General features: G+C 39.8%; 88 protein-coding genes, 1 rRNA gene, 3 pseudogenes and 1 other annotated feature. Of the genes and pseudogenes, 65 read left to right on the forward strand and 27 right to left on the reverse strand.

The features are described from left to right. The first annotated feature begins 397 nt into the window (after nt 1-397). Nucleotides 398-513: ribosomal RNA gene (gene rrf / locus M3182_RS21785) — 5S ribosomal RNA — on the forward strand. Nucleotides 514-774: 261 nt separating this feature from the next. On the opposite strand, the gene M3182_RS21790 is transcribed toward rrf, so the two are convergent. Then, nucleotides 775-2,244 carry a serine hydrolase domain-containing protein gene (locus M3182_RS21790; RefSeq protein ID WP_251560049.1) on the reverse strand — a complete coding sequence of 490 codons (1,470 nt, stop codon included), beginning with the start codon at nt 2,242-2,244 and terminating at the stop codon, nt 775-777. Nucleotides 2,245-2,592: 348 nt separating this feature from the next. Between M3182_RS21790 and M3182_RS21795 the strand changes: the two genes are divergently transcribed. The 3 genes from M3182_RS21795 to M3182_RS21805 all read left to right on the forward strand — a co-directional run bounded on the left by M3182_RS21795 (nt 2,593) and on the right by M3182_RS21805 (nt 5,749). Further along, complete coding sequence (locus M3182_RS21795; RefSeq protein ID WP_251560051.1) at nt 2,593-3,363, forward strand: cyclase family protein; 771 nt, start codon at nt 2,593-2,595, stop codon at nt 3,361-3,363. A 191-nt stretch (nt 3,364-3,554) separates the two neighbouring features. Then, nucleotides 3,555-4,460 carry a fumarylacetoacetate hydrolase family protein gene (locus M3182_RS21800; RefSeq protein WP_251435865.1) on the forward strand — a complete coding sequence of 302 codons (906 nt, stop codon included), beginning with the start codon at nt 3,555-3,557 and terminating at the stop codon, nt 4,458-4,460. 395 nt (nt 4,461-4,855) lie between these two features. Continuing rightward, on the forward strand, nt 4,856-5,749 hold the full coding sequence (locus M3182_RS21805) for a hypothetical protein (RefSeq protein ID WP_251560053.1): 894 nt from the start codon (nt 4,856-4,858) through the stop codon (nt 5,747-5,749). A gap of 98 nt (nt 5,750-5,847) precedes the next feature. On the opposite strand, the gene asnS is transcribed toward M3182_RS21805, so the two are convergent. Continuing rightward, nucleotides 5,848-7,239 (reverse strand): asparagine--tRNA ligase, encoded by a 1,392-nt coding sequence (asnS, locus tag M3182_RS21810; RefSeq protein WP_251560055.1) that lies wholly within the window; start codon nt 7,237-7,239, stop codon nt 5,848-5,850. A gap of 50 nt (nt 7,240-7,289) precedes the next feature. After that, nucleotides 7,290-7,522: a binding site (T-box leader), on the reverse strand. A 247-nt stretch (nt 7,523-7,769) separates the two neighbouring features. Beyond that, on the reverse strand, nt 7,770-8,255 hold the full coding sequence (locus M3182_RS21815; RefSeq protein WP_251560057.1) for a hypothetical protein: 486 nt from the start codon (nt 8,253-8,255) through the stop codon (nt 7,770-7,772). Nucleotides 8,256-8,537: 282 nt separating this feature from the next. On the opposite strand from M3182_RS21815, the gene M3182_RS21820 reads away from it, so the two are divergent. The 6 genes from M3182_RS21820 (at nt 8,538) to bla (ending at nt 14,508) form a co-directional block, all read left to right on the forward strand. After that, nucleotides 8,538-9,008: a hypothetical protein gene (locus tag M3182_RS21820; RefSeq protein WP_251560059.1), complete on the forward strand. Its 471-nt coding sequence runs from the start codon at nt 8,538-8,540 to the stop codon at nt 9,006-9,008. 591 nt (nt 9,009-9,599) lie between these two features. Beyond that, the gene (locus M3182_RS21825; protein WP_251560061.1) at nt 9,600-10,010 is read left to right on the forward strand and encodes a hypothetical protein; all 411 of its coding nucleotides are present in this window, start codon (nt 9,600-9,602) and stop codon (nt 10,008-10,010) included. A gap of 16 nt (nt 10,011-10,026) precedes the next feature. Continuing rightward, on the forward strand, nt 10,027-10,707 hold the full coding sequence (locus M3182_RS21830; RefSeq protein ID WP_251560062.1) for a hypothetical protein: 681 nt from the start codon (nt 10,027-10,029) through the stop codon (nt 10,705-10,707). A gap of 139 nt (nt 10,708-10,846) precedes the next feature. Then, nucleotides 10,847-11,233: a BlaI/MecI/CopY family transcriptional regulator gene (locus tag M3182_RS21835; RefSeq protein ID WP_251560064.1), complete on the forward strand. Its 387-nt coding sequence runs from the start codon at nt 10,847-10,849 to the stop codon at nt 11,231-11,233. Further along, nucleotides 11,233-13,032: a BlaR1 family beta-lactam sensor/signal transducer gene (locus M3182_RS21840; protein WP_251560066.1), complete on the forward strand. Its 1,800-nt coding sequence runs from the start codon at nt 11,233-11,235 to the stop codon at nt 13,030-13,032. The genes M3182_RS21835 and M3182_RS21840 overlap by 1 nt, the downstream gene beginning before the upstream one ends. Before the next feature lie 570 nt (nt 13,033-13,602). After that, the gene (gene bla / locus M3182_RS21845; protein ID WP_251560068.1) at nt 13,603-14,508 is read left to right on the forward strand and encodes a class A beta-lactamase; all 906 of its coding nucleotides are present in this window, start codon (nt 13,603-13,605) and stop codon (nt 14,506-14,508) included. Between the two features lie 258 nt (nt 14,509-14,766). Here the strand turns inward: bla and M3182_RS21850 are convergent, their stop codons facing one another. The 5 genes from M3182_RS21850 to ggt all read right to left on the reverse strand — a co-directional run bounded on the left by M3182_RS21850 (nt 14,767) and on the right by ggt (nt 22,981). Further along, nucleotides 14,767-15,273, reverse strand: a complete 507-nt coding sequence (locus M3182_RS21850) for a carbonic anhydrase (RefSeq protein ID WP_251560070.1) — start codon at nt 15,271-15,273, stop codon at nt 14,767-14,769. A 91-nt stretch (nt 15,274-15,364) separates the two neighbouring features. Further along, the gene (locus M3182_RS21855; RefSeq protein ID WP_251435900.1) at nt 15,365-15,733 is read right to left on the reverse strand and encodes a Na-translocating system protein MpsC family protein; all 369 of its coding nucleotides are present in this window, start codon (nt 15,731-15,733) and stop codon (nt 15,365-15,367) included. Nucleotides 15,734-16,155: 422 nt separating this feature from the next. Continuing rightward, nucleotides 16,156-18,783: a DUF2309 domain-containing protein gene (locus M3182_RS21860; protein WP_432806729.1), complete on the reverse strand. Its 2,628-nt coding sequence runs from the start codon at nt 18,781-18,783 to the stop codon at nt 16,156-16,158. Nucleotides 18,784-18,967: 184 nt separating this feature from the next. Continuing rightward, entirely contained in the window at nt 18,968-20,488 is a 1,521-nt protein-coding gene (locus M3182_RS21865; RefSeq protein ID WP_251560074.1) for an NADH dehydrogenase subunit 5, read from the reverse strand. 726 nt (nt 20,489-21,214) lie between these two features. Next, nucleotides 21,215-22,981, reverse strand: a complete 1,767-nt coding sequence (gene ggt, locus M3182_RS21870; protein WP_251560076.1) for a gamma-glutamyltransferase — start codon at nt 22,979-22,981, stop codon at nt 21,215-21,217. 460 nt (nt 22,982-23,441) lie between these two features. Here ggt and M3182_RS26425 point away from each other — a divergent pair, with 460 nt between their 5' ends. The 3 genes from M3182_RS26425 to M3182_RS21885 all read left to right on the forward strand — a co-directional run bounded on the left by M3182_RS26425 (nt 23,442) and on the right by M3182_RS21885 (nt 25,512). Next, nucleotides 23,442-24,005 carry a DnaA N-terminal domain-containing protein gene (locus M3182_RS26425; protein ID WP_251560078.1) on the forward strand — a complete coding sequence of 188 codons (564 nt, stop codon included), beginning with the start codon at nt 23,442-23,444 and terminating at the stop codon, nt 24,003-24,005. Nucleotides 24,006-24,181: 176 nt separating this feature from the next. Then, entirely contained in the window at nt 24,182-24,748 is a 567-nt protein-coding gene (locus M3182_RS21880; protein WP_251435915.1) for an MEDS domain-containing protein, read from the forward strand. 626 nt (nt 24,749-25,374) lie between these two features. Continuing rightward, nucleotides 25,375-25,512 (forward strand): hypothetical protein, encoded by a 138-nt coding sequence (locus M3182_RS21885; protein WP_251435918.1) that lies wholly within the window; start codon nt 25,375-25,377, stop codon nt 25,510-25,512. 325 nt (nt 25,513-25,837) lie between these two features. Here M3182_RS21885 and M3182_RS21890 read toward each other — a convergent pair whose 3' ends face one another. After that, on the reverse strand, nt 25,838-26,236 hold the full coding sequence (locus M3182_RS21890; RefSeq protein ID WP_251560080.1) for a hypothetical protein: 399 nt from the start codon (nt 26,234-26,236) through the stop codon (nt 25,838-25,840). A 276-nt stretch (nt 26,237-26,512) separates the two neighbouring features. On the opposite strand from M3182_RS21890, the gene M3182_RS21895 reads away from it, so the two are divergent. Then, nucleotides 26,513-26,743 (forward strand): hypothetical protein, encoded by a 231-nt coding sequence (locus M3182_RS21895; RefSeq protein ID WP_251435924.1) that lies wholly within the window; start codon nt 26,513-26,515, stop codon nt 26,741-26,743. A 242-nt stretch (nt 26,744-26,985) separates the two neighbouring features. Here M3182_RS21895 and M3182_RS21900 read toward each other — a convergent pair whose 3' ends face one another. Then, a complete protein-coding gene (locus M3182_RS21900) occupies nt 26,986-28,077 on the reverse strand; it encodes a GntR family transcriptional regulator (RefSeq protein WP_251560082.1) in 1,092 nt (363 codons plus the stop codon). 416 nt (nt 28,078-28,493) lie between these two features. On the opposite strand from M3182_RS21900, the gene M3182_RS21905 reads away from it, so the two are divergent. The 9 genes from M3182_RS21905 (at nt 28,494) to M3182_RS21945 (ending at nt 38,912) form a co-directional block, all read left to right on the forward strand. After that, entirely contained in the window at nt 28,494-30,101 is a 1,608-nt protein-coding gene (locus tag M3182_RS21905; RefSeq protein ID WP_251560083.1) for a xylulokinase, read from the forward strand. Between the two features lie 25 nt (nt 30,102-30,126). Next, entirely contained in the window at nt 30,127-30,822 is a 696-nt protein-coding gene (locus tag M3182_RS21910) for an L-ribulose-5-phosphate 4-epimerase (RefSeq protein WP_251560085.1), read from the forward strand. Nucleotides 30,823-30,876: 54 nt separating this feature from the next. Beyond that, complete coding sequence (gene araA, locus M3182_RS21915) at nt 30,877-32,301, forward strand: L-arabinose isomerase (RefSeq protein ID WP_251560189.1); 1,425 nt, start codon at nt 30,877-30,879, stop codon at nt 32,299-32,301. Between the two features lie 222 nt (nt 32,302-32,523). Next, nucleotides 32,524-33,918 (forward strand): sugar porter family MFS transporter, encoded by a 1,395-nt coding sequence (locus M3182_RS21920; RefSeq protein WP_251435936.1) that lies wholly within the window; start codon nt 32,524-32,526, stop codon nt 33,916-33,918. Nucleotides 33,919-34,368: 450 nt separating this feature from the next. Next, a complete protein-coding gene (locus M3182_RS21925) occupies nt 34,369-34,650 on the forward strand; it encodes a toxin-antitoxin system YwqK family antitoxin (protein ID WP_251435939.1) in 282 nt (93 codons plus the stop codon). Between the two features lie 772 nt (nt 34,651-35,422). Further along, nucleotides 35,423-36,730 carry a GntP family permease gene (locus M3182_RS21930; protein WP_251560087.1) on the forward strand — a complete coding sequence of 436 codons (1,308 nt, stop codon included), beginning with the start codon at nt 35,423-35,425 and terminating at the stop codon, nt 36,728-36,730. A 623-nt stretch (nt 36,731-37,353) separates the two neighbouring features. Further along, nucleotides 37,354-37,521 carry a hypothetical protein gene (locus tag M3182_RS21935; protein ID WP_251560089.1) on the forward strand — a complete coding sequence of 56 codons (168 nt, stop codon included), beginning with the start codon at nt 37,354-37,356 and terminating at the stop codon, nt 37,519-37,521. Then, on the forward strand, nt 37,514-37,843 hold the full coding sequence (locus M3182_RS21940; protein ID WP_285869181.1) for a type II toxin-antitoxin system PemK/MazF family toxin: 330 nt from the start codon (nt 37,514-37,516) through the stop codon (nt 37,841-37,843). Before M3182_RS21935 ends, M3182_RS21940 begins: the two co-directional genes overlap by 8 nt. 472 nt (nt 37,844-38,315) lie before the next feature. Then, nucleotides 38,316-38,912, forward strand: coding sequence for a YdhK family protein (locus M3182_RS21945; RefSeq protein WP_251560093.1), 597 nt, complete (start codon nt 38,316-38,318; stop codon nt 38,910-38,912). 143 nt (nt 38,913-39,055) lie between these two features. Here M3182_RS21945 and M3182_RS21950 read toward each other — a convergent pair whose 3' ends face one another. From M3182_RS21950 to M3182_RS21960, 3 genes are all read right to left on the reverse strand, one after another. Then, nucleotides 39,056-39,292 (reverse strand): hypothetical protein, encoded by a 237-nt coding sequence (locus tag M3182_RS21950; protein ID WP_251560095.1) that lies wholly within the window; start codon nt 39,290-39,292, stop codon nt 39,056-39,058. Between the two features lie 120 nt (nt 39,293-39,412). After that, a complete protein-coding gene (locus tag M3182_RS21955) occupies nt 39,413-40,090 on the reverse strand; it encodes a response regulator transcription factor (protein WP_251560112.1) in 678 nt (225 codons plus the stop codon). A gap of 5 nt (nt 40,091-40,095) precedes the next feature. Continuing rightward, on the reverse strand, nt 40,096-41,460 hold the full coding sequence (locus M3182_RS21960; protein ID WP_251560114.1) for a sensor histidine kinase: 1,365 nt from the start codon (nt 41,458-41,460) through the stop codon (nt 40,096-40,098). A gap of 886 nt (nt 41,461-42,346) precedes the next feature. Between M3182_RS21960 and M3182_RS21965 the strand changes: the two genes are divergently transcribed. The 7 genes from M3182_RS21965 (at nt 42,347) to M3182_RS21995 (ending at nt 49,295) form a co-directional block, all read left to right on the forward strand. After that, nucleotides 42,347-43,426: a YncE family protein gene (locus M3182_RS21965; RefSeq protein WP_251560116.1), complete on the forward strand. Its 1,080-nt coding sequence runs from the start codon at nt 42,347-42,349 to the stop codon at nt 43,424-43,426. 97 nt (nt 43,427-43,523) lie between these two features. After that, nucleotides 43,524-44,255 carry an urease accessory protein UreH domain-containing protein gene (locus tag M3182_RS21970; protein WP_251560118.1) on the forward strand — a complete coding sequence of 244 codons (732 nt, stop codon included), beginning with the start codon at nt 43,524-43,526 and terminating at the stop codon, nt 44,253-44,255. Nucleotides 44,256-44,358: 103 nt separating this feature from the next. After that, nucleotides 44,359-44,691 carry a metal-sensitive transcriptional regulator gene (locus M3182_RS21975; RefSeq protein ID WP_251560119.1) on the forward strand — a complete coding sequence of 111 codons (333 nt, stop codon included), beginning with the start codon at nt 44,359-44,361 and terminating at the stop codon, nt 44,689-44,691. Nucleotides 44,692-44,761: 70 nt separating this feature from the next. After that, complete coding sequence (gene copZ, locus M3182_RS21980) at nt 44,762-44,968, forward strand: copper chaperone CopZ (RefSeq protein WP_251560122.1); 207 nt, start codon at nt 44,762-44,764, stop codon at nt 44,966-44,968. A gap of 71 nt (nt 44,969-45,039) precedes the next feature. Next, nucleotides 45,040-47,475 carry a heavy metal translocating P-type ATPase gene (locus M3182_RS21985; RefSeq protein ID WP_251560191.1) on the forward strand — a complete coding sequence of 812 codons (2,436 nt, stop codon included), beginning with the start codon at nt 45,040-45,042 and terminating at the stop codon, nt 47,473-47,475. 134 nt (nt 47,476-47,609) lie between these two features. Further along, nucleotides 47,610-48,227, forward strand: coding sequence for a nitrite reductase (locus tag M3182_RS21990; RefSeq protein WP_251560123.1), 618 nt, complete (start codon nt 47,610-47,612; stop codon nt 48,225-48,227). Between the two features lie 348 nt (nt 48,228-48,575). Further along, nucleotides 48,576-49,295 (forward strand): CPBP family intramembrane glutamic endopeptidase, encoded by a 720-nt coding sequence (locus M3182_RS21995; protein ID WP_251560125.1) that lies wholly within the window; start codon nt 48,576-48,578, stop codon nt 49,293-49,295. 141 nt (nt 49,296-49,436) lie between these two features. Here the strand turns inward: M3182_RS21995 and M3182_RS22000 are convergent, their stop codons facing one another. Further along, nucleotides 49,437-49,991, reverse strand: coding sequence for a cysteine hydrolase family protein (locus M3182_RS22000; protein WP_251560127.1), 555 nt, complete (start codon nt 49,989-49,991; stop codon nt 49,437-49,439). A 119-nt stretch (nt 49,992-50,110) separates the two neighbouring features. Between M3182_RS22000 and M3182_RS22005 the strand changes: the two genes are divergently transcribed. Continuing rightward, a complete protein-coding gene (locus tag M3182_RS22005) occupies nt 50,111-50,557 on the forward strand; it encodes an Lrp/AsnC family transcriptional regulator (protein ID WP_251560193.1) in 447 nt (148 codons plus the stop codon). A 481-nt stretch (nt 50,558-51,038) separates the two neighbouring features. Here M3182_RS22005 and M3182_RS22010 read toward each other — a convergent pair whose 3' ends face one another. Next, the gene (locus M3182_RS22010) at nt 51,039-52,325 is read right to left on the reverse strand and encodes an MFS transporter (protein ID WP_251435979.1); all 1,287 of its coding nucleotides are present in this window, start codon (nt 52,323-52,325) and stop codon (nt 51,039-51,041) included. Nucleotides 52,326-52,630: 305 nt separating this feature from the next. Between M3182_RS22010 and M3182_RS22015 the strand changes: the two genes are divergently transcribed. Then, on the forward strand, nt 52,631-53,065 hold the full coding sequence (locus M3182_RS22015) for a MarR family winged helix-turn-helix transcriptional regulator (RefSeq protein WP_251435981.1): 435 nt from the start codon (nt 52,631-52,633) through the stop codon (nt 53,063-53,065). A gap of 347 nt (nt 53,066-53,412) precedes the next feature. On the opposite strand, the gene M3182_RS22020 is transcribed toward M3182_RS22015, so the two are convergent. Continuing rightward, complete coding sequence (locus M3182_RS22020) at nt 53,413-53,544, reverse strand: DUF2639 domain-containing protein (RefSeq protein ID WP_251560129.1); 132 nt, start codon at nt 53,542-53,544, stop codon at nt 53,413-53,415. A gap of 338 nt (nt 53,545-53,882) precedes the next feature. Here M3182_RS22020 and M3182_RS22025 point away from each other — a divergent pair, with 338 nt between their 5' ends. Then, nucleotides 53,883-54,431 (forward strand): GNAT family N-acetyltransferase, encoded by a 549-nt coding sequence (locus M3182_RS22025; protein ID WP_251560131.1) that lies wholly within the window; start codon nt 53,883-53,885, stop codon nt 54,429-54,431. 109 nt (nt 54,432-54,540) lie between these two features. Here the strand turns inward: M3182_RS22025 and M3182_RS22030 are convergent, their stop codons facing one another. Beyond that, on the reverse strand, nt 54,541-55,851 hold the full coding sequence (locus M3182_RS22030; RefSeq protein ID WP_251560133.1) for a M48 family metallopeptidase: 1,311 nt from the start codon (nt 55,849-55,851) through the stop codon (nt 54,541-54,543). 528 nt (nt 55,852-56,379) lie between these two features. Here M3182_RS22030 and M3182_RS22035 point away from each other — a divergent pair. The 6 genes and pseudogenes from M3182_RS22035 to M3182_RS22060 all read left to right on the forward strand — a co-directional run. Then, nucleotides 56,380-56,871 (forward strand): sigma-70 family RNA polymerase sigma factor, encoded by a 492-nt coding sequence (locus M3182_RS22035; protein WP_251435998.1) that lies wholly within the window; start codon nt 56,380-56,382, stop codon nt 56,869-56,871. Further along, nucleotides 56,864-57,889 carry an anti-sigma factor gene (locus M3182_RS22040; protein ID WP_251560134.1) on the forward strand — a complete coding sequence of 342 codons (1,026 nt, stop codon included), beginning with the start codon at nt 56,864-56,866 and terminating at the stop codon, nt 57,887-57,889. Before M3182_RS22035 ends, M3182_RS22040 begins: the two co-directional genes overlap by 8 nt. Further along, entirely contained in the window at nt 57,874-58,191 is a 318-nt protein-coding gene (locus M3182_RS22045; RefSeq protein WP_251436004.1) for a hypothetical protein, read from the forward strand. The genes M3182_RS22040 and M3182_RS22045 overlap by 16 nt, the downstream gene beginning before the upstream one ends. A gap of 302 nt (nt 58,192-58,493) precedes the next feature. Beyond that, nucleotides 58,494-58,904, forward strand: a complete 411-nt coding sequence (locus M3182_RS22050) for a GNAT family N-acetyltransferase (RefSeq protein ID WP_251437194.1) — start codon at nt 58,494-58,496, stop codon at nt 58,902-58,904. Further along, nucleotides 58,901-60,187 (forward strand): WD40/YVTN/BNR-like repeat-containing protein, encoded by a 1,287-nt coding sequence (locus M3182_RS22055; RefSeq protein ID WP_251560136.1) that lies wholly within the window; start codon nt 58,901-58,903, stop codon nt 60,185-60,187. Before M3182_RS22050 ends, M3182_RS22055 begins: the two co-directional genes overlap by 4 nt. A 420-nt stretch (nt 60,188-60,607) precedes the next feature. Beyond that, a pseudogene (locus tag M3182_RS22060) lies at nt 60,608-60,760 on the forward strand (pentapeptide repeat-containing protein); the annotation flags it as partial. A 996-nt stretch (nt 60,761-61,756) separates the two neighbouring features. On the opposite strand, the gene M3182_RS22065 reads toward M3182_RS22060, so the two are convergent. From M3182_RS22065 to M3182_RS22090, 6 genes are all read right to left on the reverse strand, one after another. Further along, nucleotides 61,757-62,155: a (deoxy)nucleoside triphosphate pyrophosphohydrolase gene (locus M3182_RS22065; protein ID WP_251560138.1), complete on the reverse strand. Its 399-nt coding sequence runs from the start codon at nt 62,153-62,155 to the stop codon at nt 61,757-61,759. A 44-nt stretch (nt 62,156-62,199) separates the two neighbouring features. Then, complete coding sequence (locus tag M3182_RS22070) at nt 62,200-63,159, reverse strand: arsenic resistance protein (protein WP_251560140.1); 960 nt, start codon at nt 63,157-63,159, stop codon at nt 62,200-62,202. Nucleotides 63,160-63,683: 524 nt separating this feature from the next. Further along, nucleotides 63,684-64,430 carry a hypothetical protein gene (locus M3182_RS22075; protein WP_251560142.1) on the reverse strand — a complete coding sequence of 249 codons (747 nt, stop codon included), beginning with the start codon at nt 64,428-64,430 and terminating at the stop codon, nt 63,684-63,686. Nucleotides 64,431-64,566: 136 nt separating this feature from the next. After that, complete coding sequence (locus M3182_RS22080) at nt 64,567-65,964, reverse strand: alkaline phosphatase family protein (protein WP_251560144.1); 1,398 nt, start codon at nt 65,962-65,964, stop codon at nt 64,567-64,569. Nucleotides 65,965-66,537: 573 nt separating this feature from the next. Continuing rightward, complete coding sequence (locus tag M3182_RS22085; protein WP_251560145.1) at nt 66,538-66,960, reverse strand: carboxymuconolactone decarboxylase family protein; 423 nt, start codon at nt 66,958-66,960, stop codon at nt 66,538-66,540. A gap of 103 nt (nt 66,961-67,063) precedes the next feature. Then, a complete protein-coding gene (locus M3182_RS22090) occupies nt 67,064-67,954 on the reverse strand; it encodes a LysR family transcriptional regulator (protein WP_251560147.1) in 891 nt (296 codons plus the stop codon). Nucleotides 67,955-68,252: 298 nt separating this feature from the next. Here M3182_RS22090 and M3182_RS22095 point away from each other — a divergent pair, with 298 nt between their 5' ends. The 6 genes and pseudogenes from M3182_RS22095 (at nt 68,253) to M3182_RS22120 (ending at nt 75,914) form a co-directional block, all read left to right on the forward strand. Next, nucleotides 68,253-69,572 (forward strand): GntP family permease, encoded by a 1,320-nt coding sequence (locus M3182_RS22095; RefSeq protein ID WP_251560149.1) that lies wholly within the window; start codon nt 68,253-68,255, stop codon nt 69,570-69,572. A 113-nt stretch (nt 69,573-69,685) separates the two neighbouring features. Further along, entirely contained in the window at nt 69,686-70,522 is an 837-nt protein-coding gene (locus M3182_RS22100; RefSeq protein ID WP_251560150.1) for an NAD(P)-dependent oxidoreductase, read from the forward strand. 769 nt (nt 70,523-71,291) lie between these two features. Next, entirely contained in the window at nt 71,292-72,479 is a 1,188-nt protein-coding gene (locus tag M3182_RS22105; RefSeq protein ID WP_251560153.1) for a CaiB/BaiF CoA transferase family protein, read from the forward strand. Nucleotides 72,480-72,566: 87 nt separating this feature from the next. Beyond that, nucleotides 72,567-73,736, forward strand: a complete 1,170-nt coding sequence (locus M3182_RS22110; RefSeq protein ID WP_251560155.1) for an acyl-CoA dehydrogenase family protein — start codon at nt 72,567-72,569, stop codon at nt 73,734-73,736. A 60-nt stretch (nt 73,737-73,796) separates the two neighbouring features. Next, a complete protein-coding gene (locus M3182_RS22115) occupies nt 73,797-74,990 on the forward strand; it encodes a thiolase family protein (protein ID WP_251560157.1) in 1,194 nt (397 codons plus the stop codon). 79 nt (nt 74,991-75,069) lie between these two features. Next, a pseudogene (locus M3182_RS22120) lies at nt 75,070-75,914 on the forward strand (3-hydroxyacyl-CoA dehydrogenase). Between the two features lie 313 nt (nt 75,915-76,227). Here the strand turns inward: M3182_RS22120 and M3182_RS22125 are convergent. Continuing rightward, nucleotides 76,228-78,207 (reverse strand): sigma-54-dependent Fis family transcriptional regulator, encoded by a 1,980-nt coding sequence (locus tag M3182_RS22125; RefSeq protein ID WP_251560159.1) that lies wholly within the window; start codon nt 78,205-78,207, stop codon nt 76,228-76,230. A 436-nt stretch (nt 78,208-78,643) separates the two neighbouring features. On the opposite strand from M3182_RS22125, the gene M3182_RS22130 reads away from it, so the two are divergent. From M3182_RS22130 to M3182_RS22150, 5 genes are all read left to right on the forward strand, one after another. Next, nucleotides 78,644-79,579, forward strand: a complete 936-nt coding sequence (locus M3182_RS22130) for an alpha/beta hydrolase (protein WP_251560161.1) — start codon at nt 78,644-78,646, stop codon at nt 79,577-79,579. 70 nt (nt 79,580-79,649) lie between these two features. Continuing rightward, the gene (locus M3182_RS22135) at nt 79,650-81,284 is read left to right on the forward strand and encodes a flavin-containing monooxygenase (protein WP_251560163.1); all 1,635 of its coding nucleotides are present in this window, start codon (nt 79,650-79,652) and stop codon (nt 81,282-81,284) included. A gap of 130 nt (nt 81,285-81,414) precedes the next feature. Beyond that, nucleotides 81,415-82,185 carry an SDR family NAD(P)-dependent oxidoreductase gene (locus tag M3182_RS22140; protein WP_251560165.1) on the forward strand — a complete coding sequence of 257 codons (771 nt, stop codon included), beginning with the start codon at nt 81,415-81,417 and terminating at the stop codon, nt 82,183-82,185. An 85-nt stretch (nt 82,186-82,270) separates the two neighbouring features. Beyond that, nucleotides 82,271-83,479, forward strand: a complete 1,209-nt coding sequence (locus M3182_RS22145; protein ID WP_251560167.1) for an iron-containing alcohol dehydrogenase family protein — start codon at nt 82,271-82,273, stop codon at nt 83,477-83,479. After that, nucleotides 83,479-84,903, forward strand: a complete 1,425-nt coding sequence (locus M3182_RS22150; RefSeq protein WP_251560169.1) for an NAD-dependent succinate-semialdehyde dehydrogenase — start codon at nt 83,479-83,481, stop codon at nt 84,901-84,903. The genes M3182_RS22145 and M3182_RS22150 overlap by 1 nt, the downstream gene beginning before the upstream one ends. Before the next feature lie 189 nt (nt 84,904-85,092). On the opposite strand, the gene M3182_RS22155 is transcribed toward M3182_RS22150, so the two are convergent. Continuing rightward, the gene (locus M3182_RS22155) at nt 85,093-85,272 is read right to left on the reverse strand and encodes a PhzF family phenazine biosynthesis protein (protein WP_251560171.1); all 180 of its coding nucleotides are present in this window, start codon (nt 85,270-85,272) and stop codon (nt 85,093-85,095) included. A gap of 365 nt (nt 85,273-85,637) precedes the next feature. Further along, a complete protein-coding gene (locus tag M3182_RS22160) occupies nt 85,638-87,329 on the reverse strand; it encodes a multicopper oxidase family protein (RefSeq protein WP_251560173.1) in 1,692 nt (563 codons plus the stop codon). Between the two features lie 342 nt (nt 87,330-87,671). Between M3182_RS22160 and M3182_RS22165 the strand changes: the two genes are divergently transcribed. Together M3182_RS22165 and M3182_RS22170 are read left to right on the forward strand one after the other, a co-directional pair. Further along, the gene (locus tag M3182_RS22165; RefSeq protein WP_251437206.1) at nt 87,672-88,127 is read left to right on the forward strand and encodes a YfmQ family protein; all 456 of its coding nucleotides are present in this window, start codon (nt 87,672-87,674) and stop codon (nt 88,125-88,127) included. A gap of 176 nt (nt 88,128-88,303) precedes the next feature. Further along, complete coding sequence (locus M3182_RS22170) at nt 88,304-89,008, forward strand: hypothetical protein (protein ID WP_251560175.1); 705 nt, start codon at nt 88,304-88,306, stop codon at nt 89,006-89,008. A 96-nt stretch (nt 89,009-89,104) separates the two neighbouring features. On the opposite strand, the gene M3182_RS22175 is transcribed toward M3182_RS22170, so the two are convergent. Next, the gene (locus M3182_RS22175; protein ID WP_251560177.1) at nt 89,105-92,803 is read right to left on the reverse strand and encodes a polysaccharide deacetylase family protein; all 3,699 of its coding nucleotides are present in this window, start codon (nt 92,801-92,803) and stop codon (nt 89,105-89,107) included. Nucleotides 92,804-93,206: 403 nt separating this feature from the next. Between M3182_RS22175 and M3182_RS22180 the strand changes: the two genes are divergently transcribed. From M3182_RS22180 to M3182_RS22240, 13 genes and pseudogenes are all read left to right on the forward strand, one after another. Beyond that, nucleotides 93,207-94,766 carry a spore germination protein gene (locus tag M3182_RS22180; protein ID WP_251437213.1) on the forward strand — a complete coding sequence of 520 codons (1,560 nt, stop codon included), beginning with the start codon at nt 93,207-93,209 and terminating at the stop codon, nt 94,764-94,766. Nucleotides 94,767-94,789: 23 nt separating this feature from the next. Next, nucleotides 94,790-95,431, forward strand: a pseudogene (locus tag M3182_RS22185) (GerAB/ArcD/ProY family transporter). Nucleotides 95,432-95,439: 8 nt separating this feature from the next. After that, nucleotides 95,440-95,883 (forward strand): GerAB/ArcD/ProY family transporter, encoded by a 444-nt coding sequence (locus tag M3182_RS22190; protein ID WP_251560179.1) that lies wholly within the window; start codon nt 95,440-95,442, stop codon nt 95,881-95,883. Further along, on the forward strand, nt 95,883-97,055 hold the full coding sequence (locus M3182_RS22195) for a Ger(x)C family spore germination protein (RefSeq protein ID WP_251560195.1): 1,173 nt from the start codon (nt 95,883-95,885) through the stop codon (nt 97,053-97,055). Before M3182_RS22190 ends, M3182_RS22195 begins: the two co-directional genes overlap by 1 nt. Continuing rightward, nucleotides 97,055-97,279: a hypothetical protein gene (locus tag M3182_RS22200; protein ID WP_251437217.1), complete on the forward strand. Its 225-nt coding sequence runs from the start codon at nt 97,055-97,057 to the stop codon at nt 97,277-97,279. The genes M3182_RS22195 and M3182_RS22200 overlap by 1 nt, the downstream gene beginning before the upstream one ends. Nucleotides 97,280-97,629: 350 nt before the next feature. Beyond that, entirely contained in the window at nt 97,630-98,448 is an 819-nt protein-coding gene (locus M3182_RS22205) for an ADP-ribosylglycohydrolase family protein (RefSeq protein WP_251560181.1), read from the forward strand. 601 nt (nt 98,449-99,049) lie between these two features. Continuing rightward, a complete protein-coding gene (locus M3182_RS22210) occupies nt 99,050-100,276 on the forward strand; it encodes a hypothetical protein (RefSeq protein ID WP_251560183.1) in 1,227 nt (408 codons plus the stop codon). Between the two features lie 14 nt (nt 100,277-100,290). Next, complete coding sequence (locus M3182_RS22215) at nt 100,291-101,016, forward strand: hypothetical protein (RefSeq protein ID WP_251437224.1); 726 nt, start codon at nt 100,291-100,293, stop codon at nt 101,014-101,016. A 12-nt stretch (nt 101,017-101,028) separates the two neighbouring features. Next, nucleotides 101,029-101,478, forward strand: coding sequence for a GyrI-like domain-containing protein (locus M3182_RS22220; protein ID WP_251437226.1), 450 nt, complete (start codon nt 101,029-101,031; stop codon nt 101,476-101,478). Then, nucleotides 101,479-101,931 carry a DUF5085 family protein gene (locus M3182_RS22225; RefSeq protein WP_251437228.1) on the forward strand — a complete coding sequence of 151 codons (453 nt, stop codon included), beginning with the start codon at nt 101,479-101,481 and terminating at the stop codon, nt 101,929-101,931. It begins immediately after the preceding gene. A gap of 289 nt (nt 101,932-102,220) precedes the next feature. After that, on the forward strand, nt 102,221-102,730 hold the full coding sequence (locus M3182_RS22230) for a DUF3916 domain-containing protein (protein ID WP_251560185.1): 510 nt from the start codon (nt 102,221-102,223) through the stop codon (nt 102,728-102,730). Nucleotides 102,731-102,931: 201 nt separating this feature from the next. After that, nucleotides 102,932-103,264 (forward strand): hypothetical protein, encoded by a 333-nt coding sequence (locus M3182_RS22235; protein WP_251560187.1) that lies wholly within the window; start codon nt 102,932-102,934, stop codon nt 103,262-103,264. Between the two features lie 111 nt (nt 103,265-103,375). Next, entirely contained in the window at nt 103,376-103,816 is a 441-nt protein-coding gene (locus tag M3182_RS22240) for an ASCH domain-containing protein (protein WP_251437235.1), read from the forward strand. The last annotated feature ends 179 nt before the right edge of the window (nt 103,817-103,995 follow it).

The raw sequence follows: 103,995 nt of genomic DNA on the forward strand, positions 1-103,995 counted from the left end.
GGAAGCGCGGTGACGTGTGGAGCTGACTGATACTAATCGATCGAGGACTTAACCAAAAATAAAAAGCGGAAGAAGCCCGTTTAAACCGCTAGGATGTTGGAGCTCTCGAGAAGAAGTCGCTTTTTGACTTCGCAGGAGAGAGCGAAACAGCCGTACGGTTTGGCTTCTGGAGCTAGATTGCGAAAAGCGAAGGCGACTGTTCAACTTCGACAGACGTTGGAGAGCCGGCCATGCAAATCCCGATTTTGGATTTGTTTGGACGGATTGAAACGGCCGAGAAGTTAGGAGCCGTAGCTAGACAACGATACTCAACTTACTTTTCTTCTTACAAACATTATCTAGTTTTGAGGGAACAAAGATTTCTGCGAAAGCAAAATCACTTTCCTTAAATGAATAGTCTGGTGACGATGGCGAGAAGGTCACACCCGTTCCCATGCCGAACACGGAAGTTAAGCTTCTCAGCGCCGATGGTAGTTGGGGGATTCCCCCTGTGAGAGTAGGACGTCGCCAGGCAAAGAAAAAGCAACCATGTCGGTTGCTTTTTCTTTATGTCCGTGAGGATAGTTGAAGGATTTCCCCTTATGAGAGTAGAACGTCGCCGCGCAAAGTAAAAACACAGATTATCTTGTTAACGGGTTCGTTTTGGAGAGAAAATTGCTAATAACAAAAATACATATCTATTAGCATAGAATTCAACAACGATTTAGCATTATAAATCGCAAGCAAAACGCTCAGAGTAATTCTGAGCGTTTTTTAGTGTCATTTTTATAATCATTAACCTTTATTTAATGCTATTCGATAATAGATTCTCAAAATTGTAAGAACCATTCCGATAATGAAAACAATTGCCAATAAGAACATTGCGGCTGGGAAAAGACCGAATGCATCAAGCGTGGTCGAACTGTTGTTTTGTAACGCTGGAACAATAAAAAACAACCAGCCAATTAATAATGTTGGAATCAATTGGGGAGTTAAACGAAGGATAAATCTCCAAGTAGGATGTTGTTTGCGTTTATCCGACCATTTTTTACTCCTCAGAAATCCTCTAATTCCTAAAATCAAATAAATGAGTGTGATAACGCCAAGAGAAAAATCAATTATTATAGATAATGGAGCTCTTATTTCTGGTTCTTTCCCTTCGGTCAATTGGATGATACCTGAACTAATCTCATAAGCGTGTTCAAATGTAGGGGTAAAGCTATTTAGTAACACTGCAACGGCATAGCCACTACTTGGTATAATGTCTTGTTGTGTTTGATACGTTGATACCACTCCGCTATGTGAAATTCGTGCTGGCTTCACATTAGGTGAACTTAACTCCCAACCAAGTCCGTATTTTTTGTTTTCAAGTTGTGGTGAATAAGATTCTTCTAATAATTTATTTGAAATTAATTGATCTCCTGTTCTAGTTTTTCCTGCGTTCGTTTGCATAGAAAGCCATTTCCCCATATCTGATGCTGTTGAAATGATACTTCCTGCCCCCATATTCATCGCTTCAAGCTCAGTCCAAGGTATTGCAGATCCATATGCTGTTACGTATCCTTTTGGTAATCCTGGTACAAAATCTCCAGAGTTCACAGTAGTGAGTGAGTCATTCATTCCTAGTGGAGAAAATACCTTTTGTTTAAGATATCGAGAGAATTCTATTCCGCTTACTCCCTCCACTAAAAGTGCTAGAACCCAATAATTTCCATTGCTATAATAGTATTTCTCTCCTGGGTTTGATTGAAGCTCCCAATCATTCAAACGTTCCACACCCGCTTTTAGGTTATTCGCTGGTGGAACAATAGTCGGGTTTGGAATACCTGATGTATGGCTTAGTAGTTGACGTATTGTAACATCTTTCCATCTTGAATCGTCAAGTTTTACCTCTGGCAAATAATTCATTACTGGGGCATCCAGTTGAATTTTCCCTTCATCAACAAGTTGTAAAACAGCAAATGCAGTAAATGATTTGGAGGCTGAACCAATTCTCATTAGCGACTTTTCAGTTATAGGTTTCCCTTCAGAATCGTGACCATATCCTTTCTCATAGACTAATTTACCGTCCTTTACAACTACAATCGATGCACCAGGTAGCCCATTTCGTTCTATATAGTTCGTGACAAATTTATCAATATCTTCCGTTTTAAAAGGTTGAGCAGCTTGGACACTTACAGAAAAGGGAAGATGAAACATCGGTGTTAAAAGGATTATTAACAGAAGAATAAAGCTTAATTCCTTGGTATTTAATATTGTTTTCAAAAAAATTTCCTCCATAAATTGTATATGTTTTAAATTCTTAATGTGTAAAGTAATCATACAAAATCGTCTTTATTAGGTTAACCTGCTTGAGGCTAATTATTTTCTAAGACTCTAGTCGTATTTTTATAAGTGATTGAGATGTAAATAATGATTTGTCTATGTGTTGTGAATGACTTTCTTGGTCGTCCATGCTTTGGGCACACTTCCAATCTATTTCATTTGGGCTCATTGTTTTGAATCAAATTTACATAATATTTTGACTAATATTGGAATGGGATCTAAGTACAGCCTAATATATTAGGAAGAAAGCATGACCAACCAAATTAAAGAATGGAAAGGGGCAAAAAAATGAATCGCAAATCGCTTCAAATTATTGACTTAAGTTCACCGTTGGATGATCGCGTGAAGGAGCCGTATCCTGCAGAAATTGTGTATGAAACACACAATCAAGGTGCGGAACAAGCTGCAGCGTTATTAGGATTAAAGGCGGGCGATTTTCCTGACAGTCAGGCATGGGCAGTAGAGACGGTAAAGCTCACAACCCATACGGGGACTCATGTTGATGCACCATGGCATTACGCAGCAAAAACGGCCGGAGAAAAATCACGAACCATTGATGAACTTCCACTTGAATGGTTTTACGGAAATGGAGTCCTCTTTGATTTTAGCGACAGAGCAGCAGGATATGAAATCACGGTGACAGACTTGGAAACTCAGTTATCAGAGATGAATTATGAATTGCAACCGTATGATATTGTCTTGGTTCGAACCGATGCAGATAAGCGTTTGTTCGAGAACGATTATGCTGTTTCTCATGCAGGTGTTTCTGCAGAAGCAACAAGATGGTTGATTCAACAAGGCATTAAAGTGATGGGGACAGATGGGTGGGGATGGGATATTCCACTTCCGATGCAAGCAGCGGATTATAAACAGAATCCTCGTGATGGGGTTCTCTGGGCAGCCCATTTCGTTGGAAAAGAAGCAGAGTACTGCCAGATTGAGAAATTAGCAAACTTAGAAAAACTTCCAAAACGAACGGGTTTTACGGTAGCGGTGTTTCCTGTGAAAATCACTGGTGCGAGCGCAGGGTGGGCAAGACCAGTTGCGATTTTCGAATAGGGAAGAGGGGAAGTATTCGATGTTCATGTGGTATTCATATTTAGTATCTTTATAGCGAGGGGTATTTAAGTCGGATTGGTTCCTTTGGACTGTGAGTAGATTAAGGGATTCGAATATTTTAATGGCTTTGGTTTCAGTTGCTTATAAAAATATTATGTAACTTTAGTGGAACAAAGAAAGGAATGTTTTCAATGAAACTTACAAGCTTTATCAATCCTAAAGGAGAAAAACGAGCTGGTTGGGTCGAGAACAATCTAATCTACGATCTATCAGAATCTAGTAACGGAGTGTTGCCAGACAATGTGCTCGATTTTATTAAACATCAAGAAAGATACTTCCCGATTTGGCAGCAATTAAAAGGAGACCGTGCTGGAGGATACGATTTAGAACAAGTTACCTTAACAGCGCCGTTGCCTAATCCACCTAGTGTTCGTGATTTCATTGCGTTCGAAGAACATATGGTTAATGCCGGCAAACGCGTTGGATTGCCGGTTGCCCCCGAGTGGTATGAGATTCCAGTGTTTTATTTTACTAATCATATGGCGATTCGTGGTCCTAATGAAGAAATAGAAAGACCACCACACTGTAAGTGGCTAGACTTTGAATTAGAGATTGCTTGTGTGATCGGGAAAGAAGGAAAGAATATTAAAGTGGATGAGGCAGAAGATTATATCTTTGGGTATACAGTTTTAAATGACTGGTCGGCAAGGGATTTGCAGGCTAAAGAAATGAAAGTTGGACTTGGGCCTGCGAAAGGAAAAGACTTTGCTAATTCGATCGGCCCTTATCTTGTAACAAAGGATGAACTTGAGCCTTACCGGGTCGGGAATCGTTATGATTTAACGATGTCAGCAAAAGTAAATGGGAAAATCCTTTCAGAAGGGAATAGTAAAAGGATCTATTATACGTTTGGCCAGATGATTGAACGAGCTTCGCAGGGTGTTACGTTATATCCAGGAGACATCATTGGTTCCGGTACGGTCGGCAAAGGCTGCTTGTTGGAACTAGGACCAGACGTTCATCGATGGTTAGAACCAGGGGATACGGTCGAGTTGGAAATTGAGGGGATAGGGAAGTTAGCAAATAGAATTATTTAAGAAATCAGATCATACTGTTTCGGTTTAACATAAAGGGTTCTATTCTCAGGGGACTTTTTTAAAATGACGTGTGAAATTGGCATACGTCATTTTTTATTTGGGGGCTTATGCAAAGAGAATAGCACAGATGTAAAAACTGAGGAAAAAGTTGAAGTACATGAAAGGCGAAAAAAATATTAGAAAAACAATTAATGCATCCTTTTTTATACAAACCAGAATGGAAAAGAAGGATTAAAATGAGAGTGTTCTCAGGTGTAATCCCTCTATTTCCTACTACTTTATTGATTGAACAAACTTTGGCGATTCTTCAATAATGTTTAGAAATAGTAACTTGGCTCCATCAAAATTATGTTATCCTTTGAAAGTAGATACATACAAGTATTAGGGGGGAGTAGATGGAAAACGAAAAGACAAAAAAGAATTTTAAGATTTTCCTAGCTGCAGTAGTAACGATTAGCTTAGTGATAAACCTTTTGTTGATCTCAAAAGTGAATGAGCTAAACAATCGAATCGATTATGTCTCATCTGAACAACAGAATCTCCATCATTCCGTCAATAACCAATCAGGCGAGGTCCAACAGCTTTTCAATCAATTCAAGGAAGAACTGAGTTGGCTTGGTCCAGTTGAAATGAATGTGAATACAAATGCATTGGGAGAAGGACAAGCACAAGCTGTTTTTAAGTGGCAAGTAAAAGAGAGGCAAAGGGATTCAAAGGTTTTCTTTCATTATGCAACTGGAACGAATACCGAGTTCAAAAAACTACAAGCGGAAGGGGGAGAACAAGGCCTCTTTCAGGCTAAGGTCCCCATTACGGTTAAGTTAGAACCATTATGGGATGTGAAGGTACTCGAATCTGGCTCAAATATGGAAGAGATGAGCGAAACAGTGAAGGAAGAGCAACTATACTCTTTGAAGTATTTCGTTTCAGTAGAATCTGAGGATAACGTCAAGAGTAGTGAGGTTCAGTCGGAATCGCTCGATTATTTGGGTACAAACCAATATGGCATTCTTCAAGGGGATATACATAGCCGTGGGAAGAAGGCTAGTGTGACCCTTATGCAACACAAAATAAGTGGCGAAACCTCTGTTATTGAAGAAGCTTCTCTTCTGAAATATCAGGATGGTACGTTCATAGGGGAGGAACTATTAAAATTGGAGGAAGACCAAGAAGACAATTTCCGGCTTTTTGAATTGCATGAAATCAGTCCATACGAAGAGGATATGCGATTTGTCATCAAAGTCGTCTATCGAGACGGAGCTGTTTTTGAGAGTGAAGTTATTCATTAATTTGGAGATTATGAGAGAAGGAAAATACAAGTGCCAAAGTGATTTATAAGAAAAAATAGGATGCCGCAGCATCCTATTTTACTTTTACACAGATTTCATTAAAAGTCTGCATTTCCAGGTGTACGAGGGAATGGGATGACATCGCGAATGTTCTTCATTCCCGTTAAATACATGACCAGACGTTCAAACCCAATTCCATAGCCTGAATGCTTTGTACGACCGTATTTTCTTAGCTCGAGGTACCACCAGTAATCTTCTTCAGCCATCCCAAGTTCTTTTATTCTATCTGCAAGAACTTCTTCTCTTTCCTCACGTTGGCTTCCCCCGATTAACTCGCCAATACCTGGAACCAAAAGGTCAGTCGCCGCTACTGTCTTGCCATCTTCGTTCGCTCTCATATAAAATGCCTTAATTTCTTTCGGATAGTCGGTTACAAAGACAGGTCGCTTGTAAATTTCCTCGCTTAGGTAACGTTCATGTTCCGTTTGCAAATCCGTTCCCCATTCAACAGGGTACTCAAATTTCTTAGCGGAGTTCTTTAATAATTCAACCGCTTCGGTATAAGTGACTCTTCCGAAATCGGATTCAGATGCAGTCTTCAATCTTTCAATTAGTGTCTTATCAATAAAGCTATTAAAGAAGTTCATTTCTTCAGGTGCTTGTTCAAGAACGTAATTGATCACATACTTGACCATTTCTTCCCCGAGGTCCATGATATCCGGTAATTCTGCAAAGGCAACTTCCGGCTCAATCATCCAGAATTCGGCCGCATGTCGTGCCGTATTCGAATTTTCTGCTCTAAAGGTAGGACCAAAGGTATACACATTACGGAAAGCAAGTGCAAAGCTTTCCGCGTTTAATTGACCGCTAACGGTTAAGTTGGTTTCTTTGCCGAAGAAGTCTGCATTGTCATCCACGTTTCCGTCTTCATTTTTTGGAAGCTGTTTCAGATCCATGGATGTCACACGGAACATTTCCCCAGCACCTTCTGTATCGCTTCCAGTAATAATCGGTGTATGGACATAAACAAAGCCTTTTTCCTGGAAGAATTTATGTATGGCATAAGATGCAAGAGATCTTATTCTGAAAACGGCTGAGAAGGTATTGGCTCTCGGACGTAAATGAGCGATGGTTCTTAAATATTCAAGAGAATGTCGCTTTTTTTGTAATGGATAATCTGTATTAGATAATCCTTCAACAACAATTCTTGTCGCTTTAATTTCAAAAGGCTGTTTCATTTCAGGAGTTGGGACAAATTCACCTTCTATTAAAACAGAAGAGCTAATCGGTAACTTCGTAATTTCTTTGAAGTTCTCTAGCGTATCCTCAAAAACCACTTGTACACTCTTAAAAAATGTTCCATCGTTTAACTCCATAAAGCCAATTGATTTGGAATCGCGAAGAGTACGGATCCATCCTGAAATTTGAATCGTTTTGTCTGTGAAATTTTCTTGATTTCTGTATAAATCTTTTACTACGGTCTTGATCATAGTAACCTCCATACGGTATTTTTCAATAAAAAAAGCCTTCTATCCCCAAAGAAAGGGACGAAAGACTAACTTCCGCGGTACCACCCAAATTGTCATAATATGACCAACTTCATACTGCTTATCCCAGTCAATAACGTTCTGGTAACGTCTAAGCCTACTTGAGAATATCTCTTTCGGTTAGAACTCAGAGGTGTTCTTCATTCTTGCTTCATCTTCAGGCTTCCACCGTCCCCGAATCGCTATAGAGTCTAGCAAAAACTACTCTCCTCTTCATCGCTTTAAGTATATAGAGTTTTTTTAATTATATTGTAATAATTTATCACAAAATATCATTATTTGTCTAGTTTCCCCAAAAAATAATGGGGAATTCTTAGGAATCACTGAAAAACAGGATTGAGCGATAGACAAAATAGTTAATTTAAAAGCAACTGATATCATTGGGTTAGAGATCGATTAAGAATAAATAGTGTTAAGAAATAGGAACAATGCCTGTAAGTAGGGACGCTTCATTCTCTATTTAAAATTTAGTTTTAACACAGAACAATGATTCGATAAGGTGTTGTTTGGGCGGGGATACTTTTGGTGGATGGACCATAAATCACAATTAAATCTCGGTTCGCTGGATTTCTTGAGAAGGGTTGCCCATTGGTTAATAAGACTTGCGTGTAGGAAGATAAATTTAATTTTAACTGTCCATCTTTACTCACGAACTGCTGATTAAAGAATTCAACTTTAACATTTTGAAAAGGGGAATCTTTTACCATTATGAGCGCACGATATTGTGGGGGATAAATAAGGGGAACAGGTGCATCTCCATCATAATATCCAGTTATTCGATCTCCGATTGCCACGATAACATGGTCTACAAAGTAAGTGGTGGGTGTAACGACGAAATTTACCACTGACCCCATTTCGTTTTCTACGGTGAATAATTTATAGCAACCTTCTCGATTTTGCCCGATGTTAAAGTCTCGAATACTCGTGACAATCCCTTGAAAAGAATAAAAATTAGTCATTCCCATACCTCCATTATGACAGGCTCTCTAGCATCCATCTTAAAATCAGAGTGATATCTTGTGTACACAATATGTAGGTGAAAACCTATGTGATTATTTGAATGCCTAGAAATGGATGTTTTCTTTTCATTGAACAAATGTACATGATGGCTCCAATTTTCCAAGGACATTTACTAGAAACCTACGATTTTAGGCTAAGGCACATTTCTGAAAGAACAAGCTACTAGGATAATGCCTAAAGAATAGGATGATGTGAACTTACTAAAGTTAGGAGTGCTTCCTATGTATCCAAGTCATGCTCATCTATATAATCAAGAACCATATCAATGGGACCCTTATTTATCCTCCAGCCCCTATCAAGAATATATCCATTACAGCCCAGGCGTTGATGAAAGACAATTTGGCCAAATGTTACCTCCAATCGGGTTGCCACCAGGACTATCAGGACCGCCAGGGTCTCAACCTCCGTTTGGACCGCCCGGTCAAGGCCAAGCGGGTGGACCACCAACCTCACCACCGCCGTCATTTGTTCCGGCACAAACACAACAAGTCGGAACCTTTGCTGTCGATCCAGGTGGCATCAGAAGATGTTTATTCAGGTATACGTACGTATGGCTAAGAGGCTTTGAACAATTTTGGTTCTATCCAATCTTTGTTGGTCGAAACTCTGTCGCCGGGTGGCGTTGGACTGGGTATCGATGGGTTTATTTCGGAATCAGCTTGAGGCAAATTCAATCGTTTACTTGCGTTTAACCATGAATATTCGTTGGTGTAAGATTTATAGAATGCAAAATTGCGATACTTTAAAAGGGTATCGTTTTTTCATTCATTGATAAAACTTATTGTGAACCAGTAACGTTGAAGTTACCGGTGAAATAAATGTTGGAGAAAAAGTGATTTTTGAATAAGGCATTTATTTGTTCAATTGAAGGGTGCTTCAGTTTAATTAGCTGCTAACGCAGCGTTTATTATTGTTTATTCGATTTAGGTGGCAGGTAAGCGACAGAAGAGGAATTGGGCACGTCAATGTAGAATTCTTAGAAATATTGTGTGCTGGTAATTATAATTGATAAATTGGGGAGTTCAAGAATGAAAACTGACCACTTGGTTGGGAAACTTTGACCACAAATCTAATTTTTAGAGGGGTTAGACGAATAAACATAGGGTGTGGCTAAAAGGCTCGACCAATCACATAACAAGATAGACAGTCAAATCTGATGGTTCTCTTAAACATCGGGTCAGGATAGTGGTAGTAGAAAGATAGAGTTAAAGATGCTGTTTCATTGTAAAGGAATAGAGTTTCTTATATTCAACTTTTTTTAAAAATGTGAGGTAACGATAACGATGAAATATAGTAAAACATATATTGATAACTTTTTTACTAACATTAATGATTATCATTCAATGGTTGAATTGTTAGTTATTGCCTATACAGAATTTAGGGAACGAGACACCTTGCCAGATTGGTATGTTGAATTAAGAGAGATGATGAATTGGCAAGCACAGTCCGAGAGATCAGGTGTTTGTACCTATTATGAAACACTAAATGATGTTTCAGCTACCATCGTTATTCGCAACCTAGAAACAAAAGAAGAAAATGAGATTCTCACTATGTTTAACATGGGGATAAACAAATATAATGATGAGACCATTATGGAACACATTGATCAATGGATTTTGGAGAATGAAGAAAAGATAGAAAAATATTTAATGAATCTATTAGTAATCAATAAAGACTGGTTTTATCGTATTTAACTTGGGTTCCTTACTAATGGCAAGTACTGCTAAAGGTTGTGGAGTATATATGGATAAACTGGACCAAAAGAATATGCTATGGAATCAACTCCATAAAAAGTTATCTGTTTTGGGTTATAGAAAAAATACATCAAGACAATCTTTTTGGAAGCCATTTGAATTTGGAAAAGTAGCGATTCATGTATCTTTTATAAACCACCATGATGACTTTGATTTAACTGTGGATGTCGGGATTCGGTTTGACGTACTGGAAGAAATCAAAAATAAACATCATACGTTATTAAGTGCAAAAGAGAAAAACCAAACTTTCAGTATTGGTGCAGAACTCGGTCATTTGTCTGAAGGGAAAATGAAAAGGTGGACAATAAACAAAGAAAGTGACATTGAGCTAATTTCAAACAATATTTATAAAACGATTGAAATAGTTGCATTTCCCTACATTGAAAAATACTCAATTATGGAAAATGCTTTTAAAGGGTGTCTGGACGATGGGAAAGAAAGTTGGTTTCTAACAAGTATTGATTGTAAAAGAGCCATGAACGCTGTTGGTTTCGCTAAAATTCTGAACAAAACAGATCAGATTGATGAAATCATTCGAGACAAGATTAAATTTCTTGAAGAGAAAAATGATTTTGGGCTTCCTTTATTTAAGACGTTTGCAAATGATGTTCGAGGAAGTATAAGTGCTAACGGGTAGCGGATCAATAACAAACAATCGCTTCCTCTTATTAAAGTACGGGAAGGATCCTTCAATAGGGAAGGGACCTTTATTTCTTTGTGTTTTTAGAACGTCTTGCTATAATAAATACTACAGTTGTAAAAGTAGGAGGGTTCTCATGAAGGGGATTCCACAAATATCAGAAGCAGAATTTGAAGTGATGAAGGTTATATGGGACTTTGAGCCGATTTCGACTCCTGAGGTAGTCGAGAAATTATCGAATAAAAATGATTGGAAGCCTAATACCATTCACACCATGCTGGCGCGCCTAGTTAAGAAAAAGGCCTTACAGGCAAGGAAAGATGGCCGCGTGTTTGTTTATACTACACTTGTTGAAAAGAACGAATATGTTGAGCATAAAAGTAAATCCTTTCTTCAGCAGTTCTTTGGCGGCACTTTAAATTCAATGGTATTAAATTTTATTGAAAATGATAAGTTATCGAAAGAAGATCTTTCGGAGTTAAAAGAAATACTTTCCAAGCGGGACAAGAAAGGGGAAAAATAGTGGATACCATCATGCTGCGGATTTTCGTTAGTACAATCGTGGTATCCTTCCTGATTTTTGTCATTTTACTCATCAAAAAACTATTAAACCCTCATATGACGGCGAAAGCCCATTATCAAATTTGGTATTTCCTTTGCATACCTATCCTTGCGGGGTTCTTACCTTGGAATACTTTTCGACTTGGAGAAGGAATTCGCTATTTTAAAAGCTTCCTTTTTATGCATAGTGACGAGCTTTCCAAGAGTGATAGGATGACTGGAGTGGATGCCACTCAAGCACCAAATAGTGATTTATTACATGATTTCACGGTATCGGTTAACAAGTCAACGCCCGATTTCATCTACCAAACCCTTTTTATCGTTTGGATGATTGGAGTGGTTCTTTTTGTTGTGGCTGCTGTTTATTCAAACTATCAAATCCATCAAATGAAAAAGTCAGCTGCGGCTGTACATAACCAAAAGTTAATGGAACTATTAGAAGCGTGCAAAGAGTTGGTTGGGGTGAAAAGAAACATTAGGCTGCGGGAGACCTTGCTTATTGCCTCGCCGATCACGGTGGGGATTTTTCGACCTTATATATTTTTATCAAGCAAAACACGAGAAGATACCTCATTAAGTGAATTAAAGTACGTGTTTTTGCACGAGCTGCAGCATCAGAAAAGCAAGGATTTGTTTGTGAATTACGTCATGTGGTTGTTTCGTATTCTTTATTGGTTTAATCCGATTGTTTGGTATGCCATAAAAAGGATTCAACTCGACCGGGAATTAGCCTGTGATGCTTCCGTTTTAAATCTCTTGGAGGAGCGTGAATATATCGAATATGGCCATACCATCATCCGATTTGCAGATAAGAAACATGATCAAACCCTTGGACAGTTTGCGCCAGGGATCGGGGGGACGAAAAGGCACATCAAACAAAGAATCCTGTCTATTGCAAGCTTCTCTAGCGAATCTCGATACTTAAAATGGAAAAGCAAGGTCATCTGTTCGATTTTAGGAATGGTCGTGCTAGTCATTACTCCAATGACCACTGTTATTGCTAGCCCAGATGATGTATATCATTTTAACGGGAAGAATGTAGTGTATGAGGATTTAAGCTCCTATTTTGAGGGGTACAAGGGCAGTTTTGTTTTATATGATTCTTCTAAAAATCACTATCAAATTTATAATCGTGAGCTGAGCCAGCAAAGGATTTCTCCTAATAGTACCTATAAAATCTATTCTGCCTTATTTGCATTGGAATCCAATGTGATTACCCCGAATAACAATGAACAGGTTTGGGATTGGAAACCTCACCCCATTCCAGAGTGGAATCAAAATCAAAATTTAGCGACCGCTTTGAGCCATTCCGTGAATTGGTATTTCCAGAATACCGATCGAGAGGTAGGGAGAAAGAAACTGCAAGAGTATTTTCACAAAATAGAATACGGGAATGAGGATCTTACAGGGAATTTGGACAGCTACTGGATGGAATCTTCCTTAAAAATATCACCGATTGAACAAGTTCTATTATTATCCAAATTAGGAGAAAATCAGTTGGGTTTTAAAACTGAAAATCTCCAAGCGGTAAAACAGGCGATATTCATAGAGGAGCAAAAGAATAGCATGTTGTATGGGAAAACGGGAACCGGTATGATTAATGATAAGAATGTAAATGGCTGGTTTATTGGCTTTGTTGATAAAGATGAAGATCGTTTTTATTTTGCAATTAATATTCAAAATAAGGATGGTCAGGCACAAGGAAGCAAGGCAGCGGAGATTGCCAAGCAGATTCTGCATCATAAAAAGATCTATGAATAAAGAACCTAGAGAGGCTGGTCCTTCCTTTTTAGGTTTTTCTGGCCCTACATACTACATTTGTAGTATGTAAGCTATAATATACTACTTTTTCTTACTAAAGGAAAAAGACAACAAAAGGAAGAATTGAATTGACACCTAATTATTACAAGTGTAGTATTAATCACGAAACTTAATACTACACTTGTAATATTAGGTGGTGCATAAATCAAAATTGGTGAAAGGAGGAAATTCAACCCCTGCATTTTGGGTAGAAAAGATCAAATGAGTTATAGATAGAAGATGTGCCGCATGAAGATTTCATGGTGCATGAAAAACAGGAGATTAGTAGAAAACGTGTCGCATGAAAAACAAGAGAATAATAGAAAACGTATCTTGTGATTGTCCAAATGCTTGCTCCTTCACTATCATTCACTCTGTCCTGGTATACGAAGTTCATACATCATTTTAAAAATACTGCTGGTCAATAGTCAATCTTGTTTGCCAAAACATAAACATTAAAATGAAACCCACTTAACCGATTACTAAAAGAAAGGGGTAAAGATTTTGAAGATAAAACATAATCATGACAGAATGTATCGTATTATAATTTCTCTGCTAGTGCTATTGGTTGCCATTGTATCCCTAGGCGGCTGGTCTATGAGTAACCATAGCCTTTTTGACAAGCCAGGAAAGGCGGTCAAGAAAACACCTAAATCCCCTATACACCGTGAGTTTGCAGAACTCGAGAGAAAATTTGACGCCCGGCTCGGGGTCTACGCGATTGATACAGGCACCAATCGGACCGTCTCCTATCGACCACATGAGCGTTTCGCTTACGCATCTACATACAAAGCTCTGGCCGCGGGTGCATTGCTGCAGCATTACTCAATAAGCCAACTCGACGAGTTAGTTACATATACCAGTGAGGACCTCGTTCCGTATTCACCTGTCACAGAAGTTAAAGTAGATACCGGGATGACTCTTCGAGAAGTGATAGAGGCTGCTGTTCGATTTAGCGACAACACCGCAGGGAACCTTTTATTAGAAAAACTAGGAGGTCCTGAAGGGTTTGAAACAGCACTGAGAAAGATTGGCGATAATGTTACCCAAGTGGATCGCTACGAAACGGATTTGAACTCAGCCGTTCCTGGGGATATTCGGGACACTAGCACACCAAAAGCACTTGCTACCAGCCTCCAGGCTTTTGCAGTAAGCGACTTGCTCTCTCCTGAAAAACGGATGCTCCTGATAGATTGGATGAGGGGAAATTCCACTGGTAATGAATTAATCCGTGCTGGTGCACCAATAGGTTGGGAAGTTGACGATAAAAGCGGGGCAGGGAGCTATGGAACACGTAATGACATTGCGATTGTTTGGCCACCGAATAGAGCTCCCATTGTGATTGCCGTTCTATCCAGCCGCAATACACAGAATGACGCCTATGATAATGCACTTATAGCAGAAGCTGCCAAGGTCGCACTTAATTCTCTGAGGTGAATTTAATTAACAAAATTCTCCATTGCATCAGTAAACAGACCGGTCATTTTGTCGTCTTATACACACATATCAGGAATACTAAAAGGGGGGGAATCATGAAGATTCCCCCTGTAGATCAGAAGACAATAGGGGACAAATCGATGAAATGCCCAATACTGCCCGTTTTGTCTAGAGTTTTAGATTGATAGAAAAAGGTTAGGTTACATCCCTTTTTGGGTTATCTTTATTTCCAAAGCTCAGGACCCAGATAGGTATGACCTAGAAAATGCTCATTTCTTCTGCTGCATTTTCGTTTGCCTGTTCCAGATACAATTCCGATACTTTTATATCTGCTGCAATTAACGGATGGTGACGAAGGGTGCGAACAATCTTTTCAACCTGATCGGTTAAGGAGTTGCTGCCTTCTAACCATTCTTTTAAACTCTGTTCAGGAAATTCAGGTTGGCAATGGTTCAATAGATAATCTAATGTTGTTCTTTTCTCTTGTAACTCTTTTTGACCGTATATTTTAGTAAGTGCGTCTTCTGAATCCTTTTGACTATCTTTTGAGGAAACGACAACGATTTCTTCAATGTTATGCTGATACACATTTATGATAATGTCTCTCATCAGGTCGCCAAAAGGTTGTAAAAAGACTGGCCCATCATTTTGTAGGATGATGATTTCATCTCTGTTAATCGAAGTCGATCTTTTTATAAAACCTTCACATTCGGACTCCGAACCGATCACAAAATATAATGTTTTTTTCTTTTTATCTCTATTCATCACATACACTCCATAAAAATTTGAGATTTGTTTGCCTCCTAGACAACGTTCATATTGAATCGTCTGAGTACTTAACTTGAACTACGAAGGATTATTGTAATTTACTTTCTAAGTCCTCTGACAGCTTGAAAACCATCACTCGTTCTCCGGTGTTTGTACTGATATCCGTGAAAAAACTCTTTACAGTGGAACCTGTTATATTGAAAATAATCTCCTTTAAATCTTCAATTCCTGATTCCACCAAACCGTTTCGGTTCTCTTTTATGGATAACAAACCTTCGATATTCTGACAGAGAGAATATTCAGCAGGCGTTAAGATCCCGCGTAAATCCACAATAATCATATCTCGTAAAATATCGGTTTTCACCGAAACGGACCCACGTCCAAGGTAACTTTTTTCCCACTGTGTTAAAGCTTGGCTGATTTCAGCTTCAAGCGTTCCTTTTGATTTTTTATCCATTTCTTTGTTCCCCCTAATACAAAACATATAACAATAATTGTCTTTCTTTTTAAGTAGGCTCTTTTCTTGAATTTGTTGCTTTTGAAGCAATTAAATGGGCTATGTAATATTAATGAGAAAAGAGCTTCCAAACTTTAAACTTTACTACCTTATGAACTTTTAAAATTGGTTCTAGAAAAATCATTTTATGAAAACAGCTTTTTACATAAATGCTTTTCCTAGTATGTACATCTATGAAAGATGATTATCTTCCTGATAGAACTTTTTATCATGCTATACGTGACGATCATTCAGTAGGGGATAGAGCAACCCTCCACTGAATGAAGTTTCACCATATTTTGACCATCATGTTGGTTCCCACTCCCGGCACCTCGCTTTCCTGAGGGCAGACCGGAAGTCTCCTTGTCATTTTTTATCCTAGTTTATGACCAGCTCTCCCAAACTCCTTCGTCATCAATCGAAGCAAGCCGAATCCAGCCATTTTGAATTTTTTGCTGAAAAGCAGGCTGCTGTTTTAATAACTTTTCAACAGATTCTTTTGGAGCTTGAATCACCACTAGCAATCGAAGGGGAGCATGATAAAGCTCTTCGTCAGATTTCATCACAGACTGCCAAGGAAGTCCGGATAATAAATCACTCGCATTTCCTTGCATAACACCGATTCCGGAAGTGACCGTTTGCGTCGCCTTATTTCCACTTCCATAAAAATGGGGTGCTACAGTTGACGCGTAATATTGTAGGTTAATCCATTGAGCAACCGTCACAGGGCCAGCGATGATGTTTTCTAGTGTACGCCCATTATGATCATTTTGCCAGTTATAGTTATGAAGGAATGCGCGGCCTTCTAAGTTGAGATCGCGGGTTAGCATGCGGTCTCCAATAATAAACGTGGCGTTTCGTGCGAGTCCCCATTCGGGGCGAACCTCGCTCCAATCTTCTGTTTTCGTTTGTGCTTCATCGCGACCATTCTTCCTGTTATTCCCGATCTTTGGCAGGTTTATGATTCTCTCAGAACTTGCTGCTTCACTGACTTTTGGCAACGCCTCAGTGATTTGGTCAAAGGCGTTTTTCGCTGCTTCTGAAAGTTCAGGAACATAAAGCCATTGTAGCTCATCAAGGGAGGTGATATGCTCCGCTGCCGCAAAAACGGTCTCTTTCGGAATTGTAATGCCCTCAGTCGCGAGACGTTGTCTCACTTTTGGTAGATTGCACAAAGTGGCCAGTACTCGAGCATTAAACCCACTAGACGCGCCACCACATGCACCACAGTCGAGGGCAGAAGCATAAGGATTGTTTGTGCTATGACTTCGATGGCCGCAAATGACCACCAAAGGTGAGAAGTGGTCCGTCAGTCCCATCATCGTTAGAGCTTGCTTTGCATAAAACACTTTTTCTTCATCTGTAAACCCAAGTGGCAACTCACTATCACATGTATGGACATGGTCAAGTGTTAATTCAGTAGTAGGTTTCCGAATCAAGGTGTTCCGAATTTTACCAAAAGCCTCTCCTGTTTTACGTGGCATCAAGCTTCTCGCCATCATTTGCAAGCTAAGCCAAGGGCCACTGATCTCTGGTAGCAACAAACTACTTAGTAAGTTCTGTTTCATTGTTTTAAAAGTAGTGCTAAGTGAATGGGAAACCTGCTGTTGTTGGTTATATTTTTCGAATTCACTATGAGATGAGGTTTCTTTCACTTTATATTTTGGTTTGAACATAACCGGTAAGGAGTTATGAGTATGGCTGCTGCCAAGTTCGTTTGTCTCAATTGGCAAACCGAAAAACCCAGCCGTGCCAAACGTTTCAAACTCTCCAGCTTGTTCTAGTTTGCGTCGAAAAGGCTCTGAGCGAACATCAATGCAAAAAACAAATTGCGCTAGGGGAGTCTGTTCTTCTTTTAAGGGTAATGGCTGTGCTGTCAGCATGGTTTTAACATGATCTTCGTAGGTTTGTTCCCATGCTTCAAGCCAAAGTCGATTGCGGGTCACCTGATCAAAACGGTAAGCAAGCGTCAAACGCGCTTTTATTTCACTAGAAGACATTTGTGACCACGCGTTGAACGACATTTCCCCCCAAGTTAGCCAGTCAGCAATCAAATCTTCGGTCATAATGATTTTCGCGATGCTTTGTTCAGGAATCGGAAGATAAGGTTCTATCAATGCATATTCCATCGAAACTCGAACAGCCAAATACTCCGTTAGCAGAGAAGAATTGTTGGACGATTGTTGGGAACGCCACAACATCATGCCGGCCCAGCCTGGTAATGCAAGTAAATGTGCTTCTAGATACTCTTGCACTTGAGAGTAGGGGACATTTAGTTTTAACAAAACTTCCTTCAATGCCTGCTCGGCGTCTTGAGGCAAATCCCTTAATTGTTTACGGATAGTTTGACGAAGCTCAGGGTCAAATTGGACCAGTTTCCGCCATGCTTGATAAAACCCTTCTTCACGATGTGGCATCGACCATACCGCCTGGGACTCATCTAAAAACAACTTGCACCACTTGATCATCTGGTGATCAAGCTCTTTCCCCAGACTTTCATCTCCCATTTGTTCGAAAAGCTGGCTATACGTTCTTACTGAATGTTTTTCCGTTAGCATAGGCCCAAAATGGCTTAGCTTGGTTGCCAGCTTTTTCAACTTAGCGACTGATACTGGTTTTGGTTTTCTGGTAGATTGTATAAGAGCATTTCGACAGAACCGTTCGGCCACCTTGCGATCGAGTTTAAGAGATTGCGAGTCAAGCCAGTGGTTCAATCCTCTTTCTAAAAGTTCATCTTTAATTTCTCCTTGCTTCTGTGCCAATTGAAAAGCGGAATATCCGGGATAAAGATCAAGGTCACCAAAGTCCTTGAATCGGCGTGCGACCTGTTCAAATGTTTGTTCCTCCAAGCCTACCCAAGGATTTCGGGCCGCAAACGTGTTAATCGGACCAAGCGGGGAGATTACGTTACTGGCTAATGTTACGAGTTCGCTTAGATCCGCACCAAGGTAATCAAATTCTTTTTCAAATTTTACATTTCTATCTAACGGTAATATGGCGTTCATCATCAAATCCCCCTTTAGACATTGATTTTTTTTAGGGCTCTTTTCTCAAACTTTGTAGTTTTTAGAGATAAAATAAAAAATATCAGCTTTGCTTTCTCTAACAAGCAACTTACATCACGAGAAAAGAGCCAGCAAACTTAGTATGAACGAACAAAATGGCTTATTCAGCGTTAAAATCGGCTTTAGGATTTTAACAACAATCTTTACGAGAGAAGCCTTTTAAGTGAATAGGATGGTTTTCTACCATTTTCGTTTGAGGCTCTCCTAGGCGAATGAGCCATAGATATAGGATGGCAAATGCTTTTGACGAAGGATTTCGAGCAAGCCAGACACTAACTAGCAGACCAGCTAACAAGATCACTAGGAATACAAGAGCAACAGGTAAAGATGGTTGCACACCGTTCGGTACAGCTGAATGTAACAAACTTTCAAAGACAAAATGGATGCCTGTGTACACCAATGCCACACCGACAAAAAGGATGATTCCAGCCATGCGTCCGATTAGTCCTTGCCCAGAAAGAACGAGTTGTGTCCAAGCAATATAAGCGGACCATCCTAAAATGAAAGCACTGACCAATAGATATCCGTTACCAGCTGAGGTGAACCAAAAAGTCATCCCGACAAGCACACCTAAAAGCATTCCAGAGATTCTTCTATTTAATGCAGGCAGTCCTAGTAACTGGAGTTTTGGATTTTTCTGTTGAATCGCCGAACCAGCTTGTAAAAAAAGAGTCGATTTAAATAATCCATGTAACACGGCGTGAATCATCGCGGCCAAATATGCACCCAACGCACACTGAATCAACATAAATCCCATTTGCGCAATCGTCGACCCAACCAACTGTCGCTTATAGTCCACTTGAACCAACATAATGCCTGTTCCCACTAAAACGGAGATACTCGAAAGCACAAGAAGAACAATCTGTGCCGCATCGCCGTTAAAAAGAGGGGAGAAGCGAGTTAAAAGAATTCCACCTGCATTCACGATCCCTGCATGCATGACAGCAGAAACAGGTGTAGGTGCGACAACAGAGTTTAATAACCATCCTTGGAACGGCCATTGTGCGGCTGGAATCATAATGGCCACGATTAACAATAGATTGATAGAGGTCTTCTCAAATGAATCTAGTTGGGTAAGACTATTTGGAGTTAAAGCAAGCGATAACTCCCAGTGGCCCGTGGCCTGCGTAAGCCAAATGACCGCTACCAACAATACAAGCCAACTCCCTGCAAACAATTGGCCAGCTTGCTTCGCAGCGTTTCTTGCCACTTGCCATTCTTTGTTTAATCGAATGAGATAGGTAAGTCCTAGAAGAGTTGCCCCCCAACAGATGACCATCAATCGAAGATCATCACTTAGCCAAGCGACGGAATCAGCAACCGTAGTGAATGTGAAAAAAGCGAAATATTTCCGATATGCATAATCTCCATGTAAATAACGAACACAATAGCGTTGTAGAATTAAACCGATGGTTAGGACAAACAACGCAATCAGCCAGGATAACGCATCAAGTCGCCAAGGACCAAGCGTCACACTCTCCTGATTGGAAACAAGTGCCAACAAGGCAATGAGTGGGGGGAGGGAGATGAGCTTAGTGTGAATCCGAACAAAATTCACCGGAACTCTTGGAAATAATAAGACTAATGCACTCCCAACAGAAACCCCGAGTGATAAACAAAATAAGATAAACATGTGCAAAGAATCGAACATTCTAATTTCCTCCCATTGACTTTCAAGGATGGAAGCAACCTTGATTGAACCTTTAACAATTGCTTCATATGTAAATTTCATTGATTTAATAAGCTTCAGAAAAAGGCTGTTTTCTCTCTTCAAAACAACCAAAGTTTGAGAGAAAAGCCGTAAAAAAATAAAAAACCGACAATTTTATAAGTCAATGGTCATACGACCCCATTAAACTTAAAAAATTGTCGGTTTACTATCAACGAACCAGTATAGGTTTTTTAACAGTCTACCTCTATATTTTATTTCTTTTCTAACAAACGGAAAACCGAATCAAATGAACCTCTATAGTAATAGATTTATTTTTTCATATAGCCAACTGGTCAACAATTAGATTATTAACTACATGCTAAAATATCTACATGATTATACAAGTTGTTCTTTGAATATACTACTCTTTTTAAAACAACTCGTCAAGGGACAAGGGGACAGGTACATTGTCCTGGTTTGGTGGGAGGTGGGGGAAGTGCATTGTCCTAATTGTTCATAAAGCACGTTCGAACTAGGTCTTATAGTTCATCGATTATAAGTGAAAAGGGATACGATCGAATTGGAGTTCGAGACTAGAGATAACCAGGAAGAGGGTTATAGAATAGTGATAGGAAGATTCGTCGCGGACTTTAGAGACTAAGTTGAATAAAAAAGGTTGGCCACAAAAAAAATAGTTCTTTTGGACCAACCTCTGGTTTTATTAACTTATTTCCGCTTCCCTTTCAGATCAACGCCAATCGCAGCGCCGTTTCTGCTCGAATCGGCCACGCCTTTAAACGTTCCATCAGGATTGATCTGGATGCTTTGGACGTTCCCGATCGTTGTCGGGCTTGTTGCAAACTGATGTCCCATGTCATTTAATTGGCTAATGACAGCGGCTGGGATTTCTTCTTCATAACGATAAGAAGAAGTGCTGTTCGTATAAATTCGTGGTTCTTCAATTGCTGCCTTTAATTCCATGTCATAGTCAATTGTATGAAGAATCGTTTGGAGCACAGAAGTAATAATGGTGGCTCCACCAGGAGAACCGACTGTCAATACAGGTCTGTCATCATCAAATACAATCGTTGGTGTCATACTGCTAAGCGGCCGCTTGTTTGGTTGAACCTCGTTTGCACCACCTGGAACAGCATCAAAATCCGTCAATTCATTGTTTAACATAAATCCATATTCAGGAACCATAATGCCTGTTCCGAAAACTTGTTCAATTGTGGTCGTATACGAAACGACGTTGCCCCATCTATCCGCAACCGTGAAGTGAGTGGTCTCACCATCCGTCCGATCGTTCGGCTGACTAGTAGGCTGATAGTTTGCCTGTGCATTTTCATATTTCCAAGGATCTCCAGCGGTTACGTTTGTGTTCATTTCTTCCAAACTAATCAATGCTTGCCGTTCTTTTATGTAATCTGGATGAAGCAAGCCTTTAAGCGGAACATTTACAAACTCAGGGTCGCCTGCATAAGCGGCACGATCGGCATAAGCTAAATGCATCGCTTCCGCAAGCAAATGATACTTTTCCGTTGAACGGACATCATATTGCGAGAGATCAAAATCATCCAACATCTTTAGCATTTGTAGCAAAAACACGCCGCCAGAGCTTGGAGGAGGCATGCTCGCAATTCTGTACCCTTTATAATCTCCCCAAATAGGCTCATCAATGGTGACATCATAGTTGCTCAAGTCTGACACTTCCATTGAACCGCCGAATTCTTGGACTGTCTCGGCGAGGGCTTCGGCAACTTCTCCTTCATAAAAAACATCTGGGCCATTTGAGCGAATTAACTTTAATGTTTTCGCAAGGTCCTTCTGAACGAGAAGATCTCCTTCTTGGAGAGGGGCGCCGTCATTGAAGAACACGTCCTTTGCCGCAGTCCTTGATAGTTTTTCTTCGTTAGACGCAATCGCATCTGCGAGGACCGATTCAATCGGGAAACCTTTATCTGCAAGTTTAACGGCCGGTCCAATTAATTGCTGAAGTGGACGAGTTCCCCACATGTCCAGTGCGGTTTCCAGTCCTTTTAAGGTCCCAGGTACTCCGACAGCGGTTCCTCCGGTCGCTCTTGTTCCAAAAGGAATCGCATCGCCGTTTTCATCTAAAAACATATCTGGCGTTGCTCCAGCAGGGGCCCGCTCGCGGCTATTTACAATGGTTGTTTCTTTTGTTTTTCCATCATACACCATCATAAAACCACCGCCACCGATGCCAGACATCATCGGTTCAACGACGGTTAACGCGAACTGAATCGCAACCGCGGCATCAATGGCATTTCCACCTTTTCTAAGGACCTCAGCCCCGATTTCAGAAGCCAGTGGATGTGCCGTTGCCACCATCCCATCTTTGCCAACGTCTACCTGGCTATATTTTTCATAATCCACGCCAGGTTTTTTCGCTTGGCCCGTTAAAGGGAGTGTTGCCACCAACAACAATGCACTCAATAAAAATGTAAAAGTAACGCGCAAAGTTCTCTTCATCTTTTCCATCCTAATCTAAAATCCTTACACCCCTAACGTTAAGGAGTACAGGGATAGGAGGCAAGTTTTTATTTTGATAATTCTGAATTTTAATTCCTTTATCCTAGTCATTGCAACTGGTATTGGCTCTTTTCTCCTATTGGTTTCCAGAATGTTTAAAAGAAACTATACTGATCGAAAGCGATAGAAGAAGGGATAGGATGGCCTTTGCGCTCTTTTTATCTTGCATGAACTGGAAGTAAGACCTCTACATCAAGACTTGAAGATGACCAATAAAGGATAAGTGGGGATGGAGAAAACCCCGACTGAATGAAGTTTCACTTTACAGAGGTTGATGAGAATTGGGTCCCTAGTTTTTACATTTAAATATGGTACAATTTTATTGGAATTTTCAGCAGGTCGTAATTAAGGGTTAAGGATGTTCAATAGGACGATGAAGAAAAAGGAAGTGATCTGAATAGTGAGAAATAACGCTAAGCAAAACCGAAGACGTACAAAAACCTTAAAGAAAACGCCATCCCCATCCGTTTTACGAACAACAAATGAAAAGCAATTTCTTAAACTAGTAGACGAGATTGGAACGAGGCGGGCCCTTCAGTTAATTTCTAATGACAGTTCACTTACTGAAGAAAATAATCAAAATGAAAGAATAAATGAGCTTGAAAAACGGGTCAAAGAAATCGAGGGTGTCCTACAAGAAATGCGAAATGAGAATAGATCAAAGAAAGCTTTTCAACCACCACAATCCTTGAGAAGGGGGTTAGAGGTCTTTCATTTTTGGAATCAAGTCCTCAGTGAAATTCAAACGGTGGTATCGAAGCCCTCTTATGATACATGGATCAAAGGCACACTTGCTAAAATAGTGGACGAGGATACAATTGTAGTTCTTTCAAAAAATGAATTTCAGTCAGATTGGCTAGAAGGGCGTTATAAGGATACAATCTTCCATGCAGTAAAATCAGTTGCGGGACGAACGTTTGAGCTTGAATTTGCTGTTAATGAAGGGGAATATTTTGAAGGGTGAACGACCGTTCGAAAAGGAAAAGTGGAAGAAAGTGCCCGGCTCTTATCTTCAACAAATCCCGAGTCGCAGCTTCCCAGTTGAAATGGTACGCCTCTTCAAGGAAAGGGTAGTTACAAGGTAGTCTAAACTAGGTATAATTTAAACATCAACTTCTTTTGATTATGGGGAGATATAAGATGGATAACACATTATTGTTAGATTTGATAAAAAAATATCAAGATACTGAAGGACATATCTTTTATCAATTTCATAATTCAGATTATTACCTTCAGAATGTAGTTACTTTTATAACAACAGGAGTTAAATTGGGTACCCATATTATTCTGATTGAAAATGATCGGAATTTCATCAGAATAAATAAAATGTTAAAAAGGGAACTAAGCCAAGAAGAATTCACTAAAGTTCATTTTATAAACAACTTTGACTTTTATTTTAAAAATAAATGTTTTGAACCTCAACGGGTCTTCGCTCATTATGAACAAAACATCTTGCCTTACTTAGAAAACAATGTCCCTGTATGGACTTGGGGACTAGTGGAATGGAGCGATGATCATGAAATTATAAAACAAATTGAGGAGTATGAAAAAAAGGTGGACCGGTTTGTTAACGATAATGGATTAATATCAGTTTGTGCTTACGATGGGAACCGAACACCTCATACCTTAAATGAAATGTTAATAAGGTGTCACAGTGTCATGCTTACGGATGATACCATTGCGTTTCCTACCAAAGTAACAGAATAGCTAATTTCAGGTTTTAGGGTGCAATTTGGTAGCCCCTTACTGTGAGAGATGTTGATTAGCACAAACTTTATAGGGAGAATGATGAGAATCGAAAGTAGGTCTTCTGGGACAGAGGGGCGGTTCACATGCACTATGGACCAGCGACAAGGCTGAACGGAACCGATGCCCTTGTCTATGATAATAATTATCGTAAGAAATCGACTAAGCTACTTCATGCTTAGTTTCCTTTTTATCTATTAATGGATTCCTTATTCTGTTATCAATAGAAACTTAAAGTCTGATACAGGATTTGGACAGCCTGTTTCGTTTCCGGTCCGAGGTATCCTTTGTCCCATGCCAGGGTCAAGGTTGAACTGAAACTAGGTCCTTGCTCATGTCCTTGTTCCTGAGAAATTATTGTAAAAAACCAGTAAGCTACTTTTGGGTAGCTTACTTTTTTATGTATTAATAGATTTCCTTGTTCTCGGTATAAGGGTAAACTCATGTCTGACACTAGATTTCTTCAAATTGGACAGCCTGATTTTCTAATAAGTGGTTAATAGTTTAAGCGTGTCCAAATTTTATACATATATTATCCTTGTAAGAATCGATTCTTCACTATTCTTTATAAGAAAGGGGGAGTGGCAATGGAACTAGGTCTAGTTACTTTCCTAGTAGTGGTATTGTTACTAGTTGCATGGCTCTTAGTATCGATTCTAAGTCCAGGTAGCGATGAAACTCAAAATGCCCTTCAAGCTGCAGTTTGTAGCATACTTGGATGTTAGTTTTTTAACGGCTGTATTTAATCATTGAATCAGCTAACAAAACAAAAGGACTCTAGGGTGATGAACCTAGAGTCCTTTTTGTAATAATGAAAAAGGGGAGTGGTAGTGTGCACAATCCTACGAAGTAGACTAGTGGAATGGATAGATTCTTAAAGGATGTTTTCGTTAAGAGTGTTGTTAAAATCCTAAAGCCGATTTTTAACGCAAGAATAGTGTTTTCTTATGTTGAATTCAGTTTGTAAAGTTCTTTTATAAAGTTATTCTTGCGTAAAACCTGGCTCATTCAGTCGTATTTTGTTCAAAAGCAACTAATTTTGAGAACTTCTTAAAAAATTCCGAAGAATTTTTTACTGGTGCGTTTTTGAATGTTCAAGACAGCTTCTTTTATTTCCTCATTTTGTTCTTTTATACGCTGTAGCTCTTCCTTCACCTGTGTTAACTCAGCTTGCATCTCTTCTATTTGTTTGCTTAATTGGGGCTGTTCGGATTTTTCATTTTCGACGGTTTGGAGAGGCTCTTGCTGACGAGGGGAAAGTTTTGCGAAATCAATCACAGATTTCATTACATTTTCATTCGCAACAAGGTTGGAAGCCAAACTAACGACTTGTCCGATATCAAAATTTTGATCCTTGAAAAGGGTGGACGCTACATTTTTTAGCTCGTCATTCGATATTGGTGTACGACTAGGATCATGTTGTTTATTGTCATTCTCTTTTTCCTGCAATCTAATCATCCTTTCTATAAGTTGTCTGTTTATAACTCCTTTACTAGTGTATGACTGCGGTTAAAGGTGGGGTGGACTTTAAACTAAAGAAAGGAAAAAAATGGACAAAAATGTTATTCCAATTTACTGGGGAATATATTGTGATTCTTTCCCATATTTGTTCACCTTTTGTGAATCATCCATCATTGTTTTAACTTTATAGTCAAATATAATGGTTTGGCCCACGCCAATTACCTGCTAGTTGCATAGGCATAAGGGAAAGGGAGGTAATGCTGAATGTACCATTATAGAAGTGCAAACCATGTAAATGATCAAAGATTTATCGGTTTATTTGGGTGGCCGCTGGCAGGTGCCTTTTTAGGTGGCTTAATAGGCGGAGGGATCGGAGGAGCCCTTGGAAGTCGTCCGTGGGGTTATCCTTACCCATATCCAGCCTATCCTGGCTACGGGTATCCTGGATTCTACGGTTATCCAGGATATGGATTTCCAGGCCCGCGACCATTTTAACGAAAACCTGATTGAATATTAATCGGTTTCTTAATTAGATCGTAAAATCTGGGTGATATAATCTGGATGGAACAATTTAATATGGAAATAATCTGGATGGTGCCTGGCACCATCCAGATTATTTCCAGTTCCTCTAAGCGTAGAGATTATTCGATCAATAAAAAAGGGGAGTTTCCTTTATTTCTAATGAAATAAAGGAACTCCCCTAATTAATTGTAGAAAATTCATCCCTCACCAAAAGCCTATTCCACATCAATCTCCTTAACCGTTTCCCCTTGTACTAATTCCGGCTGGTAATACGTCTCGTTTGGCAAGTCTTTCTTTCCTTGTAATTTCTTAATCACCCAATCGGCGGCATCCCGGCCCATTTGTTCTTGTGGGTGTGTTAATGTTGTTAGTTTGATATTGGCGTTTTGGGAAATATACGAATTATCTTGGCCAATAATGGACAAGTGGTTTGGAATCGAAATCCCAAGTTGTCTGCACACATTTGCGACTTCCAATCCTACCTCGTCGTTGTAGCAAACAATCGCAGTCAAGTCGTCTCTGTTTTCATTTAGAAAAGGCACCAGATTGGCAGACAAGTCGGCTTTTGTTTCAGTTGTGAATGAAAGCAAATGCTCTGGTTGAAAGCGCAATTTCGCTTCTCCAAGTGCCTTGATATAGCCTTTCATGCGGTATTTTCCTTGCAGGTCATCGCTTTTCGAGATAAGTCCAATTTGGGTATGTCCTTTTCTAATCAACTCTTTCGTTGCAAGATAACTAGACTGTACGTCATCTAGACAGAAGAAAGGCACTTCTAATTCCTCATAATAAGCATTGATCATAATGAAAGGAATCTCTTGCTCCTTAAACGATAGATAGTAAGCGATGTTGGGGTTGTATAGATTGCTTTTTGTCGGTTCAATAATCAACCCATCCACACCAAACGACATCATCATTTCCAAGGCCTTTTTTTCTTGTTCTACATCATTATTTGTACTTGCTAAAAGCAATGAATATTGATCTTCCTTTAATCTCTTTTCAATTCCGCGAATGATTGAGGGGAAGATGTAATCCGAGATGTAGGTGGTGATGACACCAATCGTCTTGTTTTTCGATTTGTTCCCAGACTTTGATTGGTATTGATTGCTTACATAGGTGCCAGATCCTTTTTCACTTCGTAAAAAACCCTCATTTGATAACTCTGTAATCGACTTTCGGACCGTATGGCGGCTTACATTGTATATCTCTTGCAGAGTGGATTCAGTCGGAATTTGTTCTCCTATTTTGTATTCACCTGTTAGGATTTTATTTTTTATATCATCAATGAGTATTTGATATTTCGGCTTCACAAATCTTTCACTTCTTTCATCGTTGTTCTATTCTATAATGTATTTCACTATATTTGTATGGACATATTTTAACATGTTTTGGAAGAAATAAAAACAAATGTGTTCGTTTTATTGAATGTCTGAAAAAATATATAAATTGTTTCACTAAAATTTTAAGTCTTTAAGATCACAAAAAAACCCTAAACCCAGTCATATCAAAGGATAGAAGCTTTATTTTAAAGATGTAAGCATAAATAATTAGTTTGTTGACAAATGTACGTACAAAAAATATACTTAGGTTGTAGTTAAATAAAGCGTTTACTTATCAGTCACGCTTTTGAAAACGCTATTAACCTAGTAATAATAAGTAGATTTACCCTTAAAAGGGAAGCATGCCTCCTTTTATGAAAACGCTGTTAAGAGAGGGGTTCAATAACATGAAAACGGAACGATTTAAGCGGAACCAAGCGATTATTAACGGGGAAACATCCCTTGGAATTGAATTTGGATCCACACGGATTAAAGCTGTACTGATTGATCAACACTATCAAACAATCGCATCGGGAAGTTATGAGTGGGAAAATCGCTTAGAAGATGGATTTTGGACGTACAACTTAGTTGATATCATCACTGGATTACAGACAGCTTACGGTGAAATGAAGAGAGAAGTGGAACGAACGTACGGAACGACGATTCGAAACGTAGGTTCGATTGGCTTTTCGGCGATGATGCATGGCTATATGGCTTTTGACCATACAGGAGAGTTGCTTGTTCCATTTCGAACTTGGCGAAACTCTACAACTGGTGAAGCTGCAAAAAAACTAACCGAGACGTTTCAATTTAATATCCCTGAACGGTGGAGCATCGCTCATCTTTATCAAGCGATTTTAAATGAAGAAAAACATTTGCCACGCATCGATTACCTAACAACTTTGGCTGGTTATATACACTGGTTACTTACTGGGAAGAAAGCACTTGGCATTGGGGATGCTTCCGGCATGTTCCCAATTGATGAAACTACGCAGAATTACAATGAAGCCATGATGAAGCAGTTTGATGAATTAATTGCCGACAAAGGGTATCCTTGGCAGTTAAAAGAGATTCTCCCTAAAGTCTATTCTGCAGGTGAGCAAGCAGGGGAATTAACCGAAGTGGGAGCGAAAATTCTGGATCGATCAGGCAATTTACAACCAGGCATTCCAATTTGTCCTCCAGAAGGGGATGCAGGAACGGGAATGGTTGCGACCAATAGTGTTAGAAAGCGAACTGGAAACGTCTCCGTAGGAACTTCCGTGTTTGCGATGATTGTCTTGGAAAAAGAACTTTCAAAAGTCTATCCGGAAATTGATTTAGTCACGACTCCAAGCGGAAGTCCAGTGGCCATGGTTCATGCGAATAATTGTTCAAGTGATCTGAATGCTTGGCTAGGATTGTTCCGTGAATTTTCTGAGGCAATGGGTCAAGAGGTTGATACCAATAAATTATTTGAAGTGATGTTAAACAAAGCGTTGGAAGCAGATCCAGATGGTGGCGGTTTGCTGAGCTATGGATACTTTTCAGGTGAAAATATTACAGGATTCGAAAAAGGTCGACCATTATTTGTCCGGTCCCCTGAGAGTCAATTTAATTTAGCCAACTTTATGAGAACCCATCTTTTCACTGCTTTTGGTGCGTTGAAAGTCGGCATGGATATTTTAACAAAAGAGGAAAATGTCGCGATTGACAGCATTTTAGCTCACGGTGGTTTGTTTAAAACGCCACTTGTTGGCCAGAAAATTGTAGCCGCTGCCATGAATACACCTGTTTCCGTGATGGCAACCGCTGGAGAGGGCGGGGCATGGGGAATGGCCATTCTTGCTTCTTATCTGATGAATAAAGAAGAGAATGAAAGTTTAGAAGACTTCCTTGACAAGAAGGTGTTTGCAGAGGTGAATGGACAAGAAATTTACCCTGATCAAGTGGATGTGGAAGGATTTGAAGCCTTTATTGAACGCTATAAAAAAGGGTTAATGATTGAACACGCCGCTGTCGAACATTTCAGTTAAGGATTGGAAAACCGGAGGGATTTACATGTTAGAACAATTAAAAGAAGAGGTATTTCAAGCCAATTTAGACTTACCTAAATATGGACTTGTGAAATATACATGGGGAAATGCCAGTGCGATTGACCGTGAAACAGGTTTAATGGTCATTAAGCCAAGTGGAGTAGACTATGAAACCATGAAAGCAAGTGACATGGTGGTGATGGACCTCGAGGGCAATGTTGTCGAAGGAGATTTGAGGCCTTCATCCGATACTGCAACACATGCCGTTCTTTATCAGCGTTATCCAGAAATCGGAGGCATCGTCCATACTCATTCCACTTGGGCAACGATTTGGGCTCAAGCAGGAATTGATCTTCCTGCAATGGGAACCACACATGCAGACACATTCTATGGTTCCGTTCCATGTGCCCGCTATTTATCACAACAAGAAATTGATCGTGGCTACGAAGTGGAAACGGGAAACGTCATCATCGAAACATTCGAAGAGCGAGGCATAGAGATTATGGAAATTCCAGGTGTGCTCTTGCATGGACATGGCCCATTTACTTGGGGAAAAGATGTCAAAACCGCTGTCATGAATAGTGTGGTGTTGGATGAAGTCGCCAAAATGAACTTATATACACGCCAGTTAAATTCGTTTGCGAAAGAATTGCCACAACGCATTTTGGATAAACACTATTTACGCAAACATGGCCAATATGCGTATTACGGACAAAAGTAACATTCATTCTAGTAATTTATCAAGCCATTAAATGAAGAAAAGAGGATGATGAAGATGTTCGCAACAGAGAAAAAAGAATTTTGGTTTGTCGTAGGTTCTCAACATTTATACGGGGAAGAGGCGTTAGCGGAAGTCAAAGCGAACGCACAAGCAATGACAGATAGCTTAAATGAAAGCGGTGTTTTACCTTATCCGCTTGTGTTGCAAGATTTAGCGGTAACAGCAGATAAAATCACCAGCATGATGAAAGAAGTCAACTATCGTGATGAAGTAGCTGGTGTGATGACTTGGATGCATACGTTCTCACCTGCAAAAATGTGGATTCGCGGCACAAAATTATTGCAAAAACCATTGCTTCATTTAGCAACCCAATACAATGAAAGCATTCCTTGGGCAACAATTGATATGGATTTTATGAACCTCAACCAATCTGCTCATGGTGACCGTGAATATGGGTTTATCAATGCTCGTCTGAACAAACAAAACAAAGTGGTTGTAGGATACTGGGAGCGTCCTGAAGTAAAGCAGCAAATCGCAGACTGGATGGATGTAGCGGTTGCCTATAATGAAAGCTTCAACATCAAGGTTGCTCGTTTTGGAGACAACATGCGGAACGTGGCTGTAACCGAAGGGGACAAGGTAGAAGCTCAAATCCAATTTGGCTGGACAGTGGACTATTTTGGAATCGGCGACCTTGTTCAATACGTGAACGCTGTAACAGAGGAAGAAATCAATGATCTATTTGCAGAATATGAAACTCTTTATGAGTTTGATTATGGTACATACAGTCGAGAAGATTGGGAGAAGAGTGTAAAAGTACAAGCAAGCTACGAAATCGCGATTCAAAAATTCCTCGATGATGGTGGATATACAGCATTCACATCGAACTTCGAAGATTTATATGGAATGAAACAACTTCCAGGTCTTGCTGTTCAACGTTTGATGGCAAAAGGCTATGGTTTTGCCGGTGAAGGGGATTGGAAGACAGCAGCACTCGATCGTTTATTGAAAGTGATGAGTCATAACCAATCAACAGGTTTTATGGAAGATTACACGTATGAATTAGCGGCTGGCCAAGAATCGATCCTTCAATCTCATATGCTTGAAGTCGATCCATCACTCGCAAGCAATCAACCAAAGATTATCGTCTCACCACTAGGAATTGGTGACCGGGAAGACCCTGCACGCTTGGTATTCGATGGGAAAGCAGGAGACGGTGTCGTAGTTTCCATGGCGGACTTTGGGACTCATTATAAACTATTAATTAATGAAGTAACGGCCTTTGAACCTACTGTAGCTGCACCAAATCTCCCAGTGGCCCGTGTTCTTTGGGAAGTGAAGCCAAACTTCCAAGATGGAGTGAAAGCTTGGATTGAAAATGGTGGCGGACATCATACCGTTGTATCATTAAACTTAACGACCGACCAAATCGTTGCTTATGCAAAACTAGTAAACTTGGATTATGTCGTAATTAAATAATGCCACTCCCTCCGAGGAAGTGTTGCTTCCTTGGAGGGGAGGTATGGCAAAAGTGGAGAATGGTGAGTATTCGCCAGTGAATAGGTTCCTTTTTCGTTTTTTACGTGTAACTGTGTTTTTTTAGGGGTTCGTGAAAGCGTTTAAGTGTTTTATTCTAGCAATCAAACCTTAAAGCAAAAGGTTTATAAAAGAACAACATGAATACTTAAGGAGGGAAAATAAATGGGGAAAGAAAAGAAAATCCCAAGTGGCTTTATTTATTTTTTCGGGGCTTTTGGAGGCATTCTCTTCGGTTATGATATCGGGGTTATGACGGGGGCTTTGCCATTTCTACAAGAAGATTGGAACCTTCAAAACAATCCGACTGCAATTGGTTGGATTACCTCTTCGTTAATGTTAGGTGCTATTTTTGGAGGAGCTTTGGCAGGTCAACTATCAGATAAGCTAGGACGACGCAAAATGATTTTAATTTCTTCAATCATTTTTGCGATTGGCTCCATTTTGGCAGGAGTTGCACCACATAATGGAATTTTATTTATGATTTTTTCTCGAGTTCTTTTAGGTTTGGCGGTTGGTGCTGCTTCTGCATTGGTCCCAGCTTATATGTCCGAAATGGCGCCTGCGCGTTTACGTGGACGATTGTCAGGAATTAACCAAACGATGATTGTTTCAGGAATGTTGCTTTCCTATATTGTTGCTTATTTTTTGAAAGATTTACCTGGAACAATGGCATGGAGGTTGATGCTTAGTTTAGCGGCTGTCCCTGCGTTGATTTTATTCTTTGGCGTATTAAAGTTACCAGAATCGCCACGATTCTTAATTAAAAACAATAAAATTAATGAAGCTCGTAAGGTGTTAAGCTATCTTCGTACGAACAAAGCAGACATTGATGCTGAAATCAAACAAATTCAAGAAAGTGCTACAATGGAAGCAAAGGCAAATCAAAAAGCTTCATGGGGCACCCTTTTAAGTGGGAAATACCGCTATTTAGTCCTTGCTGGTGTTGGGGTCGCAGCTTTTCAACAATTCCAAGGCGCAAACGCAATTTTCTATTATATTCCATTAATTGTTGAAAACGCTTCAGGACATGCAGCTAGTTCTGCGTTAATGTGGCCAATTATTCAAGGTGTTATTCTCGTTCTAGGTTCATTGGTTTTCTTATTGATTGCGGATAAATTTAATCGCCGTACGCTTTTAACAGTAGGCGGAACGATTATGGGGCTATCCTTTATTTTGCCAGCTATCTTGAATTTAATTATTCCTGATGCTAGCCCGATGATGATCGTTGTCTTTTTAAGTATCTATGTCGCATTGTATTCCTTTACATGGGCTCCATTGACTTGGGTGATCGTAGGAGAAATTTTCCCACTTGTCATTCGTGGTCGTGCGTCCGGATTGGCTTCCTCGTTTAACTGGATAGGATCTTTCTTAGTTGGTTTGCTATTCCCAATCATGGTTGCTTCGATGGCGCAAGAAGCAGTATTTGCCATCTTCGGTGGTATTTGTTTACTCGGTGTATTATTCATCCGTAAATGCGTGCCTGAAACGCGCGGTCGTACTTTAGAGGAAATTGAAAAAATTGGCGAAAATCGCGTTTCTAAAGAGAAAACTGCATAAATCGGTCTAATCGGTTTGGATGCACCTTTCGGGAGATGTTTAGATAAGAGTACGACTCACGATAAATGCACTGATATTATCAAGTATCATGGTGTAAGAGCTTCTTTTTAAAAAAGTTTGTAAAGGCTTTCTGAATAGGCTTTCACGCCTTGAAAAGATCGTGCATAATTAGCCAAATACTATAATGATTGAAAGATTCATAGGGAGAGATTGCTACGGCGATCTCTCTTATTTGTTGTACAGACACAATTAAGATTTTTTATCGCACATAGAACTTTCTACTCGGAAAATCATTGCACCTGGGCCTCTATTTACAACTCATTTAACAGAGAAAGAAAAATTGTTCTTGTTCGGCTAGCGAACAGGTTTATAAAATAGTTGTATTCGTGATATGGTTAAAAAAATCAATTAAAATGTGATAAAAATTGAAAGGGTTATAGGAGGAAAGTCATGGAAAATGAAAAATGTGACATTTTACAGCCGAACGGTGTGAAGGAAAAGAAATTGGAAGTGGTGGACGGATACACGATTAAATACCATGCGAACGGAAAAACAATCTGGTCAAAAGGGAAAATCATTGAAGATCAGCCAGACGGTTACTGGGAATGGTATCGTTCTGATGGAACAATCAAGCGTTCAGGATATTTTGAAATGGGGGAGCCTGTGGGTGAATGGATCACCTATGACAGCAAAGGTGAAAAATACAAAACCACCAATCGTGATAAAAAGTAAAAGAATGAGTTAGTTCTTTTATAGAAATCAATTTTTTAGAGTTTTGCTTGAACTAAGAAGAACTCATTGTATGAAACATAACAGACTCTGTTCTAGTTCTCTCAAGGAGTGAAATGCCTCTTTCGGAAATAAATATTTCCTCAGAAATCGCACGTTTCGCTAAAATCCCCGTTTCTTCCCAACAAAAGCGGTGTGCAGCTGCACACATACAATGAGCTTGTTTTTTAATAATGGACGCTGATATATGGGATGTATATTGGGCGATACACTTCCTATCTTTATGAAGTCAATCTATCAATAATTAGGCTTTAGCAACAGGACGCTTTTCTAGAAAGGCGTTTTTTTTTGTGTAAAAATACCTAGAAGTTCTGTTGTATGTTCCCTTCCAGCTCCTATTTTATCGGACCTTTCTATCATTTAATTGTAAATCCTAGATAATCTTCTTATTTTGGACTAGTTTGTCCTAAAGGTTAATAACTATATAAATTAAGAGAATGAAACCATTTTAGTAGCGTTTATTGAATGCGTTTTCACAAGGAGGGGATAAAGCGAATACATATTAGGTGAAATGTTTATTCAATTTGGACAAGCCTTTGTCCGTGGGGTCCTAAAAGCGATCAAAGAGGGACCATTAGATAAGAACTTTAGAAGAAAACTAGTTTTTAAAACAATTAGGTATTTTATGAATACCAGAGAGTGGTTTTTTACCGTTTTGAAATGAAAGTTCGTTAACTATGCTGCTGTATGTGATCAAGGAGGGGAGGAATTAAAAATGTGGAGTCTGGCCACCATTATTTTGTCTTTAATTTTATTAATTTTTCTAGCTTTTAGGGGATTTAGCATTATCATTATCGCACCAGTTGTCAGTTTATTCGTAATTGTTCTGAACAATATGCCGATATTAGAAACTTTTCAAAATGATTATATGGGTGGATTTGTAAACTACGCCAAAAACTATTATTTAATTTTCTTGTTCGCGGCGATGTTTGGGAAGTTCATGGATGATAGTGGGGCGGCGAGGACAATCGCCCAAGCTTTGCTGAAAATTTTAGGGAAAGACAGCAAATACAAAGTGTTAGTTTCCATCATGGTAATCTGTGCGTTTTTAACCTACGGCGGGATCACTTTATTCGTGGTCATTTTTGCGGTGTTGCCGATCGCCAAGCCTCTTTTTAGAGAAATGAATATCCCGTGGCATTTGTTTCTGGCCTCTTTTTTCATTGGAATCGGGACCTTCACCATGACGATGTTACCCGGGACACCTTCAATTCAAAATATCATTCCAATTAACTATTTGGGGACAGATGTCCAATCTGGAGCATGGATTGGGATTGTCGCAACGATTGTTGTTCTTGCCATCAACCTATGGTATTTAAAATTCGCCTTAAAACGATCTGAGAAGCGAGGCGAAACTTATGCGTCGATGAAAAATCTGGAGAAAGCAGATGGAGAGAACATCGATAAATATGCCGATAAAAAATTACCTGGTCTCATTTTAAGTTTGACACCCTCAATCCTTTTATTGGTGCTCTTAAACTTATTTAAAGTGGAAGTGCTCTATACCTTGATGATTGCTGTTTTTGTATGTAGCATCATCTTTTGGAAGTATATTGAAAAGAAAAAAGAGACGATTAACATCGGTGTGACGAATGCGGTGTTACCTGTTGTCAATACGAGTGCGGACGTTGGGTACGGAGCGGTGATTGCCGCGACATCAGGTTTTGCTATTTTTACAGACATTATGACGAACATTCCTGGTAGTCCGTTAATCTCCTTGTTTGTTGCCACAACCGCTTTAGCCGGGATTACAGGGTCAGCCTCTGGCGGTTTAGCCATCGCAATGGAAACGTTATCGCCTATCTATTTAGATTTAGGAGTGAATCCGGATGCAATGCATCGAATTGCTGCGATTGCCTCTGGAGGATTGGATTCCTTGCCTCACAATGGGGCGGTCATTACAAGCTTAGTGGTAGCTGGTTTAACACATAAGGATGCATACAAACATGTTTTTGTAACGTGTGTAATTGCTCCTCTTGTAGCTGCGATCCCAGCATTATTGGTGGCGATTATGATTTATTAAAAAGCCTTTTTCTGAAGATTTGTTGCTTATAGATATAAAGAGAATTGAATTAACTGTGTTTTCATTGGACAGCAATTTTAAAATCAGGAGAAAAGAGCTAGTAAACTTAATATGAACGTACAAAATGGCTTATCCCGAGTTAAAATCGGGACTAGGTTTTGAACAACATTCTTTACGAAAAAAGCCTATTAAAAAAAGTGCCTCGTCACTTCCGTGTTTTACGGCCGTGACGAGGCACTTTTTAAGCGAAGAAATGTCTCATAGAAGATAGACTCTAATGAGTGTTTTAAATATTGACCATAAAACGGTGACATTTATTTTTTTCCCTGGATGTTATGAATAAACCAACCGCAATCGTGATGGCCATTCTAGAGCTAGATTCATACACTCATCTCATCTCAAGTATAGAGTACTTCTCTATTTAATACGGCAAAATGATCAAAAAGTTACGTGTGACAAGTTACTCGGGAACTGTCCTTTTTGTTCCATATTGCACGACCGCATTACATGTCTGTTGCACGACACTTATGAATTGTTTCTAGCTGCTAGGCTGCCAAACACCTTTTCTAAAGGAAAATAATTGAGTTATAATGAATCTAAGAATTATTGGAGGTGGTGAATACATGTCTATTTCAGAAAAAATAATTAAGGAGCTTGAAAAGTTAGATGCAGAAGAGCGCCAAATGGTTCTCGAAAAAATCAAAGAAAAATTTATGTCAAAAGATGCAATTTTTCTAAATAAAAACTATTCTTGGTGGGATAACGAGGAGGATGATATCTATAATGAATAGAGAAATAAGACAGGGAGAGGTTTGGTTGGCTAATGTAATCTTTAAAGATACACGGGAATATAAACAACGTCCTGTATTAATCGTCGGAAACGAATTAGCTCTTGATATCGATGTAATCGTGGCCCCAATCACGAGTCAACAAGGAAGAAGTAAATTTGATGTAGTGCTTGAATACTGGCAGCACGCCGGTTTATACAAGCCATCTATAGTAAGAACTTCTAAAATTCTCTCAATCCATGAATCTGAACTTAAACGTAAGTTAGGTAGTTTAAAAAGTCATGATCTTGAAAGAGTACTACACACGTGTCGTAAATTATTCTAGGTTTTTCTATCCACATAAAATCAATCTATACATTTATGGATTCTTTATTTATTTTGATTTAATATATGAATCTTGTACCTCAATCATCATTCCACACTCTTTCAAAAGAACTCCGTTGCCCATCCAAATAATTACGAAATTAGATATTCTATACTGCGTGTAGGTCCCTAGCCTGTTTCTCATGCTCTATATAATGACTTAAACACTGTTTTTTTAAATCGAACATATTATAACTGACATTTACACCGAACAATTAAATGAGGAATCGCTAGGACCTGTCCTAGCGATTTTGTTCTGTCAAGGCAAAGAGCGTTAAACCTGGATGCAGCAACGCTTTATTGAGCTGGGAAACGGAGCAGGATGCTAACCAACTCATATTACACATTTCACAAGATAGAAATAATAAAAATGCACAAAAACTGCAAAACTTTGAGTTATCCTACTCCTAAAGAAAAGGAGGAGTGTTGAAAAAATGAAAAAAATGTACTTTTTAAGTTTGTCTCTATCGTTATTGCTCGTATTTGGGGCATGTAGTACGAACGAGGAAGCACAACCAACAAACGAAGAAACCGAAAATGCTGGTCAGGAACAGACGAATGATGCTACTTCAGAAGAGCACATGGATCATAGTCAAATGGACATGTCCAGTTCGGGTGAAGTTCCAGAAGGGTTAAAAGAAGCGGAAAATCCTAAATATCCAGTTGGAAGTAAGGCGGTCATTACGGATGCACATATGCCGGGCATGAAAGGCGCCGAGGCAACAATCGCTGGTACATATGATACAACGGTTTATACAATTTCCTATACGCCAACTACTGGCGGGGAAAGAGTGGAGGACCATAAATGGGTGATTCATGAAGAGCTGATTGATGCAGGGGAAGCGCCATTAGCACCTGGTACGGAAGTTAAAACCAATGCCGCTCACATGGAAGGAATGGAAGGGGCAACCGTTGAAATTGATTCAGCAGAACAAACCACAGTCTATATGGTTGATTTCACAACAACCGATGGGGAAGAAGTGAAAAATCATAAATGGGTAACAGAAGGTGAACTTTCACCTGTTGAATAAGAATAGTAAAAAAGAGGATGTCCTAAGGGGGAAGGACATCCTCTTTTTAGTGGTCTAACATGCTAGCTCACAGGCAAAGGACGGATTGAAATCCGTCCTCGAAGCCGCAAATTCGGTATTTCCATCGTCCAGGTTTTTCTTGCTTACAGACGATTCATCATGCCTGCAGGGGGAGTGTTCTCCATCATGCCTCCTTCACCATGGCAGGCGTTATACATGTTTTGCAATTCGTTCTCAGAAAAATCAGGATGCATCTGTTCCATGTACGGCTTCACTTGATCAAAACCTAAAATTCCATCCTCAGTTCCTTGAGCAAATGCATAAGATCCAGCTCCCAGGATAAAGGTTGCGCTTAATATTCCAACAATCAGTTTTTTCATATATAACCTCTCCTTTCTTACCTATAGGCTACAGTGAAAATATGCAGTTTTTATCAAGAACTTTTGAGAAACCTGTGAATTGTGATCAACTTCCAGAGAAATGCAAAATGTGAACAAACCTTATTTTTTATCCACCCATTTATAGCCAACACCCCAAACGGTCACCAAATACTCATCCGCAGGGAAGCCTGCTTTTCGAAGCTTGTCCCGCAAATTCCGCACATGGGAATCAATAGTCCGGTCCTCCGTCGAAACTTCATACCCCCAAATTGAAGTGATTAAATGCTCGCGGGAGAATACTTTATTCCGATTCTTTAAAAACAGCTCCATCATCGCAAATTCTTTCGGGGTTAACGAGATTCCTGTTTGATGATATTGAAGAACAAAGGAATTCAAATCCAGTTCAAGTCCTAAGAATTTGATTTTCTCAAGGTCACTTTGGGTTCTTCGTAAAACTGCTTCGATTCTAGCTAGCAATTCTTCTTCATCAAATGGTTTGGAAACATAGTCATCCGCCCCGATTTTCAACCCTTTGACAATATCGGGTTTTTCGCCCAAAGCCGTAAGCATAATTATCGGGATAGCCCAATGCTTTTTTATTTCACGACATGCTTCCCAGCCATCCATTTCAGGCATCATCACATCAAGTAAAATGAGATCGGCGTGGTTGGATTCTAAATAGGTGATCGCTTCAACTGCTGAAGTCATTTTTACACAATCATAACCAGCAGGAGCTAAATAAAGTGAAAGCAAATCAAGCATAAGTGGTTCGTCATCTACTAATAAAATGGTTTTCATTGTTTTTACTCCTTAAATGTTAATAGAAACTCTGTGCCTTTCCCGAGTTCACTTTTGACGGAAATTGCGCCGCCATGCTGATCAACAAGTTCTTTCACAATCGCTAGGCCAAGTCCGGTACCCCCTAATGATCGCGTACGGGATTTGTCGACGCGATAAAAACGATTGAAGAGATAGGGGAGGTCTTCAGCTGGAATTCCTTTTCCTTGATCTGTTACGGCAAGATGAACAGAATGTTTATTTTTTGAAACCTTGATTGTTGTTTCCGAACCTTCTTCGGAATACTTCATGGCATTATCTAAAAGATTTAAAATGATTTGTTCCAACCGGGCGGGATCTGCTCTTAAAAAAAGATTCGTAGGACATTGTATAGTGAAAATCATGTTTCTTTCGGAAAAAGCCGGAGCTAATTTTCTTTCGATTGATGTTAAAAATTCATGTAAGGGAATAGGTTGTTTTTCAATCATAAAAGTATTTTTATCAATCTTCGCTAACTCAAATAAATCCTTAATCAGTACCGAAAGACGATTGCTTTCTTCCCGGATAATGGTTAAATATTTTTGTTGCTCCTCGATAGGCAATTTCCGTTTCAGAAGGATATCTGTATAGCCTTTTAGATAGGTTAATGGCGTTCTGAGTTCATGGGAAATGCTGGCCAGGAACTCATTTCGCTCTTGCTTTAAATACTTCAAATCGTTCGCAAGCAATTGAATCGATTGAGATAAATCTGCTAACTCATCGTTTCCTTTTATGGCTAAAGTTACATCGAAGTTGCCTTTGCTGATTTGGGAAGTGGCGTCCTTCATTTTGATGAGCGGTTTTGTTAGTGCTTTTGATAAAAAGAAAATGATAATTACAGTTAAGCTAATAGAAATAATGGCGGCTAATAAAAAGTGTTCATTTAGACGGTCAATTAAAGCATGAACAGATTGAGTATCTTGAAACATAAAAACATAGCCAGACATTTCACCATTCTGTTCGATTGGACTGACAGTCGCAATGTATGGTTCCTTCTTCCAATGTTCCTCCACAACAAGCCCAGCTCTTGGGATCGAAGAGTCGATGACGTTTACGTATTTCTTAAAGTTGCTGATTTGATGCGAAGAATCGAGCACGTTCCCGGTAGCATCTGTAATTACCACCTCTGTGTTTGCTTCTGATTCCATCAAGGTAACATGGGAGATCGTTTCAGCGTCAAATTGCTTTTCGAGAATGTTTCGATGCGAATTTCCTCTTGCTTGTAAGGCCGAAAGTTCCTCTTCCACCCTCGAATCAACAATCGAAGTGTGTAAAAAGAAAAACATAAAGATTTCCAAACTAAAAATAATGAAGAAAAAGATGATTCCGATTTTGATTGAAAGTTTGTTCATATGATCACCTATTTATGGATTCAGATTATATGGTTCATTCTTACCTGATGGTTAAATTTTTGCAACATCGTGCTGTAGGAATGTTCTTAATGGTAGGGCATAGAGGAGGGCTCTCGGTGCCCGACCGGCAAAGATTTTAAAAGAGAACGGTAACTGAAGCCGGACTCTCGGTGCCCGCTGGCAAAGATTTTAAAAGAGAACGGTCATTGAGCTGGACTCTCGGTGCCCGCTGGCAAAGATTTTAAAAGAGAACGGTCATTGAGCTGGACTCTCGGTGCCCGCTGACAAAGATTTTAAAAGAAAACGGTAACTGAGCCGGACTCTCGGTGCCCGCTGACAAAGATTTTAAAAGAGAACGGTCATTGAGCTGGACTCTCGGTGCCCGCTGGCAAGGATTTTAAAAGAGAACGGTCATTGAGCTGGACTCTCGGTGCCCGCTGGCAAGGATTTTATAAGAGCGGTCATTGAGCTGGACTCTCGGTGCCCGCTGGCAAGAAATTTTAAGAGAACGGTAACTGAGCCGGACTCTCAGTGCCCGATTGGCAAGGAATTTTAAGAGTATGGTCATCGAGCCGTGCTCTCGGTGCCCGATCGCAAAAATTTTAAAGAGAACGGGCAATGAAACACTCACTGGTCACCTTATCCCCTTTTTGAACGCGCTTAATAAATTCTAGGAATACACAACCGACTACGTCCAAAAGGAAAAGATGATTTTAGTCCATAATTGTGCAGATTCTATGGACTTTTATGAAAAGATGAGAGGTTTTCAATAAATTGTAAAAATCACGAATGCATTCTTTTCTAATGTGAAGTTCATCACATGTTTTGTGAGATTTCCTCGTTACACTGTTTTTGAAATGAAAAATTCGAGGAGGAACTCTTAGTTATGAAGAAAGCAAAAAACAGTTTTTTTACCATTCTCTTTATCTTAGGATTGATTTTAACAGGATGCGGCAATTCCAATCCGGAGGCAACATCAAAAGAACAAAATGAAACACAGGAACAAACATCTGTAAAAGCATCTGAAAATGAACAAGAAGTTAAGTATTATTTTACAGCGGATGAAGGAGGAAGTATAACAAAAATCAATGCAGACACAAACGAAGTGGACTCTACGATTGAAGTGGACGGTATCGCCCATAATGTACAGGTTTCCCCAGATGGAAAATTGCTTGCTGCTACGATTGTTCCGGACATGGGCCATGCCCATGGGGAATCCATGGACATGCCAGGAATTGCCTTGTTTTTAGATACAGCAACAAATGAAGTGGTCAAAACGGTCGAAGTAGGGAATCATCCTGCACATATTGTTTATACAGAAGATGGTAAATATGTTCTTGTAACAAATAACGAAGATCACACAGTATCTGTTATTGATACGACTAGCTTCGATGTAATACAAACAATCTCGACCGGTAAAGGTCCGCATGGGTTTCGAATTTCGTCTGACAGTTCAATGGCCTATATTGCTAATATGGGGGAAGATACGGTCAGTGTTGTGAATCTTGAGACCATGAAAGAGGAGAAGAAAATAAAGGTTGGGCAGACACCTGTGACAACGGCTATTTCGTCTGATGGCAAAACGCTTATTGTCACGTTGAATTCGGAAAATGCATTAGCGATTGTCAATCTAGAAAATGACCAAGTTGATAAAGTTTCTGTGGGAAATGGTCCAGCTCAGGTTTACCTAGATGGGAATGACCAATACGCCTATGTAGCCAATCAAGGGACAGCAGAAAATCCATCCAATACCGTGACAGTTGTTGACGTTCAATCCAAAAAGGCAACCGCATCCATTGAGGTAGGAAAAGGGGCTCATGGGGTCGTCACAAGTCCAGATCATCAGCGTGTTTATGTGACAAATATGTTTGATCATACAGTCAGTGTTATTGATACCGAGCAAAATAAGGTAATTGAAACGATTGAAGTTGGCCATACACCAAATGGGATTAGTCTAATGAAATAAATTACCTAGATGTTAGGGAGATGTTGTTGCATACATTCTTGATATTTATCGATTAAAATGAAATGGATGATTTGTTCATATTAAAGGAGAAGAACGTATGTATGAATTTTTTAGCCAAATCAGCAATTTCTTTTCCCAGCCTTTGATCAATATCGGATTAAGTACGAAAGGGATCCCCATTTTATCGGCTTTTGTCTTAGGAATTGTTGGCGCCGTTGCTCCATGTCAGTTTACAGGCAATCTTGGCGCCATTACGGTTTATGGCAATCAATCGGTACAACAAAAGGTTGCTTGGAAGAACGTACTTTTTTTCACTTTAGGAAAAATCGTTGTCTTTGCTGGGCTAGGCCTGTTCGTTTGGATTGTGGGCAGTGAAATTCGAATCTCTTTAACGACGTATTTTCCATGGGTGAGAAGAATCGTCGGTCCGATGTTTATCATCATTGGGCTGTTTATGTTAGGCGTATTTAAAGTCTATAAAACGATTTCTCTTGGCAACTTCTTGGAGAAATTTCATACAAAAGGCAGTCTAGGGGCATTTTTATTAGGGGTTAGTTTTACCCTTGGATTTTGCCCGACAATGTTTACGTTATTCTTTATAACCCTCATGCCGATGGCTACAGCTGTTAGTTACGGAGCAATTCTCCCTGTGTTTTTCGCAATTGGAACTTCTCTGCCTTTGATTCTAGCCATCTTCTTAATTTGGTACCTCGATTTAGGAGGAGCCATTATTAAAAAGAAAGGAAGGAAACTAGGAAACGTCGTTCAGAAAGCAGCTGGTATGGTAATGCTGATTTTAGGGGTGCTTGATACTATTACATATTGGTGAATGGGACAGAGGGGGCCTCTGTCCCACCAAAAAAAACCAATTTGCCCATTTACATACCTTAGTAGGGTATGGTAACATATAATCAAGATAGGAGGGTAAGCTTATGGAAAACACGGGAAAAGAAGTTGCTTGCCATACGGAGGGTGCGACGTCTTGTCGAAAAAGTCATCATCCGGAGCGGGTGAAAAAGGATTTAACGACTCGTTTAAATCGGATTGAAGGTCAAATTCGCGGCATTAAGGGAATGATTGAGAAAGATGTATACTGTGATGATGTGATCACTCAACTTTCTGCCACACAATCAGCTTTAAATAGTGTAGCCAAAATTCTTTTGGAAGGTCATTTAAAAGGATGTGTCGTCGATCGCCTTTCCGAAGGGGACGATGAAGTTTTAGATGAATTACTGGTCACTATCCAAAAGTTGATGAAGAAATAAATTTTTTTCAGTTTTATATACCCCTGTGTAGTATGAAAACCAATTTTATTCTTAAAGGAGAGATAGATTTATGCAAACTGTAACATTAAACGTTCAAGGAATGTCATGTGGACATTGTGTAAAAGCGGTAGAAGGAAGCGTTGGTCAATTAGCAGGTGTGAACCAAGTAACTGTAAAATTAGATGAGGCTTTGGTTGAAGTAGCTTTTAACGAATCCCAAGTATCCCTTGATACCATTAAAGAAACGATTGAAGAGCAAGGGTATGATGTAGAATAAGAGTGCTAGCATAGCACTCTTTCATTTGCAATAAAATATACCCCTTATAGGTATAATAGAGGTGAGGAATGATGAGTACAGAAGCCGTATCATCAAAAAAAATGAAAGAAGCGAGTATTCAAATTACCGGAATGACCTGTGCCGCCTGTTCAACACGGATTGAAAAAGGGTTAAATAAAATGGAGGGTGTTGAGCAAGCATCCGTCAATTTAGCGCTGGAAAAATCAACGATACAATACGATCCAGCGAAACTGAGTGAAGCCGATTTTGAAAAGAAAATCGAAGCGCTTGGTTATGGAGTTGTGAAACAAAAAGCGGAGTTTGAGATTACGGGAATGACGTGTGCCGCTTGTTCAACGCGCATCGAAAAAGGATTAAATAAGATGGATGGTATTACAACTGCAAACGTCAATTTGGCGCTTGAAAAAGCAACCATTGAGTTTAATCCTTCCGAAGTATCGATTGGCGATATTATTGCGAAAGTAGAAAAGCTAGGTTACGGGGCGCACCAAAAGCAAGATGAACAAGAACAAGTCGATCACCGTGAACAGCATATTAAAGATCAACAACGGAAATTCATTCTTTCAGCGATTTTATCGTTGCCGTTATTATGGACGATGGTTGGTCACTTTTCGTTTACATCGTTTTTATATGTCCCAGACATTTTAATGAATCCGTGGTTCCAAATGATTTTAGCCACACCGGTACAATTTATTATTGGGAAACAGTTTTATGTAGGTGCGTATAAAGCCCTTCGCAATGGGAGTGCCAACATGGATGTCCTTGTTGCGATGGGTACGTCAGCCGCTTATTTTTACAGCGTTTATCAAGCGATTGTTACAGCCGGTACGCACCACGGGCCACATCTCTATTTTGAAACAAGTGCAGTATTGATTACCCTTATTCTTTTAGGGAAATTATTTGAAGCAAGAGCAAAAGGCCGTTCATCTGAAGCGATAAAAAAACTAATGGGCCTTCAAGCGAAAACAGCGATTGTTGTCCGTGATGGAGTCGAAAAAGAAGTTCCGTTAGAGGAAGTCGTGATTGGTGACACGATTTTAGTGAAACCTGGTGAAAAAATTCCTGTTGATGGGGAAGTAATCGAAGGAACAACAGCTGTTGATGAATCGATGTTAACCGGTGAAAGTTTACCAGTCGATAAAAATGCTGGGGACATTCTCTACGGCTCAACGATCAACAAAAATGGTTTTATCAAAATGAAAGCCACAAAAGTTGGCCGTGACACCGCTTTAGCCCAAATTATTAAAGTCGTGGAAGACGCCCAAGGTTCGAAAGCACCGATTCAACGGTTGGCGGATCAAATTTCCGGTATTTTCGTTCCAATCGTCGTGGGCATTGCCGTCCTTACCTTTTTAGTCTGGATCTTGTGGGTTCAACCTGGTGAGGTTACACCAGCACTTGAAGTATTAATTGCGGTCCTTGTGATTGCGTGTCCATGTGCATTAGGACTTGCGACTCCGACCTCGATTATGGCCGGTTCCGGTCGTGCCGCTGAATTTGGGATTTTATTCAAAGGCGGCGAGCATTTAGAACAAACGCAAGGAATTGACACTGTGGTTGTTGATAAAACAGGTACGGTCACACACGGGAAACCTGTGCTAACCGATGTTATAGTTGCAGATGGTCAAGACGAAGCGAAATTTTTATCTTTAATCGGCGCAGCAGAAAAACAATCTGAGCACCCATTGGCACAAGCGATTGTGGAAGGGATTCAAGAGAAAGGCATTGAACTAGCCAATGTTCAATTCTTCGAAAATATTCCAGGGTATGGTGTGCAAGCGACGGTTTCTGGTCAAGGAGTAGTGATTGGCACACGGAAACTGATGCAGCAATACGGAATTGAAATCCAATCCGTTCTCCCAGCTATGGAAGAATTAGAGCGAAACGGGAAAACGGCGATGTTGGCTGGAATTAATGGCCAATATGCAGGGTTAGTTGCCGTCGCTGATACGATTAAAGATACTTCTCGGGAAGCGGTACGCCGTTTACAACAAATGAACATCAAAGTTATCATGATGACAGGTGATAACGAGCGCACTGCTCAAGCGATTGGGAAAGAAGTCGGCGTGGATGATGTGATTGCGGAAGTGCTTCCTGAAGGGAAAGCAGAAGAAGTGAAAAAGCTGCAAAATCAAGGTAAAAAAGTGGCTATGGTCGGAGACGGAATTAATGACGCACCTGCACTAGCTACAGCGGATATTGGAATGGCCATTGGTACCGGGACAGATGTCGCGATGGAAGCAGCAGACATCACGTTGATTCGCGGGGACTTAAACAGTATTGCCGACGCGATTTTGATGAGTCGCAAAACAATGCGGAATATTAAGCAAAACTTATTCTGGGCATTTGCCTATAACACGATTGGCATTCCAATTGCGGCAGTCGGACTGCTTGCACCATGGGTTGCCGGAGCAGCGATGGCGTTTAGTTCGGTATCGGTTGTCTTGAATGCATTGCGGTTACAGAGGGTAAAATTACAAAAATAATATGTTGTTCTCTCTGATGAACCAGGTAGGTTGAGATCGCCTGTCGCTAGATAACAGCGGCAGGTACTTTTTTATTACCTTATATACCCTACTAGAGTATAGTAGAAGAATTAAAATAAAGGGATGGAGTGAACATGGAAAGCGTTGTAAAAAAAGTGAAGATGGCCATAAATGGGGGAATCGGGTTTGGAGCAAAGCTCAATGCAAAGCAACTTATGACCATAGCAAAATATATGGATGATAACGAGGAACTGGAGTTAACCACTTTCCAACAACTGTATATTGAAATCCCCGAAGATCGGAAAGAAGAAATCATTGAAGAGTTCCACCATGTTGGATTGGTTTGTTATCCTGTTGGCAATTTTGTTAAGAGCTTGAGAACCTGCAATTTTTGCAAAGGAGAAGAGGAGGAAGGGATGCCGATCGCAAAAGAGTTGAATCGTCGGATCGCAGGAAAACCTGTCCCTTTTACACTAAAAGTCGCTTATACCGGTTGCCCGGTTGGTTGTGGGGAACCGATGTTGAGCGATATCGGGGTTATGAAAATAAAAGACCAGTACAATCTTTATGTTGGAGGAAAAGCAAAAGGGAAAGACGCCGAGGTAGGTGCTTTGCTGAAGGAGAATCTAACGCCTGAAGAATTGTATGATATTGTTGAAAAAATCATCGCTGTTTATTCACAAATGGGGAAAAAGCGAGAGACGTTTCATAAATTTCTACAGCGAGTTGGCAGAGAGCAGTTCATAAGTTAATTCGTTGGCTTTGTCTGTTAAATCCGCTCACCAAATTGATTTGTCAAAAAAGGTGCTACTTTGGTTAACCAAGTAGCACCTTTTTACTAGGAAATTGGAGGTTTATGTTAAACTAGATTTATAGAGTTTATCCCGCATGAACGGCAGTAAAAAGGACATTTGATGGATAAAGAAAACTCCCATTGAATGAAGTTATCACTTTTTGAGTATATATACTCATACAATTGAGGTAGATATTTGCATTAGTAGATACTCATTTTTCGGAATTTTAAAAAGATAGAAAATCACAATAAAACTAAATAGATTTCTAGAAAGTTATTTTAGATCCTGGAAAGGAGGTAGGTATGTATGGATATTGTCATTTGGATCCTTTTGCTCTTTTTATTGTTTTATGAACCGATATTTGGGTATTTTGATTTTCAAAGATTCAAGCAAAAAGTGAAAACAGATCACAAAGCAAGATTGAACTATTACAACAACACCATAATTGGATTATGGGTACCAACGATAACGATTCTATTATTGACGATTTTCACTGAACTAACATTCGAAGAGATTGGAATTTCAATTCCAAATTTAAACACGGAACCACTTGGGAAAGCGGTAACCTATACGGGACTTGGAATTGGGCTCCTATATTTATTGTTTGTCTTATACTTTATCATTGGGTTCAATTTCAGTGATAAAATTAAAAAAGAGTTAACAAAAAAGAAAAAAGAGGACTGGGAAAAATCTGTTATTGCACCGTTATTACCTGTCACTGAATCCGAGAAAAAAAGATGGAATTATGTTTCTTTAACAGCAGGATTAACGGAAGAAGTGATCTACAGGGGATTTACACTATTTGCTTTAGCTTATTTATTTCCAAACTTATCAATATGGGTTATTATCGTACTTTCTTCCTTCATATTTGGTCTTGCCCATACTTATCAAGGCTTTTTAATGGGCTTTGTTCGAACTTCCGTTTTCGCCATTTTATTTTGTATTCTCTATATCGGATTAGGTTCCATTTTACCTCTCATTCTTCTTCATTTTTTATTAGATTATATTGCTAAATTAGGAGAATAAATTAGGCGTGTATTTTTTCAAAATTACAGGGGAGTTAGTTGGAAAATTAATGATAAAAACGCAGAGGGTGCTAAAAACCTCTGCGTCTTAACGTTCTACTTCACAACAGAACTACCTAGTCTCTTAAACTTTTGAATTTCATTATTTGTTCTGTTGCAGGAAGTCTTCCGTCGAAATAACATTCGCATACATGCCGTTAAGGGCGCTGACAAACGCGTAATGAACCTGTTCAGCTGGGACGGTCTTTTCTTGATAAGATAAGTCTCTTGTTGCACATGCATCTTCAATCAATGTCGTTTCAAAGCCTAAATCCCCTGCAGCCCGAACGGTGGCATCAATGCACATATGCGTCATCATCCCGACAACCACTACCTTTGTAACACCTTTTGCTTTTAATTGGCTTTCCAATTCAGTTTGTAAAAAGCTGTTCGGAAAATGTTTCTTGATCAGGCCTTCGTGTTCGAATGGCAGAACCGCTTCATTGATTTTCACACCCTCCGTGTCTGGAAGGAAGAAGCCTAGGCTTGGATTACTTGCGATATGTTGGATATGGAAAATCTGATCTTTGTGATTCTGTCTAAACCATTCAAGAACTTTCGCAGCATTCGCGGCCGCTTTTTCAGGGTTGGTTAACTCCATTTTTCCATTTGGAAAATAGTCATTTTGAATATCAACTAGAATTAAAGCTGTGCTCATTTGCTTTCACCTCATAAAAATATTTAGTACACTAAAAGCATAATGAATATCTTGTTTTATATCGATACTTTGATGAAACACTTTAAGGTGAAATGATTTCATGGTGAAAGGAATAGATGATGGAACTAGATCGCGTTGATTTTCAGATCCTTCGGTTATTATCCGAAAATTCCCGTATTCAATGGAAAGACTTAGGAAAACAAATACATATGACAGGTCAGGCAGTAGGGAATCGTATTAAAAAACTAGAAGATAGCGGTGTCATTAAAACTTATTCTCTTATCGTAGACGAAATGAAATTAGGATTAACTTTTACAGCGTTTGTTATTATTTATATGAAAACAGCAAACCATGATTCTTTTATCTCTTTTATTCAAGAACGAAGTGAGGTCGTTGAAGCACACCGAGTCTCAGGCGAAGCCTGTTATCATGTAAAAGTAAAGGTAGAATCGCAAGAACAATTGAATCTTTTTCTTGATAACATTTTAGAATATGGTAACTATGCTTTGTATTTATCCATACAAGAGATTAAAAAACGTAACCCGGTTACGACATCAATTCAATAAAATCACTTTCCTAGAAAATAGGTACAAGCCATTCTCAATTACAACTGGATGAATGGTGCTAAATTTTTATTTATGGTTAAAATCAAAGAAGAGCTTATTCAACGATCTGTTCAGCTTAGCTAAGGGCTTAAAATTAGTAAAAACGGAGGCGATCCTTTGCTTGCGTTAAAGGAGTTTGCATCGAGTTTTTTGTTTATAGTGAGTTGGTTTATATTTGCAATAAGTGCCTATCTATTCTATTGGGTCATGATTATGCCTTTACTCGCAATTATTCCTTTTCTTATTTTTTTAGGTTCTGGTTTATTATGTTTCTACTTGTCAAGAAAACTTGACGATAGAAAAAAGAACATGTTCAATAAAAGATTGTTCTAAAAAAGGCTTGGAGTCATTGTGCTCCAAGCCTTTTTCAATCTATTAAGAAGGGAAATAAGGTGGGATAAAAGGAAACATCGAGTTTGCTGAGAAATCTTTTTCCTTTTCTTTATGCACGCTGTTCCACTCCGTTCCTGGGATGAGGTACCTCTATCCCAGCTGCCGGTTTTTTAATCACGATGACAAATAAACTGGCAAAAACGCAGAAGAACCCCGCTAAAACGAACGCCCACGTGTAAGTGTTGAGGAATTTATAGATTAGGCCCCCTCCATAAGCAGCTGTGGCAGCACCCACCTGGTGTGCGGCAAATATCCACCCGTAAATAATGCCACTTTGTTGAATCCCAAAAATTTGTCTTGAGATGTTAATCGTTGGAGGAACAGTGGCAATCCAATCCAAACCGTAAAATACAGTAAAAATCGCGATCAAAGGAAACGAACCTTCAACCAATGCAAAAGGAAGGAATACCAGGGATGCTCCCCTTAAACTGTAGTACCAAAACAATAGCCAGCGATTGTCAAACCGGTCGGATAGCCAACCTGACAACGTTGTTCCAACTAGGTTAAACACGCCCATAAACGAAAGGAGTGAGGCTGCGGTCACCAACGGGATCCCAAAACTGATGCAGTAAGAAATAAAATGTGTCCCGATTAATCCACTCGTAGAAAGACCGCAAATAAAGAAACTCCCTGCTAACAACCAAAATTCCTTCACCTTCACAGCTTGGAATAAACCATTGAAAGCTAACACAATCGGATTGCCTTTCGAACTTTCGATGTTTTCTTGTGTTTCTTCCTCGCGGCCATATGGAAGAAGACCAATTTCTTTTGGTGAGTTTTTCATTAATAAGAAAATGATGATAAGCATAATGGAGCTCAGGGTGACAATAAGTCCAATCGCCGGGCGCCAGGAATAACGTTCGATAATGGAAGCTAAAATCGGAAGGAGAATTAATTGACCTGTGGCCGTACTGGCTGTTAAGATTCCGACCGCAAGTCCTCTTCGTTTCTCAAACCAATGATTCGAAACATATGGACTCACCACGGTTAAAAAAAGACTTGAGCCTAGGCCGATGAGAATGCCCCAAATAATCATCAGATGCCACGGTTCACTCATGATGAACGTCAGGAGGCAGCCAGTTAACAAAGTGGACATCGAAATGAGCATCATTTTTTTGATACCGATAACTTCTAATAATGCTGCCATAAAGGGTCCTGAGATTCCATACAAAAAGAGACTAATTGCAAAAGATAGGGCAATCATAGAGCGATCCCAACCAAATTCGGTTTCGAAGGAGTCAATGAAAACGCCTGATGAAGAGACGGCGATTCCCGCGACAATAATGGAGAAGAAAGTAATGGCAAGAATCATCCAGCTATAGTGAACCTTTTTCATTTTAAAATTTCACCCGCAGTCTTTATTTATTTTAAAAATATTCTGATACTTATTGGCGTTCTTCGAAGTGAAACAAAAAGGCATGTGGTTGCTCATATAAAGAAAGTTCATAAATAGGAGCAGGTCATGAAGAAACATATGTATATACATACATTAATCGTCGCTAAAAAAGACCTTTACTTTCGTAATTTATGTATTTACATGTATAATAGTATTAATAAAAGAATTTTCTGTCAATAATAAAATCAAACTCAACTTCTGTTTAAGATAATGGATTAAAAAGGTTCGAAAGGAGATGATCTTTTATGAATAGCAAACCGAATGAAATGGATGATATTCTTCAATTTTGTGTGTGCGCGAACCTGAGAAAAGTAGCAAGAGTGGTTACTCAACTATATGATAATCAACTGCAGCCTACTGGTTTAAAAGTGACTCAATACTCGATGTTAGCAAACATTGATCGCCATAAAGACATTTCAATCTCACAGTTAGGGGAGATTATGTTGCTGGACCAAACGACGGTTACTCGCAATCTCAATCTATTAAAAAAGAGTGGCTATGTTCGGATCACCAAAAGCAATCACGATTCGAGAGCAAAAAAAATTTCACTAACAGATATAGGTTATGCAAAGTTAGAGGAAGCAAAACCTATTTGGTACCAAATACAAGAAAAAGTGGTCCATGATATCGGAACGGATAAATATAAAGATTTGTTAGAGACACTAAAGAAACTACAGTAGGACCAGGCAAACTGAACGCCGATGGTGTATAACAGCGGAGAGAAGAGCATGGAAACGAATTGAAGAGCAGAAAACGTGCCACATGAAGATTTCATGGTGCATGAAAAATCGAAAAATAGTAGAAAATGTGTTTCATGGTTGTCAAAATTCTTTGTTCTTCACTAATTTTCACTCCGTACTAAAAAGGAGTCTTCTTATTTTACTAATTGAACGGTTGTCAGGGTAAACACAGTATTGAGCATTCTGTGGGAAGAGGTGCCTGTCCCTCTGTCCCGCCGTGGGACGAGGTGCAACTCTGTCCCAAATCTAATAATCGCAGCTCAAAAAATGAGCTGCGATTGTTTAAGTTATTTAGTTTTTTGTTCTAATAGTTTGGCAAGAACGTGCTTTTTGTAACGCTCAATTTTACGTTCTTCGTAGGTGCGTACGCCTGCTTGTTTAAGCTTTTCAACATACCAGCCTTTGCTTCCATAATGCATTGAAAACACCCTTTCTTTGCGTGAAGATTTAGGAATCTAGACTAATTTGTGAAATGGATTCTCTGTACACAAATTTCACAACAGGGCCATTGTAACATCTATAAAACGACTTACGAAAGGGGTAAATTGAAAAAAGTTATATGAATCTAACATTTATGTAACGATCGAAAAAGAAAACCCATTTTCTAACTAAGTTTTTGCTAATAAAAAGAATGTGCCAGTAGGCAAATAGGATAACAATTGAATATTACATAAAAACAAGCAGGACTATCCTTAAAGCAGAGCGAAAAAAGAAGATTGCGATGAAGGATATAAAAAGGACGTAGGGAGAGTTTGCGATGAAAGTGGATCAAAAGAATTTTTGTGTTCGTGGTATACCTTATCTCATCAGGTCTGTAAGAGTGGAGGATGCCAAACAATTGTCGGAAGTAAGGGTACAAATCGATGGGGAAACGGAAAATATGGATCGAGAAAAAGGTGAGAATTACATAGATGAAGCAGGGTTTGTTCAACTTATTCAACATGATACAGAAAGTGAAACCAACTTGTTTTTAGTCGCTGAAAGAAATGAAAGAATTGTAGGATTTTCAAGGTGTGAAGGGAACAACTTAAAAAGAACTGCGCATAAGGTAGAATTCGGAGTCTGTGTTTTACAGGATTATTGGGGATATGGGATCGGACAAAACCTCTTAAAGGAATCAATTCACTGGGCTGACACGAACGGTTTGAAGAAAATAACGTTAAGTGTACTTGAAACGAACGAAAAGGCGATAAAACTGTATAAAAAGTATGGGTTCGAAGTAGAAGGTATTTTAAAAAAGGACAAACGATTGTCTGATGGGAATTACTATAATACCGTCATGATGGGGAGATTTAAACAAGAGTAGAATGTTAGTTTAATTGTTCAAAAAAATCGCTAGGGGATGTCCTAGCGATTTTTCTATCTTAACTATTTTAAGAGTACCTTGAAACGGGGCAGGCCACCTTCCCACTAAGTTATTTTAACAAATCCCTAAGAACGGTATCTCTGTTTTCAACGGCGTAATCATACGCTGTTTTACCTTCTGAATCGGCGAGGGTTTTATCTGCGCCGTTTTCTAGTAAAAGTTCGACCATTTCCACGCTTAATGCATTATAGACGGCATTGATTAGCGGTGTCGAACCCCAGTTGTCTGGTGCATTCACATCGGCCCCGTTCTGAATGAGCCATTCGGTAGCCTCTAGGTCGTCCCACATGATTGCATAATGGAGAGCGGTAAATCCTTCACTATCTTTTTCATCAATATCCGTTCCTTCTGCGACAAGTTGTTGAAGCAACTCCATATCCTCTTCCATGTAGGCTTGGATGACAGGTGGGTAATCGATGAGCTCTTCTTCATACAAAGATTCATCGTCTTCGTATAAATAAGGGTCTTCAAGAAACGTTGTTAAGGACGCTGTTTGAGTGATCAAGAAGACCGCAGCACCTGTAAGGCATGCAGCCAATAGGGTAGAGACAATGGACCCGACGATGATTCCCGTTTTCTTTTCACGAACGAGCGGATATTGATCGGGGCTGAACCAGTTGTTCAAGGAATTGATTCGTTTCGGTAAATGTGGATGACTGGAAAGTTTCTCACTTAGCCAAGCAAAGAAACCTGACTCTTCGGCTATTTGTTGCACATATGCTTCTTTATTCATTTTCGCCGAAAGCTTCTTGCCGATGGCGAGTACTGCTAGAGCTTCTTTGGCAGCTTCGACATTGCCTACATAATACGCCGCATAGCGGTCACATGTGTATTCGCAAGCTCGTAAATATGCTTCTCCTAAAAATGGAACGAACATCGCCGGAAGCAACAGCATGTGTACAAGTACATGCTGGCGTTTCAGATGTGCGAATTCATGTGCTAGCACAAACATCATTTCATCTTCACGATTGTCTTCAACCATATCGAATATTTCAGAGTATAAAACAACCATGTTTTTTCCAAAAAAACGCGTCGCAAAGGCATTTAGAATCCCCATCGATTCGATCACATAAATCGCAGGCATTTTCTCCAGTCCCATGTCTTGAGCAAGATTTACTGCCTTTTGGTAGATGCCCGGAAATTGTTGCTCACTCAAGCGAACGGCATTTCTTCGAATTGAAGCCATGGATAAAGCGTGAAAGAAATAAGATATCAACATAATTCCTAAAATGATCGCAATTCCAACGATTGAGAAGAGCAACGCCAGGTAAATCAAGCAGCTAACCAACACCGTGACCCCAAAATAAATCCTTTCTTTGCGATGAACCAAATTCACTTTCAACCCATTTTCTTCGAGCACTCTTTTTCCCCCTGTTACTTGTATTCTATTTTAGAAATATATAACAATAAGATTATAGTGGAAACTTGAAGGAATAGATATAAAATCTTTACTTTTATTAAAGGTGTGTATTCGGCATTAGAAAAAGGGAAACTAATTGCTATTTTTCTAAGCTTTCGGGGACGTAAAAGAGTATTGAACGTTCCTTATTGAGCAGAAAATTAATGTTTGGTAAGTAAGGATTCTATCGTACCCAATTGTAAGGAATTCGGATAATTCGGTAACGTAAGTGAGTTCTATCGTTCCTAATTGAGAGGAGTTCTAAAGATTTGGTAACGTAAGAGAGTTCTAGCGTCCCTTTGCAAGAAGGTATCGAATCATTCGATAACACAAGAGGTACCTAGCGTCCCTTTATAAGAAGAATTCTTATCATCTTGTTTATGACCTAAGCCAGTTAAACCAAAACTTCTCATAAAAAATAAAAAAATTTCCTGTTTTATGCAACTTTTGGTCTGGTTGATTCGTGGTTAGGGTGAAGGGGGGAAAGTGGTGGATTTGGATGAGGCGTTTGAGGCGTATGTGGATGATTTATACCGATATTTGTTCTCCCTTTCGAAAAATCACCATACGGCGGAGGATTTGGTTCAGGAGACGTTTTATCGGGCGTTTCTTCAACTGTCGGAAGACGACATTCGCCAGATTAAACCTTGGTTGTTTAAAGTGGCTTACCATACGTTCATTGATTTTAACAGAAAACATCAACGGCTAGTCATTACCGATGAAGTTCAACATCGAATAAGTGTGAAAACCCCGGAAATGGATCTTATCGAGAAGGAGGGCTTTACCACACTAATGAACGATTTGCATTCGTTGAAGGAATCTGAAATGCATGCGCTGGTTCTATGTGATTTGCATCAGCTGAGTTTGAAAGAAGCGGCTGAAATTCTTCAACTCAACATAAACACACTAAAGAGTCATTTATCAAGGGGAAGGAAAAAGGTGGTCGAAAGGGTCAAGGAAAGGAGGAGGCAGGATGGATAAAAAGCAAAATCAAAACGATGAGGAACTCTATCATTCTTTCTTAAATGAATCGATGGAAGACTATGAAGAAAGCTACAAAGTAACGGAAAAGAATCAAAAAAAGCTAATCAAAGCGGGTAGAAATGATGCGCTTAAGACAAATATTATGATTAGCCTCGCTATTATTTTGCTCATCGTGCCAGTGCTGACTTTAAGCAGCTTTTTGTATTACGCGTTTGGCGGAAAGGCGAATCATCTTATTGAAATCGCGACAAAAACGATTTACGTAACGGAACCGAACATGAGCTTAGAAGAGATCGAGGTGGAGGAAGATATTGGCTTCTTTACGATGGATCTTACTTTTGATGTGTTTAAGCGGATTGGGCAAGAAGATTATCAAGCGGGCGAGTACTCAGTAGATTTTGCACTGGATCAGCCAAATTATCCGGAGCGGGAAATGAAATTGGAGAAACCACTGCCCATTACGGCAGACATGGAGACGGACCTGCTTTATCACCCAGATGGCCCATATGGTGCAACCGTTTACTCGGACTGGGAGATTCTCGATCATCTACCGGATGGAACCGTAGGAGAGGTTTATCTTTCTCTGAATCAATTAATGAAGCCAGAAGAACTTGAAAAACAGTTAGGGAACAATGTTGAAGTAAGATGGGTCGCTGTTGATACAGGATTCGAAGATAAGCCTTTATCTGAAGTAGATTATTCGGTTGCGCCCATCGGCTATCCACTTCAAGTCGATAGCACCACTTGGTCACCATTTAATGGAAGGGAACAATCCAATGAGGAAGTTTTTCTAGATATATTAAAATTCTTGGCCAAGGATGAAAAAACAGCCGAGAGAGTATCGCGGGCAAGATCATTGGCTTTAGGAGAAAGAATTTCGTACATCGAGAAAAATGGGATCCAAGTCTATGGAGCCGTTGTCACCGGACCAACTCCGGAATTAAGAAAACTGAAGGAGCATGACTTGATTCATATCATGAAGGTGGGGGAAGTGAAGTTATGGAACTGGAAATGAGCAATAAGAACAAAGGAAAACAAAGAAAACTTCCAACTCTTTCGGGATTTTTATCCTTCGTTGTCGCACTTGTCGCACTCGCCGGGGTGAACCTGTCATTATTAATGGATTTCGATGACTTTCCAAAAATGTTTCTGATCGATTTGCCGATTGTTGGTTTTTTCCTTGGGCTGCTTGGCTTGGTTACATCCAAAAGATCGAAGCTATATGCACTTTGGGGAATTGGAATTAGTTTGTTTATACTCGTGTTTACATTTCTAATGATTGGTTTATCTTGGGTTGCAATTAATCCGAAGCCTTGATTTGGTGGTTTGATAATAAAGCTAGGAATTTCGGAAGGTTTTATACTAGAATCATCCAAATTAGAAGATGAGAGATGCTGGGAATCAACGCAGCATTTTTAATGAAAATGAACTGGTCGCTTTTATTTTCTCAATCGTTTATAAAATCGAGTTGTGTTTGGGAAATTAAGGTAGGATAATAGAATGGTTGACTTATTGTTGGAAAATTAGAGACTCTTCTAATGCAATTCCATACATGAAATGATGATAAAGGTTTAGATGAATATATACGCAAGAAATAATACAATCAAAGGTGAGATGATATGAAAACCATTACGACGATAAAGATCCATCCATCAATACGGGAACTTCTCGCGTTTACAACCTCAGGCTTTATGGTTGATGAGGAGTATGAAAAGTATTTGAAGATTACAAATCGAAAATTATACGCGTATGAATCTCAAGGGAAATTTGTTGGATGTATAGGGATTGAAATCGTTGGCTTTAATGAGTGCGTCATAAAACATATCGCTGTATCTCCAGAACAAAGAGGAAAAGGCATCGGTAGCAAAATGATTCAATCCCTTTCAGAACAATACCCATTCATCTCAGCTGAAACCGATATAGAGGCAGTGGATTTTTACCGAAAATATGGTTTCGCAATAACAAGTTTGGGCGAAAAATATCCAGGTGTAGAACGTTTTTTATGTGAATATGAAGGACGCTATCAATGAAGAAAAAGAAGGTTGGAATAGTCATTATTTTACTATGTATGGTGATTCTTCTTGTTGTTAAGATGATAAATGAGGAAAAAGCAAATCCCATACCTGAGCCAGTCGAAGTTAATAAAACAGATATAAACAGCAAACTCCCTTATCCTTTGCAAGTAGAAGAATATGATCAAAAACCAGAAACCATTGCGTACCGTATTTTGTTTGACTTGATGAAAAGTTTAGAGAGCGAAGGAAGTATTGACGGTGCAAACTATACGAGATTTACAAAGTTATCGGGAAATGAAAATTCGTTTACCGTTGCCGTCGTTTTCAATGTGCAGTTACCTGAGGAGACTCCAGAAATTGATTATGGTTGGGGAGAGATGGAGGATCACCGAGCCGTTCCTTCGATTGTTTGGAAATTAACCATCAATAAGGGTGAAAACCGAACGTATACTTTAACTAAAATTGAAAAAACAAATGATACACAAATAGGCTTACCGCCTGTCGAATCGTTGGAAGACTATCAGAAGAACGCTGGAATTGATGCATCATTGGAAATCGTAGATTACGAGATTGATAATCACCAGTTAAAAGTTACTTATGACAATGGGCAAAATTGGGAGAGCGTTCCTGTTGCGGTCGAAGACTTAGTTCTTGATCATGCTCAACAGTTACAACAGGGCACCTTTGTGATCGGACCAGATAGGACTGCATTTGTGCTGAACAAAGGATTGAGCGTTCTGATTAGTACTGATAAAGGGGAGTCTTGGAATGAAGTGTTGGTTTCAAATCAACTCCCTGCTATACGGTTGCAAATACTTGGATTCACGTCTGAACAAGATGGGTATCTCATCGTTACCGGTGATAAAACAATGAGCAGTGAGGCGAATTTTATTTTTAAAACCAATGACGGTGGTCAGTCATGGTACAACGCCGGATCGGTTAATAACTATGATTTAGTCACAGATGGAGGATTCATCGACGATCAATTAGGGTTTGTCTCCTATGGTGAATATCGCTATGAATCAGAGCTTCCTGTTCCGAATTTATACCGTACGGCCGACGGTGGAGGAAACTGGGAACGCATAGAGGTACCGATTCCTGAAGAGTATTTAGGCTATTTTACCACCGCGGAAATTCCCACCTTCCAAGGAACGGGTGGAACTTTGTTAATCAATCAAGGTCCACAGGGAGATTATTTTGGCGGAAACGTACTGGCAAAGTTTCACTCACAAGATCAAGGCAAAACATGGTCTTTTGCAGGGTTAGTTGATCCAGATGGGGTTCTGCTTCCGAAGTAAGTAAAATCTGTTCTTCAATGAACAATGCAGATTTTTCCATCCACAAATCCTAAATTATGGTAAAATAAACCTGAAGCATCTGTAAAAGTGAGCTTTTAAGCGGGATTTTAAAGTGGCAGCGATGCTTGCCTTCATTGGCAATATTTTTGCCGCCATTGCTGGAGCTTTAGCAATCAAAAAGAAAGATAATGACGACAAGTAAGGTGCGTTGACCATAGAGGTTTTCGCACCTCTTTTTATTCTTGAAGAATAGGTATGCGGAATTCTGCTGATTTACCATAAGGCAAGGCGACACAGCATAATCCAAAGCAATTTGACAATAAATTTTTTATCATCTTGAACACTTCCCCAAATAAACGGATTACTGGTTACATTTGCAATCTAGCTACACCACTCGACTAATTTTTTACCAAATACTTAGATCTAAGAGACGCTGATTTAAGTGGAGCAAATTTATCAGAGGCACTTTTTCTAACACAATCCCAAATTAGTTCAGCAATAGGAGATGATCATACAAAAATTCCTCCTTATTTAGAAAAGCCCAGCCACTGGATGAACAAAAACATCTCTTAATTTCCATTTCAAAAGGAGCTTGTCGACCATGCTTCTTTTTATAATGGGAAAAATAATTCACATTCGGTGGATATTGAGATTTCTGTTCAGCATTTCATGTTCTCTTACGGCCACTTAAAACCTAATAAAAGATACATGACTATTTCAGTTTACACCTCTGTCTCACGTATTATGTAGGACAAAATTGAGTTGAGACGTTGTTTTTTTCCATTAACTCGCAGTTCAATAAATGAAAATAAATTGATTCTTCTTAGGGAAACCTCTGACTAGGACTTAAAATGGATAAAGAGGTTTGTCATGAGAAAAAACCGAAAAATGCGTAATCGGCATATTATGTTAATCCTAAGCGTGATTTTCTTAGCCATCTTCAATCAATCCTGGCGTGAGATCCCTAAATATTATAAAAACATGGCTTTTGTTAGTTCATTTAATATCATTTATTATTTTCTGTGTAAACGGCATTTGGTTTGGGAGTTCATTCCTGCGGGTATAAACTGGATGCTTATTCGAGTACTTCATACACTATTCGTGTCGCCCTTATTGGTGCTCGTCTTTTTAAGCAAAATGCCAACTACACTGTCTAAACAGTTAGTTCACTTTATTAAATGGATCCTAATCTGCACGGGTTTTGAATATTTGATTCACAAGAAACGCTTAATTCTTTACGCACATGGTTGGAATATTTTATGGTCAGGGATCTTATTCGGAAAGATGTTTTTGTACAGTCATTTATTTACGAACCGCCCTCTTTTGACGTTATGCTTATCGATGTGTTCAACCCTATTTTTTGTTTTAAAATTTCATGCGCCATTAAAAAGAAAGCACGTTTCGAGGTTCTTTTCACCTATCGTTGATTTGTACTACCATACCTTTTTGGAAGATTTATTTACAAGGAGAAAAACGTTATAACTCCGGCTTCAGAGAGAATATGAGAATAATGGCGTTAGTAACTGCCTTGCCCACAAAAAAAATAGACTTCTCGCACGAACGAGAAGTCTATTTTTCATTGAATAATTGTTCGACAGCAGGGAGATCGGCTGGTGCCCATTGTAATGACTTTAAGTTTTCACGCTTAAGCCAGATAAGCTTTGAATGTTCAGTTGCTTTAGGATTCCCCTCAACGATTTTACATTTAATCGATAGCAGCTGAATGATGAAGCTCTCGTACTCATGCGTGTGGTCGTTAAAAACTTCTGTGGCCGTGTTGATTGTACAGCCTAATTCCTCATAGATTTCACGCTTCAATGCGGAATAGATGTCTTCCTCTTTTTCTACCTTTCCACCTGGGAATTCCCACTTATTCGGCAGGGACATCTGGGGGGATCTTAGAGCACACAGAATTTCATGTTGATCATTCTCAATAATGGCTGCGACTACTTTCAATTGTTTTTTCATACTAGCCTCCATGGGACAGGGGGACACTCTCCTAATGTCTGCCCCTACATATACATACGCTTATTTTTATTCATAAATAGTAAAACTTGCGTAATCATCGCCAGAATTGGCAATTCCAATAATGGCCCGATGACCAAGGCCAAAGCAATCAAAGGTTGATCAGGAAAGGCGGTCATCGCAATGGCTAACGCAATTGGCGAATTTCTCGCTAGCGTTGTTAAGCTTAAGCTGGTTGTGTCGGCGGTCGGGAACTTCATCCATTGTCCAACTTTCTGACTCACAATGAAATTGATGATAAAAAATAACAAAATCGGAATCGTCATTTGCCACATGATTTCGAGGTTTTCAAGCAATAATTGCCCTTGTGAAGCAAACATTGCAACGATGGCAAAGCTTAGAAACAGAATCGGGAATATGCTGAGTTTTTCTAATAAATTTTCTCTAAGCTGCTCCTTGTTTCTTAACACCATTTTTGTTAAGAAAGCGAGAACAAACGGGATGAATAAAACAACGAAAATGCTTTCGACTAGAAACGAAAGTTCGATGATCCCCGTGGTTCCGCCAAAGATAAGCAGAAAAATAGGGAGCAAAATGACTTGTAAAATTAAATTCAGCGGCAAGATAGCCGTCGATAACGCCACATTGCCTTTTGCAATTCCGGTAAAAATTAAGTACCAGTCCGTACATGGTGTCACCATAAGCATAATAAATCCAATCGATAAGGCTGCATTGTCTCCTAAGAATAGGAGGGATAATAGCCAAGCGAAAAGCGGTGTCCAGACAAAATTGATTAAGCCGGATGTGTAGGTAAACTTGATGTTTTTAAAAGCTTTCTTTATTTCTTCAAAAGGGATTTGTAAAAAAGTTATGTACAACATCCCAATTAATAAAGGAACAATGAAGCTTTCCGCGTTTATTCTTATCATTTCCGCTTGTCCTAAACCGATGCCAATGATGACCGCTAAAAAGATAATCAGCGTATATAGTTTTTCAAGTAAGTTCATTGTTTTTCATAACCTACCAAATAGTTTTTATTTCTAGGCCTTAGTTTATCATAGTTTGATTGAAAGGGGTGATGGTAACAGGAACCGAGTTTATTTACTGCCCATAGGAGGGAATCAGAAAGGGTTGATAAATAAGCGGAGAAATTTCTCTTAATTAGAAAGTGGCACGGAATATTGCTTAAATAGACGGACAAATTCCGGTATTGATTCAAAAATACTTGAAAATGGGTCATTTTTCTTTGCTTACTCGGAAAATATCCGCTTATAACCCAAGAACCGGGCTCTATTCTGGAGGTTAACCGGAAATCCTCCGCTTATATTTCTGTATCTATCAAATTGAGGGGGAATGGTGGGGGACAATAGTTAATGCATCCTTACAGTAGGGATGCATTACACCAATAAACATGGAGTGTAGTTCACTCATTTTGTTGAGGTTTGTGATAGGGAACGGAACTTGTTTTCTCTTTACATTCTTTATCCAGATATACAAAACAACCTCCCACATCATGGTGAGAGGTTGTCGTTTAAAATTCAATTTTGATTTTCTGGGCATCAGCGATTTTCTTCTGATTTTCATCAAATACATCGCTGGTTGTGATTTCGATCCATTCGAGTGATTTTTCTTGGTGATCTTGTTCATGTTCTTCTTCTTCGCCATGACCGTGATCGCGTTCGGATGCATTTATGATAAAGCCTAGATTCCCAAACTTTGTGCTGTTTCCTTCTAGTTCACCGTTTAACTCTTCAAGGTAAATGTCTTTTTCCCAATCCATTGTTTCGCCTGTACTTGTTTTCAGTAAGGCAATTGGCGCAAAATTCACAGTCTCAGAGGAGGTATTTTTGATTTCAACGAACACTTTGGCAAAATCAAATTCCTCGTCATGGGTTAAGACATGAAAATAGTCAATCATACTATAATCAGGGCGCAAGTGAATCCATTTCATCTCTTTAACGGTCAATTCAATTGGTCCCACTTTATAGGTTTGGTTCACATCTTTATAGCCCTTTAATGTAGCTTCTCCTTTTTCATCTTCATAACTTTGACCGACTTTTTTCAAGGTACGGTCGTCTGTTACTTGAGGGTTAGGCTGGTACTGATCGAACAGGTCTTGAGTTTCTTCCTGATTGGATTCATTTTCATTTTCTTTCGATGCGTTTTCTGATTCTGTTTGATCGCCAATACTTGCGTTATCTTCAGGGGTTCCGGGTGTGGCATTTGCGGAACAGCCTACCAGCAACATCAGAACCATAATAAATAGAAACTGCTTCATGGTGAAACCTCCCATAGAAGTTCGTTTTAAAGGATCTTTTGGTTTAATAATAATCTCTACGAAAACTGCTTTTTTAAAAAAGTACCCGTTCCTTTTATGGAAAGAAACGGGTCATCTAATCTGTTCGTGTTATTTTTTACTTATCTTCAATTTTAATGTCATACTTTAAAGCATCGAATACATTTTTGGCAATTTGAGTGTTGTCAATTTGGCCAGCAAATTTTTCACTTTGCGGTCCATAAGCGTAAACCGGAACATCTTCACCAGTATGTCCACCTGTTGTCCAGCCTGTGTGTGAACGCTTATTGAAAATCTCTTCGATGGCATTGTCAATGTCAACTGTTTTCTTCGTTCCAGCGGCTTCTTTAACGGATTGAATTTCTTCATTTGTCAACGGTAGGATTTTTTGGTCAATATATTTCTTCAATGTTTCTTCAACATCCGCACCGTTTGCAATTTTTTCTGCCATAAAGTCAGGAGTTCGTTTTGCGGCTTGAATTGGTTCACTGAACCAATTATAAATGCCGTCTGCACCGATTGAGTAACCACCAGTCGAGTGGTCGGCAGTTGCGACAACGAGTGTATGCTTGTCCTTTTTAGCAAACTCGATCGCTGCTTGGAAGGCTTTTTCAAAATCTTTCATTTCGCTCATGGCACCAACGATGTCGTTGTCATGGCCTGCCCAGTCAACTTGGCTTCCTTCGACCATTAGGAAAAATCCATCTTTATCTTGACTTAAACGAGAAAGGGCCGCATCTGTCATTACTGCAAGGGAAGGAGTTTCTTCCGGTCTGTCGATCATTTTTGGAAGTCCGCCCGGTGCGAATAAACCAAGGATTTGCTCGTTTTTATCTTTCAATAAATCTTCTTTATTGGTTACATAACTATATCCGTCTGTTTGAAACTCATCTGTTAGATCTCGGTCTTTGCGATCAAAGTTGCTCAAACCTCCACCTAGCAGAACGTCCACCTTATGTTCGCCATTAACCAATTCATCATAATAGTCATCAGCAATTGAGTTCATGTTTTTACGGCTAGGATCATGTGCTCCAAAAGAGGCAGGAGTTGCGTGCGTCACTTCGGATGTGGCAACGAGTCCTGTTGCTTTTCCTTTTTCTTTGGCCGCCTCAAGAACCGTTTTTACTTCAGAGCCATCATTGTCAACTGAAATCGCGTTGTTATAGGTTTTTATTCCGGCAGCCATCGCGGTTGCAGCAGAAGCAGAGTCTGTTACGTTTTCTTCAGGGTCTTCCGGATATGTCATTTGCTGACCGACAAGGTACGGGTCAAAAGCGGTTGGTTCTGCAATTTTGGTTTCAGGATCGTTTGCTAAATAACGATAAGCAGAAGTATACGAAACGCCCATGCCATCACCAATTAACACAATCACATTTTTGATTTTTCCGTTGTTTTGCTGCTCTTTGTTTTTACTCGCTTCAGCATCTGTCAATCCACCAAATAAACTACCAAAGGCAACTGTAGAAAGGACAGCAACCGGTACTAATTTTTTCGTCCACTTTTTGTTTTTAAACATTGTGTTTCCCCCAATTCCTGAGTTTGAAATGTTATTTCACAAAACCAATGATAATAGCAAAATATTAATCTAGTGTTAATCCAACGTAAACATTCCATTAATTTGGTATTTTTTGGGTTTTTATTACCAGTATAAAAAAGGCTGATAATTGAAGGGATTGGGTACGAAGCAACATCAAAAGGTTTCCTCTTAACATATAAAATTGAAAAAAATAAATGCCTATGTAAATTTTATCGATGCTTTTTGTATAATAGCATTTTGCTCCGAGGGGGGAGGGTACTTTAGTGCACCCCAATACTTATTTTGAAGAAGGGATAGTGTCTGGATCGCTCCAAAATGGAGACCTATTTTGGCATTTAAAAACAAGAAATGTATGATGGCAGGCAACGTGTACGAGGGAAAAGTTAAGTAAGAGAATGAAGAGATAGAAAGATTAGTATATAACAAGCGTATTAATCAAAAATTGGGCGGGCAAGAGTCCGGTTCAATACCGAATCCATACCAGCCAATTATTCGCATCCTATTAAGCTCTAACTCTTTTGAGAAGCAGTTTGGAACCATTCTCTTTGTCTTTTATTCTTGTGTCTGCAATCCTGCTTCCATTTGTACGTTTCGTTCAGCAAATACTTTCTTCACGATCTTTAGAGCATTCAAGACACGCGGGAAGCCTACATATGGAATTAAGTGGACGATTGTTCCCACAATTTCTTTTGGCGTTAATCCAATTGTAATTCCTACGTTGATATGTAATTCCAATTGTGGCTCTGTCCCTAGTGTGACAAGAGAAGCGATTGTACTCATCGTTTGTTGTTGTTTTGTTAAGCCATCTCGTGAGTAAATATCTCCAAAGGCAAATTCAACAATATAACTTTCTAAATCAGGAGCAAGGTCTTTAAATGCGTTTACTATATCCATGTGTGTTCCAATTTCCTTGTTATCTGTTACAGTAATCTCCTTTATAATCTCTACACCTTTTTCGTACCGCGTTTTTTCCATGTTCTTTTCCTCCTAGACCGTTAAATACTTTGACAATACTAACGATAGCCGAGTTTTTCGTATTCGTAAAATACATATAACTCATGGTAATTATTCCTTTATTTCATGATATAGAAGATTTTTCAGTTGAGATATACTTGATAAATTCACGAACAGCAGGTGAGGCGTATTTCTTCTTTTTCGAAATAAATCCCAAATTCCAAGGAAGGTTTGAATGGGAGATGGGAATCGATTTGATTAAATCTTGATCGATTTTTTTGGCAATGGGTTTTGGAAAGAGGGAAATCCCTAGGTTTTCGCCAATCATTCCACTAATAAAATCCCACTCAGAACTTTCGTAAGCAATTTCCGGACGAAAACCGACCCGTAAGCATTCTTGAATAATAATGTCATGAATATCAAACTCTTGCTTAAATAGAATGAAGGTTTCATTTTGCAACTCTTTCATTTCCACTTGATCTCTTTGCGCAAGTGGGTGGGATTTATGAACGAAGAGCCACAATTCTTCCTCCACAAAAGGAACTACATCAAACTCCTTTTCATCCACCGGTAAAATGACCACACCGAGATCAATGTTTCCGTCTCTGACTTCCTGTTTCACGGTTTTCGAATCATCTTCAAAGAGTTTTATTTTGATATCTGGGTATAAAAGATTAAACCCCTTGATGATCTTTGGAAAAAATAAGAAGCCAATCACTGGTGGGATTCCGATTTTAATTTTCCCTTTTTTTAAGTTCATTAAATCGTAGAGGTGGGTCGATAAATCATTCAGTGATTCCATAATCATTTTTCCTTCCGCCAGAACGATTTCCCCTGCGTCGGTTAATTCAATTTTCTTTGCGGAACGGTCGATCAGATCCACATTTAATTCTTCTTCCAAGCTTTTGACCACTTTACTGATTGTCGACTGTGACAAGTGAAGCGATTTAGAAGCTTGAGTAAAACTTTTGAATTTGGCTACTTCGATAAAATAAGTAAGATGACGAATGTCCATATTTGCAATCTCCGTTCTATGAAAAATATAGATGATTTGTATTCCTATTATTCATTTTACTCATGATTAATCCAGTTGTATACTAAATTGGAACTGAAGTAACAAGTCCTAAATCAATCATGTGGAACAAGAGTTCGTTCCATTGTAGGGTGCGATGTAAGCGTTCAATTTACCTACGAATGCAGGTTCATCCGTGATTGATAGAAGATCAAACGCCCAGCATTCATTGAAATGCCAGGGACAAGGCGCCCTCTGTCCCCAACACCTATGAATTAGAGAATAAAGGGGAAGGATAAGAATGGATTTATTAGGTTTACTGGGAATATTGTTAGGGATTATCACAATCATTCTCTTTATTATTAAAAAGTTCAGCATTATCGTTGCTGCACCGATCGCGACCATTGTCGTGGTGCTGTTTAGCGGGGTCCCAATCCTTGAAACCGTATTCGGCAAGGAAAACTCTTATATGGCGGCACTTGCTGGGTTTGTTGCATCCAATTTCGCGATTTTCTTATTAGGTTCAATCCTCGCGAAATACATGGACAAAAGTGGTGCAACGATTTCCATTGCGAATAAAGTATTGTCATTGGTCGGAACTAAGAACCCGTATAACGCATTAGTCGCATTATTTCTTATTTCTGCCATTCTTACCTACGGTGGGATTAATGTATTCGTTATCATCTTCGCCTTAATTCCAATGGCTAAACCGATTTTTAGACAACTAAATATTTCGTGGAAATTAGTGGCCATTCCTGTGTTTGGTGGAACTTCAACGTTTACGATGACGATGTTGCCTGGCGCACCTTCCTTGCATAATATCGTACCATCAACGGCTCTAGGAACGACATTAACGGCTGCGCCTGGTATCGGAATTGCCACTAGCATTGCAGCTATTGTCTTCATCCTCGTCTATATGAAATTTTCATTGTCCAAAAGTTTGCGCAACAACGAGACATTCCATATTGATGAAAAAGTTGAAAATAATGATGCGATTTCTAAACGAGAGCTCCCATCATTTATGATCAGTTTACTGCCGATCATCGTGTTATTAGGCATAATATTAATCTTCAGTTCAGTGAATAACATCATTATTGTCGCTTTAATTGTTGCGATCCTATTGAGTGCAATTTTATTCCGCAAACACATTGTACAGCAAAAAGAAGTTTTAAATCAGGGTGCAAACGAATCGTTATCCTCAACGATCACAACAGGTAGTACGATTGCCTTCGGTAGCATTGCAACTAGTGTGCCGGCATTCAAGGGTGTATTTCAATTGATTCAGTCCATCCCTGGACCTCCAGTACTTTCATTAATGATTGGTACAGGTCTAATCGGTGGAATTACGGCTTCAGCGGTTGGTGCCATTGGCATTTCAGTAGCGAATTTTGCCCCGATCTATTTAGAAATGGGACTAGCTCCGGAAACGATTCACCGTGCAATTGCCATCGGATCTGGAGCGTTATCGATTGTTCCTTATTCTGGATTCTTGATTATTTTTAACAATTTAACGGGCTTAACGATGAAAGACACATTCAAAAATGGCTTTATCAGTATTAGTGTTACCCACTGGATCGCCATGGCCGTCATCGTGATTATGTCCATTTTAGGCTTTGCTTAAGGATTGAACTGTAGCAAGGTTTCATTACTTGCGACCATGAACAATGCATTAGAACTTTATCAAAAAGTTTTTAATGTGATAAACAACAAGGATAAAATTAGGAGGAATCTATCATGAGCAAGAAAATTGGATTTGTAGGATTAGGAACAATGGGCTTTCCAATGGCCGTTAATTTAAAAAAAGCTGGTTTTGAAGTTATTGGTTATGATGCTTTTAAAGGGCTTTATGAGAAAGCGAAAGCAGAAGGAATCACAATGGTGGAGACCTTAAAAGAAGTAGCGGAACAAGCGGACGAAGCTATCATCTCAATGGTTCGCGACTATGCTCAAAATGTGGACATTACATTTGGTGAAAATGGACTACTATCTGCAGAACCTAAAAATAAGACACTGATTGTCATGAGTACACTTGATCCACAAACCATGAATGAATTAGGGAAAAAGGTAGAAGCAGAAAGTAATTTGAGTTTAATTAGCGCGGCTGTCAGTGGTGGGGCTTCAGGTGCACAAGCTGGAACTTTATCGATTATGACAGCGGGTTCAGAGACAATCGTGAAATCTTTCCAACCCTACTTTGATGCGATTGGATCCCATACATTCTACTATGGCGAGGACCCAGGCAATAGCCAAGTAGCTAAATTAGTGAATAATATGATTCTAGGGGTTAATATGAATGCGGTGGCTGAAGGACTTAAATTAGGAAAACACTATAATTTACCTGAAGAAGAAATCTTAAACTTATTAAAAGTGAGTACAGGAGATAGCTGGGTCGTTCGAAACTGGAAAGACGTTTCAGAGTGGACAGCAGAAACGGCATTATCCGTCCTTTTAAAAGACTTAATCGCCACTTACAACCAAGGCATTAAACATAATGTTTCCATGCCATTCAATGCCTTATCTTCTACACAATTATTTGACTCTATGGGAAAAGAGAAACCTGAAAGCAAATAATGACATAAGAGGAAAGTGTTCTGTACATATACAGAATGCTTTCCTTATTTTTTATCTAAGGAATTTTTCTCAAACTTTAATGTTATGAACAAAAGATACGATTATATAAGTTAGGTTTACCAAAGTATAGATTCAATTACGAAAAAAAGTTGCTTGCTTAATTTAAACAGACTCCTATTGTCAAAAGCCGATTTTAACAAAACAGCCTTCATTTTTAACAAAGGCTGGTGCAATCTTCAAGCATTTTCCTCCTGAGGGTGTTTCTCACAAATCGAACCTTGTGAAATACTTCCCCTAAAAAGCAAATTCTTCCTTTTTATGATGTACTGTAACAAAAATAAGAAAAACTGTCGCAATAATAGGAATCCCTTGATTTCGCAGATTTAATAGCTATTTTTGAGCCTTCGTTGTTTCAGTTTTAAGACACGAAAGAATAGGCAGAACTTAAAAAAGCAGAAAAACACTCATCTTCTAACTTGGCATGATCCTTGCATACTATTTATACGAATCATTTTTAAAATTGAAAAAGAAAAGAAGCTTGGGTAATGACGATACCGCTCTTATCCGTGCTTTGTTGGGAAGGGAATGGATGGGTACCCTCCGGAACAAAAGGGTACTCTGCTATTAAAATATTAACTGACCAAAGTACCAGATTCATAGGATGCATCGTTTGAGCGAAGAAATAGCCTTTCATCAAGGGCATCTTCAAGTGGAAGTGAATCGATTTTAAGGTTAATAGAAAAGATGAACTAGTTTAGGAGGGGTTTCAATGCCTGGTCCATTAGCGGGAATTAAAGTATTAGAACTATCACGAACACTAGCTGGTCCATTTTGCAGCATGCAATTGGCTGACATGGGAGCAGAAGTGTTAAAGGTGGAACAACCTGGAATTGGAGATGAAACGAGAAGTTATATACCTCCAGCAATTAATGGAGAATCGACTTATTTTATGAGTTTGAATAAGAACAAAAAAGCGATTACGTTGAACCTAAAAACGGAGGAAGGCCAAGAAATTGTCAAAAAATTAGTGGCGGAAGCGGATGTGTTGATTGAAAACTTTCGCAACGGGACGATGGAAAAGTTTGGCTTAGGCTATGATGTGTTAAAAGAAATCAATCCTCGACTTGTGTATTGCGCGGTAAGTGGTTTTGGCAGAACAGGCCCGATGAAGGACGAACCTGCTTATGATCTGTTGATGCAAGGGTTTGGTGGATTGATGAGTGTAACCGGAGAAGCGGGTGGCGCACCTGTGAAGGTGGGCTATTCCGTGGTCGACTTGGCCACCGGACTCTATGCCTCACTTGGGGTGGTGCTTGCTTTATTTTCCCGCGAAACAACTGGAAAAGGCCAATATGTCGAGTCGTCTTTATTGGATACGATCGTGTCTTTATCCAATTACTTAGGTCAAAGTGTGTTAAGTACAGGGAATGTTCCTAAACGAATGGGATCCGCACATCCGAATCTCGTTCCTTATCAAGCGTTTGAAACAAAAGATGGGTACGTGATTATTGCGGTACCGAATGATGGGTTATGGAGAAAAATGTGTGACGCACTTGGTCTCACACATTTAAAAGATCATCCGAAATATGCCGTGAACGTTAATCGAGTGGCCAACCGTGAAGAACTTGTCGGGATCCTTACCGAGTATACGAAGGGGAAAGAATCAGCGGAAATCATCAGCAAGCTGAAAAGTGCAGGTATGCCTAGTGGTCCGATTCATGACCTTTCCGAGGTTCTGGCTCACCCACAGGTTCAAAGTCGCGAGATGATTCAAGAAGTCGAACATCCAACAATTGGCTTATTGAAAATGATTGGGGTGCCGATCAAACTCTCCGATACGCCAGGATCGGTTCGTAAGGCACCCCCTTTACTTGGTGAAAACACAGACACCGTGTTAACTGATTTAGGCTACAGCAGTGAAGAGATTGCTAGTTTTAAAGAAAAGGGCATTATTTAAATTAGATACTATGATGCCTAGAGAAACGATGTATTTTAGACAGAATTTTGAGAGCGCTTTTACAAAATCGAAAGGAATGAGAAGGTAATGAACTTTGAACTACCAGAAGAGATAGAATCCTTAAAAAAGGGGATACGTGATTTTATTAATAGTGAAGTAGACCCGCTCGCAATGGAAATTGAAGAACAGGATGACATTCCTGAGAAAATCATGAACATGTCTAAGGAAATGGGCTTGTTTGGATTGAGTATTCCGGAAGAATATGATGGCTTAGGTATAAACATGGTCGGCAAATGCGCGATTTATGAAGAATTGGGAAGAACGCACAATGGCTATACCACGGTGATTGGCGCACATACCGGAATCGGTTCTGTCGGGATTGTTGAGATGGGCAATGAAGAACAAAAGCGGAAGTATTTGCCGCCAATGGCGAGAGGAGAAATGATCGGCGCCTTTGCTTTAACAGAACCTAGTGCAGGTTCACATGCCACCAATCTGAAAACAACAGCCGTGAAAAAAGGTGACAAGTACATTTTAAACGGCTCGAAACATTATATTACCAACGCTCCGATTGCCGATGTTTTTACTGTGATGGCCGTAACCGATCCATCAAAAGGGGCAAAAGGAATCACGTCTTTTATTGTTGAAAAAGATTTTCCTGGTTTTATTGTAGGGAAAAAAGAAAAGAAAATGGGCCTTCATGGAAGTCATTCTGCGGAAATCTTTTTTGAGGATTGTGAAGTCCCAGTTGAAAATGTGCTCGGGGAAGAGGGACAAGGCTATGTCAATGCTTTGAAAATCCTTGCGAATGGGCGCGCCGGACTGGCCGCTCGGAACTTAGGTTCTTGTGATAAACTCTTGGAAATGTCTTTAGATCATGCCAATATGAGAATTCAGTTCGGCAAACCAATCTTTGAGCAACAAATTATTCAACACTATTTAGCAGACATGGCTCTGGATATTGAAGCATTACGAAGCATGACCTACAGAGTCGCGTGGATGGTCGACCAAAAGAAGCGAGTCGTCAAAGAAGCAGCCATGGTCAAATTATTAGGCTCTGAAGTATACAACCGCGTCGCGGATAAAGCCGTTCAAATTCATGGAGGAATTGGCTATATTTCCGAATTCCCTGTAGAACGGTTCTATCGAGACGCCAGAATCACCAAAATTTACGAAGGCACATCCGAAATCCAACGCAACATCATCGCCGCCCAGCTAAAGCGGGACAGAGGGACAGGTTCCGTGTCCCTACCATAAATTGACAGGGGCAGGTGACTGTCCCTTAGTCCCAAAATACGAATGAGGAGGAGGAATCCATTGAGGAATGTTGTGATTGTTGAGAGTGTACGGACACCGGTGGGCCGATTGGGTGGTAGTTTGAAAGAGGTGGAAGTGGATTTCCTTGCTAGTAAAGTGATGGAAGAAATGATCACACGTACGGGAATCGATGGAAACGATGTGGATGAAGTCATTTTAGGGCAAGCCAAGCAAAGTACAGATTCCCCAAACCTTGCACGGCTAGCGCTTTTGCGCGCGAAACTTCCGGTGAAAATCCCAGGTTATACCGTTCACAGGCAATGTGGATCCGGGCTTCAAGCGATCAATAATGCTGCTTTGCAGATTATGACTGGTTTATCCGATATCATCATCGCGGGTGGAGCTGAATCGATGAGTACCGCTCCCTATTATCTCCGAAACGCACGCTTTGGATTTGGTACAGGGAACGGGGAGATTTTGGATCCCAATACGGAAAGCCAACCGCGGTCTCAACCTATTGAGGCTTATGGCAATCTCACGATGGGGTATACCGCTGAAAATTTAGCAGAGAAGTACAACATTTCGCGAAGAGAACAAGATGAGTTTGCGCTTCGCAGCCAAGAGCTTGCCCAACAAGCCATTAAAGCAGGGAAGTTTAGCAAAGAAATAGTTGCTTATCCAATTAAACAAAGAAAAGAAGAAAAGCTGTTTGAAATTGATGAACACCCACGGCTCACCAGCTTAGAAAAACTAGGAAATTTAAAACCAGTGTTTAAAGAAAATGGCACTGTGACGGCAGGGAATAGTAGTGGCCGAAACGATGGGGCTTCCGCGGTTCTGATGATGGCGGAGGAGACAGCGCTAAAGTATGGGTTGAAACCGAAAGCAAGAATACTTGCACAAGCGGTATCAGGAGTTTCACCAGAAATCATGGGAATCGGTCCAGTATCGGCGACAAAGAAAGCATTGTCTATTGCAGGGCTTTCGCTAGCTGATATCGGTTTAATTGAACTGAACGAGGCATTTGCCGCTCAAGCGCTCGCTTGTATCAAGGAACTGAATCTAAATGTAGAGAAAGTCAATGTCAATGGCGGGGCCATTGCGTTAGGTCATCCACTTGGAGCAACAGGTGCAATTTTAATGACAAAACTCTTACACGAAATGGAACGACGTGGAGAAAAATACGGATTGGTCACACTCTGTATTGGCGGCGGTCAAGGAATTACAACCATTGTTGAAAATATGCAAAGGTAGAGTTCAAATAAACGACTATGAAGTTTGAACTGGAACATCGTTTGAGGAAAGAGCTTAAGAAAAGGAGGTCTTACCTATGGTGAAACAGATTGCCGTAATTGGCGGTGGCACAATGGGCAGAGGAATTGCCTATACCGCGGCATTATCTGGTTTTGAAGTCACGTTACAGGACATTTCGAATGAAGCAATAGACCGTGCCCAAAATTATATCGAAACACTTTTGAAGAAAAGTGTGGAAAAAGGGTACATCCAATCACAACAGCGGGAACGCGCATTAGGAAATCTCTCTTATACCACACAAATCGAAGAGGCTGTTCGCAAGACAGACTTGATGATTGAAGCCGCGCTAGAAAAGATGGATTTGAAAATTGAAATTTTTAAACAAGCAGATGAACTGGCACCAGCGCATGCGATCCTGGCAACGAATACATCGACGATGAGTCCAACCGAAATCGCTGCCTCGACGAAAAGACCAGACCGTTGTGTAGCGATGCACTTTTTTAATCCAGTTCATCGAATGAAATTAATTGAGGTGATTCGCGGATTGGATACCTCGGACGTTACCGTCGATGAAGTCAAACAAGTAGCCGAACAAATGGGGAAAGAAACGGTGGAAGTGAATGAGTTTCCTGGTTTTGTGACCAGCCGAATGAATTGTTTAATTGGAAATGAAGCAATGAACATGTTGATGGAGGGAGTCGCATCCGCAGAGGACATCGACAAAGCATTAAACTAGGATTAAATCACCCGATGGGACCACTTGAGTTGGCCGATTTAGTCGGCTTAGACAGCCGGTTGCGTATTATGGAATATTTGTATCAGCATTTAGGAGAGAAATACCGTCCATCTCCTGTTCTCGTAAAATATGTGAAGGCAGGGCGGTTAGGAAAAAAATCAGGCAAAGGGTTCTACTGCTATGATTAAAAAGGGATTCATGTAGGAAAGATCCGAAGTCTAGAAATAGATCTAAACCATTTGGTAGTAACTAAATTAGGTCTCCGAGCTTCATGTAATTGACAGATCGGATTTTTACTATAAAAAGTTTACGAGAAGATAAGGAGGCCACGTTGGCAAAAACGTTTTAACTCGTCAGTATGACTCTAGTTAAAAAATTCTTCTCTTGTAAGTAAAAAAGGCTTGGATTCCCCAAGCCTTTCATTTTGAAAAGTTACTAGTTTTTAAGGTGAATTCAAATACTTTAAATACTATGCTTATAGGAAATAACAGTAAAAAAAATTCATTTTAATTCTTTAATATTATACCCCATACTTTTTAGTTTCCGGTAGAGAGTACTGCGACTCATATTTAATTCCTTTGCCGTCTTAGAGACATTCATCTGTGACCGTTTCAACGCCGTGATGATCCATTCGACCTCAGCCTGTTTGACTGGGTTTCGTTTTGTTGTATCTAGAGGTAAGGCTGGCTTTGTATGAAGATGTTTTGGAAGGTCGTCAGGTGTAATGATTCCATTGGTAGAAAAATTGGCAGCGTATTCCATCACATTTTCCAACTCGCGAATATTTCCAGGCCACGAATGATTGAGTAAGAGGTCCATCGCTGCGGCTGTTATATGATTTGGTCCATGATATTTTTTTAGCGTTAGCTTTTCGATAAAGTGGTTCGCTAGTAACGGAATATCCTCGGAACGATCCCGTAAACGAGGCAATTCAATTTGGATCACATTAAGACGGTAAAAAAGATCTTTTCGAAAATTCCCCGTTTGAATTTCTTCCACAAGATTTTTATTCGTTGCCGCAATGACGCGAACATCGATCGGAATACGGGTTTTATCCCCAATCCGGACGATTTCTTGTTCTTGAATCACCCGAAGCAATTGCACTTGTAACTCGAGAGGCATATCGCCTAATTCATCAAGAAAAAGCGTCCCTTTATTCGCCAATTCAAATTTTCCAATGCTGCCTTTCGGATTCGCGCCTGTAAAAGCACCAGCCACATAGCCAAAAAGTTCACTAGGAAGCAAATCTTTAGGAATCGCTGCACAATTCAGCGCGATAAACGGATGATCCGAACGGTTGCTGGCTTTATGTATAGCACTGGCCACTAGCTCTTTCCCTGTACCGCTATCTCCTGTAATCAGAACGTTTGAATCACCGGAAGCCGCAACTCGAGCTAAATGAATCGAGCTTTTGAATGATTCCGATTTCCCAATTATGCTATGGAAAGAATATTTTGCAACGTGATTATGAGGCGTGATGGAAGGATTGCTCTTCCTTTTTTTCTCTAAAATGCTAACAAATCCTATAAAGCGATCGTACCAAAAAATTTTCTGGTATTTTGCTTGATAGGGAGAGTGATGAAGGATTAGTTCCTCTTCCCATTCCTTTTGCGAAGGAATGTTGTTGTTTTGTACGGTCTTTTTCATTAATATTGTCAGTTCGTCGGCATGTGCATCATCATTCATTCGAATGATCTCTCCAGAGCTATTACATAAAAGAACGGTTTGATTTTTCCATTTACTAATGTTTTCAATGTAAATGTTTTGCATGATTTCACGTGCTTGGTAGTAATTGTGAAACAGGACTCTTTCAATTTGATTCGCCAGTCCAATCGTTTTCATCATTGTAAGCGAATGGAACTGATCAGAAGGTGTCGAAAGGTTGATGATTCCTAACAGTTTTTTTGTAAGCGGGTCCAAAATAGGAGCTGAAGAGCAAGCCCACTCATGACAATTGTAGGCAAAATGCTCAGAAGAAAAGATTTGGACAGGCTGTTTTAAAATCATAGAGGTCCCAATAGCATTCGTTCCAGCCCAACGTTCTGACCATTGAGCTCCATTATTGGCATTTACAGTGTTTCCAATATTGCGAGCTACACGCGAATCGCCAGAACTCTCTAAAATAGTGCCATCCTGATCACAAAACAAAAGAACATGGTTCTCATGAGAAAGATCTTGTCCAGCCTGTTTTAGGACAGGGTGTACTAATTGGAAAACTTCATTTTCTTGCCTCGTTTTAAGCTCTTCGTCCGAGATATTTTTTACGGAACCTTGGATCATCGGATTCAAGTCTTCAAATTCCTTGCACCGATTCCAAGATTGTAAGATTACATCTCTCACTTCCGTTGTTTCCGCAGGTTGCTGCTCAAATTCAAAGGAATTGAAGAAAAAGTTCTCCCATTTTTCGTAATGTTTTCTTCTTAGTAGAGTAGCATCATTTTTTGATAAAGGCTTATAGACTGAAAACGGAATCTCGAACAACTTCTACTCACCTCTTAAATTATTCCGAATATTATTAACTTACATATAATTTTGATAGAAGTCAACATGGTGTTTTTTTAGAAAAACAACTAGTTTGCTATCAATCAAGATCAATCAATTTAACGAATCTCCTCAATTTTTATCTAGGAATGATGCCAGAAACACTTGGAGAAAGAGGGCTTAGTTTTCCTCCTTCATACTGTAGCAAAAATGAGAAAAACTGTAGCAAGAATGGGAATCGTTGACAGAACAGGATTTGGGAACCTAATCTGTTTCCGTTTATCTCAAAATTGCGACAACTTTTAAAAGGATAAAATAGAAAACCAAGACAAAACCTTGAAATTCATTTTGGCACGGTACTTGCATGTTATATAGATGAAACATCAAAAAAAATAAAAAAATGAAATCGCATTCAATATGCAAGGAGGAAAAAAGAATGAATTCAATCGAGAAGAAAACAACCACTTTATCAAAGGAAGCTAATTTCCTGCGAGATCTTTACAAGGGATGGAGCGACCGGATGGAGGCCAATCCAAACATGACCATTGAGGATTTACGAAGCCTGTTTGACGAATGGGAAAAACCAACGCTTGAGCCTGAAGATGTGACCTATAAGAACGACAATGTTGGCGGTGTTGATGTGCTTTGGGCTTACCCAATCGGTTGTGATAAATCCAAAGTCTTGATTTACACGCACGGAGGCGGGTTTGCTGTTGGTTCCTCATCTAGTCATCGTAAATTGGCGGGGCATATGGCCAAGGCACTTGGGGTATCCACTGTAGTGTTAGATTATCGTCGTAGTCCGGAAAATCCTTTCCCAGCACAATTGGAAGATGCGGCAGCTGTTTACCAAGCGTTGCTTGCGTCCGGCATTCAGGCAAAAGATATCGGGACCATTGGTGACTCTGCAGGTGGAAACCTTGCCGTTGCATCTGTACTGAAATTTAGAGAATTGGGCCTTGAACTACCGGGATTTGTGATTGCTTTCTCGCCGTGGCTTGATATGGAGTTAACGGGAAGCACACTTGAGAGCAATGCAGATACCGATGTGTTTATCAATGCACCATTGCTTCAAGGAATGATCAATATGTTCATGGGAGACGACGGCAAACACGTTCGAAATCCATTAGCCAACCCATTGCATGCAGATTTTACTGGGTTCCCGCCGCTTTACATCAACGCTGGTGGAGCGGAAGTGCTATTGGACGATGCAAGACGACTACAAACACGTGCGACGGAGGCTGGTGTGCAAGTGAAACTATCCGTTGTGGATGGCATGCAGCATGTATTCCCATTCCTAGCTGGACGGGCTCCTGAAGCAGATGAAGAAATTCAAAGAATTGCCGCTTGGTATAAAGCGTTACAAAAATAAACTCGCCCACTTCAAAGAAATGTTTTTACTAGAATACTAGAAAAAGATTCTGTAATAGAGGAGGAAAATGATGAGCCAATTGAATCCAAGTGAAAAAAGGGAAGAGGGATTAAACTTCGATGCCGTTGTTGTCGGAGCAGGTTTCGGAGGCCTTTATTCTGTACATAAACTTCGTAATGAATTAGGCCTAACCGTACGCGCTTTTGATAATGGCTCGGATGTCGGAGGCACTTGGTACTGGAACCGTTATCCAGGCGCGCTTTCCGATACCGAAAGCTATATCTATCGTTATTCTTTTGATAAGGATTTACTAAAAGACTGGACATGGAAGGAAAATTATCTCACACAGCCTGAAATTCTTGCATATTTAAGCCATGTTGCTGAACGATTCGATTTGCGTCGCAGCTATCAGTTCAACACAAAGGTGATAGCTACCCATTTTAACGAAGAAAAAAATTATTGGGAAGTCACCACTGACAAGGGCGAAACCGTTACAGCTAAGTATCTTGTTACAGGGCTTGGTCTTCTGTCCGCAACGAATATTCCAAATTTTAAGGGGAGAGAAACCTTCCAGGGCGAACAGTACCATACATCTAGATGGCCAAAGTCAGGTGTTGATCTGAAAGGGAAGCGCGTGGGTGTAATAGGTACCGGATCAACTGGAGTACAGGTGATTATCTCCATCGCGCCTGAAGTGGAGCATTTAACCGTCTTCCAACGGACGCCGCAATACAGTGTACCCGTTGGAAAACGTCCGCAATCTCAAGCGGAACTTGCAGCAATCAAAGAAAACTATGAGGAGATTTGGAAACAAGTCAAATCTTCCTCTGTTGCTTTCGGCTTTGAAGAAAGCACCGTTTCTGCGGTTGAAGTTTCGAAAGAGGAACAGGAGCGTGTGTTTGAGGAGGCGTGGAATAAAGGCGGAGGCTTCCGCTTTATGTTTGGCACCTTTGGCGATATTGCCACGAATCCTGAAGCAAACGAAGCTGCTGCTGAGTTTATTCGCAAGAAAATTCGTCAGATCGTCAAAAATCCTGAAACAGCACGCAAATTGACGCCATCCGGTTTATATGCGAAACGTCCGCTTTGTGATAATGGATACTATGAAACATTCAATTGTGACAATGTATCCCTTGTCTCTGTAAAAGAAAATCCAATCCTCGAAATTACACCAAAAGGAGTGCTTACGACCGATGGCGAGTATGAATTGGATGTGTTGATTTATGCGACTGGTTTCGATGCGGTTGATGGGAACTATACGAAAATCGATATTCGCGGCCGCGATGGGGTGACGATGAGCGAAAAATGGGCAGATGGGCCAGTAGGGTATCTTGGGATGATGAATACCAATTTCCCAAACCTGTTCATGATTCTTGGTCCAAACGGTCCTTTTACCAACTTACCGCCTAGCATTGAAACACAGGTGGAATGGATTTCGGATACCATTCAATACATGGTTGAAAATGACCTTTCCACGATTGAGCCTAAACAGGAAGCAGAGGATGAGTGGATCGAGACATGCCAAACGATTTCTGACCAGACGCTGTTTTCCAAGGGTGAATCGTGGATTTTCGGAGCCAACATCCCAGGCAAGAAGAATACGGTTATGTTCTATCTGGGAGGCTTAGGAAACTACAGAAAGGCCTTGGAAGAGTTGGGATTTAAGGGCTTTATTTTCGACCGCGTTGCTGCGAGTACGAATTAAAAATAAAAATGTAAAACATACATCCAATTTGTAGAGTGAAATGAGAGTTTAAACGACCAACCATTCATTCTATTAAGAATGAGTCGTTCGACTTAGTTAGATCCGAATAAAAATGGAAAGGAATGATTCTTTGACGAGATTAGATGGAAAAGTGGCAATCGTAACCGGTGGAGCAGGCGGAATTGGGAAAGAAACAGCAAAATTATTTCTGCAAGAAGGAGCCAAAGTCCTTTTAGTAGATTTATCTGAAGAATCATTGCTAAAAACGAAAGAAGAACTTGATAATTATGGAGAGATTATGACGGTTTCATCAGATGTTTCACATGAATCTGATACGGTTCATTATGTAAAAAAAGCTATAGAGCATTTTGGGAAAATTGACATCTTCTTTAATAATGCGGGGATTGAAGGGACAGTTGCTCCTCTTGTAGAACAAACCGTTGAGAATTTTGATAAAGTCATGAATGTTAATGTGCGTGGTGTGTTTTTAGGACTAAAACATGTGTTGCCAATTATGATGAAACAAGGATCTGGTAGCATTATCAATACTTCATCGGTTGCAGGCTTCATGGGTTGGGCTGGTATAACCCCTTACGTTGCTTCAAAACATGCTGTCATAGGATTAACTAAAAATGCAGCTTTAGAAGCGGCGAGTGCAAATGTTCGTGTGAATTCTATTCATCCATCGCCAGTTAATACTAGAATGATGCGATTCGTAGAAGAAGGGACAAGTCCGGGTGCAGCAGAAGTTGCTAAGGCAGCTATAACTAAAGATATACCACTAGGCCGTTATGGTGAGACAAGCGATATCGCTAAATTGGTTTTATTTCTAGCTTCTGATGAGAGTAGCTTTATTACAGGAAGTCAGTATCGAATCGACGGAGGAATAGGAGCGAAGTAAACAGAGGTAAAGAACAATGCTAATTTGACAAAAGGAAAAGGCCCTTGAAAAGACTGGGGCTTTTTCCAACCAGTAGGAGGTTTCTATGTATTTAAGTCAGCAAAATTTTAGTTCTGTACTAAATACAAATGTGATTTATGGAGTAAACAGTGTTGAGAAGAGTTTAGCAGGGAAGATTAAGGAGTTCAAAAAGTTAAGCGTTTTCATCGCGGCCGACCCAGGACTTGTTCAAGCAGGCATTCCAACTAAAATCCAAAATCTTTTGAAAGAAAACGGAATTCATTCCGTCTTATTTTCAGAAATTGAACCAAACCCTGATGCTGAAACGGTCATGAAAGGGGCGGAAATCTATCAATCTGAATCATGTGACATGATTCTCGCTGTTGGTGGAGGAAGTGCAATGGACTTTTCAAAAGCTGTTGGGGTCATGGCTAGCCATCCAGGCCATATCCTTGATTATCGCCGTGGCCAAAAACCAGTTGTAAACGAAGTTCCATTGTTGTTTGCGATTCCAACAACCGTCGGTACTGGCTCGGAAGTAACCAATGTTGCCGTGGTGACAGATCATAAGGCAGGTAGAAAATATGTTGTGGCATCACCGGTATTGGCTCCTAAGATGGCATTTGTGGATCCAATATTAACGACTTCACTTCCACGCCATGTGGTTGCCACGACCGGAATGGATGCTTTAGTTCATGCGATTGAAGCGTATACATCAGTGCGTTCCACACCCATTACAGATGGCTTGGCTTTACAAGTGATTAAAATGATCAAAGATTATTTGCCTGCAAGTTATGCCCACTCTGATCAGCTTGAAGCAAGATCACAAGTGCATCTAGCCAGTACAATCGCGGGGATGGCTTTTGGTCTTGCCGGAGTGGGGCTGGTCCATTCTTGTTCCCATCCAATGTCCGCAATCTATCATGTGCCTCATGGGCTAGCGAATGCGATTCTATTGCCTTATGTGATGCAATATAACCTCATCGCAAACGAAAGAAAATATGCTGAAATTGCGAGAATCTTTGACCCTTCGTTAACTTTCGAGACGGATCGAGCAGCAGCAGAACAACTAATCAATGTACTCAAAGATTTTAATCAAGTATTAAATATCCCAAACGACTTTGGTTTTTTAAATAAGCAATTTACAGAAGAAATGGTCGATCGCTTAGCGGATGATGCTATGGATGATCGAGGAACCATTCCCAATAATCCACGAAAAGTATTCAAAGAAGATGTGGTTCAAATTTTTAATCAGGTGTTACCAATCAACCAACAAGGGGGATCTGCAGAATAATGTATATTAACGGAAAATGGGTAGAAACGGAGAAGATGTTAGAAGTTATCAATCCTGCAAATGGTGAAGTCGTTAAACAAGTCTGTTTAGTCGGAAAAGAAGAAACCAATCAGGCCATCCAAGCAGCACAAAAGGCCTTTCCATTATGGTCAGGGTTGACTGGCGAACAGCGCGGGAATTATTTGCATAAAGTTGTGGCTCGCTTGGAAGAAAAAAAGGAGCATTTTGCCCAGACAATTACGAAAGAGATGGGCAAGGCTATCCATCATGCGCGTTATGAAGTGGGCAGCACGATTGCTTTTTTTAAATGGTATGCAGAAGAAGCTCGTCGTGTTTATGGAGATATTGTTCCCGCTTCAGCCCCAAATAAGAGAATTTCTGTGCTCAAGCAGCCGATTGGCGTGGTTGGAGCGATTACCCCATGGAATTTTCCATTGTCCATGGCTGCAAGAAAACTAGGACCTGCATTGGCAGTTGGGTGTACCGTGATTTTGCGGCCGTCTCGTGAGGCACCTTTATCTTCTTTAGAGCTGTTTAAAGTGTTTGATGAAGTAGGTCTTCCAGAAGGGGTTGTAAATCTCGTGATTGGAAACTCTTCTGATATTGTAGGGGAGTTGATGGCGAGTGATTCCGTACGAAAGATTTCTTTTACAGGCTCTACCGAAGTAGGTAAAAAGCTCATTCGTCAATCGGCTGATACTGTCAAACGGGTATCAATGGAGCTTGGTGGACATGCACCATTTATCGTTTTTGAAGATGCAGACATTGACCTCGCCATCAAAGGTACCATTGCTAGCAAGTTTGCTTCCACTGGCCAACAATGTGTATGTGCCAATCGGATTTATGTACATGATTCGATTTACGATACCTTTGCCCAGCGTTTGGCGGACAAAGTCGCTTCCATGGTTGTCGGCGATGGATTAGATGAAGCTACCCAAGTCGGCCCAATGGTGAACCAAGAAGCAGTTGAGAAAGCACATGATCATGTAACCGATGCAGCAGGAAAAGGAGCGACCATTCTGTGCGGGGGGCAAGTGCCAACGGAGAATGAATATCAACAGGGTCATTATTATTTACCAACCGTCTTAGCAGATGTGAACGAAGACATGAAAATCACTCATGAAGAAACATTTGGACCAGTCGCCCCATTGATTCGCTTCCGTACCGAAGCGGAAGTTGTTGAAAAAGCAAATAATATTGAATATGGTCTCGCTTCCTATGTTTACACAAATGACCTTTCACGCACTCATCGAGTTTCAGAAAAGCTTGAATATGGAATGGTTGGCGTCAACGATCCTGCGCCATTTGCCGTCCAAGCACCATTTGGTGGCGTGAAAGAAAGTGGATTAGGCAGAGAAGGCGGCAAATACGGCTTAGAAGACTACCTAGAAACAAAACTCGTCTCCGTCGCCATCTGGGACTGACGCGGGTCGGAGATTTCTTGTCTTAGCACCGAGTAAGAGGGGAGGGACAGTACTTGTCCCTTTGCCCTTCAGCTGATATTTATAACTGCAATTGATTAAAGTGCTGCTTTTACAACTATTTTTACTCGTGTATTTTCGTATTTACAATAGAGAGTACCGCCACGATTTAATTACTTTCTGGCAATCATTTCAGATTTCTCGACGAGCCTCTCTGCCCAAAATGGCATTAATCCACAGATCGTTTATAAGCAATTGTTCCATGATACAAACTCCAGCAGGATTGCCCTCAAACACTTGTTCCGAAAATGCATCTACCACAAATATTTCATCATCATGTTTTGCTAGATTACCAGATTCATTATAAGGCAAACTCAAAGATCCTCCTCTCAAACTTTATTGCTTTTCGAGATAAAATGAGGAGAAATCACTTTCTTTTCGCTTGAAAGGACTTTCTAGATTAGGAGAAAAGGGCCAGTAAACTTAGTACGAACACATAAAATGGCGGATTCTTCCTTAAAACGGCTTAAAGATTTTAACAACAATCGCACAAAAACAGCATTTTATAAAGATTGAAACTTAAAATATAGCAGCCAATGAATCTATTCGTGTATAGTGAAATTTCTGATATTGTTCTAAAGTTGTAGCAAATGGAAGTTTGAAGTATCGCCTAAAAAATCTAAAAAAACCCCTCCATATTGGACGGGTCATATGCCTTCATGCTATTCAATTAACTGTCAATCACTACTTTCATCGGAGCTTTCTTCATAATCCTCATTTTTCCGGCAATCATGATTGGATGATGGATGACAGTCAAAACATTGGCTAAAAGCGTCATCAGGACATTCCCCTGGAATTGGTTGAGATGGATCAAAGTTCGGATTATCGAGAACTTCATATGGTCTCATCATCTCATGGTCTTCGTGTTCAAGGATGTGGCAGTGCCATGGATAAATTCCAGTAAATGGGCCAAAGCGTGCGATAATGCGAGTGACTTCATTAGGATTTGCTCGAACGGTATCTTTCCACCCTCTTTCATTCGGAGCTGGATCCACTGGGTCTCCTACATCAATGACAATTCCATTATTATCTATTGTTATCGGTGCTCGATTGAGAATTTGGAATTGAACGAGGTGCAAGTGAATCGGGTGGGTATCAGCTGTCAAATTGTAAAGTTCCCAAACTTCTACTGTTCCATTGTATGGGGTTTCCGTAATCGGTAAATCGTTCCACTCCATATCGTTCAAGAGGAGTTTTAAACGGCCAGCTTCTATCCGTTCAACTAATTTGTTCGGTCTAACTGGAACATTATTAGGGTCAAGTCTTTCTAAACAGCTTAGTGTAGTTGGAATTTCACTCCTATCAGGGCGAGAAACATTCTCTTTCACTCGAAATTGCATAATTTCCGGTAGGAGTGGGGCATCTGGATTCCCATTTGGGAATGGGGATGGTGCGTCATTTGTTAAAATGATATTCTGACCAGCAAAGTTTGAAAAGTCGATAATGACATCTCCACGTTCAGCAGGGGCTAGCAAAAGTCCATCTTGATTCTTTACGATCACAGGTTCCTCAAGAAAGCCTCCGTCGGTACCGATTTGGACAAAGTTTTGACCTGAACTTAATCGCAAACGGTAAAAACGAGAATTTGAACCATTAAGGATACGGAATCGATATTTTCGCGGTTCAACTTCAAGAAAAGGCCACACTTTCCCATTCACTATAGCAGTATCCCCGAAAAACTCCGGAACCACCGATGGATTTGGGGGAGGTGGAGGTGGCAGCTCGTTTGGAAGAGACGGATAGAATAATTCTCCCCGTCGTTCTCCACTAAGATAGAACGACCGGTCTTGGATGACTAATGGAATTTCATATTTCCCACTAGGAAGGTTCAAACGCTCTTCTGCTTCATCTCGAATAAGATAAAAACCTGCAAGGCCAGCATAAACATTCAAGCGAGTGATTCCAATGGCATGATCATGATACCAGAGAGTTGTTGGGCGTTGACAATTAGGATAATAGTAAACTTCATGTAGGAATTTTGTACCTTTATTTCTAAAGTTTTTTGTAAACCATGCTTCTGGAAATCCGTCATTTTCTGGTCGAACTCGTCCACCATGCAAATGCACAACGGTCCTTACGGAAGGTTGGTCAGGATCTGCACCGTGAACCGTACGATCGACTGGCAACAGGTGTTCATAGGGCAAATGATTTTCCCATTTGACCATAATTGGTTGATTTCTGCGAACCTCAAATGTCGGGCCTGGATACAGACCGTTATATCCCCAAACGGTGGTAGGTGGTAAATCACTGTGCAGTTGCTGCTTAACTTGCTTCATGGCTACTTCGTAATAGGGAACTCCATTGTGTTTCCCTTTTGGCTTTATAACCCTGGGGATCGGTAGCGCATCAACAAACTTGTCTAAAGACAATCTCATTTCACTCCTTTACCTACAATAAAATTTCTTTTCCATTTATCATATGCGGGTCTTTTTAGGGTAGGTTGGACAAGTGTTCCTGGATAAAAGTGGAGTTTAGGGTCGGAGTTTTTTAGCCCAGCCATTTTAAAAGGAGAGGGACGGCATTTGTCCTGATAGAATTGGTACGAGTGTGAGCTGACCCCTTGTCCCTGGAATTGGATGGTCAAAATTCTTGAGGATTGGGTGGTTCTTTCTATTAAAAATTAGCTTAGTATTTTCATCATGTTTTTAATCGTTTAAAGAAGTAACAGTAAGTGAAATCAAAGATATTTGACAAAAGGAGAGTGAACGAAGATGACATGGACTGTTGTATTAACTTTAGCCATCGGAGTTGTTCTTAAATTAATCATGAGCCCCCCGAGTGCCGTTGTTGCATGGGGAATCAGCAAGTTTGCGCTACATCCGAAACTGAATTCAAATGATGTGGTTATAACATTTAACGGGGAGCACTTGGTAGAAGACGATAAAACGAAATTTATTGACATTTTTAATGAAGCTACATTTTTAAAAAAATATGAGATTTTTCCAGGAAACGAAGAATTATTCTTACATCCAAAAACGGATGTGATTCCATTTGTCATCCACACAAAAAGTAGCAAAAATATTGTAACGTTCTATGTGTATCGGTACGAGGACCATGTGGACGTCGTCAAGCAGGACAAGAAGAAAGTGGTTTCTTATCGTCTTCGAGCAGATCAGCTACTATCATTCACTCTATCAACAAAGGAAAATCGTATAAAAGCAATCTAGAAATAAAGCTTGTTCACGGAGCGTTCCAGCCGTTACAAATAAGGTTTGCAACAGATTGCGCAAACGGAAACAGAAACAGTTGTTAAGATTCCAAAATTCTCTTATATACCCCCATAATATAGATCTGTTCTCTCGTAGTTTATGAGTATGATAATCAATTACATAAGGGGAATTTTATGAACGTATTAAAACACAAGGGTGCCCTTGCCATGGTATTAGCGGGGGCTGTTACATTTTCAATCAGCAACGCGATGAATGTTGAGCAAGCTTTTCAACGGTTGTCAGATGAACATCCGTTGCTTCCAACTGGAGGCCTTTTAAGAGAGGATGCTACCATCCAAGGGAAGAAAACGAAGGAAGAGCAAACAGAAACAGCCAAGGAGAAAGAGAGCCAGAACGATGTTTTTAATCAACCGCTAGCTTCTAACGCGACATTTGAACACAAAAGTGAAAAAGCTGAAGTGGCGAACCAACAGCATACAACATCTTCCACGAAGAAGACGACAACCGTTTCAACAAGTCCGAAAAAGACAACGACAACAAAAGAAGCAAAGCCTTCTTCCAAATCGACCGAGAATAACACAACAAGCTCAGTAGCAAAGCCTTCTACCGCGTCGACCGGAACGAAAACAAGCTCAGCAGCAAAGCCTACTTCCACGTCAACTGAAACGAGCACAACAACTTCAGCAACTACGCCTGCTGCTAAATCGCCTGCGCCAAGCGCTAAAGCCCAAAAGCCAACAACGACGGACAAGCCAATGGGAAATCAAACAAGCAGTACGGCAAAGGAAACCAACAAAGGACAACAAATTTCACAAGAAGCCAAAGAAAAGGCTGCAAGTCAGAAGGAACAAAAAGCGAATAACGGAAAGAAACAATAATTCTTTCAACCAAGGGTCGCCAAGAGGCGATCCTTTTTCGATTGTTCCCCAATAAAAAAAGGCCTTCCCAAAAGGGAAGACCTATCAAACTTTCTATTACATATTTTCTTTAACCTTTGAAACCGGGATTTCCTGAGTGACATTTCCATTTCGTTTTAATTTATTCCAACCAACCGTTACGCCCATTATGGCTGAGATGATGGATTTAATGACGACATAGGTCATAAGCTGTTTGTACAAGATTCGTTGCAAAAACAATGAAACTAGTGGTTTAGGACTTTCTTTCTCTAAACGAAACGCATAGAGCGAAGCAAAGAAATCTAGCAAGTAAAACAGCATAAAACCAATCGCTGCCTTTCCAGGATTTGGGCTAAAAAGGGCGATAATGAACAATAGATCGGCAATCGGCGAAATGATCTGATAGAAATATTGGAAAAGCCACATATTCGGTAAAGCAATAAATCCGAGTGAGTGATGTTTTTTATCAAAAAGAGCTTCGCGATGTTTCCATAAACATTGTAACGTTCCGTAAATCCATCGATAGCGCTGTTTTGCCAAACCTTTCACATCTTCCGGCACTTCTGTATAGGCATAAGCCTTTTCTTCAAATTCAATCTTTTTCCCGTTGCGTAAAAGCGTAAGCGTAAGATCTGTATCCTCTGCCAGAGTGTCTTCTTTAAAGTATCCAGCCTCTGCTACGGCCGTCTTTCTCCATGCACCGATGGCACCTGGGACAACGGTGATGCAATTGAGAGCGGCAAAGGCCCTTCTCTCAAGATTAAAGCCTGTTACATATTCGATATGCTGCCAGTTTGTTAAGAGATTTCCTTTATTACCGACCTTCACATTCCCTGAAACAGCGGCTACCTGTTCATTTTTAAAATGATGAACAAGTAAGGAAATAGCATTTTCAGCGATGAGTGTATCCGCGTCAAGAGCAACGACGATTTCTCCTTTTGCTTCTTTAAAACCAAGATTGACAGCGGATGATTTCCCACCATTGGTTTTCTGAATGAATCGAACGAGAGGGTGGTGATCGTAATTTTCTTGCACGACAACAGCCGTATCATCTGTTGAGCCATCGTCGATAACCAGAATCTCTAAGTTTGAGTAATCACTGGATAATATCGAATCAATCGTTTTGCCTATGACTTTTTCCTCGTTATAGGCAGCAATCACCACACTGACAAATGGTGTAAAATTAGGGTCGATTTTTGTTTCTTTATAGCTTTTGACCTGCTTTCGCGAAAGGAAAATAAACACAAGTAGGCGCAAGATTCCTAACAGGATAGCGGAATAGAACAGGAAGGTTAATCCTGATTGCCAACCTTGCAACACCTTGAATACGGCCTTGTCATAAACCAAATAAGGGTTGTCTGAATTGGCAGGCGGCATAATCTGACTTTCGCTTTTTCCAATTAAACCAGCAACAGTGGTAAAGGTGTAGCCGCGTTTTTTCAATTCTTCAATGATCATTGGTAAGGCTTTGACCGTGTTGGAGCGATCGCCGCCTGAATCGTGCAGCAAAATCACATTTCCATTAGAAAGCTGGTTTAATACCTGGTTAAAAATTTCCTCACTTGATAACCCTTGCCAATCGCTCGAATCAATGGATTGTCCAACCATGGTGTAACCCATCTCTTGTGCCTGTAATAAAGGCAGCAATTCGCTCCTTGAGTTCAGTTCCGTTTCCGCTACGTACGGAGGGCGGAAAAGCGTCATCGAATGACCGGTTATGGCTTGGAATAAACGCTGATTTGCATTTAGCTCCATTCTCATTTGCAACCTTGACATCGAGGCAATATCCGAATGGGTAAAAGTATGGCTGCCAATTTCGTGGCCTTCTTTTTGCATTCTTTCCACTAAATCGGGGTGCTTCAAAGCATTCTCCCCAATCATAAAGAAGGTTCCTTTAATCTGATATTTGTTCAAAATGTCCAATATTTGCGGGGTATAAGTTGGGTCCGGACCGTCATCAAAGGTAATGACAACTTCCTTTGATTTAGGTTGTCCATGCCGAACAACTTCCAAAGGCTTCGGCAATTTTTCATAGGTCTCAGTTTGAATCAACCCATCTGTATTTAATTGAACCGTTCGATTTCCTTCTTCTGCTTCGGAAGCTACTTGTAGAATATCCCCAGCACCACTAGAGTGAACAGCTTCAGGTATGTCCAAGGTTTCAAGAGCATTGGCTGGATTCTCGATGTTTTTTGGTTGATTGATAAAATTCCAAATGGAAGGATCTTCTGAACCAAGACGCCAAACCGCTATGCCTCTCGAGCCACTATCAATTGCTAGTTTCATATGATTATAAACGGTCGCCGCATCTAAAAACCAGACAGTATGGTTTTTTCCTTTTGTTTTGTATTGGAAATAAGGGTTGCCTGACTGCTGACTCCAATGGATTTGGAGGTTATTTTGACTGACCAAATTCATCGTATCCTTGAATGTCAGGATATCTGCGGGCTTTTTCGAGTTTTCTTCCCAGTCGTAACCATAGCTTCCTAAACTGATAATCAGTTTTTCAGAAGGGATATTCAACTGGGTTAAGCTCTCCTTTACCCAATTAGACGATGCAATCGGTCCGGGATCACTCAAGGAATGATGCTCGTCATACAGCATGACAATCATTCGGTCGGAGCTAGCTGCTAAACTAGCATAATCAAAACTTTTGTTCTGTGGTGGGACAGCCAGTGTGACCATGAGACCTTGCTGATGAAAAGCTTGATACACTTTGTTCATAAAATCAGTAAAATGATCTTTGTCTTCAGGCTTAATTTCTTCAAAGTCAATATTAATTCCAGCAAACTCATTTTCTTTCACAAATTCCAGCATATTTTTAATAAAATAATCTTCCGCACCTTGAGTCGTAAATAACTGGTGGAGTACTTCGCCATCCCATTGATTATTGATGAAATTCGTAACTGATGGAAGAACTTTAATATCATGTGCTTTTGCCTCTTCGGCAACCGATCGGTCCATATTGGTATTAAGGCCAAGGTTAGGCGTTAATTGCAGCCACTCCGGTACCAACGTGGTAATCGAATCGATATTGTTTTTAAAAGAAATTTTGCTGTTTTTATCCCAATTGACATAAAAACCAAACACTTCTTGTTTAGCCTCGATTTCGGTTTGATTTAATTGACCGAAATTCTTAGGAATAAGTGGGGAAGTATTGATTTTCGTTGGTTCTTCCTCACTTAATGTTGTATGGATTGGCTCAATCTCGCTGTCTGCTGTAATGGTAGAATCCAATTTCAGTTCAGGAATGACGGGTGTCGTATTTAGGCTTTCAATAAATAGTGTAGATACCAAAACAATTAAAATCGTAAAACCTACACCCATTCTGATAATAATGTTCCAGCGTCTTTTGGCAGGATCTAGAAAAACCTGCTCTTGATTTCGATCCCTGTTTTTAAGCCCCAAATTGTAAAACCAGTGGAAGAAAAAATAGCAGATGAGACCAATGAAGCCTCCAAAGATCGCTGGACCAATCTCTGGTGAAGATTGGATGAACGTTATTAGGCCTGGAAGGATCTCGTATTCTTTCAAAAAGCTGTAATCAAAAGTAGGTAACTGGCTCATGTTCGGAACAAAAACCGTAATCAATGTTCCAAGGAATAAGGCGATGATATTCAATTTCAACAAAAGGGATACACCTATCAATAATGGCATTCTTAGACTATCTAAAGGTAAAAAAGCCAGAAAAAAACCAAGTGTACTTGCAATCGCTCCTGCATTTCCAGTAACAGGTGCAAAGAATGATCGGACAATCCACCTAAAAACTTTATTCATTAAATTCCTCCTTAATAAGGTCAAGTAAGTAATAATCGATTGATTTCATACAGCCAAATTTGTGATTAGAAAGTCATTCTATACAGATATTCAGAAGTAACGGGTTTTTCGACAAAAAATGACTTCAGTTAAATGTTTAGGAAGTCATATGTAAACTTTGGGGGTAGGTAAAGTATTTTAAATTTTCAAAAATGTATAAACGGTCACTGGGACGCCCCGAATTTTCTTGTTTCACAAATATGTTCCACAAGAGTGGGGAGGAGCTTCTTCATTTAATAGGGAAGCTTTTTATCGTTTCACTCGGTCTGTCTGGAAAAAGCTTTATCCTGCTTCCACTTTGTATATTATTTGATAATATAAGGAAATTTAAAGATACATATGATGCGGGAGGAGGAAACGTGAGGTGATTCGGATTAGAAGGCGTCCTTTAAAGAAGAATGCAACAGAGTCTAAAGCACAACAAAAGAGTTCTTCAAAGGACATCCCTTTATCGAAGAGTCTTGAAGAAAATATTCAATATTTCTCCTCGCTATACCAAGATAGTACAGATGTTATGTTTCATTCTTTTATTGTGGGTGAAAAAGATGCCACGATTGTTTATATAGAAGGTTTAAGTGATACTCAAAAGTTAGACGAGCAAGTGCTTGAGATCTTAATGGATGAAAACGAGTTTGATAATGCTGACTTCCTTTCTTCGGTGAAAAATCGATTACCAATCTCAAATATAAAAAAAATTCCTACGTACTCCGCTTGTATCAACGCCATTTCCAATGGAAACCCCGTCTTGTTTTTTGATGGGTTTGAAGAGGCTTTTTCACTGGGGTTAGTAAAATTTGAAAAGCGCTCGATTGAAGAACCCGCGGCTGAAACCTCTATACGAGGTCCTAGAGAAGGATTTACTGAGTCTCTTAGTGTCAATACTTCTTTATTGCGTCGAATCATTAAAGATCCCGCATTGAAAATGAAGTCCGTCCAAGTGGGAAAATATACAAAAACCAAGGTAATCGTTTCATATATTGAAGGATTAGTCGATCCAACGTTGATTAAGGAAATTGAAAACCGGTTGAATCGGATCAAGATTGACGGGGTGTTAGAAAGTGGATATATCGAACAATTTATTGAAGATGATCCATATTCCCCGTTTCCGCAAGTTCTGTATACGGAGCGCCCTGATGTTGTTTGCGCAAATTTACTAGAGGGAAGGGCTGTTTTATTGATTGAAGGGACTCCCTTTTCCTTGATCGCGCCTGTGAGTTTTTTCAGTTTATTTCAATCTCAAGAAGATTATTATGAACGATTTTGGATCGGAACCTTTATCCGCTCTCTTCGGTTTTTATTTTTAGCGGTAGCCTTATTTCTTCCTTCTGTTTATGTTGCGATTACGACGTTCCATCAGGAAATGGTTCCAACCGACTTGCTGTTAAGTATCGCTTCTTCTCGAGAGACAGTTCCTTTTCCGGCTATTGTGGAAGCCATTATGATGGAAATTGCTTTTGAGGCCTTACGGGAAGCAGGAATTCGTCTTCCTAAGCAAGTCGGTTCAGCGGTTAGTATCGTTGGAGCACTTGTCATTGGGCAGGCCGCTGTTCAGGCTGGAATCGTTTCTGCACCTATGATTATCGTAGTGAGTATAACAGGGATTGCTTCCTTCATGGTCCCTCGCTATTCAGTTGGTCTTTCCATCCGGTTACTAAGGTTCCCAATCATTATTCTAGCAGGTGCTTTAGGGTTAATCGGGGTTATGCTTGCATTGATTATGCTGATTATTCATCTATCAACACTAAGGTCTTTTGGAATCCCTTACTTAAGTCCCGTCAACACGCTGCAAAAACATTTTATGCAAGATACGCTTATCCGCTCTCCGTTATGGAAGATGAACTCAAGGCCGCATTTCACCGGGGACTTTAATGAGACCAGACAAGGAACAAATTTAAAACCTGGTACGAATAAAAGCAAAGATTAGCCAAGAATGGTGGTGAGATTAGCGTGCTAGAAAAGGGGAAAATATCGGCACTTCAAATGGAATTTATCATGGTTCCGACAATTATAGCGACAGGGTTGCTTTCCATTCCATCCATTGCGGGAAAATTTGCGCGCCATGATATGTGGATGACGCCAATCATTGGCTCTGTCATCGGCTTTTTAACAGTCTACATTGCTTGGAAGCTTCATCAATTGTTTCCGAAGTTAACGCCCATCCAATATAGTGAAAAAATCCTTGGAAAACTAGTCGGAAAGCTCGTTAGCGGTATATTTGTTTTGTTTTAGTTTCATAATACCGGGCTTGTAGTCAGACAGTATTCCGATTTTATTACCGGAAATGTGATGGACGAAACACCATCCGTAATCTTTTCCATCACCATCTTGTTCGTAAGTGCACTGGCGGTGCGAGGGGGAATCGAAGTGATTGCAAGATCCGCCGTTATTTGCACGACCTTATTTATGTCTACAGCTCTTTCCCTTCTATTATTAATAAAGGATCTCGAAATTGGTTATATGCTGCCTTTTCTGGAGAATGGGTGGCTTCCTGTTTTAAGGGGGAGTTTCATTCATCAAGCATGGTTCAGTGAATTTTTTCTAGTCGCATTCCTTTATCCTTTTATGAATCATTCTAAAAAAAAGGGTTAAAGTCTGGGATGAAAGCGTCTTTCTACGTGCTGATCGTTCTATTATATGTTCATTTTTTTGTGCTCACGGTCCTAGGAGTTTCATCGGTTAATCAATTTTATCCTGTCTACTCGATTGTACGTGCGATTAGTGTATACGGATTTTTTGAGAACTTTGAAATCATCATCACCGCGTCCTGGGTTCTCGGAAATTTTGTGAAGGTTTCCGTTTTTTTATATGTGGCTTGTTTAGGTCTGGCACAGCTGTTAAAACTGTCCGATTATCGGCTTCTTGTGTTTCCCATGAGTGTACTAATGCTCTTCTTTAGTTATTGGGATATTCCAAATATCGTGGTGCTAGTTGACTATATGACAAAAATTCAGCCTTTTTACTTTGTCTTCGTTCAGAGTGTTCTCCCCTCCGTTTTACTGGTCATCGCTTTAGCACGGAAGAAAAGGAGTGAGAGCGGTTGATGAAAAAATTTCTTCTCATTGTCTGTTTTTGTATCCCGCTTCTTACGGGTTGCTGGGACCAAGTGGAAATGCAGGATCTCGCCATTATTACGGCAACTGCAATAGACCGTTTAGAAGATGGAAAAACAAGAATCTCTGTTCAATTATTTATTCCCCGTGCGATTACTTCCGGCCAAACGGGGGAAGAAGTTGGTTCAACTTCTACTTTTGTTCGAGAAGGATATGGAGAAAATCTTGCACAGGCGATTTCCATTTTACAAACCAACGTACCGAGAAGATTGTTTTGGGGTCAGTGTAAAATTTTTGTTTTTGGAGAGGAGCTTGCGAAAAACGGAATACGTAAAGAAATCGATTTTTTGGCACGCCATTCAGGTCCACGGGGCAATTCCTATCTATTTATAAGTGAAGGGGAAGCAAAGGAAATCCTAGAATTGATCCCCCCTTTAGAACGATACTCAGCGGAGGCGTTACGAAAATTATCGGAAGAAGAGCTAGGGACGAGTACGACATTAAGAGATGTCGATATTGACTTTATGGGGGAAAGTGAAAGTGTATCGATGCCTTATATTAAAATGCTAGTTTCAAAAGAAAACGCTAGGAAAATCTATGAAACGGTCCCGGTTATTCATGGTACGGCTATATTTAAAGGAGAGAAAATGATTGGGACGTTAAATATGAAAGAAGCTCGAGGTTTATTGTGGTTAAAGGACGAAGTAAAAAGGAGCACCATCTCAATTAAGCCGGAAGGGGAAGAAGGAGAAATTACGATGACTCCGACGTTAGGAAAAATCAAATTTAGCCCAGAAATTAAAGGGAATCAGTGGAGCATGAATCTAAGCTTGGCGATTGAGGGGAATATTGTCCAAAACGAAACCTATCTAAATCTGATGAATGAAGATGTCCTTAATAATTTAAATAAAGAGTTCGCGACTAGCTTAGAAGAAAGAGTGGCCCAAACCATTGAAAAACTCCAACAGGAATACAAGACAGATGTCATTCAATTCGGGAGAAGGTTTCATCAAAAATATCCGAAGCAATGGAAGAAAGTAAGCGGCAGATGGGATGAAAAGTTCCCAGAGGTTAAGGTCCAGATTGATGTTGATGCGAACATAAGAAGACCTGGTTATATTGGTCCGCCGGCAGCTCTTCCGAGAGACGAGGTGAAGGAATAATGCCTGGGTATTGGAATACAATCTTTTTGGTCCAAGCGTTTATTTGGCTGATTGTATTATTTGAGTGGAAACGAATGAAGAATATCTCGAAAGCGGACAAAATCACAATTGCTGCAATCTTAGTTTTGTCCGCAATGATGTCTTTTCTAAAAGTAGAAAACGTCCCAGGTCCTATCACTCTCCTTCATTATATTTTTGGGCCTTTAGGGAAATTAATGGAGTAACAACTATTGGAGTGGGTAGTAGTTTTCAGTTACACTATTAGGGAAACCGTCAGGAAAGCCATTTTTACGAAAAGGGAAGGAATTCTTTCGTTTCAAGTGTTCGTAGTTATAAAGGGGTTCCATATCTACGCTAAATATGGAGAAGATTTGGGTTTCTTTTTTCAAACTTTGTAGCCTTAGAACAAAAAGCTTCATTATGAAAAGAGAGCTGGCAAACTGTACGAAATGGCATACTACTCCGTTAAAATCGCTATAGGATTTTAACCACAATCTTTATAAAAACGGCCACTTAAATTGATCAGTGAGTTATGATTAAAACATAAAAATGCCCTTTTTTAGGTGGTGAAAAAATGAAGCATCGATTAAAAGACGCTATCTATGGATTGGCTGTTGCGGACGCTTTAGGCGTTCCGTACGAATTCAAGCAAAGAGGAACGTATCAATGTACGGACATGATCGGTTATGGAACCTGGAATCAACCGAAAGGAACATGGTCAGATGATACCTCCATGACAATCGCCACATGCAAAAGCATAAAAGATAAGCAACAGGTCGACCCAGAAGATATCATGGAAAACTTCAAATTATGGTATCGAAAAGCAGAATTCACACCACATCATGAAGTATTCGACATCGGAGCTACAACACAATATGCCCTTTCTACTGGGAAAGGAGTAAACGACCTAAATGCAAACGGAAATGGGTCATTAATGAGAATTCTCCCCCTAGCATTTACAGCTTGTACAGAAGAAGAAATTAGAGAGGTTTCGAGTTTAACACATGCACACGAGTGGTCAACAAAAGCTTGTGTGATTTACGTAACCATCGCAAAAAAACTGCTCAATGGGGAGAACATAGACGAGATCCTCCGAAACATCAATTTGCGTGACCCATACAATCGATTGCCTTCTATTTCCGAACTTCGTGATGCGGACATCAAATCAACCGGCTTTGTCGTCGATACATTGGAGGCAGCTTTATGGTGTATAACCACCACCAACTCCTACCAGGAATCCGTGTTAAAAGCCGTGAATCTAGGAAGTGATACGGATACCGTAGCAGCCGTCGCTGGAGGTTTAGCCGTTATTATGTATGGAATTGAAAACATCCCGAATAAATGGATAGAAGAATTAGCAAATAAAGAATTAATCAATGAATGTTTATTTTAATGCTCTTTTCTCAACCTTTGTTGTTTTTAGATAGAAAGAGAGAAGTATTAGGTTGTGTTTTCACTAGACTGCAACTTTAAACAGGTGAAAAGAGCCAGTAAACTTAGTATGAACGCACAAAATGGCTTATCCTGCGTTAAAATCGGCTTTAGGATTTTAACAACAATCTTTACGAAAATAGCCTTTTGAAATGAGGCACTCCCTTCGAGTGTCTTTGTATTTTATAAAAGTTTGAGAAAAGAGCCATTGGTTAAAACGGCTCAAGGAATTTAAGACAATACACCAATGATAAAGGAGCCTGGTATGTTCCGAAATAAATAAGTCGTGTATTGTATAAATCAAACGATTCATTCAAACCTGTCCACACGGTTCATAAGACCAAAATTCAGAAGGGGGTCATAGTACTTTCTTCATAAAATGCTAGGTATAAAGGACTGTTTTACCTGTTTGCACGTTTCATTAACATGACAAAGAAAGGTATTATATATTAGTTAGAATCCTAATATTGGTATTCTACCAATAAGAGAATCGTAGAGAATAGAGAATAAAAACTAAATGACATTCCTTAGACATTTAGAAGAAGAGGTGAAACTAGGTTCAGATGATTAAAATTCATTTTGCGACCACGAGAAGTTCAGGTACAAAAATAAAAGTAACGTCACTCCAACTTTCCCAAATTCGGACAGGGTTAGCTTCGGTTTACGTTGATCCAAAAATTAGTGCTCGAATGTCAATTGGGTTAAGACTGAATCAGGTGAAAAGGGACATACATAAGTTGGAAGCAGATGTAAACCGATTGCAACAATTTATTGTTCAATCCGTCAACCAGTATAATCAAGCAGAAGACAGGATTACAAGGACTGGTCAGACGCTACAGCCTTTGCCAGGGCGTAGCGCAGCGAATCAAGTGATCAATAAAACGGATTCTACATCAACAGATAAAGAAGAAGCAAAATCACTTTGGGATTACATAATGGAAAACGGCTGGGAAGCATCGAAAGCATTTATGGGCGGAATGGCGTTGCTTAATGCCCGAAATCTTCTCCGCTTAGGCAAGGATATGGGGCTTAAATTTGAAAAAGATGGTGGAAAAGTTTTTTTGAAATTAATTGATAAGGGAGCTTCGCCTGCGAACTATCAAAAATATCGTGATTTATTAATGAGTCATTTAGGCGGTACAGCATCTGATTATCGTAAAGGGCTGGTTAATCGTTTAACCGGGACTGGGATTACGTTGTACAATGATGATAATCGTAGTTGGTTTCAAAGTAACCGTAATCGGTTTTCTACTACTCTACATGAGGATTTAAATCAATATGTGCAACGCCTCGAGTATGGAGGTCTTAGAAATACAGCCACAAACGCATTTAAAACTGGTTTGGGTGAACTAAAGTTTTGGGAAGGGTTGAAAGTAACAGAAGGCTGGAGTGAAGCCACAAACTTCACCAAATTTAGTAAAGCGGCCGGAGCTTTTGGGGTTGTGACGATGCTAACAGAAAATGGGACTAGCGCCTATGATAGCAAAACCGGCAAGATGGATTGGCTTCAATTTGGTGTCGATTCAGCGGTCGATGTCGGTACTGGTGCAGCGGCAATGGCGACAGGTGCTGCCATTGGGACAGCCTTTTTACCACCACTTGGGACGGCAGTAGGAGCTGCTGCGGGTGCCGGGATCAACTTATTGATTAATACAAAGTTTCCACCTTCAGGAGACAGTTTGGTGGATATCACGAAAGAAAAAGCCAATCAAGTGGCGGATAAGGTCGTCGAGTCTGTCGGCGAATGTGTCAGCAACATTGGCAAAAAGCTTGATAGTGTATTTTGGTAGGAGGAATTATCGTTTTGAATATCACAGAAAATGACTTAGAACAGCTTAAATCCGTTGCAACCGGACGACTTAGGCCAAACAATCTGATCGGATCGTTGTGGGGGATGCTGATTTTTAGCGGTGTGGCGTTAGGTGTTAGTTATTTCGGGGTCAGTCAATATCCTGGACCTGTCGAGCCTTGGCTTGAAGGGATGCTAAAAGTCTTTCTTGCTCTTCTAATCTTGCAGTTTATCATTACGTTGTTTTTATCAAGCGAAAAATCAGTTTTTCGCTATCAAAAGCTTCAAATCATTGTGTTGTGTGCGGTTAGCTTGAAGTTTTCCATTGATTTGTATCCATTCTTTTTTGTTTTTAGTAGCGTAAGTGAAGCACCTAGTTCGGTTATGATTGGTGGATTTCTTTTATTAATCACTGGATTTATTTTTCTTTTTATCTCGATTATTCGTGCCTACAGTAGAGTGAAGAAAGGCGAATTAAAAAAAGGTGGACAAGGATTATATCAATTTAGCGAATCCAAGGGATATGTGAGTCTGCCATTCATTTTTGCGTTAACGATGATTGGCGGGATCGTAGGAAGAAATTTTTCTGATACAAGTTTTGGGATGATTGTGATTTTGCTCATAAGTGCTGTCATTCAATTTGGAGTGGCAATGGCTTGGCCAGAATTTTTGCTCATTGCCCAAGCAAAACGAAAATTTCCTTCCTTTATCGTAAAAACACCAAAAAGACTTTCGGAATAGGAGGGAAACAGAATGAAACTAAAGCGCAGTCCATTAACTTTTCATCATGTCCTGAGTACGACAAGGAAATGCAAAACGAATGAATGGCATCTCATCGCAAAAGAGTTGCGAAATGCGGTGATTTTGAATGGCCTTTATGCGACAGGTCCGGTGATCTACCAGGTCGCCAATTTTTCAAAAGAAGCGAACGAAGCAGAATATACGTTTTACATGCCTGTGAATGCGCCGATTGATATGCCAGAAAACGATAAATTTGCTTATCAAGAAGTTTTTGAAATCAAAGATGGTTTGGTCTTCCGTCATGCCGATTTGGATGAGGATATCGAAGTTTCATACGACGCAATTAAATTGGCAGCGGACGCCAATCAATTCAAGCTCCAGGAGCCTTTTTATAATATTTACTTAGATGTTTATGGCGGAGGAATCATCGATATTTATGCTCCGATTGTAGGGGAGGATTAGATGATTAATCCAAGTGATTCAATCCGTTTTACAAATGTCGTTTCAAAAAAAGTTCGAATCCATTTTAATGAAATGGATGCTACACTTTTTGAATTTGTCGAGGAAATTAGGAAACAGAAAGGCATGGTGAAGGGGCCACTATTTTATTCCTTAAACAATGTACCAATGGACGAAATGATGAATGTGGAAATGTTTATGCCTGTCTATGAGGATTCCTTATCCTTGCCAGAAGCGATGAGTTTTCATAGCTATTACAGTGTTGAAAACATGTTTTCCATTTGTGTTTATCATGACTTTGAAAAGTTTACCGAACAAGCCTACCGTATGTTGTTTGAATATATGGAAGAGAACAACCTCCAGCAAGCGACTCCGATTTACCATGTTTTATCAGGAGACCGAAGCTTTCCATATATGTTCGTTAAAATAGGGGCGGGCCCGACCATAGAAAGATGATCTTCTCTTATTCTTAAATAGGCTGTAAAAATCTCCATTTTCTAAGCTGTGGCTAGCAAATGGAGATTTTTTTCTATTTTATAGTTAACAAAAATAAATGGATATCTTGGTGTATAAGTGAGAGCTCAGGCCTTAAAATATGGCCTGGGCTTTTAAGTGTGAACTAAAGTGTGGATGTTCTGTTTCATTCCTATTTCTCTGAATGTTTATGCTACTATTAGAGTATCAATCTTTTCTATCTAGATACGAAACATAACAACCTATTCAAGGTTAAAAGAGGAGAACGAGGATGAAAGAGAAAAAAGTTCGTGGATTGAAACGGAGAACGAATAACTTTGTGAATAGATTAGAAGCAAACACATTGGAGTTTCCAACCCAATTTTATAACGACTATTGGCATTTAGCACTGCCAGTAGCTCAAGACTTTATCTCCTCGAATAAAACACCTAAAAAAATTAAACGGCTTTGCATTCAAACGCTAGTGGATCGAGCGGAACATCTGATAGATTTGAAGCCGGATGATCATACAAAATGTCGAGTCGTAGTTGCTGTTGAGTTCCCTGGTTTATGGGGTTCGCAAATTATTGTCTTTAAAGGCGACTCATATTTTAAACATTTCTTTAACAGAAATCATCAAGATCAAAAGTGGTTTCCACTATCAGATCAAAGAAACATTCAAACAGAATGGGGACTAGTTGTTCCTGATGGTTGGCAAATCACTGGTTTTAAAGAAGTCATCACGGATGAGGACGGGTCTCGCTATGAAGGAGAAAGATGGTTTCTTGGGGAATTAACTTAACCACAAGCGACAGAATTCGTTCAAATGAAAAATTTAACTAAGTGGAATTTATGATTAAAGAGAATGGGTGGTGAAAAAAGGATGAGACTTCCGAATGGAATAACCGGTTTCCATGAGTCAAAAGAGATTCTGCCACCACAGATAGATGGGAAGCTGTTCAAACAAAGGTGCTATGAAGTAGCCTCCCGACACAGAGGGAGGGTGAGCGAGATTAAACATCCATCATACCCAGCAAATTTTTATAAGGCTCGAGTTAAGATGTTAAATGATGAATTTTATATTCTCCTAAATGAATATTATCCCTATCTTGCTTTTGCATCCGTTGTTGAATTTGGAAACATCCAATTTATCGACAACCCGACCCTTTGTGCGTCCTTTTCCCCTTACTATCAAGTATTAGGCACTAAAGAACTTCATGCTCCATTCAATCAAGATTTGGTGAACCAATCCGAATTAAATGTTGCAGAGAAGAAGCAACTTCAGTATTGGAAGCCTGAAACAATTGGACAGATTATCTTTAATTACTGGGATTGAATTCGAAGCGTCATCAACATCGGAGTCCTAATTCTTTAATAATGAAGCGAAATTTTCATTATCAAGTTGAATGAACCATCTGCAGAGAATTTAAAAGGAGGAAATCAAAGAATGAATAAAATGACGTTTTGGGGTCGGAATGACAAGGATGAACGGTTGTTAGTTGAGTGTATGTTAGGAGTGAAAACGGCTACTTGCACACCAAAAGTTTGGTACGATGCGCTGCCTGATGGAGAAGTACAAGGAGAGGTAGGAACTCGGTTTGACGTTTATACGAAAAAAGGGATTCTAGCCTGTGCAATAGAAATTACAGAAATCCTTGAAATTCCATTCGGTGAGATCACAGGTGAGATTGGTGAGAAAATCGCAAGTGGAGAGAACTCTACATTGGATGAGTTTATCGACGACCATATCTTTTCTTGGAAAGAAGACCTTCTAAAAGAAGGGGTAGAATTAAACAAGGATACCGTTATTGTTGTCGAGTTTTTCAAACTCGTCGATTCTTACATTGATTTTAAACAACTAGGTCACAAAATTCAGGTTTTACTATAAAGCCTGTTTCTCAAACTTTGTCGTTTTTGATGAAAAGAATGATTGAATGACTAAGTCACAGCGTATAATGGGAAATATGTCAAGAAAGAAATATGATTAAAAAAGACCGACCTTAAGTAAAACCCCTAAATACAATTTTTTTTAGTAGGTTCATCTATCACAGACTCTTATCATAGAGC

This window comes from Mesobacillus maritimus (assembly GCF_023715205.1).
Taxonomy (GTDB): Bacteria; Bacillota; Bacilli; order Bacillales; family Cytobacillaceae; genus Mesobacillus_B; species Mesobacillus_B maritimus_C.

What these genes read in the sequence shown, in the direction of transcription:
- M3182_RS22220 (WP_251437226.1), top strand. Translation starts at nt 101,029, where the DNA reads ATGAAACTAAAGCGCAGTCCATTAACTTTTCATCATGTCCTGAGTACG.
- M3182_RS21960 (WP_251560114.1), bottom strand. Translation starts at nt 41,460, where the DNA reads ATGAACAAACTTTCAATCAAAATCGGAATCATCTTTTTCTTCATTATT.
- M3182_RS22130 (WP_251560161.1), top strand. Translation starts at nt 78,644, where the DNA reads ATGAATTCAATCGAGAAGAAAACAACCACTTTATCAAAGGAAGCTAAT.
- M3182_RS21885 (WP_251435918.1), top strand. Translation starts at nt 25,375, where the DNA reads ATGGAACTAGGTCTAGTTACTTTCCTAGTAGTGGTATTGTTACTAGTT.
- M3182_RS21830 (WP_251560062.1), top strand. Translation starts at nt 10,027, where the DNA reads ATGGCAAGTACTGCTAAAGGTTGTGGAGTATATATGGATAAACTGGAC.
- M3182_RS22195 (WP_251560195.1), top strand. Translation starts at nt 95,883, where the DNA reads ATGAAAAAATTTCTTCTCATTGTCTGTTTTTGTATCCCGCTTCTTACG.
- M3182_RS21955 (WP_251560112.1), bottom strand. Translation starts at nt 40,090, where the DNA reads ATGAAAACCATTTTATTAGTAGATGACGAACCACTTATGCTTGATTTG.
- M3182_RS21990 (WP_251560123.1), top strand. Translation starts at nt 47,610, where the DNA reads ATGGAAAGCGTTGTAAAAAAAGTGAAGATGGCCATAAATGGGGGAATC.
- M3182_RS21865 (WP_251560074.1), bottom strand. Translation starts at nt 20,488, where the DNA reads ATGTTCGATTCTTTGCACATGTTTATCTTATTTTGTTTATCACTCGGG.
- M3182_RS22105 (WP_251560153.1), top strand. Translation starts at nt 71,292, where the DNA reads ATGCCTGGTCCATTAGCGGGAATTAAAGTATTAGAACTATCACGAACA.
- asnS (WP_251560055.1), bottom strand. Translation starts at nt 7,239, where the DNA reads ATGATCAAGACCGTAGTAAAAGATTTATACAGAAATCAAGAAAATTTC.
- M3182_RS22150 (WP_251560169.1), top strand. Translation starts at nt 83,479, where the DNA reads ATGTATATTAACGGAAAATGGGTAGAAACGGAGAAGATGTTAGAAGTT.
- M3182_RS22055 (WP_251560136.1), top strand. Translation starts at nt 58,901, where the DNA reads ATGAAGAAAAAGAAGGTTGGAATAGTCATTATTTTACTATGTATGGTG.
- M3182_RS21940 (WP_285869181.1), top strand. Translation starts at nt 37,514, where the DNA reads ATGAATAGAGAAATAAGACAGGGAGAGGTTTGGTTGGCTAATGTAATC.
- M3182_RS21800 (WP_251435865.1), top strand. Translation starts at nt 3,555, where the DNA reads ATGAAACTTACAAGCTTTATCAATCCTAAAGGAGAAAAACGAGCTGGT.
- M3182_RS21910 (WP_251560085.1), top strand. Translation starts at nt 30,127, where the DNA reads ATGTTAGAACAATTAAAAGAAGAGGTATTTCAAGCCAATTTAGACTTA.
- M3182_RS21795 (WP_251560051.1), top strand. Translation starts at nt 2,593, where the DNA reads ATGAATCGCAAATCGCTTCAAATTATTGACTTAAGTTCACCGTTGGAT.
- bla (WP_251560068.1), top strand. Translation starts at nt 13,603, where the DNA reads ATGTATCGTATTATAATTTCTCTGCTAGTGCTATTGGTTGCCATTGTA.
- M3182_RS21815 (WP_251560057.1), bottom strand. Translation starts at nt 8,255, where the DNA reads ATGACTAATTTTTATTCTTTTCAAGGGATTGTCACGAGTATTCGAGAC.
- M3182_RS22085 (WP_251560145.1), bottom strand. Translation starts at nt 66,960, where the DNA reads ATGGAAAAAACGCGGTACGAAAAAGGTGTAGAGATTATAAAGGAGATT.
- ggt (WP_251560076.1), bottom strand. Translation starts at nt 22,981, where the DNA reads ATGAAGAGAACTTTGCGCGTTACTTTTACATTTTTATTGAGTGCATTG.
- M3182_RS22065 (WP_251560138.1), bottom strand. Translation starts at nt 62,155, where the DNA reads ATGAAAAAACAATTGAAAGTAGTCGCAGCCATTATTGAGAATGATCAA.
- M3182_RS21985 (WP_251560191.1), top strand. Translation starts at nt 45,040, where the DNA reads ATGAGTACAGAAGCCGTATCATCAAAAAAAATGAAAGAAGCGAGTATT.
- copZ (WP_251560122.1), top strand. Translation starts at nt 44,762, where the DNA reads ATGCAAACTGTAACATTAAACGTTCAAGGAATGTCATGTGGACATTGT.
- M3182_RS21965 (WP_251560116.1), top strand. Translation starts at nt 42,347, where the DNA reads ATGAAGAAAGCAAAAAACAGTTTTTTTACCATTCTCTTTATCTTAGGA.
- araA (WP_251560189.1), top strand. Translation starts at nt 30,877, where the DNA reads ATGTTCGCAACAGAGAAAAAAGAATTTTGGTTTGTCGTAGGTTCTCAA.
- M3182_RS21935 (WP_251560089.1), top strand. Translation starts at nt 37,354, where the DNA reads ATGTCTATTTCAGAAAAAATAATTAAGGAGCTTGAAAAGTTAGATGCA.
- M3182_RS22050 (WP_251437194.1), top strand. Translation starts at nt 58,494, where the DNA reads ATGAAAACCATTACGACGATAAAGATCCATCCATCAATACGGGAACTT.
- M3182_RS21835 (WP_251560064.1), top strand. Translation starts at nt 10,847, where the DNA reads ATGAAGGGGATTCCACAAATATCAGAAGCAGAATTTGAAGTGATGAAG.
- M3182_RS22015 (WP_251435981.1), top strand. Translation starts at nt 52,631, where the DNA reads ATGAATAGCAAACCGAATGAAATGGATGATATTCTTCAATTTTGTGTG.
- M3182_RS21850 (WP_251560070.1), bottom strand. Translation starts at nt 15,273, where the DNA reads ATGAATAGAGATAAAAAGAAAAAAACATTATATTTTGTGATCGGTTCG.
- M3182_RS22230 (WP_251560185.1), top strand. Translation starts at nt 102,221, where the DNA reads ATGAAAGAGAAAAAAGTTCGTGGATTGAAACGGAGAACGAATAACTTT.
- M3182_RS21920 (WP_251435936.1), top strand. Translation starts at nt 32,524, where the DNA reads ATGGGGAAAGAAAAGAAAATCCCAAGTGGCTTTATTTATTTTTTCGGG.
- M3182_RS22205 (WP_251560181.1), top strand. Translation starts at nt 97,630, where the DNA reads ATGAAGCATCGATTAAAAGACGCTATCTATGGATTGGCTGTTGCGGAC.
- M3182_RS22000 (WP_251560127.1), bottom strand. Translation starts at nt 49,991, where the DNA reads ATGAGCACAGCTTTAATTCTAGTTGATATTCAAAATGACTATTTTCCA.
- M3182_RS21825 (WP_251560061.1), top strand. Translation starts at nt 9,600, where the DNA reads ATGAAATATAGTAAAACATATATTGATAACTTTTTTACTAACATTAAT.
- M3182_RS22005 (WP_251560193.1), top strand. Translation starts at nt 50,111, where the DNA reads ATGGAACTAGATCGCGTTGATTTTCAGATCCTTCGGTTATTATCCGAA.
- M3182_RS22210 (WP_251560183.1), top strand. Translation starts at nt 99,050, where the DNA reads ATGATTAAAATTCATTTTGCGACCACGAGAAGTTCAGGTACAAAAATA.
- M3182_RS21945 (WP_251560093.1), top strand. Translation starts at nt 38,316, where the DNA reads ATGAAAAAAATGTACTTTTTAAGTTTGTCTCTATCGTTATTGCTCGTA.
- M3182_RS21950 (WP_251560095.1), bottom strand. Translation starts at nt 39,292, where the DNA reads ATGAAAAAACTGATTGTTGGAATATTAAGCGCAACCTTTATCCTGGGA.
- M3182_RS22135 (WP_251560163.1), top strand. Translation starts at nt 79,650, where the DNA reads ATGAGCCAATTGAATCCAAGTGAAAAAAGGGAAGAGGGATTAAACTTC.
- M3182_RS21855 (WP_251435900.1), bottom strand. Translation starts at nt 15,733, where the DNA reads ATGGATAAAAAATCAAAAGGAACGCTTGAAGCTGAAATCAGCCAAGCT.
- M3182_RS21925 (WP_251435939.1), top strand. Translation starts at nt 34,369, where the DNA reads ATGGAAAATGAAAAATGTGACATTTTACAGCCGAACGGTGTGAAGGAA.
- M3182_RS21880 (WP_251435915.1), top strand. Translation starts at nt 24,182, where the DNA reads ATGGATAACACATTATTGTTAGATTTGATAAAAAAATATCAAGATACT.
- M3182_RS22025 (WP_251560131.1), top strand. Translation starts at nt 53,883, where the DNA reads ATGAAAGTGGATCAAAAGAATTTTTGTGTTCGTGGTATACCTTATCTC.
- M3182_RS21995 (WP_251560125.1), top strand. Translation starts at nt 48,576, where the DNA reads ATGGATATTGTCATTTGGATCCTTTTGCTCTTTTTATTGTTTTATGAA.
- M3182_RS22040 (WP_251560134.1), top strand. Translation starts at nt 56,864, where the DNA reads ATGGATAAAAAGCAAAATCAAAACGATGAGGAACTCTATCATTCTTTC.
- M3182_RS22190 (WP_251560179.1), top strand. Translation starts at nt 95,440, where the DNA reads ATGAAAGCGTCTTTCTACGTGCTGATCGTTCTATTATATGTTCATTTT.
- M3182_RS22240 (WP_251437235.1), top strand. Translation starts at nt 103,376, where the DNA reads ATGAATAAAATGACGTTTTGGGGTCGGAATGACAAGGATGAACGGTTG.
- M3182_RS21905 (WP_251560083.1), top strand. Translation starts at nt 28,494, where the DNA reads ATGAAAACGGAACGATTTAAGCGGAACCAAGCGATTATTAACGGGGAA.
- M3182_RS22225 (WP_251437228.1), top strand. Translation starts at nt 101,479, where the DNA reads ATGATTAATCCAAGTGATTCAATCCGTTTTACAAATGTCGTTTCAAAA.
- M3182_RS22175 (WP_251560177.1), bottom strand. Translation starts at nt 92,803, where the DNA reads ATGAATAAAGTTTTTAGGTGGATTGTCCGATCATTCTTTGCACCTGTT.
- M3182_RS21975 (WP_251560119.1), top strand. Translation starts at nt 44,359, where the DNA reads ATGGAAAACACGGGAAAAGAAGTTGCTTGCCATACGGAGGGTGCGACG.
- M3182_RS22010 (WP_251435979.1), bottom strand. Translation starts at nt 52,325, where the DNA reads ATGAAAAAGGTTCACTATAGCTGGATGATTCTTGCCATTACTTTCTTC.
- M3182_RS22110 (WP_251560155.1), top strand. Translation starts at nt 72,567, where the DNA reads ATGAACTTTGAACTACCAGAAGAGATAGAATCCTTAAAAAAGGGGATA.
- M3182_RS22200 (WP_251437217.1), top strand. Translation starts at nt 97,055, where the DNA reads ATGCCTGGGTATTGGAATACAATCTTTTTGGTCCAAGCGTTTATTTGG.
- M3182_RS22100 (WP_251560150.1), top strand. Translation starts at nt 69,686, where the DNA reads ATGAGCAAGAAAATTGGATTTGTAGGATTAGGAACAATGGGCTTTCCA.
- M3182_RS22095 (WP_251560149.1), top strand. Translation starts at nt 68,253, where the DNA reads ATGGATTTATTAGGTTTACTGGGAATATTGTTAGGGATTATCACAATC.
- M3182_RS21970 (WP_251560118.1), top strand. Translation starts at nt 43,524, where the DNA reads ATGTATGAATTTTTTAGCCAAATCAGCAATTTCTTTTCCCAGCCTTTG.
- M3182_RS22170 (WP_251560175.1), top strand. Translation starts at nt 88,304, where the DNA reads ATGAACGTATTAAAACACAAGGGTGCCCTTGCCATGGTATTAGCGGGG.
- M3182_RS21805 (WP_251560053.1), top strand. Translation starts at nt 4,856, where the DNA reads ATGGAAAACGAAAAGACAAAAAAGAATTTTAAGATTTTCCTAGCTGCA.
- M3182_RS22090 (WP_251560147.1), bottom strand. Translation starts at nt 67,954, where the DNA reads ATGGACATTCGTCATCTTACTTATTTTATCGAAGTAGCCAAATTCAAA.
- M3182_RS22080 (WP_251560144.1), bottom strand. Translation starts at nt 65,964, where the DNA reads ATGTTTAAAAACAAAAAGTGGACGAAAAAATTAGTACCGGTTGCTGTC.
- M3182_RS21895 (WP_251435924.1), top strand. Translation starts at nt 26,513, where the DNA reads ATGTACCATTATAGAAGTGCAAACCATGTAAATGATCAAAGATTTATC.
- M3182_RS21930 (WP_251560087.1), top strand. Translation starts at nt 35,423, where the DNA reads ATGTGGAGTCTGGCCACCATTATTTTGTCTTTAATTTTATTAATTTTT.
- M3182_RS22070 (WP_251560140.1), bottom strand. Translation starts at nt 63,159, where the DNA reads ATGAACTTACTTGAAAAACTATATACGCTGATTATCTTTTTAGCGGTC.
- M3182_RS22075 (WP_251560142.1), bottom strand. Translation starts at nt 64,430, where the DNA reads ATGAAGCAGTTTCTATTTATTATGGTTCTGATGTTGCTGGTAGGCTGT.
- M3182_RS22165 (WP_251437206.1), top strand. Translation starts at nt 87,672, where the DNA reads ATGACATGGACTGTTGTATTAACTTTAGCCATCGGAGTTGTTCTTAAA.
- M3182_RS22020 (WP_251560129.1), bottom strand. Translation starts at nt 53,544, where the DNA reads ATGCATTATGGAAGCAAAGGCTGGTATGTTGAAAAGCTTAAACAAGCA.
- M3182_RS22145 (WP_251560167.1), top strand. Translation starts at nt 82,271, where the DNA reads ATGTATTTAAGTCAGCAAAATTTTAGTTCTGTACTAAATACAAATGTG.
- M3182_RS21820 (WP_251560059.1), top strand. Translation starts at nt 8,538, where the DNA reads ATGTATCCAAGTCATGCTCATCTATATAATCAAGAACCATATCAATGG.
- M3182_RS22045 (WP_251436004.1), top strand. Translation starts at nt 57,874, where the DNA reads ATGGAACTGGAAATGAGCAATAAGAACAAAGGAAAACAAAGAAAACTT.